Here is a 110,844-nt window from a genome sequence, read left to right as displayed (position 1 = left end):
ATCGCCGCGCGCACCACCCGCACCTTGGCGACCAGCAACCCGAGCGGTGTCGCGATCAGCACCGCTGCGAGGAACCCGAGCACCGCGCGGTGCAACGAGGTCCACAGGATGCCGAACGCCTCGCCGGTGGAGAGCGAGCGAACGAGCTCGTTCCACACGTTGGCCGGAGCGGGCAGCTGGAACTCCGGCAGGATCGCCGAAGCCCACAACGCCTGCCACACGCCCAAAAGCAGTGCGAAAGCGATGATCGGTGGCACGCCCGTTTTCAGGAAACGGCGCCAGACCGGCGGCCTTTGTGCCTCGACGGGCACATCCAGCGCGTCGAGGCCGGCGCCGACCTTGTCGAGCGTGTCAGGAGGCGTGGCCACTGATGACCTCTCGCAGATGGGTGTTGATCTCGTCGAGAACCTCGTTCGAGGAGTCCGTGACGTCCCACTCGCGCACGACGCGGCCGGGACGTGAGGACAGCAGCACGACGCGCTGGCCGAGGCGCACGGCTTCGCGCACGTCGTGCGTCACAAACATGATCGCGGTGTTCGTGGTCTCCCACACGCGCAGCAACTCGCTCTGCAGCACGTCCCGCGTGATGGCGTCCAGCGCCGCGAACGGCTCGTCCATCAGCAGCAGGGCGGGAGAACCGTTCGCGGAGACGGTGGCGGAGGCCAGCGCGCGAGCCAGAGCCACGCGCTGACGCATACCACCAGACAGCTCGTGCGGACGCTTGTCCGCGACATCACCGAGCCGCACCAGTTCCAGCAGGTCCAACGCGCGACGCTTGCGCGCCAACCGGCCGATGCCGGCGAAGCGCAGCGCCAGTTCGACGTTGCGGGCGGCGGTGAGCCACGGCATGAGCGCGGGTTCCTGGAACATCACGGCCGGGCGCGACGTGTTGAGCCGCAGCTCACCCGACGTCGCGCCGTCCAGGCCGGCGACGATGTTCAGCAGCGTGCTCTTGCCGCAGCCCGACGCGCCGAGAAGGCACACGAACTCACCCGGCTTGACCTTGAGATCGACGCCGTCGAGCGCCACCACGGCCGAGTTGCCGTGGCCGAACACCTTGCGGACGCCGGTCAGTTCGACGGCGGTGTCCACAGTGGGCAGAACAGTGGTCTCGAGCGTGGCGGTCATGGTCCGTGTCCCCTCGGAAGTTACTTCTGGTCCAGTCCGGCTGCTTGCACCTGCGGCTTGCCCTGTGCCTGAAGAACCTTGTTCAGCAACGTGAAGTCGGCGTACCCGGCGACGTTCGCGGCTTCCTTGGCCACACCCGCCGTGACGGCGTCCTTCGCGAGCTGCGGGAAGTGCTTGGCCTGCGCGTCCGTCGTGAGTTCGATGTTGTCCCACGCGGCTTCGAGGATCTTGTCGCCGAGCTTCTTGGACGTGAGCTTCTCCAGCGCGGCGTTCACGGTCTTCTTGGCCTCGTCCTTGTTTCCCTTGGCCCAGTCGATCGCCGCCACGTGCCCCTTCAGCACGGCCTCGACCGTCTCCGGGTGCTCCTGCAGGAACTTCGTCCGCACGATGACCACCGTGGTCGGGAACGCGCCGCCGTCCCACAGCGTCTTCTCGTCCAGCAGCACCTTCGCGCCGGCCTCGGCGACCAGGCGCGCCGACCACGGCTGCGGCGACCAGGCTGCCTGGATGTCGCCCTTCTTGAACAGGTCGAGCGACGCCGCGTTCTCCACGTTCTGCACGGTGACCTGGCCGGTGAGGTTCTTCTCCGCCAGGTACTTCTTCAGCGACACGTCCTGCGTGTTCGCGAGCTGAGGCGTGGCGACGACCTTGCCCTTGAGGTCCTCGATCGAGTTGATCTCGGGCTTCACCACGAGCTGCGCACCACCCGAGGTCGCGCCCGCGATGAGCTTCACGGCCTCGCCCTTGGACTTCGCGTAGGCGTTGATCGCCGGGCCGGAACCGATGTACGCGATGTCGAGGGACTCACCCAGCAGCGCGTTCACCTCGTCCGGGCCCGCGTTGAACGTCTGCGTGGTCAGCTTGGTGTTGCCGATCTCCTTGGCGAACAAACCCTTTTCGACACCGATCAACGCGGCGGCGTGGGTGACGTTCGGGAAGTAGCCGATGCGGACCTCGGACGCGGCACCCTTCGACTGGGCGGCGGGAGCGTCACCGGAACTGGCGCGGGTGCAACCGGACAGGGCTGTCAGAGCGATCAGTGCGACGGCAAGGGCGGGCTTGAGGTTCACGGCGAAATGGCCTTTCAGGGACCGGGGGAGACGAGGGCATGGGTGTCGGGGGCAGCGGCACTGCCCCCGGTACAGCTCTCCACGCCGTCCTCAAGCAGCGGCAGCGGAGCCCCGACCAGCCCGGCGGCGAGCGTGGAACCATCGCTCGCGTCGATCACCAGGAAGGACCCTGTGCGCCGGCTGAAGCTGTAGTCGTCCAGCGGAACGGGCTCTGCCAGCCGCAGAGCCACTCGGCCGATCTCGTTCAGCTCCAACGAGGCAGGGCTGTCCACACTGGACAGGTTCTGCTCGTCGAAGCGGTCGCGCAGGTCGGTGACCATCGCCTGCACGGTGCGGGTGCCGTGCTTGACGAGGACTCGGGCGCCGGCCCGCAGCGGCTTCTCCGCGAGCCAGCACAGCGTGGCGTCCAGCTCGTCGGTGACGTTGGGCTCGTTGCCCGCCACCGAGATCAGGTCGCCGCGCGAGATGTCGATGTCATCGGCCAGCAGCAACGTCACGGACTGCCCGGCCGCCGCCTCCGTCAGTTCGCCGTCCGCCGTGTCGATCTTCGTGACGGTCGAGCGACGGCCCGACGGCAGCACGACGATCTCGTCACCGGGCTTGATCGTGCCCGCCGCGACCAGACCGGCGTACCCGCGGTAGTCGAGGTGCTCGGCCGTGCGCGGGCGGATCACGTACTGCACCGGGAAGCGGAACGGCGCGTCGTGCGGGTCGGGCTCGACCGGCACGTTCTCCAGGTGCTCCAGCAGGGTCGGGCCGGAGTACCACGGCGTGTTCGCGGACTTGTCCACGACGTTGTCGCCGGCCAGGGCCGACACCGGGATCTCCACGACCGCGTCCTCGGTGTAGCCGAGAGCAGTCGCGTGAGCCGTGAACTCCTTGGCGATGCGGGAGAACGTCACCTCGTCGTAGTCCACGAGGTCGATCTTGTTGACCGCGAGGACCAGCCGGGGCACGCCCAGCAGCGCGAGAACCGCCGCGTGCCGGCGGGTCTGTTCGATGACGCCCTTGCGCGCGTCGACGAGCAGCACCGCGAGCTGCGCGGTGGAGGCACCGGTGACGGTGTTGCGGGTGTACTGCACGTGGCCGGGGGTGTCCGCGAGCACGAAAGAACGCTTGGGCGTGGCGAAGTACCGGTACGCCACGTCGATCGTGATGCCCTGCTCGCGTTCCGACCGCAGGCCGTCGACGAGCAGCGACAGGTCCGGCGTCGCGAGACCGCGGTCGGCGCTCGCGCGGTGCACGGCGTCGAGCGTGTCCGCGAGCACGGACTTGGTGTCGTAGAGCAGCCTGCCGACGAGCGTGGACTTTCCGTCGTCCACGCTGCCCGCGGTAGCCAGCCTCAACAGGTCGCTCATTTAGAAGTACCCCTCCCGCTTGCGGTCTTCCATGGCGGCCTCGGACAGCCGGTCGTCGGCCCGCGTGGCGCCGCGCTCGGTCAGTCGTGACGCGGCGACCTCGGCGATCACCGCGTGGATGTCGGCGGCGTCGGACTCGACGGCACCCGTGCAGGAGCCGTCACCGACCGTGCGGTAGCGAACCGTCTTGCGCAGCAACGTCTCGCCCTCGCGGGCCGTGCCCCACGGGCCTTCCGCGAGCCACATGCCGTCGCGCAGGAACACGTCGCGCTGGTGCGAGTAGTAGATGTCCGGCAGTTCGATGCCCTCGCGCTCGATGTAGTTCCAGACGTCGAGCTCGGTCCAGTTCGACAGCGGGAACACGCGGACGTGCTCACCGGCGCGGTGCCGGCCGTTGTACAGGTTCCACAGCTCGGGACGCTGGCGCTTCGGGTCCCACTGGCCGAACGCCGTGCGCAGGCTGAAGATCCGCTCCTTGGCGCGGGCGCGTTCCTCGTCCCTGCGTCCGCCGCCGAACACCGCGTCGTACTTGTGCTGCGTGATGGAGTCCAGCAGCGGCACGGTCTGCAGCGGGTTGCGGGTGCCGTCCGGACGCTCTTCGAGGCGGCCGTCGTCGATCCAGTCCTGGACCTTGGCGACCTCCAGACGCAGACCGTGTTGCGCGACGACGCGGTCGCGGAACTCGATCACCTCGTCGAAGTTGTGCCCGGTGTCGACGTGCAGCAGCGGGAACGGCACCGGCGCCGGGTAGAACGCCTTGATCGCGAGGTGCAGCAGCAGCGTCGAGTCCTTGCCGCCGGAGAAGAGGATCACCGGCCGGTCGAACTCGCCCGCGACCTCGCGGAAGATGTGGATCGCCTCGGATTCCAGGCGTCCCAACGTGTCCAGTGCAAGAGTCATCCGTGCAACCCACATTCCGTCTTCGACTGACCGGCCCACCGGCCGCTGCGGGCGTCCTGCCCCGGCAACGGCTTGGCGGTGCACGGCAGACAGCCGATGGAGGGATATCCCTCCTGCACCAACAGGTTCTCGAGGATGCCCTTCTCGCGGATGTAAGCGTTGAACTCGTCGTCGCTCCACGGCGCGATCGGGTTGATCTTCACGAGGCCGTTGCGGTCGTCCCACTGCACGATCGGCGTGTTCGCGCGGGTGGGCGCGTCGACGCGGCGCACACCGGTGACCCAGGCGTCGTACTTCGCGAGCTCCCGGCGCAGCGGAACGACCTTGCGCAGGTTGCAGCACTTGGCCGGATCCGACTGGTACAGCAGGCCGAACTCGCGTTCCTGATCTTCGACCGACTGCTCGGCGGCGGCGTTCACGATGCGCACGTCCGGGTAGACGACACCGACGGCGTCACGCACGCCGATGGTCTCCGGGAAGTGGTAGCCCGTCTCCAGGAACAGCACGTCGAAGTTCGGCTTCACCTTGGCGGCGAGGTCGATCAGCACGGCGTCCTGCATGTTCGATGCGACGATGTAGTTGTCGCCGAACGTCCGCGCGACCCACTCCAGGGCCTCTTCGGCGTTCGCGTCTCGCAGCTCCAGCTCCGCGGCCTCGGCGACGATCTTGAGGTCTTCCTTCAGATCGCTCACTTCTTCACCTCCTGCGGCAGGTTGAGCCCGACGAACGAGACCTTGAAGACGCGCCGGCACCCGGTGCACAGCCACGCGTAGCTGGGTTCCTCCTGCGGACGAAGGTCCTCGTCGCCGCAGTAGGGGCAGTAGAACGGCGTCGCGCGTTCACTCATTGCAGCCTCCGCTGAGACACGTACGTCGGCTGGCACTCATCGCAGATCACCCTCGTCAGCGCGCGCGACCCACTGAGCGAAACGTTCGTCTTCTTCGCGCTGTGCGACGAAGTTCCGCACCACGCGTTCGACGTAGTCGGCGAGCTCGGCCGCGGTGACCTTGTGGCCGCGCAGCTTCCGGCCGAACCCGGCGTCGAGGCCGAGGCCGCCGCCGAGGTGCACCTGGAAGCCCTCGACCTGGTTGCCGTTGTCGTCGGTGACGATCTGGCCCTTGAGCCCGATGTCCGCGGTCTGGATGCGGGCGCAGGAGTTGGGGCAGCCGTTGATGTGCACGGTGATCGGCGCGGTGACGCCGTCGACGATGTCCTTGAGGTTGGCTTCGAGCTGCGTGACGAGGTCGTTGGCGCGGGCCTTGGTCTCGACGATCGCGAGCTTGCAGAACTCGATGCCGGTGCAGGCCATGATGCCCCGGCGCCACGGCGACGGGTCGACCTGCAGGCCCAGCTTGGCCAGATCGCTCTTGAGCGTCTTGACCTCGGCCTCCGGCACGTCCAGCACGATGATCTTCTGCTGCGGCGTGAACCGGACCCGGTTCGAGCCGGCGCGTTCGGCGAACTTCGCGACCTCGACCAGGATCGAGCCGGACACCCGGCCCGCGACCGGCGCGGCGCCGACGTAGAAGAGACCGTCCTTCTGCTGGTGCACACCGATGTGGTCCAGCTGCTGGCTCAGCACCTCCGGCGCGGGACCGTCGATCATCTTGCGCTTGAGGTACTCGTCCTCCACGACCTGGCGGAACTTCTCCGGGCCCCAGTCGGCCACGAGGAACTTGATCCGGGCGCGGTGCCGGAGCCTGCGGTAGCCGTAGTCGCGGAAGACGCTGATGACGGCTTCCCACACGTCGGGAACCTCGTCGAGCGGCACCCACGCGCCGAGTCGCTTGCCCAGCATGGGGTTCGTGGACAGGCCGCCACCGACCCAGAGGTCGAAGCCGGGCCCGTGCTCGGGGTGGTTCACGCCGACGAACGCGATGTCGTGGATCTCGTGGGCGACGTCCTGCAGGCCGGAGATGGCCGTCTTGAACTTGCGCGGCAGGTTGGAGAACCGCGGGTCGCCGATGTAGCGCTCGAGGATGGTGTCGATGGCCGGCTGGCCGTTGATGATCTCGTCCTGCGAGATGCCCGCGACCGGCGAGCCGAGGATGACGCGCGGGCTGTCGCCACACGCCTCCATCGTGGTCAGGCCGACGGCTTCGAGCTTCTGCCAGATCGTGGGAACGTCCTCGACCCGGATCCAGTGGTACTGGATGTTCTGCCGGTCGGTGATGTCCGCGGTGTCGCGCGCATAGGTCTGCGAGATCTCACCGAGCACCGTCAGCTGTTCGGTGGTGAGCGCACCACCGTCGCTGCGGACGCGCATCATGAAGAACTCGTCGTCCAGCTCCTCCGGCTCCAGCGTGGCCGTGCGGCCACCGTCGATGCCGGGCTTGCGCTGGGTGTACAGGCCGTACCAGCGGAACCGTCCGCGCAGGTCGGCCGGGTCGATCGAGTCGAAACCGCCGTGGGCGTAGATGTTCTCGATGCGGGCGCGGACGTTGAGCGGGTTGTCGTCCTTCTTGCTCCGCTCGTTGGGGTTCAACGGCTCTCGGTATCCGAGTGCCCACTGCCCCTCGCCGCGACGCTGCTTGGCGCGCGGTGACGTCTGCGGCGTGGCCATCGCCATCCTCCGGGGTTTCGAGCGCTCGGTGCGCGTGCGAGCCCGGAGGTGCTTGTGGTGGGGGCGTCGTCAGCGCGCCGGGCGCTGACGGGAACAAATCAGCGCGCGGTCATGCCGAACGACGGCACATCGCGCTGGAGACACGACGGAAGTCGACGTGGCGGCGGGCCACGAGGCGGACTCCAGTCGAATGCATGACCTCAGTGTGCCTGGCGTCCAGTGCATGGTCCACCGCCAACCGAATGCTGAGATTGACGAGGCGGAGTTGACATCCTAGGCTGGTTTCACTCCGTGATATCTCTGTCACCGACAGACACATTCGCTGGCTGGACACCGCCGATCGGGCTGTGTAGTGGACACTTGGCGTCATGCCCTCCGCTTTGCCCGAAGGCGAGCCCGCGCCCGCCGACGGTTCGCTCCCCGCTTCCGCTGTCTCCGGTGTCGGTTCCCGCCCGTTCGGCATCTACGTGCACGTGCCGTTCTGCGCGACCCGCTGCGGCTACTGCGACTTCAACACCTACACGCCCGGCGAACTCGGTTCGTCCGCGTCGCCCGAGTCGTGGCTGGAGGGCCTGCGCCGCGAGCTGGACCTGGCCGCCTCCGTGCTCGGCTCTCCTCCGCCCGCCTCGACGGTCTTCGTCGGCGGCGGCACCCCGTCGCTGCTGGGCGCCTCCGGCCTGACTGATGTGTTGGATGCGATATCTCAGTCGTTCGGCCTGGCTCCGGGCGCCGAGGTGACGACGGAGTCGAACCCGGAGTCGACCTCACCTGAGTTCTTCGCCGGTATCCGGTCCGCTGGATACACCCGGGTGTCGCTCGGTATGCAATCCGCGGCCCGGCACGTTCTCGCTGTTCTGGACCGCAAGCACACGCCTGGCCGCGCTCTGGACGCCGCTCGCGAGGCCCGCGCCGCCGGGTTCGCGCACGTGAACCTGGACCTGATTTACGGCACACCGGGGGAGCGCCCCTCGGATCTGGCCGATTCCCTGGACACCGTCCTGGAGTCGGGCGCCGACCACGTGTCCGCGTACGCGTTGATCGTGGAGGACGGCACCGGCCTGGCCCGGCGCATCCGCCGCGGCGACCTGCCGATGCCGGACGACGACGTGCTGGCGTCGTCCTACGAGCTGGTCGACTCGACGCTCTCCGGCGCCGGCTTCTCCTGGTACGAGGTCTCCAACTGGGCGACCTCTCCTGAAGCGCAGTGCCGGCACAACGTCCTGTACTGGAAGGGCGCCGACTGGTGGGGCTTCGGTCCAGGCGCGCACAGCCACGTCGGCGGCGTGCGGTTCTGGAACGTGAAGCACCCGGCGCGGTACTCGTCGCTGCTCGCCGAGGGGAAGTCGCCCGCGGCGGGGCGCGAGGTGTTGTCGGACGAGGATCGGCGGGTGGAGCGCGTCCTGCTGGAACTGCGTCTCGCCGCGGGCCTGCCGATCGACGTTCTGGACAGCGCGGGGCGCGAAGAGGCCAAGCAGGCGATCGCCGACGGGCTGCTCGAGCCGTTCGACGATCGTTGCGTGCTGACCGACCGCGGCCGCCTGCTCGCCGACGCCGTGGTCAGGCGCCTGCTGCCGTGATCAGCGGGCGCGCACGTCGTGCTGGCTGCGCACCTCGGTGACCACCTGTCCGTCCTTGCGGTACGTCACCGTGGCCCACCAGAGGCCGTCCTGGCGCCTCACCCGCTCCCAGACCAGCGTGCCCTCCCACCACTCGTCATCGCTGTGCACCAGGCATGGTTTCCCCTCGTCGGGCGGCTCATCGTCGGGCGGCTGGAGCCACCTCACGTTGTCCACGTTTGGACCCTAGCGACCACCCCCGACAAAATGGGAGGGCCGCGGCACCTTGATGTTGGCGTACCGGTCCCAGCCCTCGGAGATCCGTTTCGCGTACAGGTCGGCCTGAGCCGCGTCGATCACCCAGTTCCACTCCCCGGTCGGCGGCGCCGGGTACGCCCTCACCTGTGCCGCAACGGTTTGCGCCTCGTCGAGGCCCACCCAGATCGCACGGGCGAGGTCGGCGGACGGCTGCTGCACGTAGATCCGGTAGCCGAAGTACGCCTTCGCGACCGCCCGGTGCAGCCTGGCCGTCAGCACGGTCCGTTCGAAGTACGCCTTCAGCTGCGCGTAGTCGTTGGGCCGCAGCAGCTTCCTGACGTGTTCGACATCGCGCAACGAGGCCTCGGCGAGCCGCACGCCGTGGTTCTTCTCGGTGTTGAGGTAGGAGAGGTACTCCGCGGTCATCAGGTTGCCGGGCGTCACCCAGCCGCGGTCGAGCACGTACCCGGCCTCGCGGCGCAGGATGCCGTCGGTCTTGCAGTGCGGCGGCGACAGGTGGTTCGCGACGTCGATCCAGTAGTGGAACTTCTTGTTCACGCCGTGCCGCACGAACGTCTCCGGCGGGTCGATCCACTTGCCGGACACGCTGCGGTGATAGCTGGAGCAGTACGGGTCGTAGTCCAGCCGCGAGTGGTTCGCGCTGTTGCTGCCCAACGTGTAGAGCGTCGACGTGACGATTTCCGGCGAACGGGCGAGCGCTCGGGCGACCCGAGGCGCGGCGAGCAGGCCGTACTTGCGGGCCGCGAACTCCAGGTAGATCTGGGAGTTCGACGCGCCTTCCGAGGCGCGCTTCAGGGCGAACAGGTTGATCTCGGTCGGGGTGCCCACGATGCGCGACTCGTCGTAGCGGTCGGTGCGGGCGACGTAGCCGATCACGTTGGGCAGCTTGCGGTAGTGCCTGAGGCGGTCGGCGTGCTCGGCGACGAACGCGTTCGCGATCTTGCCCTGGCCGTTGTACTCGCCGGTGGTGTCGTACTCGATCAGCACCGGGCGTTTGATGCGCGGGACCGTGACGTCGATCGGGTGGGTGAGGAAGAAGTCGTGCGGTTGTGCCTTGGCCATCACGCGGACGCGCTTGTTCTGGACGCGGTCGATCGCGCCGATCGTGCGCTCCATCTCGGCGGGGTAGTAGCCGAACGTGCGCAGGTACAGCAGCATGCCGCGCTCGTCGATCACCGACGCGATCTGGTCGACGAGGTGGGCGAGCTTCTCCTCGGCGGTCTTCAGCTTGACGGAGTGCTGGTTCTCGACGCGGGCGCCGGTCTCGATGAACGTCAGGATGATCGAGTCGACCCGCGGCACCAGGTCGAGCATCGCGCGGTAGTCGCCGCGGAACCAGTCCCAGAACGCAGGGTTGTCCAGGTCGATCGTGCCGTTCGGGCCGGTGCGGAACTCGGCGGGGTAGTAGGCGAGGTTGTAGAGGGCGTGGTCCCAGGCGGCGACCTCCCGGATGCCCGAGGCGTGGGCCAGCGAGGTGAGCCGGTTCACCTGCGCCTGTCTGCGCGGGTCGCGGACCTCCCGCAGGTCGTGCACCACCTCGTGGGACAGTTGGAGATGGTTGACCTGGTACTTCTTCGCGGCGGCGATCACCTCGTCCGCGCCGGCGTCGCTGTCGGAGAGGATCGTCCAGCCTCGGATCGAGTCGTGCGCCGCCGCGACGCCAGGTGGCGAGAGCAGCATCACCGCCAGGAGCAGACACCAGAGTTTGCGCATGCGCACCCCTCACTCGGCCGGGGCGGCGGCGCTTCTACCCAACGGGCCGACTGAGCCGTCAGTCAAGGGAACGGGCCGGTTCTGCGGTGTTTACATGAGCACCGGCGCGGCACGAGTCCGAAGCGAGCGCCCGGCAGGAAACCGGCTGGGTAAACTCGGGGGCACGGGACACGGAGGTGAACTGCGTTGAACGCCGATGAGCGTCGGTTCGAGGTGCTTCGCGCCATCGTCGCCGACTACGTGTCCAACCAGGAACCCGTGGGGTCGAAGGCCCTGGTCGACCGGCACAACCTGGGTGTGTCGAGCGCGACCGTGCGCAACGACATGGCCGCGCTGGAGGACGAGGGCTACATCGCCCAGCCGCACACCAGCGCCGGGCGCGTGCCGACGGACAAGGGCTACCGGCTCTTCGTCGACAGGCTGAGCGAGATCAAGCCGCTCTCGCAGGCGGAGAAGCGGGCGATCCGCAGTTTCCTCGACGGGGCGCTCGACCTCGACGACGTGATGCGCCGCAGCGTGCGGTTGCTCGCGCAGCTCACCAGGCAGGTCGCGGTGATCCAGGTGCCGACCCTGTCCCGTGCGGCCGTGCGGCACCTCGAAGTGCTGCCGATCACACCGTCCCGGCTGATGCTGGTGCTGATCACCGACACCGGCCGCGTCGACCAGCGGATCGTCGAGCTGGGCGACGTGATCAGCGAGGAGCACACGTCCCAGCTGCGCGGCGTGCTGAACACGGCGATGGCGGGCCAGCGCCTGGCCGACGCCTCGGCCAAGGTCGCCGAACTGCCGGAAGAGGTTCCGCCGAACCTGCGCGATCCGATGCTCCGGGTCGCTACCGTGCTGATCGAAACGCTGGTGGAGCACCCGGAGGAACGGCTGGTGCTCGGCGGCACCGCGAACCTCACCCGCAGCATCACGGACTTCCCCGGCTCGCTCCGGCAGGTGCTGGAGGCGCTGGAGGAACAGGTGATCGTGCTCAAGCTGCTCGCCGCCTCCCGCGACCCCGGTCGCGTGCTGGTGCGCATCGGCGAGGAGAACGAGGCGGCTGAGATGCGCAGCACTTCAGTGGTGTCCATCGGCTACGGCAGCCGTGACAATCCGCTCGGGGGCCTGGGCGTCGTGGGACCGACGCGCATGGACTACCCCGGAACAATGGCGGCCGTCCGTGCGGTTGCCAACTACGTCGGTGAGATCCTGACCGGTCGTTGACCAGAAACTTCTTGAACTTGAGATGAACACGAAAGCGAACAAGGTGGCCAGGGATTACTACGGCATCCTCGGTGTCTCGCAGAACGCGACACAGGATGAGATCAAGCGCGCCTATCGCAAGCTCGCCAGGCAGCTGCACCCGGACGTCAATCCCAACGAGGAGGCCCGCTTCAAGGAGGTGACGGCCGCCTACGAGGTGTTGTCGAACCCCGAGAAGCGCCGCGTCGTCGACCTGGGCGGCGACCCGCTCGACTCGGGCGGCGGTGGCCGTCCCGGTGGTGACCCGTTCGCGGGCTTCGGCCTCGGCGACATCATGGACGCCTTCTTCGGCGCCTCGACCGGTGGCGGCCGCGGTCCGCGCAGCCGGGTGCAGCCGGGCTCCGACGCGTTGATCCGGCTCGACATGACGCTGGAGGAGTGCGCGGCCGGCGCGACCCGCGAGCTGACCGTCGACACCGCGATCCTGTGCGACCGCTGCCACGGCGCGGGAACCCAGAACAACTCCAAGCCGATCCAGTGCGACACCTGCAACGGCCGCGGCGAGGTCCAGTCGGTGCAGCGCTCGTTCCTCGGCCAGGTCGTGACGTCGCGCCCGTGCCCGGTGTGCCGCGGCTTCGGCGAGGTCATCCCTGACCCGTGCCAGCAGTGCGCCGGTGACGGCCGCACGCGGTCGCGCCGCACGATCTCCGTGAACATCCCCGCCGGTGTCGCCGAGGGCATGCGCGTGCGCCTCGCGGGCCAGGGCGAGGTCGGCCCCGGCGGCGGCCCGGCCGGCGACCTCTACGTCGAGGTCGAGGAGCACCCGCACGAGATCTTCGAACGCGACGGCGCCGACCTGCACTGCATCGTGCAGATCCCGATGACGACGGCAGCCCTGGGCGCCACGTTGCCGTTGAAGACGTTGGACGGCGAGGAAGAACTGCAGATCGACCCCGGCACGCAGCCGAACACGCAGCTCGTGATGACGGGCCGCGGCATGCCGAAGCTGCGCTCCACCGGCCGCGTCGACGGCCGCGGCGACCTGCACGTGCACCTCGAGGTCGTCGTGCCGACCAAGCTCGACGCCGCGCAGTCGTCGTTGCTGCGCGACCTGGCCGAGATGCGTGGCGAGAACGAGCCTTCGTTGTCGCACAACGGCAAGGGCGGCGGCGGTCTGTTCTCCCGTCTGCGCTCCTCGCGCGGCCACCGGTGACCCTGGCGGTCTTCCTCGTCGAGGCGTTGCCCTCCGGCGAGGAGTTCGTGCTGGACGGCCCCGAAGGCCGGCACGCCGCCACGGTGAAGCGTCTGCGCGTGGGCGAGGAACTCGTGCTGTCAGACGGTTCCGGTGTGCTGGCGCGCTGTTCGGTCGTCGCGGTCGAGCGCGACGCCTTGTCGTTGCGCGTGCTCGAGCGCACGGTCGAGCCCGAACCGGCACCGCGCGTGGTGCTGGCTCAGGCGTTGGTGAAGGGCGACCGCGGCGAACTCGCCGTCGAACTGGCCACTGAGGCCGGTGTGGACGGTGTGCTGCCGTGGCGCGCTTCCCGATGCGTGGCGAAGTGGGAGGACGGCCCGCGTGGCGCGAAAGCGTTGGGCCGCTGGCGATCCACGGTTCGCGAGGCGGCGAAGCAGGCCCGGCGTTCGCGGGTGCCGTTCGTCGACGAACCCGTGAGCACGACTCAGCTTTCTCATCGCGTGTCGTCGTCCGCGTTGACGCTCGTGTTGCACGAGAGCGCGACCGAACGTCTCGCCGACGTCCCGCTGCCCGCTTCCGGAGACGTGCTGCTCGTCGTCGGTCCCGAGGGTGGAATCACGCCGGAGGAACTGGACGCGCTGCGATCTTCGGGTGCGCGGATCGTGCGATTGGGCCCAACCGTTCTGCGTGCATCTACCGCTGCGGCGGTTGCTCTTGGCGCGCTTGGGGTACTCACCTCTCGGTGGTGACCCCGATCACTCGCAAGGTGAACATCGGATGGATTGGCTTGACGCAAGTTGTAGCGAATCGCAGGCCGATGGGGTTACCCTGGTTCGCAGAGGGGCCGATTGGTCTATCCGGAAACGGAGTAGACGATTAGACCCTTCTAACTAAAGGACTCGCCGGACACCTCCCCCCTCGGTCCGGCGTCGGCGCCTCGCGGCGAAGCGACCCCCAGGCTTCGGACCGCGAGGCGCCTCCATATTTCTTTCGCCTTTGCTGCTCGGCGCCTGCGGCGCCTCGCCGCGCGGCGAAATATTCCTGTCTTGTGGGGGCCGAGCCCCCACACCCCACGCCGGGGGCAAGCCCCCGGACCCCCGCCGGCTCGGCGCTTCGTGCCATCGCGGCTCCCATTCGTTCGCCTGTCGCCCTTTGCGGCTTCACGTAAGTTCTGCGTGTGCAGCGAATTGCTTACGGTGACCATCCCAGTCAGTTCGGCGAGCTTTATCTGCCCGAGGGCGCGACTCAGGGTGCTGTTGTCGTCATTCACGGTGGTTTTTGGCACCAGCGCTATGGGCTGGAGCTCGGCCGGCCGCTCGCGGACGTGCTCGTCGGCGAAGGATTCGCCGTCTGGAACATCGAATACCGGCGCGTGAGTGGCGGTGGGGGATGGCCGCAAACCGGTGATGACGTTCTCGCCGCCATCTCCGCCGTCGACATCGGGCCCGTGGTGACGCTCGGGCACAGCGCTGGAGGGCACCTCGCTGTGTGGGCGGCCAAACACAGCGCGCGAGTGGTCGGAGCGGTCGCCCAGGCGGCGGTGCTCGACTTCACGCAGCACATCACTGCACGAGCGTTGGAGCTGTGCGCCGAAGAGCAGTTCGCGGAGGCTTCGCCCGCTGCACTTGTGCCCATCGGCAAGCCGGTGATCTGCGTGCACGGTGATCGGGACGAGGACGTTCCGGTGGCGCAGAGCATCGGGTTCTGCGAGGTGGAGCCGCAGGCCGAACTCGTCGTGGTGGAGGGGGCCGGGCACATGGACATGATCACGCCGGGCACCGAGTCGTGGGAGAGGTGCCGCGCGGCTGTCGTTCGGCTTGCGCGCGACTGCTAAAAAGGGCCGGTGCCGAAGGTTGTCGACCATGAGGAACGTCGCCGCGAGCTGGCCGAGGCGGTGTGGCGCATCGTCCAGCGGGACGGGATCGACCACGCTTCCGTACGTGCTGTCGCCGCCGAGTCCGGGTGGTCGAGCGGGTCGTTGCGCCACTACTTCCCCACGCAGGACGCGTTGCTCGGGTTCGCGATGGAGCTCGCGTACCGGCGGTTCATCGCGCGGCTGGAGAAGATCGACACGTCGGTCGGCCACCGGGAGCTGTTGAGGGCCTTCGCGCACGAATTGCTTGCCCTGGACGAGGAACGACGCGTTGAGGCCGCCGTGTTGTTGTCGTTCTTGCCGCGCGCGATGGTCGAACCGTCGTTGCACGAGTTGGAGCGCTACGGCACGCGTGAGCTGTACGGCGAGATCGCGCGCATTCTCACTGCTGCCCAGGAGGCCGGGGAACTGCGGGACGGCGTCGTGCCCATCAAGTCGGCGCGGCGGATCGTCGTGCTGATCGACGGGCTCAACATCCACCACGGGCTCGGGCCGGACGAGCTCACGGCCGACGACATGATCGAGGCCGTCGACGAGCAGCTGAGCGCCATCTTCGCTTAGCTGGGGACATGTCCTGTTTGTTCTGCCGCATCGCCGACGGTGAGGTTCCCGCGACGATCGTGCACGAGACCAAGACGACGCTGGCGTTCCGCGACCTCCACCCCAAGGCACCGGTGCACGTGCTGCTCATCCCGCGCGAGCACGTGCCGAACGCCGTCGACCTGACCGGTGACCAGCTCGGCGACCTCTTCGCCGCCGCGAAGGAGGTCGCCGAGGCCGAGGGCGTGGCCGAATCGGGATACCGGCTGCTGTTCAACACCGGGCCGGACAGCGGGCAGGAGGTCTTCCACGCCCACCTGCACCTGCTGGGAGGTAAGAGGCTCTAACCGAGGGCCTGCAGCAGCGGGGCGTGGTAGCGGGTGCGGTCGCCGGGGAGCGTCTCGGCGCCCCGGACCATCCAGGTGGCCTCGCCCCACGACTCCATGCCGTGCTTCCGCACGAACGCGATCACTTCCGGGTCGTGCACGTCCACGCGCACGCTGGGAACGCCGGCGGCGCAGTCGGCAATGAGCGCGCACGCGTCGGCCGGGGTGTCCGCGATGATCGGACCGATCAGCATCCGGGCGTCGCGCACCTGCCACGTGCCGGCGATGCCGTGGTCGGACACCCGGACGGATCCCATCGCGAGCAGCGACTCCCACAGGTACGGCCGCGTGATGCCGGTGACCTTGGTGTCGAGCGCGACGAGGTCGTCGAGGTCGGCGTGCGTGGCGATATGCGATATATCGGATGCCGGTCCCGTGAACGTGCCCGCGTGGATGTCGGTGAAGCCCACGGCGTGGAAGCCCAGCTGCTCGTAGAGCGGGCGGCCCATCGACGTCGCGAACAACGTCGAGACGTCGGTATCCAGTACATGGGATACCAGTCGGCGGGCGTGGCCCTGGCGCGCGGCGCGTTCGGCGACCAGCACCATGCTGACCGACGCCAGCTCCGGGTAGCGCGTCACGATCGTCGTGCCGACGAGGCCTTCGTCGTCGAAGAGTCCCCAGCCTTCGCCGTGCGCGAGCAGGAACTCCCACTTCTTCTCCTCACGCGGCCACGACCGGCTCTCGGCCAGGTCGGAGCACGCGGGGAGGTCGTCCAGTTCGAGTCGTCGCAATTCGAGTTGGCGCGGTTCCACAGATCCCCCAGTCATCCCAGCGCGAGCGACGCGGGCGCGAAGTAGCGCGCACGGTCGCCACCGACGTCGTCGACGCCGTGCACCATCAGCGCACAGCCCCCGCGCACCTCGTAGCCCTCGTCCAACAGGAACGCCGCCACGTCCGGATCGCTGACGTCGACACGCGACGGCCCGGCGCCGGCGGCCACGTCAACGATGATCTCGCACGCCGCCGCCGCGTCGGGCGCTACCAGCGGACCGATGACCAACGTCTCACCCATGCGCCGCGTGCACGCGAAGCCGTCGTCCGCCAGGTGAAGCCTGTATGCAGAAGACGGTCCGAACACGTGCGCCCAGAACGCCTCCCGCGTGAACCCGCTCGCCGCCCGGTCCAACGCCACCACCGCGGGCAGGTCGGCGGACGTCGCCGGCCGCGTCACGCCGGTCGCCGCGCCCGCGAGTTCGCCGTGATGGGCCGACGCGCGCCCGACCGAGTGAAAGCCGAGCCTTGTGTACAGCGGCTCGCCCATCGCAGTTGCATACAACACGGACGGATACAACACAGGCAGGCTTGTATCCAATATATTGGATATCAACGCGCCCGCGATGCCCCGGCGTTCGGCCCACGAACCGACCAGCACGCCGCTGATCGCCTGCATCTCGGGATAGGGCGTCACCAGAGTCGTGCCGAGCAACCCGGTCTCGTCGAAGGCCCCGAAGCCCGGACCGAGGGAGAGGAGCATCTCCCACTGCGCGGGCGTCCAGCTCCAACCCCGGTCAGTCACGAGCTTCATGCACTCGGGTATGTCGTCAACACCAAGCCTGCGGATCTCCACAGCACCTGAGCACACACCGTGAGCAATGCGGTAGCCACCCATTTTCGGCCGGACTAGCATCGACGCAACAGATCCGAGCGACAGGAAGCAGGCCGGGGCCACGTGGCCGAAGAAACACAGCAGAGCAACAAGGAAGGTCAGTCCCGGTTCGCCGTGCCCGATGGTGCGGTGCTCAGCCTGCTGGGGTCGCGCGACGAAAACCTCCGGCTCGCCGAGGAACTGCTCGACGCCGACGTCCACGTGCGCGGGAACGAGATCACCTTGTCCGGCGCCCCCGCCGACGTGGCCTTCGCGGAACGGGTCTTCTCCGAACTCGTCACCCTCGCGAGCCGCGGCCAGGCCGTCGACCAGAACACCGTCCGCCGCACGGTCGCGATGCTGTCCGCGAACGCCGACGAGTCGCCCGCCGAGGTCCTGAGCCTGGACATCATCAGCCGCCGCGGCCGCACCATCCGGCCGAAGACGCTGAACCAGAAGCACTACGTCGACGCCATCGACAAGAACACCATCGTGTTCGGCATCGGCCCCGCCGGCACCGGCAAGACCTACCTCGCCATGGCCAAGGCCGTGCAGGCGCTGCAGAACAAGCAGGTCAACCGGATCATCCTCACCCGCCCGGCCGTCGAGGCCGGCGAGCGCCTCGGCTACTTGCCCGGCACGCTCTACGAGAAGATCGACCCGTACCTGCGCCCGCTGCACGACGCGCTGCACGACATGGTCGACCCGGAGACGATCCCGCGCCTCACCCAGGCCGGCACGATCGAGGTCGCACCCCTCGCGTACATGCGTGGTCGCGCCCAGCCGATCTTCACTCCGGTGCTCACCCCGGACGGCTACCGGCCGATCGGATCGCTGCAGGTCGGCGACCTCGTCATCGGCTCCAACGGCGAGCCGACGCCGGTGCTCGGCGTGTACCCGCAGGGTGAGAAGGACGTCTACCGGGTCAGCGCACAGGACGGCTCCTCGACGCTCGCGTGTGGTGAGCACCTGTGGACGGTCCGGACAGCGTCCGATCGCCGGCGGAACAAGCCTTGGCGAGTGCTCGAGACCAAGGAGATGATCGGCAACCTGCGCGCCGCGCACGCGCGGCGCTATGAGCTGCCGCTGCTCAGCGCGCCGGTGTGCCTCCCGGAACGCGAAGTGCCGATGGACCCGTACGCGCTGGGCTTGCTGCTCGGCGACGGGTGCCTCACAGGCTCGACGACGCTATCGGTCGCGCTTGAGCCGCAGATCACCGTGATGAAGAAGGACCAGGTCGAACACACGTCGGGGAGCGAGGTGCCCGGTGACGTGATCACGCTGGCGAACCCCGTGACCGTCGGCATGCGCGAGCTGAGGCTGGAAGGTACGCAGCCGCACGTCAAGTTCGTGCCAGAGCTCTACCTGGACAACAGCGCGGACGTGCGTTTGGCGGTCCTCCAGGGGTTGTTCGACTCCGATGGTGGCCTGGTCGCCCCGTTCGGCAGGACCTGCCGCGTCCAGTACACGACGACGTCGGAACGGTTGCGGGACGACGTGCTCGCTCTCGTTCGTTCGATCGGTGGCGTGGTGACCTGGGGCTACAACCACGACGCCTACGTTCTCGACATCAGACTGCCCGAGGGCGTCGAGCCGTTCCGCCTCAAGCGCAAGCGGGAGAAGTACCACGCCGCCGGTGGCGGCGGGCGTCCGATGCGGTTCATCGACAGCATCGAGCCCGCGGGCCGCACTGAGACGGTGTGCATCCAGGTGGCGGCGCAGGACTCCCTGTACGTCACCGAGGACTACCTGCTGACGCACAACACGCTCAACGACGCGTTCATCATTCTCGACGAGGCGCAGAACACGACTCCCGAGCAGATGAAGATGTTCCTCACGCGCCTGGGCTTCGGCTCGAAGGTCGTCGTCACGGGTGACGTCACCCAGGTCGACCTCCCCGGCGGCCAGCGCAGCGGTCTGAAGGTCGTCAGGGACATCCTCGACGGTGTCGAGGACGTGCACTTCTCGGTGCTGACCAGCCAGGACGTGGTGCGCCACCGCCTGGTCGGCGACATCGTCGACGCGTACGAGAAGTGGCAGGTCCAGCAGGACGTCCTGGACCAGAACGGGCCACACCACGGACCCGGTGCACGCCGGGGGAACCAGCGGCGGGGACGATAGGCGCCGTGAGCATCGAGATCGCCAACGAGTCGGGTGTCGGAGTCGACGAGGGTTCCATCGTCTCCGCCGCCCGCTTCGCGCTGGACCGCATGGGCGTGAGCCCGCTGGCCGAGTTGTCCGTCCTGCTCGTGGAGCTGGACGTCATGGCCGACCTGCACGAGCGCTGGATGGACCTGCCGGGTCCGACGGACGTCATGGCCTTCCCCATGGACGAGCTGGACTCCGCGCGCCGCCCCGACGCCGCGGGCCTCGGCCCGGCTCTGCTCGGGGACATCGTGCTGTGCCCGGCGTTCGCCAAGGACCAGGCCAAGAAGGCGGGCCACGGCCTGCTGGACGAGCTGCACCTGCTGACCGTGCACGGCGTGCTGCACCTGCTCGGCTACGACCACGCGGAGCCTGCTGAGGAACGTGAGATGTTCACGCTGCAGAACCGCATCCTCGCGGACTTCCGCAACGCGCGGGACGAGGCCGAACGGGCGGCGCACCAGCGCAGCACGGACGACAAGGTGCTCGGCGCCGTCGGGCTCGACGAGAAGAACGAAGAAGCCTGACGCCGATGAGCGAGAACCCTGCCAGTGTGATCGTGCTGGCCGTTCTGCTCGTGCTCGCCGCCGGTGTCTTCGCGTGTGTGGACGCCGCGCTTGGCACCGTGTCACGAGCACGGGTGGAGGCTCTGCAACGGCAGGGCCGCTGGGGCACCGGGCAGTTGCTGCAGGTCCTCAACGACCGGCCGCGGCACGTCAACCTGTTGTTGCTGCTGAGGCTGTTCTGCGAGCTGTCCGCGACGGTGCTCGTCACGGGCGTGTACCTGCAGTACGTGGAGCAGGACTGGCTCGCCGTTCTGTACTCGTGCCTGAGCATGCTCGTCGTGTCGTACGTGCTCGTCGGCGTCGGACCGCGCACCATCGGCCGTCAGCACCCGTACGGCGTGAGCCTGCTCGCCGCGGGCACTGTCCGGCAGCTCGGCCGCGTGCTCGGGCCGTTGTCGAAGCTGCTGATCCTCATCGGTAACGCCATCACGCCTGGTAAAGGCTTCCGCGAGGGTCCGTTCTCCTCCGAGGTGGAGCTGCGCGAACTCGTCGACATGGCGCAGGAACGCGGCGTCGTCGACGAGGGCGAGCGCGAGATGATCCACTCGGTGTTCGAGCTGGGTGACACCATCACGCGCGAGATCATGGTGCCGCGCACCGAGATCGTGTGGATCGAGCAGTCCAAGTCGCTGCGGCAGGCGCTCGCGCTGTCGTTGCGCACCGGCTACACGCGCGTCCCGGTGATCGGCGAGAGCGTCGACGACGTGCTCGGCGTCGTGAACCTCAAGGACCTCATGCGGGCCACGCTCGCCGAGGACGAGGACCCCAAGAGCGTTTCCGAGCTGATGCGCCCGATGAGCTTCATCCCGGACTCGAAGCCGATCGCGGACCTGCTGCGTGAGATGCAGGTGTCGCGCCGGCACATGGCGATCGTCGTCGACGAGTACGGCGGCACCGCGGGCCTGCTGACGATCGAGGACATCCTCGAGGAGATCGTCGGCGAGATCACCGACGAGTCCGACACCGACGACCGCCCGCCGATCGAGCACCTGGAAGACGGCGCGGTGCGGGTCAGCGCCCGCCTGCCGGTCGACGACCTCGACGCGTTGTTCGGCACGGAGCTCGACGACCACGAGGTCGAGACCGTCGGCGGCCTGCTCGCCCAGCGGCTCGGGCGCGTGCCGCTGCCCGGCACCGAGGCCGAGATCGCGGGTCTGCGCATGCGGGCGGAGGGCGGCAAGGACGAACGCGGCCGCATCCGGGTCACCACTGTGCTCGTGCGTCCGGTCAACAAGGAGAACGAAGATGACTGACATCGACCCAGAGGACGCGAAGCTCGTCACGCTCGCGCGGTCCGTTCGCGCGCGCAACGGTGCCGCGGAAGGCGCGGCGGTGCGGGACCTCGACGGCCGCACGTACAACGCTTCCACGGTCACGTTGCCGTCGCTGAAGCTCACCGCGCTGCAGGCCGCCGTCGCCGCGGCGGTGTCGAGCGGCGCCGAGGGCCTCGAGGCCGCGGTCGTGGTGACCGAGGCGGGTGCGCTCGACGAGGGTTCGGTGGCCGCGGTGCGGGACCTCGCGGCAAGCGCGCCGGTGATCCGCGCGACACCGGCCGGCGCTGTCGCTGACGTGGTTCGATAACCCCTGGGTGGCCCGCCCGCACCCTGTTGCCGGTCCCAGGGACAATGGAACGATGGATGGTTACCGCTCCGGGTTCGCGTGCTTCGTCGGCCGCCCGAACGCAGGGAAGTCGACGCTGACGAACGCGCTGGTGGGCACCAAGGTCGCCATCACGTCCAGCAAGCCGCAGACCACCCGCCACACGATCCGCGGCATCGTGCACCGCGAGGACGGCCAGCTCGTCCTGGTGGACACGCCGGGCCTGCACCGGCCGCGCACGTTGCTCGGCCAGCGGCTCAACGACCTGGTGCGCGAGACGTGGTCGGAGGTCGACGTCGTCGGCTTCTGCGTGCCCGCGGACCAGAAGGTCGGCCCCGGTGACAAGTTCATCGCCGCCGAGCTGGAGAAGGTCGCCAAGCGAACGCCCGTGGTCGGCATCGTCACCAAGACCGACCTGGTGTCGCAGCAGCAGGTGATGGAACAGCTGCTCGCGCTGCAGAAGGTCATGGAGTTCGCCGAGATCATCCCGGTGTCCGCCGTCGACGGCTTCCAGGTCGACAAGCTGAGCGACCTGCTGCTGAAGAAGCTGCCGGAGGGCCCGCAGCTGTTCCCGGACGGCGACCTGACCGACGAGCCGGAGCAGACGCTGGTCGCCGAGCTCATCCGCGAGGCCGCGCTGGAGGGCGTGCGCGACGAGCTGCCGCACTCCATCGCCGTGGTGGTCGAGGAGATGCAAGCGCGTGAGGGCCGCGACGACCTGATCGACATCCACGCGTTCGTGTTCGTGGAGCGCCCGTCGCAGAAGGCCATCATCCTGGGCCACCGCGGCGAGCGGCTCAAGCAGGTCGGCATGGCCGCGCGCAAGCAGATCGAGGCGCTGCTGGGCAGCCGGGTCTACCTGGACCTGCACATCAAGATCGCCAAGGACTGGCAGCGCGACCCGAAACAGCTGCGCCGCCTAGGTTTCTGATGGCCAACCTGTACCGCGACACCGGCATCGTGCTGCGCGTGCAGAAGCTCGGTGAGGCGGACCGGATCATCACCTTCCTGAGCCAGCGGCACGGCAAGCTCCGTGCCGTGGCGAAGGGCGTGCGTCGCACCTCGTCGAAGTTCGGCGCGCGGCTGGAGCCGTTCTGCCACGTCGACGTGCAGTTCCACCCCGGCCGGTCGCTCGACATCATCACGCAGGTGCAGACGCTGGACGCGTTCGGCGTGGGCATCGTCACCGACTACCAGCGCTACACGGCCGCGTGCGCGATCTTGGAGACCGCTGACCGCCTCACCGCCGAAGAGGGCGAACCGGTCGTGCGGCTCTATCTGCTCGTGACGGGTGCGCTGCGCGCGTTGTCGGCAGGCGAACGTGATCCGTCGTTGCTGCTGGACGCGTTCCTGATGCGTGCCATGGCGTTCGCCGGTTGGGCGCCCGCGGTGAACGAGTGCGCCAAGTGCGGCACTCCGGGCCCGCACCGGGCGTTCAGCGTCCAGGCCGGTGGCACGTGCTGCCCGAACTGCCGCCCGCCCGGCTCGGCGTCGCCGTCTTCGGACACGTTGACGCTGCTCTCGGCGCTGCTGCACGGCGAGTGGGGTGTGGTCGACGAGATTCCGCACATCGCCCGCCGGGACGCGAGTGGGCTGGTCGCGGCGCATCTGCAGTGGCACCTGGAGAGGCAGCTCCGGTCGTTGCCTTTGGTCGAGCGCAAGGCCAGGTCCGACGACGGCTAACCTGGCGATCGGTCAGCATGCGTTCTGAAGGAAATAAGCACTGTCAGGAAGGATGCCCGGTTTTATGCTGCGTCGCCGCCGCTCTGAGCGTGAGAAGCGCGTACCGCGCCCGCCGGAGCCGCACCCGTCCGGCGCGGTGCCCCCGCAGATTCCGGTCGAGTTCGTGCCGAAGCACATCGCGATCGTGATGGACGGCAACGGCCGTTGGGCGAACCAGCGCGGGCTGTCGCGGGTCGAGGGCCACAAGCGTGGCGAGCAGGTCGTCGTCGAGGTCGCCAAGGGTGCGATCGAGATGGGCGTGAAGTGGCTGTCGTTGTACGCCTTCTCCACGGAGAACTGGCGCCGCAGCCCCGAAGAGGTCCGGTTCCTGATGGGCTTCTCCCGCGACGTGATCCACCACCGCACCGACGAGCTCGACGAGCTGGGCGTCCGGGTGCGCTGGGCGGGGCGCCGGCCGAAGCTGTGGCGCAGCGTCATCAAGGAGCTGGAGGTCGCGGAGGAGCGCACCCGCGACAACGACCAGCTCAACCTCGCGATGTGCATCAACTACGGCGGCCGCGCGGAGATCGGTGACGCCGCCCGCGAGATCGCCAGGCTCGCCGCCGCCGGGCAGCTCAACCCGGACAAGGTCGACGAGAAGACCATCGCGCGCTACCTCTACCAGCCCGAGATGCCGGACGTGGACCTGTTCATCCGGCCGTCCGGGGAGCAGCGCACGTCGAACTTCATGCTCTGGCAGTCCGCGTACGCCGAGCTGGTGTTCCAGGACATCCTGTGGCCCGATTTCGACCGCACCGACCTGTGGCGGGCCGTCGAGAAGTTCGCCGAGCGCGACCGCCGCTTCGGTGGTGCGATCGACAAGCCCGATTCGGAGGTGTCGTGAACGCGAGCGGTGAGGCTCTCGAGGCCGCGCGCAAGGCGTTGGAGCTGTTCCACGACGTGTCCGTGGACGACGACGGCGCGTTGAGCTTCCGCCACGGCGACGTGCCGTGCGCTGTGCAGGGCATGGAACTGGCCGAGGGCCTGACCGTGCTCTCGCTGACGGTCGTGGTCGCGTGGGACCTGGTCGGCGACGTGGCCGTGTGGGTGGCCGAACGCGCTGGTCAGGGCCTTTTCGGCACACTGGGTGTGATCGCGTCCGAACGTGGCACGGACGTGATGCTGCGATACGCGTTCCCGGCGGACGGCCTCAAGCCGGAACCGCTGAGCACGCTCCTCATGCTGGTCGTCTCGACCGCGTCGCAGGTGCGCGGCGAGCTCCTCTCCCGCTTTTCTTGAGAAAGGACCCTTCGATGGGTGGCGTGATCATTTACGAGCCGGAAGAGGACGCGGACGTCAACGAGTTCCCGTGGACCGTCACGTTCGAACCCTCGGGCGGCGACGACTGGGACTCGTTCATCTGCGGACCGTACGAGCGTGACCACGCCGTCGCGCTGGCCGAGGCCGTGGCGCTCGACGACGCCGAAGGTGGCGTGCTGGCCATCGTGAAGCCGATGCTGCCCGCGCTGAGCGCCGAGGACGTCTCCGCCACGATCGAGGAGCTCCGCGAGGCCGCTCTCGAAGAGGAAGAGGCCGCGGACGAGACGGTCAACGGCACGCCCGTCGACTTCGACGACTCCGACCTCGAGGAGGAAGAGGCCGAGTTCGCCGAGCCGCCCTCGCCCGACGAGATCCGCGAGGGCATGGCGCGCACCTACCGCCGTCTGCTCGACCTGGACGCGGACGCGGAATGACGATCACCGGCGAGATCCGCTCGTCGAAGCGGCGCTCGGGCCCGCCTCGGCTGAAGATCACGTCGTTGGAGGTGCTGTGCGGGATCCTCGTTCTCGCACTGCTCTTCCAGTCCCGGCTCGTCGACCTGCTGGACGTGCCGAAGCTGCGCACGGCGTCGACCGTGTTCGTGGCGATCTGCGTGCAGGCCATGCCGTTCCTGGTCCTGGGCGTGCTGATCTCCGGTGCCATCGCGGCGTTCGTGCCGGCTTCGGCGTTGCGCAGGCTGCTGCCCTCGAAGACCGCGCTGGCCGTGCCCGTGGCGGGTGTCGCGGGCATCGCCCTGCCGGGCTGTGAGTGCGCTTCGGTGCCCGTGGCCCGGCGGTTGATGCAGCAGGGCGTCGCGCCGGCGGTGGCTCTGACGTTCCTGCTGGCCGCGCCCGCGGTGAACCCGATCGTGCTGGTGTCGACGGCGGTGGCGTTCAACGACACCCCGATGATGGTCGTGGCGCGGTTCGCGGGGTCGTTGCTGACCGCGATGGTCATGGGCTGGCTGTGGGTGCGGTTCGGCAAGATGGAGTGGATCGCCGAGCGTGCGCTGGCACGCATGGGAGATCACTCCGGCACGAACAAGTGGGCCGTCTTCGCCGAGAGCGCGCGCCACGACCTCGTGGACGCCGGCGGGTTCCTGGTGCTGGGCGGGCTGTTCGCGGCGGCGTTCAAGACGTTCGTGCCGGTCGCGTGGATGCAGACCCTGGGCGGCCAGATCGTGCTCGGCGTCCTGGTGATGGCCCTCCTGGCGGTGATCCTGGCGCTGTGCTCGGAGGCGGACGCTTTCGTGGCGGTCGCGTTCTCGGCTCTGCCGTTGCTGCCGCGGCTGGTGTTCCTCGTCGTCGGCCCCGCCGTCGACGTGAAGCTGATCGCGCTGCAGGCAGGTGCTTTCGGCAAGTCCTTCGCCTTCCGCTTCGCGCCCGCTACCTTCGTGGTGGCGATCTTGTGCGCTGTGGTGACGGGAGTGGTGCTGCTGTGAGGCGGGAAACCCAGAACATCCTGCTGGTCCTGCTCGGCGGTGCGCTGCTGAAGATCAGCTTCTCCGGGCTCTACCTGCGGTACGTGCAGAAGGGCCTGCTGCCGCTGCTGATCGCCGCCGGCTCGATCATGATCGGCCTGGCGCTCTTCGCGATCATCCGCGACGTCCGGCGCGGCAAAGCCGAGTCCGACGATCACGAGCACTCGTCGCGCTCGACCTGGTTGATGCTGCTGCCGGTGCTCGCGGTGTTCCTGATCTCGCCGCCCGCGCTGGGCGGCGACGTCGTCAGCTCGGCCGCCGACACGAACCAGACGCAGCGCTCCCGCAACCTGCTGGGCGACCTGCCGTCCGGGGACGTCATCCCGCTGTCGATGACGGAGTTCGTGACGCGCACGGCGTGGGACGAGTCCGGCACGCTGGACAACCGACGGGTGAAGCTGACCGGGTTCCTCACGCGCGCGGAGGGGGCCACCTACGTCGCGCGGCTCGCCATCTCGTGCTGTGCGGCGGACGCGCGGCCGTTGAAGGCTCAGCTGACCGGCGACGTGCCGTCGCTGCCCGACGAGCAGTGGGTCGAGGTGACCGGGAAGGTCGTGCCGAAGTCGGCGTCGGAGAAGAACTCGTGGGTGCCGAGCTTCACCGTGGAGTCGTTCACCTCGGTGGCCGAGCCGGTCGAGCCCTACGAGTCCTGACTGAGCAGTTCGTCGGCCTCGCCACCCCGTTCGCGATGTGCACGCGGGGAGCTTTCGTACCGCATGTCAGTACGAAAGGACCCCGCGTGCAGCGAGCAGCAGGCCTACTTGAGGCCCTTGGCCGTGCACTCCGCGCAGGTGCCGAAGATCTCGACGGTGTGGCTCACCTCGGAGAAGCCGTTCTCCGCCGCGACCCGGTCGGCCCACTTCTCGACGGCGGGGCCTTCCACCTCCACCGTGCGGCCGCAGTGGCGGCACACGAGGTGATGGTGGTGATGGGCCGAGCAACGGCGGTAGATGGCCTCGCCCGAGTCGGTGCGCAGGACATCGACCTGGCCCGCGTCCGCCAGGGACTGCAGGGTGCGGTAGACCGTGGTCAGGCCGATGCCCTCGCCGCGGCGGCGTAGTTCCTCGTGCAGTTCCTGGGCGCTGCGGAAGTCGTCCAGCTGGTCGAGCAGGTTCGACACGGCCGTGCGCTGCTTGGTGGACCTCAGTCCGGTCACAACTTCTCCTCGACGTGCGTCACAGCGTCCACGACGATGTGCGCCAGGTGTTCGTCTACCAGCCGGTACACGACCTCGCGGCCGTGTCGTTCGCCGTGCACCACGCCTGCCGACTTCAGCACTCTCAGGTGCTGGCTGATCAGCGGCTGGGCGACGCCCAGGGCTTCCACCAGTTCGTGCACGCAGCGGTCGTGTTCCCGCAGTTGCAGCACGATGGCGATGCGGACTGGCGCGGCCAGTGCGCGCAGCAGGTCGCCGGCCTCGGCGAGGGTGTGGGGGGAGCGTGGTGGGGCGGGCGCGGGGGCCGCGCGTTCGGGGGAGTGCTCGCCGTGCAGCTGGACGGTCATGGCGGCACACCTCACCTGGTAGGGATTTTCACAACCAATTCTACGGTGATGATGACCAGTATCATCAGGACCACCACGCGCAATGTGCGTTGAGCTGGGGAAAGAACCTTCCAGGTGGCCGCCAGGAGCACTCCGGCGCCCAGGATCAGCACTCCGAGGAGTGCCGCGCCGAGCGTTCCGCCCACCAGGACGCCGGTGACGAACAGTCCGAGCACTAAGACGAATGCCACCACCGGGCGGACGCGCGCGAGGGGGCCTTCGCCGGGCAGCAGAGGGCGCTTGGAGGTCACCGTGCCATCCTTGCACCGTGCTGCTGGTGTGCCGTTTCCGCGTATCCGACCCCGAGACGTTCACCTCCCGCGTGGAGGAAGCGCTCAAGCTCCTCACCGCGCAGCCGGGGTGCGAGAGGGGCACGTTGGCGCGGTCCACCGACGAGGACGACCGGTGGGTGCTGACGGTCGAGTTCGAGTCGGTGGTGGCCTATCGGCGGGCGATGTCGCCGTTCCCCGTGCGCGAACACGTGATCCCGTTGCTGTCCGAGGCGCTGACCGACGGGCCCGCGATGTACGAGCCGACGCTGACCAGCGCCGGCGGCCAGGTCGAGAAGCACACGAGCCTGCTCGCCGAGGACGCGTTCACGGTGCGGCTCGGCGAGGCGGCGGGTCCTGCTAAGCCTCGCTAGCGATCTTGCGCATCTCGTCGAGGAACTCCTCGTCGGAGCCCTCCGGCAGCAGTTCCAGCGCCTCGCGCGCGGCCTGTGCGGCTTCCGCGGGACGGTCGAGCAGGTGCAGCGTCTTGGCCCTGCCGTAGGCCGCGTAGGGCGCGGGCGTCTTCTCGAACGCCGCGAGCGCCTCGGCGAACCGTTCGTTCTCGAAGTGGTGCCAGCCGAGGTTGTTGTAGAGCGGGCCGAGCCAGTGCTCGAGCTCCGGGTGCTCCTCGATGAGGTCGAGGCCCACCTGGGTCCACTTCTCCGGGTCGTCCACCAGCGCGACCATGTGCGCGGCATCGGCGGCGAGCCACAGGTCGCCGCTCTTCTTCGCGAGCACGAACGACGCCACGAACAGCGGCTGGGCCTTCTCCGGGTCGCCTCCGGAGCGGAACAGGCGCCCGCGCTCCAGCAGGGCGCGCACCCGGCCCGTGCCGTCCGCGTCGGCGAGCACGTCGGCCTGGTCGACGAGGGTGTGACCAGCGGCGAAGTTGTCCCGCAGGCCCTCGACCCTGGCGAGCTGCGTCAGCACCTCCGCGCGCTCGTCGTCGGTCTCCACGTTGTTGAACAACGCGCGGAACCTCGCCTCGGTGCCGTCGAGGTCGGCGAAGTCCCACAGCTCTCGCAGCCGGTCTTCCATTCGTGCAGGGTAAGGCTCCGGTCGCCCGTTCGGGGCGCGACGTGACGGGCTAGGCTTGGGCCCCCGAATCTCATTCCCCCGATGGAGTTCCCGTTGGCCGCCGATCGCATCGAGACCGTTGTCAGCCTCTGCAAGCGCAGAGGGTTCGTCTACCCCTGTGGGGAGATCTACGGCGGTACCCGCTCGGCGTGGGACTACGGACCCCTGGGTGTCGAGCTCAAGGACAACATCAAGCGCCAGTGGTGGAACTTCATGGTCCGGGGCCGCGAGGACGTCGTGGGCCTGGACTCGTCGGTGATCCTGCCGCGTGACGTGTGGGTCGCCTCCGGTCACGTCGAGGCGTTCGTCGACCCGCTGGTCGAGTGCGAGTCGTGCCACAAGCGGTTCCGGGCGGACACGCTGTCCGAGGAGTACGCCGAGCGCACCGGCAAGGAGGTCGCGGAGGGCGACGTCTCCGACGTGCCGTGCCCGAACTGCGGTGTGCGCGGCCAGTACACCGAGCCGAAGATGTTCAACGGCCTGCTCAAGACGCACCTCGGTCCGATCGAGACCGAGGAGGGCCTGCACTACCTGCGCCCCGAGACCGCGCAGGGCATCTTCACGAACTTCCTGAACGTGCAGACGACGTCGCGCAAGAAGCCGCCGTTCGGCATCGGTCAGATCGGCAAGTCGTTCCGCAACGAGATCACGCCGGGCAACTTCATCTTCCGCACCCGCGAGTTCGAGCAGATGGAGATGGAGTTCTTCGTCGAGCCGGGTACGGACGAGGAATGGCACCAGTACTGGATCGACGAGCGCACGCGCTGGTACACGGACCTCGGTGTGTCGAAGGAGAACCTGCGGCACTACGAGCACCCGAAGGAGAAGCTCTCCCACTACTCGAAGCGCACCGTCGACATCGAGTACCGCTTCCAGTTCGGCGGTCAGGAGTGGGGTGAGCTCGAGGGCATCGCGAACCGCACGGACTTCGACCTCACCACGCACTCGAACCACTCCGGCGTCGACCTGTCGTACTTCGACCAGGCCACGAACTCGCGTTACAAGCCGTTCGTCATCGAACCGGCGGCCGGCGTCGGCCGCCCGATGATGGCGTTCCTGCTGGAGGCGTTCACCGAGGACGAGGCCCCGAACGCCAAGGGCGGCGTGGACAAGCGCGTCGTGCTGAAGCTCGACCGCCGCCTCGCCCCGGTGAAGGTCGCCGTGCTGCCGTTGTCGCGCAACGCCGACCTCTCGCCGAAGGCCCGCGACCTCGCGACCGCGTTGCGCCGCAACTGGAACGTCGACTTCGACGACGCCGGTGCGATCGGCCGCCGCTACCGCCGCCAGGACGAGATCGGCACGCCGTTCTGCGTGACGGTCGACTTCGACACGCTCACCGACCTCGCCGTGACGGTGCGGGAACGCGACACGATGTCGCAGGAGCGCGTGGCGATGGACCAGCTCGAGTCGTACCTCGCCGCTCGCCTGATCGGCTGCTGAGAAACGGTTCTCCGGGCCCGGTGGCTTCTGCCACCGGGCCTGATTTTTGCCGTAAAGGCAACAGGTCGCCGCGCTGATGCGTGGTGTCTGCGTGCGCACGTGGAGATCGACCAGGAGCCCGCAGGAGATCAGGCAACTCGGCGTCGTGCTCGTCGCCGCAACGCCGGGCCTCGCGCTCGGCGTCATGGCGGTGTTCGGCGCCTTGGCCGTGGGACTGGTCATGACGAGGGTGACCGTGGTGCTCACCCAGACCAAGCCGCTGCGCGTCTGGACGATCGTCTCCGCGGTCGGGAGCACCACCTCGCTGTCGACGCTGTACACCGACTAACCCCGAGGTGAGCGGCCTGCTGACCAGCCTGAGTTCGGTCGTCTTCACCGTCGTGGAGGTGGAGCAGGGCGCCAGGTCTTGGGGCGTCGTCTCTCCGGAACTGCCGGCCTGACCGAGTCGTGGGACGCTCGGCCGGTGATCATCATCGGCCGCGGCGAGCAGCCGCAGTGGGTGTGGGTGTCGGCTGCGCACGCCGAGTCGGTCAGGGCACGGCTGGCGAGGGCGGGCCTGCCCCTGATCGGTGCCGCACTGGGCGTCGGGGTCGCGCTCGTCGTCGTGGGGCTGGCTCTGCCGACCGCGGACAGCCCGATCAACGTGATCGGTGTGATGATCGCCGGGATCGGCGCGTTCTGGGCGCTGTTGTCCGGACTGAGCCTCGCCACCGCGCGGTCGTGCGCTCAGGGCGAGTTCGTCGACGTCAACGGTGCTCGTCTGGTTCGCCGGTTGCTCGCGGTCTGGTGGGGTGGGGCGATCTTCTGCGGCATGCTCGCGGGGTTCGCCGAGGTGATGAGCCCGCTGCCGTTCACCGCGGGTTCGGCGGTGTACCTGGCGTTGCTGGCGGCGGTCGTGGTGCTGTGCGGAATCGCGTTCTTCGCCGCAGGCAACATCCTGGGGCGGTTTCGCGTGTAGGAGCCATGACGGGGGAGCAGATCAGGAGCCGTGGCCGCGTGTCGGCCGCGGTGGGTGTGGTGCTCGTGGCCTGGGTCGTGGTCGTCACGGCGCTGGTTGAGGTCGAGACACCGCACGCGCTGGTGGTGACGGCGGTGACGGCTGGGCTGGTGTGCCTGTGCCCGGTAGCCGGCGGGGTGGTGGCCACGCGGATCACCGATGCGGCGTCGGCTGCCCGGCTGCGGCACGTGTTCGTCGTGCTGGAAGGCGTCGTGCTGGCGCTCGTCTTCCCGTTCTACTGGTCCGTGTCCGGCGTTGGGCTCGTAGAAGGGTCCTACGGCTTCGCGCTGGTGCTCGCGCTGGTGCTCCTCGTGCCGGTGATCGCGGCACTGGCGCTCGTCCTGCGGGCAAGCCACGCGGTGCACCAGGTCGTCGTCGCCGCATCCGGTCCGATCGTGCCGGACTCCGGAGTCGGCGGACCGGCGCAGCGGATGAGGGTGCTGGGCACCGTGCTCGTCACGGTGGGCATCGTGTTGTCGGTCGCCGGGGTGGCGGTGGTGTTCACGGCGCCTTCGAACCAGGCGCTGCTCCCGGTGCTCGGCCTGCCGGTGCTGATCACGCCGGTGCTGCTCGGGAGGCTGCTCGTGCGGGTGCGGGACGTCTACTCGGCGCGCCGGCGCAACATCGGCTGGTGCCTCGCCGTCCCCACCGGGTGCGGGTTCGCGGTGACCAAGTTCGTGTCCCTGGGCGGTGCCGCGGGGATGCTGTTCGCCGGACTGGTCTTCGCGGCGGTCGTGCTCCTGGTGATCGCGCTCTTCTCGGTGCGGGAGTTCACCGGCGTGTGGGACCGGCCGTGGCGCGAACAGCAGCGAGCGGCTACTCGATGACTCAGCCGTTGACGCCGAGCTTCGCCAGGACGGCCTTGGTGACGGCGTTGATCGACTGCCGGGCGGTGGTCCAGGAGCCGGTCGGGCTCGTGGTGAGCACGGCGACGGCGTAGCGGTTGTCGAGGACGCCCGCACTGTGCAGGTAGACGTCGCTGGGCAGGTAGTACATCCAGCCCTGCTTGGCGTACACGCCGGTGATGCCGAGCAGGCCGAACGTCTGGTCGAAGCCGTCGGCGGCGGTGGTGGGGGCGGACGACAGCGCCGCGACGATCGTGTCCCGCTCCGGTGAGGCGAGGATGTACCGGTAGAGCTTGACCATGTCGTTCGCGGTGATGACGACCTCGCCCCACTGCGACGGGTCCTCCGGGGCGTGGGTGCCGGTGAGGCCTGCTTCGGCGGCGACGCGGCCGATGGCCTCCATGCCGTCGAACCTCGTCCACAGCACGTCCATCGCCTCGTCGTCGCTGGCGCTCAACGCTCGGTGGATCAGGTCCCGGTCGTCTTCGGACAACGGCTGTCGCAACGCGTCGATGGCAAGGATCAGCTTCGACAGTGACGCCGAGTAGAACGGCTGGTCGCCCTGTTGCGAGACGACCTGGCCGGTTTCGAGGTCCATGACGGCGACGCCGACGTCGGACTTGCCGCCGGCCGCGATCGCAGCCGACATATCAGCTGCGGACATGGTGGATACTGCCGACGAGCTGGCGGTATCCGATATATCGGGGCTGGTATGCGATATGTCGGCGCCGGGGTCGTCGGTGGTGTCGTCCGCGGAACCGTCGTCTGCATCCAGTATGTCGGGACCGCGCGACATTTCAGCGGAAGGCTTCGCGTGGGCGTGGCACGGCGAGGCGTCCGGGATGGCGAACACCGCCGCGACGAGGAAGAGGATCAGAGCCCAGCGCACACTTCCAAGTTCCGCGTCAGAGGAGCCTGGTGTCGAGCTTTTCCTCCTGTGCGGTTGCTGAAGAATCCTCCCTGACCACCACGTATGCGCCGGAGCCCTGCCGTTCCGTCACCGCTTCGACGAGCTCGGTGCCGCGGTAGAGCAGGCCGACGCCGTCGTCGGTGCAGTAGGTCGTCGGCAGCACGCCCGCGGCCACCGCCTCGTGGATCTTCGGGCGGCGGGTCTCCTCGGAGTCGTAGTGCACGCCGTTGCCGTAGGGCAGGAAGCCGAGACCGTTCGTGACGATCCGCAGGTCCGGGCCGAACGAGTCCGTGGCGCCGCCCGCGTGCCAGCAGATCGAGCCCGCCGACACGCCGCTGAGCACGACGCCGGCCTCCCACGCCTTGCGGAAGACCGCGCCGAGGCCGTGCACCTCCCACACCGCGAGCAGGTTCGCGACCGATCCGCCGCCCACCCACACGACGTCGTGGGACAGCACGAAGTCCTCGAGGTCGTCGGTCGGCGGCATCGTGAAGAGGTTGAGGATCGACACGTCGACGCCCGCGACCATGCCCGCTTCCGCCATGTTCGCGTTCATGTGCCGCTGGTCGCCCCCGGCGGTGCCCACGTGGCAGAGCCGGGGCCTGCGGCCTTCCACGCCGGACAGGTCCAGGGCGAAGTGGATCAGCTTGCCGAACTCGACGAAGGTCCGGCGCCCGGAGCGCAGACCTCCAGAGGTGGCGAGGATGGTGGGCTGCTCAGCAGGCATGACGATGATCCTCGCAGGGGCGTCAACGCGGGGCCCGCCCGGTTCTGGGAGCATGCAGGGGTGCGTACCCCACCCCTCAAACCACTGGCCAGGATTCGCCGGATCGTGCTGCGCCTGTTCTTCGGCGCGTTGGTCATCGGTGTGCTCGTGGGTGGCGGCACGGCGTTCCGCGTGTGGCAGGTCGCGCGGGTGGACGACTGGACGAAGGCCGACATGGCGATCGTCCTCGGTGCCGCGCAGTACAACGGCGTCCCGTCCGACGTGCTCGAAGCCCGGCTGGAGCACGCGCTCGGCCTCTACAAGGAGGGCGTCGTCGGTTACATCGCCACGACCGGCGGCCGCCAGCCCGGCGACAACTTCACCGAGGGCCAGGTCGGCAAGCTCTGGCTGGTCAAGCGCGGGGTCCCGGAGGACCGCGTGCTGCAGGTAGGCGAGGGCGCGGACACCCTCGGCTCGCTCAGGGCCGTCGCGTCGGTGGCCAAGGAACGCGACCTGAAGACCGCCGTGATCGTGAGCGACCCGTGGCACTCGCTGCGCGCCCGCACGATGGCGGAGGACGCCGGTCTGCACGCCTGGACGTCACCGACCCGCAGCGGCCCGAACGTGCAGACGCGTGAGACGCAGTGGTTCTACATCAAGCGCGAGACCGGAGCCTTGCTGTACTACCGCCTGATGAAGGCGCACGCAGGAGTGTTCGACGAGCTCAAACTGCCTAATATCGGCTGATGGGATACACCCGCCACGACGGGGAACGCCTGCTCCCCGAAGACCCCAAGAGCGGCGCGCTGCCGGGTGCCCGCAAGGACACGCGCACGCCGTTCTCCCGGGACCGGGCCCGCGTGCTGCACTCCGCGGCGTTGCGCCGGCTCGCGGGCAAGACCCAGGTCGTCGGCCCCGGCGAGGGTTCCGAAGTCACCGGTGTCCCTCGCACGCGCCTCACGCACTCGTTGGAGGTCGCGCAGATCGGCCGCGGCATCGGTGAGGAACTGGGCTGCGACCCGGACATCGTCGACACCGCCGGCCTCGCGCACGACATCGGGCATCCGCCGTTCGGGCACAACGGCGAGAGAGCGTTGAACGAGCTCGCCGGCCCGTGCGGTGGCTTCGAGGGCAACGCACAGACGTTCCGCATCCTCGCCCGCCTGGAGCCCAAGACCGCGCACGGACTGAACCTCACGCGCGCGGTGCTCGACGCGTCGACGAAGTACCCGTGGCCGCGCACGCCGGGCACGGTGAAGTTCGGCGTGTACGACGACGACCTCGAGGTGTTCGAGTGGATGCGTGCGGGCGCACCCGAACGCGCACAGTGCATCGAGGCGCAGGTGATGGACTGGTCCGACGACGTGGCGTACTCGGTGCACGACGTCGAGGACGGCGTGCTGGCCCACCGCATCAGCCTCGGCGCGCTGGGCCGTCCCGACGAACGCGGCGCCATCGCGTCGCTCGCCGCGAAGACGTTCTCCGACGAGTCCGTGACCACGCTCGAAGCCACCGCCGAGGAACTGCTCGCGCTGCCGGTGATCGCGTACTGGACCGACCGCGAGTACGACGGCTCGCTCGGCGCGCAGGTGGCGTTGAAGAACCTCACCAGCGAACTGGTCGGCAGGTTCGCGAGCGCCGCCGTCACCGCGACCCGCGAGGTGCACGGCGACGGCGCGCTGACCCGCTACTCGGCGTCGCTGGAGATCCCCCGGCAGGTGGCGGCGGAAGTGGCGCTGCTCAAGGCGATGGCCGTCCGGTACGTGATGAGCGACCCGGCCCGCCTCGCCATGCAGGCCGAGCAACGTGACCTGATCACCGATCTCGTCGTCCGCCTGATGGAGCGCCCGACGCTGCTCGACCCCGCGTTCCGCCCGGTGTTCGCGGCCGCTTCCTCTTATGAGGCAAGGCTTCGCGTCGTCATCGACCAGGTCGCGCTGCTCACCGACGCGCAGGCCGTGGCCTGGCACCGCGCATCGGCGTAGCTTCGAAGGCATGGCGGACGAATCCAGACCGCCGGGCCGAAGATGGCCATGGCGCAGACCAAGCCGGGAAGCCGTGCCCGTGGGCTTCGACGACCAGGGGGACGACGACGGTAGCGCCGGTGTGCGCGAACCCCGCCACCCCAAGCCACCCGGGCCGATGGGAGGAGCGGGGGAGCGGCCCGTCCCGGAAGACCCGATCGTGATGTCACTGCCGGATCCGCGTTCTTAGGCAAGATCCACGTTCTTAGGGAGAACCTCGTGACCGATCAGGCCGACTTCGCTCTGACCATGCACCGCGTCGCCGTCCCTGATCCGTCCTCCAACGCGTGCTGGTCGCCCTTCTCGGTGGCCAGTGCGCTCGCGTTGGCCCGTGAGGCCGCGCGCGGTGAGACCCGTTCCGAACTCGACGCGTTGCTGGCCGGCTTCGACGCCACCGACGCGCTGGACGTGCCCGAACTGGCCGTCGCGAACACGTTGTGGGCCGACGACGACCTGACGCTGAACCCGGACTTCTCGCTGACCTCCTCGGTGCGCCGCACGGCGTTCTCCGACCCCGCGACGGTCCGCAAGATGGTCAACACCGACGTCGCCGAGACCACCCGCGGCCTGATCCCCGAACTGCTGACGGACGCGCCGCCCGCGGACGCCGCGGCGATCATCGTCAACGCGCTGTACCTGAAGGTGGGCTGGCTCAACGCGTTCTCCGCCTGGGAGACCGCGGACAGGCCGTTCCACGCGCCCGGCGGCGACGTGTCCGTGCCGACGATGAAGGTGACCGAGAAGTTCCGCTACGCCCGGCACGACGGCTGGCAGACGATCGTGCTGCCCGCGGACTCCGGGGTGGAGGCCGTGATCCTGCTACCCGACACCTCGCTGGACCAGCCGCTGGACCGCTCGGTTCTGCAGGCCGCCAACCGGGTGAACCTCGAGCTGTCACTGCCCAAAGTGGACGTTCGGGAGAAGTTCCAGCTCAGGGGAGTGCTGGAACGGCTGGGAGTCCGGCGCATGTTCGCACGCGACGCCGACTTCAGCGGGCTTTCGCCGGATGAGCGGTTGTTCGTCGACGACGTCATCCACGAGGCCGTGCTGCGGCTGGACGAGGAGGGGCTGGAGGGTGCGGCGGCCACCGCTGTCACGTTCCGGACGGTGTCGATCGAGATCCCGGCGGAGCCGATCGTGGTGAACGTGGACAGGCCGTTCCTGCTCGCCGTCCGGCACGCACGGTCCGGCGCCGTCTACTTCCTCGCGCAGGTCGCCCGTCCGTAACCAATTTCGGCACCATTCGCCCTGATGTGCGGGCGTTTCGCGCGGCGAGATCATGATCATGGCTTTACCGTTCCAGGTATGACCCAGCACGGTGCCGGCGAGCAGCTCGTCGTGCTCGCCGCGGCGGGCGCCACGCAAATCACCTGCTTCAGCGGCGTCACAGTTCCTGTCCTCCTGCGAACCGAGTGCTACGCGAAAGCGCTGGCCACCGCGCTGGGCCTCGCGCCGTCGCCGGATCTGCAGCGCGACGGTGTGCTGCCACAGTGCGTGTTCTTCATCCACGAGTACGCGTTGCAGACCGTGGTGGGGAACAACCGGCTGATGGAGGACCAGGTCCTGCACCTGCTGTTCCACGCGCCGTCGATCCGGGTCGTGCCGGCCAGCGCGGGCGGGGCGGCGGCGGTCGGGCTCGACTACGCGCTGATCCAGTACGAGCACGAGCCGCCGCTGGTCTACCTCGCGAACTGGGCGCTCGTCAGCGACGCGGCCACCGTTGAACGGGCCATGCAGGTGTTTCAGCGCATGCACGCGGTTGCCCTCGACAACGAGCGGTCGCGTGACGTGCTGATGGAGTACGTGGCCGTGTACGACCGTTAGTTCGGGGTGTTGCGGCGCAGGAAGAGCCGCATGCCGTTCTCGCCGGGCAGCGCGCACAGCAGCAGGCGGACGTTCTGGTGACGCACCGGCACCGCACACGAGTCGCCCGCCAGCAATGTTCCCGCCAGCAGGCCGGCCGACTCGTGATCGATGTCCAGCACGAAGTCGTTGCTCATGGATGGACCCTATGAGCTGGCCGCCTCGCAACCCAGTCACCCAAAGGTGTCACATTCTCTGTCACGTTCTGGGGAACCACCTCGTCCAGAGAGCATGACGAGGATCAAGGGAGTCACCAAGAAGGACGCGGGCCTGCTCACCAAGGCCCTGTACTGGTTCGCGCGGCGTGAGTTCGGCGCGGTGCCGGAGCCGGTCACGGTCATGGCGCACCACCCGAAGCTCCTGATCGCGAGCGGCCGGCACGAGCTGGCGGTCAAGAAGGCGATCCACGGGCCGTTGTTCGAGCTCTGCGTCTACCGGACGGCCGTGAAGCTCGGCTGCTCGTGGTGCGTGGACTTCGGCGCGATGCTGATGAGGCACGGCGGTCTGGACATCGAACGGCTCAAGCACATCGACGATTACGCGACGTCCGAGCTGTTCACCGACCTCGAACGCAAGGCGCTCGCCTACGCCGACGCGATGACCGACACGCCCGTCAGCGTCACGGACGAGCAGGTCGCGGAGCTGGAAAAGCTGCTGGGACGCAAGGAACTGATCGCGCTGACCTACCAGATCGCACTGGAGAACCAGCGCGCTCGGTTCAACAGCGCGTTCGAAATCAAGGACCAGGGGTTCACCAGCGGCGAAGCCTGCCGCGTTCCGACAAACTAGACGGGTGGAGAAGATCACCCTGACGGGTGCACAGGAGACCATGCTCGCCACGCTGTACGGCCGGGCGCTGGACAGCGGGCGGGCCACCTCCGTGCTGCACGACGACGAGGCACGGCGTGCGGTCGACCGGATCGACTACGACTTCGGCAAGACCGGGATGACCACGACCACCGCGGTCGGTGTCGCCATCCGCGCGAAGACGCTCGACGACTGGACCCGCGACTTCCTGCGGCGCAACCCGTCCTGCACGGTGCTGCACCTGGCCTGCGGGCTGGACACGCGCGCGCACCGCATCGAGCGGCCGGACACCGTGCGGTGGGTCGACGTCGACATGCAGGACGTCGTCGCGTTGCGGCACAAGCTGTTGCCCGAGCCGGCGGGCGACTACCGGCTCGTCGCGTCGTCGGTCACCGAGGACGCCTGGCTCGACGAGGTGCCCGCCGACCGCCCGGCGGTGGCCGTGTTCGAGGGCCTCTCGATGTATCTCACCCAGGCGGAGGGCCACGCGCTGATCAGCCGGATCACCCGCCGGTTCGCCAGTGGTGAGCTGTTGTTCGACGTCTACGGCTCGTGGGGGATCAAGCTGCAGAAGCTCGTTCCGGCCGTGCGCAACGCCGGGGCGACGTTGCACTGGGGCGTGGACGACCCGCGCGAGATCGAGGCGCTGCGCCCCGGACTGACCACTGTGGACGCTTGGCGCAGCGTGGACCTGCCGCACCTGGACGCGTTGCCCAGGTCCGGCAGGATCCAGATGAAGGTCGTCAGCGCGACCCCGAAGCTCCGCGACGTCGGGAAGTTGCTGCGACTGCGTTGGTGATGTTCGGGTTGGTGCTCAGGCTTCGATGACGAAGTCGAACTTGGCGGTGTAGCGGTTGCCGATGAGCGGGCCCAGCTCGACCTCGCACTCGCGGTCGAGGTAGGCGTCGCGCCGGTTCAGCGCGGCCACGTTCATCCCGTACGCCCTGAGGTTGTCCGGGAAGAACAGCTGCGTGGTGAGGATCCGGCCGTTCCGCGCCTGCACCTTGACGTGGATGTGCGGGGTGCGGCCCGGATAGTCCTTCGGCACGATCGTTTCCAGCACATAGGCACCGGACGCGTTCGTGAACTGGTGCCCACGCATCTTGAACGTGGTGTTGTCGTACACGCCCCGGTTGTCGGCCTGCCAGAAGTCCAGCAGTGCGTTGGGGATGGGCGCGCACTTCATCGTGTAGACGAACCCGGTGATGCTGAGCACGACGCCGGTCACGCCAGGTGTGCGCAGGTTCGTGCGCTGCGGGGAGTTCCGCTTGAAGTAGGGACCTTCGATGTTCGACGGGGTGTCGTCGTCATCGACGCAGGTCGGGGTCAGGGGGAGAGGGGCGCTTCGAGCGGTGGTGGTACCCGCGGCGGTCAGCGCGACCGCGGCGGCCGCACCGGTCGCCAGGAACGCCCGGCGGGTGGGCAGGTCGTGTTCGGGCATGATCGGACTCCGGTGGTTGCAACCCGCGGCAGGGGGCTTGGGCTGGACCAGCGGCGAAAACGTTAGCGTCGAAACGAAACCGGGACCAGTTACGGTCTAGACCAAAAAGTCCACGTGACCGAGCTTGTCCGGGTTCGCGATGTCGTAGATGGCGGCGACCTTGCCGTCGTGCACGGTGAACGTGGTGACGCGTGCCGCCACGTCGCCCTGCGCCGCCATGACCACACCGAGATCGCCGTTGACGAACACCGGCCGGTGCTCCGGGTAGCCGTACTTGCGCAGCAGCCCGAGGAAGAACCGGGCGACCTTGTCCGCGCCGGAGACCGTGTTGACCGCGGTGCGCACCTTGCCGCCGCCGTCGCCGATCATCACCGCGTCCGGGTGCAGCAGGCCCAGCACGGCCTCGATGTCGCCGCCGGCCATGGCCCGCAGGAACTTCTCCAGCACCTCCTGCTGCTCGGCCAGTGCCGCGCGAGGTGGTGGCTCGGCGCCCGCGACGGCCTTGCGGGCGCGCGAGGCGTGCTGGCGGGCGGCTTCCGGGGTCAGCCCGAGGGTGTCCGCGATCTCGTTGAACGGCAACGAGAACGCGTCGTGCAGCACGAAGGCGACGCGTTGCTCGGGGGTGAGCCGGTCCAGCACGACCAGCGCCGCCATCCGCACGCCGTCGTCCCGCACGACGGACGCGAGCGGGTCCGCGTCCTCGCCGGTGGTGAGCAGCGGTTCCGGCAGCCAGGAGCCCACGTAGGTCTCCCGGCGCACGGCCGCGGACCGCAGCCGGTCGAGGCAGATGCGGCTCACCACGGTCGTGAGCCAGCCGCGCACGTCGCGGATGCCCTCGGCCGCTGAGAAGCGCAGCCACGCCTCCTGCACGGCGTCCTCGGCGTCGGCGACGCTGCCGGTCAGCCGGTACGCGACGCCCACGAGGTGGGTGCGATGGAGTGCGAAGTCGTCGGCCGCGGTCACGGTTGGCAGTTTGCCAGGGGATTAGACTCGGGGACGTGGCAGGACGCATCAGGGAGAGCGACATCGCGTTGGTGCGTGAGCGCAGCCAGATCGATGAGGTCGTCGGCGACCAGGTTTCGCTGAAGAGGGCCGGCGGAGGCGCGCTCAAGGGCTTGTGCCCGTTCCACGACGAGAAGACGCCCTCGTTCAACGTCCGCCCGTCGCACGGCACGTTCCACTGCTTCGGCTGCGGCGAGGGCGGCGACGTGATCGCCTTCGTGATGAAGGTCGAGCACCTGTCGTTCGTGGAGGCCGTCGAGCGGCTCGCGGACCGGGCGGGCATCCAGCTCACCTACGAGGGCGGCGGCGTCACGATCCAGCGCGATCGGGGCACCCGCAGCAGGCTCATCGAGGCGCACAAGGCGGCCGCGGAGTACTACGCCGAGCAACTCGCGACGCCGGAGGCGCAGGCGGCGAGGGAGTTCCTGGCCGAGCGCGGGTTCGACGAGGCGGCGGCCCGGCAGTTCGGCTGCGGCTTCGCGCCCGGCGGCTGGGACAAGCTCACCAAGCACCTGCTGGGGCGCGGTTTCGAGCTCACCGAGCTGATCAAGTCGCAGCTCACCAAGGAGGGCCGCCAGGGGCCGATCGACCGGTTCCACCGGCGGTTGCTGTGGCCGATCAAGGACATCGGCGGCGAGGTCGTCGGCTTCGGCGCGCGGCGGATCTTCGACGACGACCCGATCCAGGCGAAGTACCTCAACACCAGCGAGTCGATGATCTACAAGAAGTCGCAGGTGCTGTTCGGGCTCGACCAGGCCAAGCGGGAGATCGCGAAGCGCAAGCAGGCCGTCATCGTCGAGGGTTACACCGACGTGATGGCGATGCACCTGGCCGGCGTGCCGACGGCGGTCGCCTCCTGCGGCACGGCGTTCGGCACGGACCACATGAACGTGCTGCGCAGGCTGCTGATCGACGACGACGTGAACGGCGAGGTCATCTTCACCTTCGACGGCGACGAGGCGGGCCAGAAGGCCGCGCTGAAGGCGTTCGACGGTGAACAGCACTTCTCCGCGCAGACCTACATCGCGGTGGCGCCGGACGGCATGGACCCGTGCGAGCTGCGGCAGGCCAAGGGCGACGTCGCGGTGCGCGACCTGGTGGCGCGGCGCACGCCGTTGATCGAGTTCGCGATCAAGGCGCAGCTGCGGGCGTACGACCTGGACTCGGTGGACGGGCGCGTCGAGGCGCTCAAGAAGATGGTGCCGTTCGTCGCGCAGATCAAGGACCGCGCCAAGCGGGACGGGTACGCGACGCGGCTGGCCTGGTGGGTCGGCTGGGACGACGAGGCGATGGTCGTGCGCCGGGTCCGTCAGGTCTCCGGCGGCAAGACGCCGGCCGCGGCCCCTCAGCGCGTCGACCCGAACCAGATGGCGCTGGGCGTGGAGGTCGACGGCCCGGCCCGGCCGAACCCGCGCGACCCGCGGCTGGTGCACCAGCGCGAGGTGCTCAAGGTCGCGCTGCGGCTGCCCGAGTACGCCGGACCGCTGTACGACTCACTGCCGGACGAGGCCTTCACCGAACCGGCGTACGTGGCGCTGCACCAGGCGATCCGCCAGGCCGGTGGCGCTTCCTCCGGGCTCGCGGGCACGGCGTACCTGGACGCGATCTCGCAGGCGTGCTCGCACGCGTCGGTGCGGTCCGTGCTGACCGAACTCGCCGTGGAACCGTTGACCGTCAAGCAGAACGACGAGTTCCGTTACGTGTCGATGGTGATCGCGCGGCTGCAGGAGGTGCAGGTCGGCAAGCAGGTCGAGGACGTGAAGTCGCGGTTGCGGCGGCTGTCCCCGATCAAGGACGCCGACGAGTACCGGTCGCTGTGGGGCGACCTCGTCGCGCTGGAGGAGTACCGCAAGGCGCTCCTGCAGCAGAGCGCGGGAGTGCTGTAGTGGGGTTGTTTCGACGGCTGTTCGGCTCTGGAGCGCCGGACGGGTTCACCGGCACGTTGGAGCCCGAGGAGACCGTCATCGCGTTCACCGCGGTGGAAGGCGGCCATCTGGTCGTGACGTCGCTCGGGCTGTGGGTGCCGGGACCGCGCAGGATCGGCTGGCACCTGATCAGCAAGGTGAAGTGGGAAGGCGCGCTGCGGGTGGTCGAGGCCAGGGAGGCGTCGACCGAGGGGCCGGTCGTGCTGCTGGAAGACCTTCCCGCGCAACGGTTCGCGGTCGCCGACCCCGGCAAGGTGCTGCGGGCGATCAGCCAGCGCGTGGAGGGGTCGATCCGGCACCGCGAGCGCGTCGAGTCGCCCGGTGTGTGGATTCTCCAGCGCAAGATTCCCGGCCGTGACGGCGTCGTGTGGCAGGCCCGCGGAGACGCCGGGGTGGATCTCGCGGCCGTGCACGAGGCGGTTTCCGGGTTCGCCGCGAGGCTTGCGGGCTAGCAGTACGCGTGTACTGTTAGCCGTATGTGGGATCCGGCGCAGTACTTGGCCTTCGCCGATCACCGGGCGCGGCCGTTCTACGAGCTTGTGGCGCGCGTGGGGGCTTCGGAGCCTCGCCGCGTGGTGGACGTGGGCTGCGGGCCCGGCAATCTGACCTTGTCGCTGTCCTCGCGGTGGCCGTCCGCGGTCATCGAGGCGTTCGACTCGTCTTCCGAGATGGTCGAAGCCGCTCGTGCCGCTGGTGTGGATGCGCGCGTGGACGAGGTGATGACCTGGGAACCGTTGCCGGACACCGATGTCGTGGTGTCCAACGCGGTCCTGCAGTGGGTTCCGTCACATCCCTCGATCGTGGAGAAGTGGGCGTCCGCACTGCCTTCCGGCGCGTGGCTGGCGTTCCAGGTGCCCGGCAACTACGCCGACGCGTCGCACCGGCTGATCCGCGAGGTGGCGGGATCGGGGCTGGCGCACGTCTTCCGGGCGGAGAAGCCGGTCCTGGCGCCCGTGGAGTACGCCGAGCTGCTGGCGGTCTGCTCCTCTGTGGACGTCTGGGAGACCACGTACGTGCAGCGGCTGTCCGGCCCGGATCCGGTGCTCGAATGGGTGAGCGGCACGGCTTTGCGGCCGGTGCGGGCCGCACTGTCCTCTTCGGACTGGGAGGCCTACGTCGCGGAACTGGCGCCGCGGCTGCGCGAGGCGTACCCCGAGCGCGCCGACGGCACCACTTGGTTCCCGTTCAGACGGATCTTCGCGGTGGCCCAGGTGTGAAGATCGTCACGCCCTCGGCGTGGCCGGAGGTGTGACGGAGCGGCCGTTGGCGTCTGCCTGGTGCCGCCACGGAGCCTTCTCCGCGGCCTTTTCCGCAGCGTCCGCGGCCAGGTCTTTCGCCTGGTGGGCCGCCTCGAACGCCTTGTCCTTCGCCTGGCTCGCCGTCTTGCGCACCGTGGGGTTCGCAGTGAAGCGGTGCCAGAGACGCACGATCTGGTCGTAACGCTCGCGTCCGGCCTTCGCGCCGAGCACGTAGCCGATCGCCGCACCGACCAAGATGCCCTTCATGCGGGTCTCCTCTCACATCGTGCCTGGTCAGGCCCCATCTTGCCGCAAAGTGGGGGGTGGTTGATGAACTAGTTTTGCGGACCATGTAGAGTTACCCACTGTCAGGAGGAACCAAGCCTGACAGGCAAGACACAACAGAACATTCCCCCATAGCTCAATTGGCAGAGCATGCGACTGTTAATCGCAGGGTTACTGGTTCGAGTCCAGTTGGGGGAGCTTAACAGCAGGTGAGGCCCCATCCGATGCGGATGGGGCCTCGCTTCGTTTCAGGCCCTTTGCATTGCGCGGTAGAAGGAGTTCGCGGAGGTGGCCCAGTCCATCCGGGACACCGCGCGGAAGCCGGCCTGGACGCACTTCGCCCGGAAAGCCTCGTCCACCAGCATCTTCACGACGGCCTCGGCGAGCCCGGCGCTGTCGCCCACCTCGGCGAGCAGCGCGGTCTCGGCGTGGACGCAGAAGTCCTCGACGCCGCCGTTGCGGGTGCTGACCACCGCGCTCCCGCAGGCCATCGCCTCGGCGGCGGGAAAGCCCCAGCCCTCCGTCGTCGAGCTGCACAGGTAGACCGCGCTGCGTTGATAAACCTGTTCCACCAGCGAGTTGCCGCTCAGGCCCTGGTGGTAGGTCATCCACTCCGGCAGTTCGGCAGGGCGTTCACCGAAGCCGAACGCGTGCACCGTGAGGTCGGGCAGGACGCGCCGGACATCTGTCAGCGCCGCCACGCCCGTTGTCAGCCCCTTCACCTGATGGCGATCGGCCAGCAGCGCGACTGTGCGGCCACGCGGGCGTTCGACGTCCGGCGGCCGGAACGTGCGGAGGTCCAGGCCGTTGGGCACGACCGTGATCCGATCCTGGTCGACGCCGAGCCCGCGCAGCACTCCGGCCAGGTACGACGAGACGACGATCTTGGGCACGTCCAGCGTCAGCACGGCGTGGACCTCGTCGGTGCCGTCCCACACCTCGTAGCCCTGCACGAGGTGGACGGGCCTGCCCTGGCCGGGCGAGAGGTGGGGGAGCAGCCGCGCGGTCGTCCAGTGCGTGGCGACCACGACGTCGCCTGGTGGCAGTCGGCTTGCCTCCAGCACGGGCAAGATCGCCAGCCGGACCCGGCTGTCCACCGGGAACCACTTCATGGCAGTCCGGAGTCGGTTCGGGCTCAGGCTGTTCCACATGTCTCGCAGCGCTTCGCGGACGTGCACGACCGGTTGAGCCCAGCCCTGCCGCCACCGTTCGTGCACGACGGTGACCTCACATCCCAGTGCGGCCAGCCTGTTCGCGTACTCGTAGACGACGCGGACACCGCCGATCGGCTTGCGAGCGAAGGTCGGCAGGATGAAGGTGATGCGCACAGGGCATCGAACCACGTCATCCGACTGGGGCCTTTCGGATCGCCCTCGGGTGGGTCAGCTTGGGTGGATGTCCCGCTTCGCGAACCTCCGCCGCATCTCGTCGCTGGATCCGGTCGCCGACCACGAGGAGATAATGCGGATCTCCGCCGGCTTCGAGTTCCCGTGGGACTACCAGAAGTCGTTGGAGATGGCGCTGTTCCGCACGTACTGCGTCCCGACGATCTCGGGCCTGCTGGCACGCACCGGCGAGTTCGAACGCCGCCCGCAGAAGCGCTACGACGACACCGCGGTCCTGATGGCCGAACTGGTGGAGCACGGCTACGACTCCCCGCGCGGACGTGAGGCGTTGCGCGTGGTCAACCGGCAGCACGGCCGTTACGACATCTCCAACGACGACATGCTCTACGTGCTGGCGACGTTCATCTACGACCCGATCGAGTGGCTTTCGCGGTATGGCTGGCGGCCGTTGACCCGCCACGAGCAGCTGGCCGCGTTCCACTTCTACCGCGCGGTCGGCGCCCGGATGGGGATCCGGGACGTGCCGGCCGGCTTCGACGAGTTCCTGGCCTTCAAGCAGGCCTACGAACAGGAGCACTTCGTGTTCGCCGAGTCGAACCGGCGGATCGGGCAGTACACGCTCGACCTGTTCTGCTCCTGGTATCCGTCGTTGGCGCGTCCTGTGGTCTCACGCGCTGTGGTCGCGATGCTCGACCCGCTGATGGTGCGCGCGTTCGGTTTCACCGCGCCACCGGCCTGGGTCGGGGCGTTGGGACGCCTCGCGCTGCGTGTGCGCGCTCTTGTCGTGCGGCGCATGCCGATGCGCAAGGTCCTGAAGCTCACCAACGCCCGCAATCGCACCTATCCGGGTTACCCGCGCGGTTACCGGCCGTCGGACCTGGGGGCGATCTCCAGCACCGCGCCCTGATCGTTGAGCGTGAAGCCCATCGCCTTGAGGAACTCGTTGCCGGGCTTGAAGTCGTCGAGCCTGGCGTGCACGTGCGTGACCGCCGGGAACCGTTCGGCGAGCGCCTTGACCATCTCGCTGCCGATGCCCCACCTGCGAAGGTCCTTCGGCACGAGGAAGAACCCGATGCTGGCATGGCCCGGCGCCGGATGGTCCAGCACGAGGTCGACGAACCCGATCATGCCCTGGGCCTGGGCGACCAGCAGGTGCTTCTGCTCGAACGCCACACCCTCCGGCAACGCGTAGAAGAGGCTCTGCACGTCACCGGGCCCGGACGGATGCCCCGTGGCAGCCTGGAACCAGTCGTCGCAGTCGGCGAACAGCCGCAGCACCTCGGGCTCGTCCGCCGGGGTGAAGTCGCGGAGGGTCAAACGCACGCGTGCAGCCTATGTGTCGCTCGCCACGGGGGCGCGCAAGGGCCGTTCGGGCTGATCGGTATCCTCCACCACGCAGCGTTAGCGGCTTGGCCTGCGGCTGCGAGGGGGCAGTAGCTCAACCGGTCAGAGCAGCAGACTCATAATCTGTCAGGTTGTCGGTTCGAATCCGACCTGCCCCACAACCTCAGCCTGACCCTGCTCGCGCAAGCGCTCGCCGGTTCGGTTGTCGTCATGTTGCGGGGGCGACCCCGCAGTCCCCGCAGTCCCCGCGGCCTCAGCCTGACCCTGCGCGCAGACCTTCCACGTAGATGGACAGGAAGCGGCGCCACTCGCCGGGCACGTCCCTGATCACCTGGGCCATCGCCCTGGTCAGCGTGGCCATGTCGGTGATCGAGAAGTCGGGCCGCAGGACTCCTGCCGTGATGGCTCGCATGATCAGGGTTTCCGCGTGGCCCGCGCCGCGGTGGCAGGCCGAGACCACTTCCGGGGCGTTCGGCAGGTCCTTCGCGAGGACGTCGTTGAGGCCGCGGTCCTCGGCATGCAGGGCGTAGAGGTCGTCCAGGTAGGTGACGAAGCCGTGCCACGGGTCCGGGTCGGCCAGGGCCTTCTCGCCGATCACGTCCAGGGCGGCGAGGCGCTCGGGGAAGATCGCCGACACCAGGTCCTCGCGGGTCGGGAAGTGCTTGTAGAGCGTGCCGATGCTGACCTCGGCCTTGCGGGCGATGTGCTCCATCGGCACGTCGAGGCCGCGGTCCGCGAACAGTTCCGCGGCCGCTGCCAGCAGCTTCTGCCGGTTGCGTGCCGCGTCCGCACGCAGGGGCCTCGACGCGGTGACCATGTGCGGATCCTACTCAGCGGTTAAGTCGAGGGTGCCCTCGAATTCTGTGGTAGCGTCGGACGAGTAAGTCGAGGGGTGCCTCGAATTAGCGTTCGGAAGGGCGAAACCCATGTCTCCCACCGTGGTTGTGCTCGGGGTCGGCCCTGGGCTGGGCATGTCCGTCGCGCACCGGTTCGGTCGCGAGGGCTACGAGGTCGTGCTGATCTCGCGTCGTGGTGACCGGCACGAGGGCTATCTGGCGGAGCTGGCCGGCAAGGGCGTCAAGGCGCGGGCGTTCGCTGTGGACGTGCGCGACCGCGAGCACCTTTTGTCCACTTTGGACTCGATCGGCGCTGTCGACGTCGTGTACTACGGGCCGGGCGCCACCGACCTGAACGACATGCCCGGCGAGATCACGTCGACCACTTCTGACGAGGTGCGCGAGGCCATGGGCTGGCTGTATCCGGCCGTCGACGTCGTCGGGCACGTGCTGCCGGGCGTGATCGAGCGCGGGGGCGGTCTGCTGTTCGCCGGAGGGCTGAGCGCGGTGATGCCGATGCCGGTGCTCGGTGCGCTCGCGCTTTCGTCGGCCGCGTTGCGCAACTACGCGTTGACGCTCAACGCGGCGTTGGCCGACAAGGGCGTTTACGCGGGCACGCTCACCATCGGCGGTGTCGTCGAGCGCGGCGACATCCATCGTGCGGTCGCGAGCAGGCCCGAGCGGTTCGGCAACCTGGTCGAGCACACGCTCGACCAGGACGAGGTCGCGGAGACCGCATGGCAGATGTTCGTGAAGCGGGACCGTGCGGAGGAGGTGTTCTCCGTGCTTTAGAGGTACGAACCGGGGGTGTGGCCGAGTGAGCGGCGGAAGACGTCGATGAACGCGCTCGCGGTGGCGAACCCGCACTGCTGGGCCACGGTGGTGACCGGCTGCCCCTCGGCCAGCAGGCGCAGTGCGTGGTAGAGGCGCAGTTGCGTGCGCCACTGGGGAAACGTCATGCCGAGGTCCTCGCGGAACAGCCGGGTCAGCGTCCGGCCGCTCGCGCCCGCCTCGCGTCCCAGTGCTTCGAGACCGCGTGTGTCCGAGGGGTCGGTCTCGAGCATCGCGCAGACCTTTGTGAGCCGCGGGTCCGTTGCGGTCGGCACGCGCACCGGTTGCTCGGAGGCGGTGGCGATCTGGTCGAGCAGCACTGAGCGCATTCGTTTGCCCGCAGGGGTTTCTCGGTCGTTCATGTTGGTGTAGGCGATCAGCAGTTCACGCAGCAGAGGGGACACCGTCAGGGCCGTTGGCTCGTGCAGCTTCAACGGGTTCTGGGTGAGTCCGAGGAAATGCAGCTGTGTGACGCCGTATGCGCGGTGTGCGTGCACGGTGCCGGCGGGGATCCACAGCGCACGGTGGGCGGGCGCGATCCAGCGTGACGTCTCGGTGTGCACGGCAACGACGCCGCGGCTGGCGTAGACGATCTGGTTCTCGTCGTGCCAATGCGCGGTGACACCGGCGGCGGCCGCCAGTTCACGGCTCGCGGTCGGCGCTGTCGGCTGATGGCGAGAATTCGACATACATCGGCAGAATATCGGAATCGCGAACGCTCTGACGGCCGCGACGATCGGTGCGTGAACACTTCTCGATGGCGGATGACGGTCCTGGTCGCCGGGCACGCGGTGGACGACCTCTACCAAGGTGCCGTGCCCGCCGTCGTGCCGTTCCTCGTGGTCGAACGGTCCTACAGCTACCTCGCGGCGGCCGGCATCACGGTCGCCGCGACGTTGCTGTCGTCGGTGTTGCAGCCGTTGTTCGGCGTGCTGACCGATCGCAAGGCCATGCCGTGGCTGGTCCTGGCCGGGATGATGGTCGCCGGCGTGGGCATCGGGTTGTGCGGCCTGAGTGACTCGTACCTCTTCACCTGGCTCGCGATCGCGTTGTCCGGCATCGGCGTGGCCGCCTATCACCCGGAGGCGGCCCGGCTTGCCCGGCGCGTCGCCCGTGACGGTCATGTGGGGATGAGCTGGTTCGCGTTGGGCGGCAACGCGGGATTCGCGTTGGGGCCTGTGCTCGTCACGCCCGTGCTGGCGTTCGGCGGCCTTGGTGCGAGTCCGTTGCTGATGATCCCCGCTCTGGTGGGTGGCGCTTTGACGTTCGCCGCGCTGCGCGGTGTGCAGGGTGTGGACGTTGCCGCGGTGCGCGTTGGCCGAGACGACTGGCGTCAGTTCGGGCGGCTGACGGTCGTGGTCATCGCACGGTCGATGGTGACGTTCGGTCTGGGCACGTTCCTCGCGATCTGGGTGGCGCAACGGGTCGGCGGCTTCATCGCGGGTTCGGTCGCGCTCGTCGTGCTGTTCGGCGTCGGCGCTCTCGGCACGCTGCTCGGCGGCGTGCTCGCCGGGCGCTGGGGCCGCATCCGCGTGGTGCGCACCTCGTATGCGCTCGGTATACCGGCTGTCGCAGGCGTCGCGCTGGTGCCGGGACCAGCTGTGTACATTTTCGTCGCGCTGACCGCGTTGACGTTGTACGTGCCGTTCTCCCTGCACACGACGCTCGGCCAGGACTACCTGCCGAACCGGCTCGGCACGGCCAGCGGTGTGACCCTCGGCCTCGCCGTCAGCGTCGGCGGGCTGGCCGCACCCGCGATCGGCGCGCTGGCCTCCGTGACCTCGTTGCAGTGGGCTCTGCTCGCACTGCTGGTGTTGCCGCTGGTCGCCTGGGTCGCCGCCCGCGGTCTGGCCGAACCAGCGCGATGCGCGCTCTAGGCGCGGTGACTACGGTTGAACGCGTGCGAGTGGCGACCTGGAACGTGAACTCAGTCAAGCAGCGCGTGCCGAGGCTCCTGCCCTGGCTGGACCAGCGGAAGCCCGACGTCGTGTGCCTGCAGGAGACCAAGCTGGCCGACGACGCCTTCACGGCCCTGCTGGGCGACGCCCTGGGAGAGCGCGGCTACGAGTTCGCGCTGTTCGGCGAAACGCAGTGGAACGGCGTGGCCATCCTGTCCCGCGTGGGCCTGGACGACCTCGCAGTAGGCGTAGCCGGCGCACCCGGCTACCCGCACATCGAAGCCCGCGCCGTAGCCGCCACATGCGGCGGAGTGCGCGTGCACTCGCTGTACGTCCCCAACGGCCGTGAGCCAGAGTCCGACCACTACAAGTACAAGCTGGAATGGCTGGCCGCCCTGCGCGACGTCCTGCAAGCCGGCCCCGCGGACGCCCTGGTGTGCGGCGACATCAACATCGCCCCCACCGACGCCGACGTCTTCGACCCCGAGGCCTACATCGGTCAGACGCACGTGACCGAACCCGAACGCGCCGCGTTGCAGGCCATCGAAGCGTTGGGGTTCCACGACGTCGTGCGCGACCGGTGGCCGAACGAGCGGATCTTCAGCTACTGGGACTACCGCGCCGGCATGTTCCACCGCGACCTGGGCATGCGGATCGACCTGATCCTGGCCTCGACCTCCGTCGCGCCGCGGGCGAAGGCGGCGTGGATCGACCGGCTCGCACGCAAGGGGACCGGGCCGAGTGATCACGCGCCGGTGATCGTGGATCTGGACGAGGCGCCGGACGGGGACATCGGGCCCGTGGTGCCGCCGCCGTCGTCGCCGGGGGCGAAGAAGAAGGTCAAGCTGCCTCAGTCGAAGTGATCGCTAGATTGGCCGGATGGACCCCGGAGTTCCCGACGTCGCCTTCGACCGCTGGTGGCACGCGATGCGCGACGTCGCGGCGACCAGGGCGACATCGCTCGCCTGGCGGCAGCACAGGTACAAGTTCGCGCACCGGCTCGGGCGCGAACTGGCCGGTGGCCTGAGCGGTCCTGCTGTCTACGGGGTCTGGTTGCAGTGGGGACTGCTGTACGTCGGTCAGACGCTGGAGGCCGAGCGCAGGCTCAAGGACCTGGCCATCGGGGAGAGTCACCACCTGGCGAACACCTACCCGCCGGAGATCTGGCATCACGTCGTGGTGGTGGCGTGGCCGCAGCTGCCCGAGGCTGCCCGCGTGCTCGAAGCCTTGAGCCCCAAGGCGATCGGCGAAGGGCTTGAGCACCGGTTGCAGGAAGCACTGGCGCCGTTGGCCAACGCGTCCCGCCGGACGTCGGACGGTCAGTGGCGCGACGTCGACTGGAAGACGAGCCGTTCGCTCGGTGCCCGTACCGGCAAGCAGATCGACGACCTGTTCGTTGCGGTGCTGGAGGCCTGGAACAAGGCCGCGGGTTCGCCTGACGGCGAGGGCCTGCCGTCATCCAGCCGGGTTGTGTTCCCTTCCCAACTGCTGGGTGAGGTCTGACGGAGGTGGCAGCGTCACGGTGAAAGCCGCCCCGCCTTCCGCGGCCGGCCCCGCCTTGATCGTCCCACCCATCCGCGTCACCAGCCCGTGCACCAGCGCGAGCCCCACCCCGGTCCCGACCGGTCGCGATTCCTGGTACCGCGCGTGCAGCACGCCCCGGTCGAACGCCACCGGGTAGTCCTCCGGCGCCAGTCCGGGGCCGCCGTCGCGCACCTCCAGCACGGAGGACAGCGAGAGCACGACGGGGTGGCCGGCGGGCGTGACGCGCAGGGCGTTCTCCATCAGGCCGTCGATGACCTGGCGGAGGCGGCGGGCGTCGGCGAACACCACCGGGGACGCTGATACCTCCAGTGCGAAGTGCACGCCGCGGGCGTGGGAGCGGGCGTGCCACACCTCGGCGGCTGAGCGCACCACGGGTTCCAGGGCCACCGCGGCCATGTCCAGGCGGAAGTCGTCGGCGCCCAGGCGGGCCAGGTCCAGCAGGTCGGTGACCAGGCGGTCGAGGCGGCGGGCCTCGTCGAGGATCACGGTGCCCACCGGGGCTACCTGCGTGCCGGTCACCACGCCGTCGGCCAGGGATTCGGCGAAGCCGGTCACGGCGGTCAGTGGCGTGCGGAGTTCGTGGGAGACGGAGAGCAGGAAGTCGCGTTGGCGGGATTCGCTGCGCTGCAAGGCATCTGCCAGCAGGTTCACCGACGTTGCCACCTCGGCCAGTTCCTCGGGGCCGGAGACCGGGACGCGGAGATCGCGGCGGCCGGTGCTCATCGAGTGGGCTACTGAGGCCACGCGGCGCAGTGGGCGGGCCAGGAAGGTGCCGAGGGCGAGGCCGGCCAGGCAGGCCACGGCCAGGCCTATGCCCAGGGCGATCAGGACGTTGCGGACCAGTTTGCGGTAGGTGTTGCTGGTTTCGGTTTCCTGCACCAAAGCGAAGCCGCCCGCCCCCGACTGACGGGCTTCCACGTTCAGGCGGCCGCTCACCCGGGAGACAGCAGAGCCGTTGAGCACTTCGCCGGCGCCTACCTCACGGGCCGCGCGGACGGCCGCGCGGTCGGCTCCGGAGAGTTCGCCGGAAGGGGAGATGCGGACGATCGCGATGCCCTGGCCTTCCAGGACCTGTTCGACGCGGTTGTTGGAGATCTGGCCTGCCACCACGTCGGCCTGGGAGCGCAGGATCTCGCGGCTCACCTGTTGCGAGGTCGACAGGACGAGGCGCGTGGAGACGAAGCCCGCCACCAGGACGGCGACGAACGCCACTCCCAAGCACAGCAGGGCGATCCGGGCGGCCAGGTTCATGACGCGTCCGCCGAGTAGCCAACGCCGCGCACTGTCCGAATAGGACTCAGCGGGCCGAACTTGGCTCGCAGCTGAGCCACGTGCACGTCCACGGTGCGGGTGCCGGCCACCGACGAATAGCCCCACACGGCGCTGAGCAGCTGTTCGCGGGAGAAGACCTGGCGCGGGTACTTCATCAGGTGGGCGAGCAGGCCGAACTCCGTCGAGGTCAGTGAAACCTCGTCGGCACCGGCGAAAGCGCGCCGTTCGCCGACGTCGAGCCGTACCGAACCCACCTGCAGAACGTCTGACACACCACCAGAAGAGCGCCGCAGGACCGTGCGCACGCGCAGGGCCAGCTCGCGTGGGCTGAAGGGCTTGGTGATGTAGTCGTCGGCGCCCAGTTCGAGGCCCAGCAGGCGGTCCACCTCGTCGTCGCGGGCCGTCACGAACAGCACCGGGGTCCAGTCGCCGGACGCGCGCATCGAACGGCAGACCTCGATGCCGTTCATGCCGGGCAGGCCGACGTCCAGGACCACCGCCACGGGTGACAGGGCGCGGACCGCGGCCAGTGCCGCGTCCCCCGAGGACTCCAGGTGCACGCCGAAACCGTCGCGCCGCAGATACAGCGCCACGAGTTCGGCGATCGCCGGTTCGTCCTCCACGACGAGCACCAGGCCACGTTCCACGCGTTCACCCCGGCTGGTTGATGTCCGACTCGATGCTGTTCAGCGTTGATTCCACATCATCGAGGTCCGACACCGGCGTCTCGCCCCGGCACGCCGTCAGCGACACCAGCAGAACCAGCGCGGCGACCCACCTCACTTGGACCCGCAGTGCTCGGACTTGAACTTGGTGATCCGCTCGCCGGCCTTCGAGATCTTCACCAGCTGCGCGTCCCGCAGCTTCAGCCGGGCGTCCAGCACGTCCGCGCGCGCCGTGTTGCCGGCCTTGCGCGCGTCAGCGGCCTTCTGCTCGATCCACTTCTTCGACCCCAACGTCTCGGCAGTGCCGTTGATCCTGTCCGTCAGGGCCTTCACCTTCGCCTCGACCCGCGGCACGCGGTTCGAGCAGATCTGCTGCACCTTCTCCGGGCTGATCGTGATCGGTTCCTGCGCCGACGCGGTTCCCGCGCCCAGCAGCAGCATCCCCAGCACGAGCCCACCGATTCGCGAAATGTTCATGGCACGGAACGATGCCCGCGCATCGTCAGAGCGGGGTCCGCCGAATGTTCGGGTTCTGCAAAGATCACGAACTCAGCGAGATGCCGCGCATCGCCGCCGCCTGCGCCATCGGTCGCATCCGATCCCACACCCGCTCGGACCGCAGCCCCTCCGCCGCGACCATCGCCTGCATCCCGACGGTCTGCCCCTGATCGGTGTCACCGTCCAGGAAGTGGCACGACGCCAGCGCGATCAGGCAGAACGTCCAGCTGCGCGCCATCGCCGGCCCGAACCGCTCGATCGCCGACGACAACGCCGGAATGGCGTGGCGGGTGTCGCCGAGCTCCGCGTGGACGGTGCCGATCATCGCGGTCAGGTCGGTCTCGTCGTGGAACCGCGCCCAGTCCGGCACGTGCGACAGATCCGCGTTCGCGAACGCGTCCTGGGCCTTGCCCAGCGCCCTCAGCGCCTCGGCGGAACGGGCCTGACGCGCGTACGCCCACGCCGCGTTCGAGTGCATGATGCTCGCCGCCAGCGGTGCGAAAGCACCCCTCTGGAAATACGCCAGGGCATCACCCGGTGCGCCGTGATGCAGATGCACGCGCCCGCGCCGGTAAACGATGTTGCTCGTCAGGTCCTCGTCGTGCCGCGCGAAATCCAGCGCGCGGTCGAAATGGTGGTAGGCAGCCCCGATCTGGCCGCTGTCGAACGACGTCCACCCCGCCAGGTTGTGCAGATCCGCGACGGCCGACAACAGGCGCGCGCGTACGGCGTCGGACGCTTCGGCCGCCAGCAGCTGCTGCGCCCAGTAGATCCGCACGACCACGGCGTCCCGGCACGCGCCTCCGCCGTACTGGTAGTCGACCGACCTGAGGGAACGGGTCTGCGACTCCAGCTGTTCCACATCGCTCATGCCGATGCGGGCGGAGTGCGGTGGAGGGAAGTACGCAGGATCAGCCATGTGGAATACCTCTGCGCCGTCGGAATTCGAGCGTAGGGTGCGGACGAGCGGGTGAGAAGAGGGTTCTACGTCCAATGGAATTCTGTCCAAGAAGTGGTTAGACAGGTATTTTTGCGGGTATACCTGGCCGCGCCCGAAGAGCAGGATTCTTCGCATGAGGCGACGCGCGCACCTGCGGCTGGTGACCTCCTGCGAGGCCGAAGACTCGACTTTGACGGCGGTCCTCAGCGCCGAGGACCTGGCTGAGGAGCTCGGCCTCGATCCCCACGCCCGCGTGACCTGCGGCCTGCATCGGCGCTGGTTGCATCAGTGCGTGGCCTCACCGGACCACGTCATCCCCGTCACCGGACATCGGTGGTGCCGCCCGTGTCGCAAGCCTCTCGAGGTGGTCGTCGACGACACGACGGCACGCCTTCTCTGTCCCAGGTGCGGTACTGGAACGCCGGACACGGCGGCGAATCGTCAGGTCGTCAGGGCATGCCGGACGAGCCTCGCGGCGAGCCACGCCCAGTAGAACGACCCGGAAGCGTTAAGCCTGGTGGGTGAAGACGGCGGCCTCCGGGAGATGGCTCGGGGGCCGCTGGCTGTCCTCCGGCACGTCGAACAACGCCCAGATGATGTGCCGCCCGCCGCCTGCCGGAGTCTCACCCATGGCGAAGTTGCAGACGGCGATCGACGCGACGTTGTGCCGCATGATGTGCCACTGCCTGAGGTCCAGACGTGCGGTCGTGCGCACGGCAACGGACAACTTGTCGCCGCGCATCCGCAGCAGCAGCGCGAGAGGGCTGTCGTCCTCGACGTGTGAGACGAGCTCGACGGCCACCTGTGGCGCGACGTCGAGCATGGACTGCACGCCCCACCGTTCGCAGGCGCGTTCGGTGAGCCGTTCGGCCACGTGCGGCAGGCAGCGGCACGTCGGCAGCGCCGCGTCCACCCGGTCCTCGTGCCGCAGCCGCACCACCGCGGCCACCGCGGCGGACGTCGTGGAGTGCATCGGGATGTGCCGGGGGAGACCGCGTGACTCCAGCGTCGACCGCAGCTGGTGGTCGCTGACGACGAGGCTCAGCGAGATGCCGGGCCAGCGCGACGCGGACAGCCACACGACGTCGAACACCACGAGCAGGGCAGGCGCCTCGGCGACGAGGTCGTCGAGCTCCACCACGACGCCGACGAGCTCCTTGGTGGCGTGGTCGAGCAGCACGTCCTGCAGATGCATGTACGTGGACCAGTCGAGGCGCCCGCTGAACCGGACGACGAGCACGCCGTTCTGCACCCGCACGTCCACTACGAGGCTGTCACCGGCCATGATCCCCGTCCCCTCCCGCAGCCTTCTCCCAGGTTCCAAGGCTGGCAATGTCACAACAGGAGTCCTAGGGGGTAACTACCCGTGTTCTGGCGTTGGTGCCTCTGGGGGACCGCGTTGCAGCGGGAGATCGGGCAGACCTAGGGTTCCGCTGTGGGCGGTTCGCTTTCCCCAAGTCGCAAGGGCAATTTGCCTGCTGACACAACTACTTTCGTCGGCCGCAGGCACGATGTCGCCGAGGTGCGACGACTGCTGTCCGAGTCTCGTCTCGTCACTCTTACGGGTGTCGGCGGAGTCGGAAAGACGCGGCTGGCGTTGCGGGCGGCCGCCGAGATCCACCGGGCGTTCCGCGACGGCGTGTGGTTCGTCGAACTGAGTGGTGTCACCGATCCGGAACTGGTCGTGCACACGGTTCTCGAACAGCTGGGCATCCACGACGACACGGTCCGCCGGCACCGCACCGTCCTGGTGGAACACCTGCGCGACCGGCAGGCGCTGATGGTGCTGGACAACTGCGAGCACGTCATCGAGGCCACCGCGGACCTCGTGGACGCGTTGCTGCGCGGTGTCCCCGGCCTGCGCGTGCTGGTGACGAGCCGGGAACGTCTCGGCATCGACGGCGAACACCTGTGGCAGGTGGCCCCGCTGCCGCAGGATCCCGCACTGGCGTTGTTCGCCGAACGGGCGGCGGCCGTCGAACCCGGATTCGCCCTCGGCCCGCAGAACCACGAGAAGGTCGGCCAGATCTGTGCTCTGCTGGGTGGAATCCCATTGGCCGTCGAACTTGCCGCGGTGCGCCTGCGCGTGCTGACGCTCGACCACCTTCTGTCCAGATTGGACGACACCTACCGGGTGCTGGCGGACGGCAAGCGCGGCGGCGACCCGCGGCACCAGACGTTGCACGCCGCCGTGGACTGGAGCTTCCACCTGTGCACGCGGTCGGAGCAGATCCTGTGGGCGCGGGCGTCGGTGTTCTCCGGCACGTTCGACCTGGAGGCGGCGGAACAGGTCTGCTCCGGTGACAGCGTGACACCGGAGGAGGTCATGCACTCGCTCACGGGACTGGTCGACAAGTCGGTCGTCGTCGCGGAGCAGCACCCGTCCGGCACGCGTTTCCGGCTGCTGGAGCCGTTGCGCCAGTACGGCTTGGAGAAGTTGCGCGCGGCCGGTCGCGAGCACGTGCTGCGCGAACGCCATTGCGACCACTTCATCGAGTGGGCCGAACGGCGGGAGAAGGAGTGGTTCGGCCCGGCCCAGCCGCAGATCTTCACGCTGACGCGGCTGGAACACGCGAACCTGCGGTCAGCGCTGGACTTCTGCTTCGACAACGACGACGAGCGCTGCGTGCACCTGGCCAGCACGCTGTGGTTCTACTGGGCGGGCTGCGGCATGCTCGGCGAGGGACGGTACTGGCTGGACCGTTCGCTGGCGATGGCGGCGCCGGGCCCGCTGCGCGCGAAGGCCCTGTGGGTCAACGGGTACGTCGCGACCTTGCAGGGCGACATCCCCGCCTCCACCCGCATGCTGCAGGAGTGCCACAAGTACGCCGTCGAGACGGGGGACGGGACCGCGCTGGCCTACGCGACCCACCGGCTCGCCTGCACCCACCTGGTCGGCGACGACCTCGTCCTGGCGGACAACCTGTTCGCGGAGGCCATGAACCTCTACCGCGGCCAGGGCACCGTCAACAGCCACACCATGCTCGCCGGCATCGAACTGGCGATCTCGGCGACGTTCCAGCACGACTTCGCCGCCGCGGAACGGCTCTGCGTCGAGGCGAAGGCCGTCGGCGAGGAGCACGGCGAACTGTGGGCGCAGGCGTACGCGATCTACGTGCTGGCGTTGTGCGCGTGGGTCAGCGGCGACTTCGCGCGAGCGGACCAGCTCGGCCGGGAGTGCCTGCGGGTCAAGCGGACGTTCCACGACCTGCTCGGCATCGTGCTCGCGATCGAGTTGCTGGCCTGGATCGCGGCCTCGCAGGGCGACGCGGAGCGCGCGGCGACGCTGCTGGGCGCCACCAACGAGATCTGGCAGTCGGTGGGCTACCCCATGTTCGGGTCGCGGCACTTCGGCGCCCCGCACGGCGAATGCGAGATCGCGGCCATCTCCGCGCTGGGCGAGCAGGAGTTCCGCGCGGTGTTCCGCAAGGGCATGGATCTCGAACTGGAGGACGCCATCGCGTTCGCCATCGGTGAGGACCTGATCCCCGAGCCGCGGGTGACCGTGCCGGCGCCCACTCCGTTGACGCGGCGCGAGCAGCAGGTGGCCGACCTCATCGCCGCGGGCTCCTCGAACAAGGAGATCGCGGCCCGGCTGGTGATCGCGCGCCGGACTGCCGAGGGGCACGTGGAGCGGATCCTGCAGAAGCTCGGGTTCACCTCACGCGCGCAGATCGCGACCTGGGTGACCGAGCGCCGGAACTAATGCACTAGTCCACACAAGGGATCCCATCATTGGGCGGCGGTGGCGGCGGCGCGGTGGCCAGTTCGGTGACCTTGGCGCGCACCTTGTCCCGGTCGACCTTGTTCACGTCGTGCCCGCCGATGGTGGCGCCGCCCTCGATCGGCAGCGTGTCGAACCGCACCTCGGCAGGCAGCTCGCGGGCGAACTCGGTCAGGTCGAACCGCGCGTCCAGCACGACGTCCTGCTTCGCCATGTCGACCAACGCCTGCACCACCGCCAGGTCCGCGCCCTTCACCCGCTTCGCCACGGCGGACAGGAACGCCTGCTGGCGCCGGGTGCGGTCCAGGTCGCCGTGGGGGAGGCCGTGCCGCTGCCGCACGAACGACAGCGCCTGGCCCGCGTCGAGGTGCTGCGGCCCGGCCGGGAAGTCCGCACCGGACAACGGGTCCTTGGTGGCGTTCTTCAGGCACACGTCCACGCCGCCGAGCCCCTCGGCGATGTGGAAGAACCCGATCAGTGAGATCTCCACGAGGTGGTCGATCGGCTGGTTCAGGAACGCCGACACCGTCTCGACCTGTGCGCGGCGCCCTGCCTCGCGTCCGGCGCGTTCCAGCTCACGCCGGTCGTGCGCGCCGGCCTCCCGCAGCCGGTCCTCCTCGGCGACCTTGGCCCGGCCGTAGGCCTCCTTGATCTTGCCCTCGCCGCCGGACGCCAGCGGCACCAGGTCGTCACGCGGCACGGACATCGCCACCGCCGGCCCGGAAGCCGGGATGTGCAACAGCATCAACGTGTTCGCGTTGTAGCCGCCGCGGTCGCTCTCGCCCGCCTGCATGCGCCGCAGCACGTCGTCCGGCAGCGGTTCGCCGTGCAGGTCCAGCCTGGTGGTCAGCCCCATGATCAGGATGTTGGTGCCGGACGTCGACCGCGGCGCGTCGTCAGAGATGGCGTACGACCGCTCGACGCCGGTCGAAATCGTGGACACAGTTGCCCACGCGATGCCGGAGGCGGCGAGCACGGCCGCGCACAGGCTCACCCACGCGGTGCGCGTCAGGACGTGAAAAGCGGTGCGGTGATAGCCACCACGTGATTGCATGAACAGGACACCCCCTGAACTATTCTAGGTGGTCATGGGGGTTCAGCTGCCCACTCTGGCAGCAGTTGCGATGCTGGCGGTCTTCGCGCAGACAGGCGTCTGGGTCGACGGGGACGACCTCGGCTGGGCCTTCGGCGTCTGGTTGGTGGCGGGCTCGGTGATCGCTTCGGCGCTCGTGCGCCGGGTGGGCTTGTGGACGGTGGCACCGGCGCCACCTCTCGTCTTCGTCGTGGTCGCGGTGGGCAACGCGGCCTGGGACCGGCAAGCCCGGCGCCAGGCCTGGTGGGGGAGCAGCAAGGAGTTCGCCGCGGACGCGGTCCCGTGGTTCGTGAACGGGTTTCCGTGGATGGCGGGTGCGGTGGGCGCGGCCCTGGTGGTCGCGGCTGTCCGCGTCATTTCTGGGGGGAAGAGGAAATGCAGGTCTTCGTCGACGGCAACGGCGGTAGACGGGTAGTCGCGAGACTGGTCAGTCTGATTGTCGCAAGTGGACTCATCGCGTTCGCCGCCGTGGTCGGTGGCGCGCTGCTGGGAGTGTGGTGACGCGCGCCCCGCGGCTGCACTGGATCTCCATCGGGCTCGGGCTGCTGGTGCTGATGTGCGTGGTCTCGTTCCACGCCCACACCGCGATCAGACCTGAGCCCGTGCAGCACGCCCGCGAGGTTCGGGAGCTGCCGGAACGCACGCTCGCGCTGGCGTTCCACGGCGGCCCGGATCCGAAGTGGACACCGCGCACCCTGGACCGGTTGCGGGAGTCCGGCGTCAAGGCCACGTTCTTCGTCACCGGCGTCCAGGTCACCCGCAACCCCGGCGTGGTCCGGCGCATCGCGGACGAGGGACACCAGATCGGCATCGACGGCTTCCGGGCCGCCGGCGACTGGACGGATCCGCTGAACCTGGCGTTCGCGCAGGCCGCCCTCGCCGACGTGCTGGGTGTCCACACCCGGCTGGTCGGCGCGCCGGTCGAGATCGACAGCGGCGACCGCGAGCACCAGGACATCGGCACGCTGGTGAAGATGTCGTTGCAGGAGGGCGAAGGTGTCGTCCGGCTGCACGACGACGGCAGCATCGGCGGCGACATCGCCCGCCAGCTGGCCAAGGCGCCCGGCTACCGGTTCGTCCCGGTTCCCGGCGGCGGCACGGTCGAGATCACCGCGCCGCAGCGGTTCGCCGCCTCGGTCACCACGTGGTCGCAGCGCAACGGCGGCATCGTGCTCACCCTGCTCGGCACGGCGATCGGCATCGCGGCCCTGCTCGGGATCCTGCGCACGCTCATGCAGCTCGGCCTCGCGCACACCGACCGCCGGCTGCGGCGCGAGAGCGAGAACGCGGAAGAGCCGCCGCCGTGGATCGCGCCGCCGGTCTCGGTGGTCATCCCGGCGTACAACGAGGCGTTGAACATCGCCGCCACGGTGAGGTCGATCGCCGCGAACAACCACCTCGCCGACGTCGAGGTGATCGTGGTCGACGACGGCTCGACGGACGGCACCGCGGACCGCGCCGAGGAACTGGACCTGCCCGGCGTCACCGTGATCCGCCAGGACAACCAGGGCAAGCCCGCCGCTCTGAACGCGGGCGTGCGGCAGGCGAAGCACGACGTGCTGGTGCTGCTCGACGGCGACACGATCTTCGAGCCGGACACGATCGGCCAGCTCGTGCAGCCGTTCGCGGACACCGGCGTCGGCGCGGTCGCCGGCAACGCCAAGGTCGGCAACCGGCAGGGTCTGCTGGGCCGCTGGCAGCACCTGGAGTACTGCGCCGGGTCCAATCTGGACCGGCAGATCCTGCACGCGCTGCGCTGCATCCCGACGGTGCCGGGTGCGATCGGGGCGTTCCGCAAGGCCGCGCTCACCGATGTCGGAGGCGTCAGCGACAACACGCTCGCCGAGGACACCGACCTCACGATGGCGGTCACCCGCGCGGGCTGGCGCGTCGCATACCGTCCACAGGCGAAGGCGTGGACCGAGGCACCGGTCACCGTCCACGGACTGTTCCAGCAGCGTTACCGCTGGTCGTACGGGACTTTCCAAGCGATGTGGAAACATCGCGGCGCGCTGACGGAGAAGGGGCCGATGGGCCGCTTCGGGCTCATCTACCTGCTGGCGTTCCACCTGCTGCTGCCGATGCTCGCCCCGGCGATGGATCTGTATGTCGTATACGGTTTTCTGGTGGCGGACGCACCGCTGGCATTGCTCGTGTGGACGGCGTTCCTGCTGATCCAGACGGCGAGCGCGGGCTATGCGCTGAGGCTCGACGGCGAGTCGCTCAAGCCGTTGTGGGCATATCCACTACAGCAGATCGTATACAGGCAGCTGATCTACGTGGTGGTCATCCAGTCGTTGGTCACCGCCGCGCACGGCACGCAACTGCGCTGGATGTCGGTGCGGCGCACGGGTCGGCTCGCGGACGCGCCCGGCGGTACGGTGCACGTCACTTAACCGCTTCGCGAGTTCACGTCGGTCGTCCGGTCTCCTCTTCGGGTCAACCGCCGCAGGCGATTCGGGCCGAAGCGGAGGCCGGACGACCGACTTGCAGGCGAACTCGCCGCCGTCTGCGGAGCAGCGGCCAACAGGCAGGGGGATCCGGGTGGGTCGTACGCCCTTGGACACGCCTGCTCGTCAGCAGGAGGTCTTCTCCACCGTGCTCGACGTGCTGGCCGAGGTCGGCTACGCGCGGTTCAACATGGACCTCGTCGCGTCCAGGGCGCGGGCGAGCAAGGCGAGCCTCTACCAGCGCTGGCCGACCAAGGTGCGGCTGATCATGGACGCGCTGAAGGCGAACCTGCCCGACCTGCCGCAGCCGGACGAGGGCACGTTCGCCGAGGACGTCCGGCAGATCCTGCGCTCGTGGGGCGAGCCGGTGCCGTTCGACATCGCGGGGATCTTCCTCGGGCTGCTGGAGGGAAGCCGCCAGGACGCGGATCTCGCCTGCCTGCGCGAGGAGTACGTCGACCGCGCCTACACCGAGCAGCTCCAGGTCGCCGTCGACCGGGCGAAGATCCGCGGCGAGCTGCCGGAGCGGCTCGACGCCGGCATCCTCATCACGGCGCTGATCTCGACTTTCGTCCTGCGTTCCGAGGAGCAGGGCGTGGTCGACGGGATCGTCGACGGCCTGTTGAGACCGTTGATCGGTGATCTTTAACCCCGAACGACTCGTCAGATCGTAGTTTCTTCGCTACGTTCGGTCATGGTTTCAAAAGAACAGTTCTGTTCTGTTGAGGGGGAGTTCCCGTGACCGAAGCTGCCGTCTGCCCAGTCCCGCACGAGAACCGCACGCATCCACTGGGTGCGCCCGCCGGCTTCGAGGAGGCCATCAGCAACGGCCCGGTGAAGATGATCTGGCCCAACGGGGTGGAGGCCTGGGTCGTCAGCAGCTACGCCGGTGTCCGGCAGGTGCTCTCGGACCAGCGCTTCAGCGCGAACAAGGAGGGCGCGCCCGAGATGCGCACCGAGGGCGAGCAGATCCTCGGGGTGCCGCAGCCGGGCAACATGAACGTGATGGACGGCGAAGAGCACCTGCGTCTGCGCCGGCCGCTGTCGCGTGCGTTCATGGTCAAGCGCCTCAACGAGATGCGCCCGCGCATCCAGGAGATCGTCGACGAGCACCTCGACGCGATGGAACGCGGGGGCGCGCCGGCCGACCTGGTGTCGTCGCTGTGCCTGCCGGTGCCGTCGCTGGTGATCGCCGAGCTGCTGGGCGTGCCGGCGGAGCACCAGGAGCTGTTCCAGGCCACCGCCAGGGAGATGTTCGGCAAGAACGGCTCGAAGGCCGAGTACGAGGCGAAGGCCGCCGAACTGGGCGAGGTGCTCGCCAAGGTCGTGGTCGAGAAGAAGGCGTCGGGTGCCACCGACGACATGATCGGCCTGATGGTCAACGACACCGACTTCGACATGGACGAGCTGCTGATGCTCGCCATCGGCCTGCTCGCGGCAGGCCACGAGACGACGTCGAACTTCTTCGGCCTGTTCACGCTCACGCTGTTCGAACACCCCGACCAGCTGGCGGTGCTGAAGCACGACCCGAGCCGCGCGGACGTGATCGTCGAGGAGATGCTGCGGTACACGATCGGCAAGCTCGGCGGTGCCGGCCTCGCGCGCAAGGCGGTCGAGGACGTCGAGGTCGACGGCGTGACCATCCGGGCGGGCGACTGGGTGACCGTGTCGTTTCACGCCAACCTGGACGAGACGCTGTGCCCGCGGGCGGGCGAGCTCGACCTGGAGCGCAAGGCGGTGTCGCACCTCGGCTTCGGCTTCGGCCCGCACCAGTGCCTCGGCGCGAACCTGGCCCGCGCGGAGCTGCAGATCCTGCTCCGGTCGCTGTTCACCCGGTTCCCGGACGTGCGGCCGGCGATCCCCGTGGCCGAGATGGACTTCCGCGAGGACATGATCACCTACGGCGCGGCCGCGATCCCGGTGGAGTGGTGAAGGTGACCGTCCGGATAGACCAGACCAGGTGCATCGGATCGGGGCAGTGCGTGCTCGCCGCACCGGACGTGTTCGACCAGTCCGACGACGACGGGCTGGGCCTCGTCGTGATCACCGAACCACCCGCCGACCTGCTGCCGGGCGTCCGCGACGCGGTGGACAGGTGCCCTGCTCAGGTGGTGAGCCTGGAAGAGTGACTTGATCGGCCGTTCCGGTGAGGTGCCATCACTGGAAATTGATTCAGTTCCGCTGAGCTGACACCTCGTTGGCCCCTTTCCGATCACGCCGCTCGTCCAGAATCGTAAGCGCGACCACCACGGCGTTGTGGTGGGCGCGCCTACGTGTCCCGGGAGAGTCCAAAGACCCTTCCCGACCAGGTCCAACAACGGGATGGTGACGGCGGCGCGGTGAGTACCGGCGGTGTGTAACGGGTACCTGTGCGACGGGTGCGCGGCGCACGTCAGGAGGGCCAGCTATGTTCGGCAGCGAAGCTTTTCCAGCTCGCGTTGACAAAACCGACGTGCGGCACGTGGAAACTCTGACCAGCGCACTGCGGGCACTGGATTACGAGTACGGCGGCGGCTCCTGCCGGGACGCCTGCGTCGCGCTGCTCAACTGGGCGAACCCGTTGCTCGGCACCGGCTCCACCGGAGCGGTGTTGCAGCGGCTCCAGGTGGCCATCGCGGACCTGCACAACCTGGCCGGCTGGGCGTCGTTCGACATGGGCCTGCTGGAGTCCGCACACCTGCACTTCGGCCGTGCGATGGACCTCGCGCGTGCGTCGGGCAACAGCGCGTTGGAAGCCAACATCCACTACCGGATGGGCCGCGTGCACCTCCACTACGAACTGGCCGAGGACGCATTGGCGTCGTTTCAACGTGGATTGCCCATTGCTCAGGCCAGTGGGTCCACGTTGGCCGTGTCGATCCTGCACGCCAACGAGGCGTGGGCGTTCGCGAAGATGGGCGCCGAACGGCAGGCGTTGCGCCAGTTCGCCCGCGCGGAGGAGGAGTTCGAACGCGCTGAGGCCGAGGACGCACCGCCGTGGGCACGCTTCTTCGACCTCGCCGACCTGGTGTCGATCGGCGGCATGGTCCACACGGAACTCGCGCGCACTTGTGACGTGAAGTACGCGCGGACCGCCGTCTCGTTGCTGACCAGGGCGATTTCCTCCGGGGGAGAGGAAACGTCGCGCAGCCAGTCGTTCCGGCTCGCCGCGCTGGCGGTGAACTACCTGGTGCAGAACGACGCCGAACAGGGGCGGGACATCGGGGAACAGGCGATCGCGGTGTCCGGCCCGATCCGTTCCGCCCGCACCCGTGACCGGATGCGGCCGCTGAAGCGGGAAGCGGAACGGTTGCGGGGCAACGAGGCCGCGGACGAGCTGTCGTCGCGCCTCGGGGAGTTCATGTCCGCGTCGCAGGGAGCAGCCTGAGAGCCGGGGAAGTGCTCTGAAAGGCTTTGAAGGCGCCGCCGGGGCCCGAGGAGAGGTTTGGGCTTCGAACCCCGGCGACACCATGAACCCGAGCGGCGCCCAGCTGGGGGGCCTCAGCGCCGCTCGGCGTCTGGGAAGTCGTCAGCAGCGGATGTCGGTGCGCGCCCGGTAGGTCATCGCGCCGGAGTTCCACTCGGCGTAGGCGGACGTGCAGGTGTCCAGCGTGTCGGTACCGCTCGACCACAGTTCCTGCTGCCGGTAGCGGCCCGACTTCTGGCCTGCGTGGCCGTACGGCTCACGCGAGTCGACGCTGCCCCACTTCTCGATGATGATCATCTCCGGCGTGTAGGGCGCGCCGCCGCCGTGCACGCTGTCCCACGTGTAGATGTAGGCCCAGTTCTTGCCACAGCCCTTGAACTGCTTGACGGACGCCCACTTCTGCCCGTGGTCACCGATGTAACCGGTCTTGCCGATCTGCGTCACCCGTGTGCATCCGGGAGCGCTCTCGGCCTGCGCCTGGCCGGACCACACGACTCCTAAGAGCAACGCGGCGGCGGCGATGAAGGTTGTCCGCTTCATGGGCGAGAAGCATCACGTGACCCGCTGACATTTCGCTGACACCTCGGGTTACCGGCTGGTTAGGATCGGCCCATGCAACGGCGGTGGGAGTTCAGGGTTCTCGGATCGTTGCAGGTCATCGACTCGGGCCGGGTGGTGGAGCTCCGCTCGGCCAAACAGCGTGTCCTGCTCGCCGCGTTGCTGATGAAAGCCAACGCGCCGGTCTCGTCGTACGAGCTGATGGAGCACCTCTGGGGCGAGGAGCCGTCGGGTGCGGCGCGCGCGACCCTGCAGACGTACGTCATGCGGTTGAGACAGTCGCTGGACGACCTCGCGGACCGCAAGCTCGTCCGCACGTGGCCGACCGGCTACTCGATCCACCTCGACGACGACCAGCTCGACCTGCTGACGTTCCAGCGGTTGCGGGCAGAGGCCCGTCGCGCGCCCGACCTCGAGACCGAGGCGCGGCTGCTGGGCGAGGCCGCGGCGTTGTGGCGCGGGCCCGCCCTGGACCAGATCTCGTCGCTGCGGATGGAACAGACCGACGTGCAGCGCCTGAACGAGCAGCGCTGGGAGGTGCTGGAGCGCCGCAACGACGCCGACCTGCAACTGGGCCGGCACGACCAGATCGTCGACGAACTGCGGTCCCTGGTCGCGGGACACCCGTTGCGCGAACGCTTCTGGTACCAGCTGATGCTCGCCCTGCACCGCACCGGCCAGCAGGCGCAAGCCCTGGACGTCTTCCGCCGGGCCAGCGAGGTGCTCGCCGACGAGCTCGGCATCGACCCGAACGCCGAACTCCGCGCGCTGCACATGGAGGTCCTGGCGGGCTCCGCCGCTCCCGTGACCGTCCAGTCGGGGCCTTCGTGGCTGCCGCCGGCGGTAGGCGACTTCTCCGGCCGTGCCGGCGAGGTCGTGCGGCTCACGGCCGGGTTGCGCGCCGGTGGGACGTGGACGATCACCGGGCCAGGCGGGGTGGGCAAGACCTCGCTGGCCGTGCACTGCGCGCACCTCGTGCGGGACGCGTTCCCCGACGGCCAGCTGTACCTGAACCTGCGCGGCGGCGAGCAGAAGCCCGTCGAACCGGCTGCCGCGCTGGACCGGTTGTTGCGCGGCCTCGGCGTTTCCGGTGGTGGGATTCCGTCCTCCGTGGAGGATCGGATCGACCTGTACCGCGATCTGCTGTCGGACCGGCGGATCCTGGTCGTGCTGGACAACGCCGTGAACGAGGCCCAGGTCAGGCCGCTGCTGCCGGGGACCACCTCGGGTGCGTCCCTCGTCACCTCACGGGCGGCGCTGGCGGGTCTCGAGGCTGCCCACGTCGTGCCTCTGGACGTGCTGCCGCCCGCGGACGCGCTGGCGTTGCTGAGGACGGCAGTGGGTGAGGCTCGCTGCGCCGCGGAACCTGGTGCGGCACAGGACATCGTGACCTATTGCGGACAGCTGCCGCTGGCGCTGCGGGTGGCGGCGGCGCGGTTGGTCGCGCGTCCGCACTGGCAGCTCGCGAAGCTCGCCGGCCGGTTGTCCGACGAACGCCGCCGCTTCGACGAGCTGTCGCTGGGTGATCTCGACGTGCGCGCTTCGCTCGCCCTGTCCTACGACGGGCTGGGCGAGTCGCATCGGACGGCGTTCCGGCTGCTGTCGCTGGTCGACACGCCTGATTTTCCGGCCTGGGTCGCGTCTCCGTTGCTGGGCATGGATCTCGACGACGCCGAGGACCACGTCGAGGCTCTCGTCGACGCCCGCCTGGTCGACTACGCGGGCCGGGATGCGTTGGGGCAGGTGCGTTATCGGCTGCACGACCTGCTGCGCGCGTTCGGGCGTGAGGCTGCCTCCGAGGAGCCCGCGGTCGCGCTGAAGGCGTTGTTCGAGCAGTGGCTCGACCTCGCCACCCGCGCGGACGTGGAGCTGCCGCATCAGTCGATCCGGCTGGAACCCCTTGCGCTGGAACGGTTCGACCTCGGGGACGCGGCCGACTGGTTCGACGCGGAGTGGCTGAACATCCACGCGGTGATCACCCAGGCCGCGGCTCTCGGGCTGGGAGCGCTGGCCGCCGAGCTGGTGATCCGGTCCACGGCGTTCTGCGATCTGCGGGCCCGCTTCGACGACTGGGAGCAGATCAACGCGCTGGGGCTGGCGTGCGCGCCTTCCGAACGGAAGCCGATCCTGTTCCAGCAGCGGGGGATTCTGTGCGCGCGGCGGCACGACTACGCCGCCGCGTCGGAGAACTTCCGGGCCGCGCAGGAAGGATTCGCCGCGGCCGGCGACGTGTGGGGCGAGGCCTACGGCTGGTACGGCATGGGGTGGATGCACGAGTGGAGCGGGCGGTCCGCCGAAGCCCGTGAGGCGCATCGTGAGGCCATGACCCGGTTTGAGGCGTCCGGGAACCCGCATGGCGAGATCGAGGTCTTGTGTTCGTTGGGCGCGATCGAACGGCGTGCCGGCGGACTCGTCGCCGCGCAGGAGTACCTGGAGCGGGCTCGGCGGGTGGCCGGGCAGCTGGGGGACGAGCAGAGCGAGCTGATGGCGACGCTGGAACTGGGGCGGTTGCACCAGTTCACGGGTGAGCTGCAGATGTCGACGTCGTTCCTGAGGTCGTCGCTGGCCGCCGCGCAGAAGCTCGGGGACCCGGACATGGCGGCGAACATCCGGTTGTTCCTGGCGGACACGCTGATCCGGTCGGGGCAGGTGCCGCTGGCCGAGGAGCAGTTGCGGCAGGCCTGGGAGTTCTTCGAGGAGCACGACGACCGGCAGGGCCGGATCTGGGTGTGGCGCCTGAGGTCCGGGCTGGCGGACTCCCCGGACGAGGCCCTGAGGCTGGCGTCGCTGGCTCTGGAGCAGGCCAGGGAGATGGACTCGCCGCCGGAGTTCGGGCGGTCGTTGCGCGTGCTGGGCAACGCTTTGGAGCGCTCCGGCCGGTCGGAGGAGGCTCGCGAGCACTGGCGGCAGGCCGAGGAGACGCTGACCGCGGCCGGTTTCCAGGCGGAGGTCGACGAGCTCCGCCTCGCGACGTCCTGATTCTGGCCCAGTCCTTGTTCTGGTTCAGCCCTGGTTCTGGCTCAGGACCGTGTCGACGGTGACCCCGGAGGCCACGATCATGCTCAGCAGCGGATCCGGTACCTGGCGGTGGAACTGCACGACGTAGTTGTCCGCGGTCGTGAACAGTGCTTTGGACATGCCCTGCCAGGTCTTGGTGATCCGGGCGACCTCGGTCTCGGTGTGGTCCTGCAACGAGAAGTTCCACGCGCGCCAGTTCTCGGCGTAGATGCCGCCCACCTTCATGCCGTTGCAGACGTAGGCGAAGCGGACCTTGCCGAACACGTTCTCCTGGACGATCTCGCCGATCGGCATGCCGTCGCCGCGCTCGACGATCACCTTCGACTTCCACATGGTCGCCGGGCGGGTGATGCGGAGCAGCGGATGCCCCTGCACGTCCCGGATCTCCAGCCGGACGTCCAGCATCGAGTCCATCTTCGTGAAGGCGCGCAACGCTTTGGCGGCGCCGGACTGGCCGACCTGCTCGACCGTGCCGATGTGGCGGGCGTGCTGGTCGTAGATGACGTAGGAGTTCGACATCTCGATGAGCTTCGCCTTCTGGTTCACGACCAGGACGGGCTCGGTGAACAAAGTGCCGCCGCCACCCTGCGCGGACTGCTGGACGCCCGCGCGCTGGACCTGCCGCGCCACGCGTTCCTGGCCGGTGCCGCCCACCTGCAGTTCGGCGTGGTGGGCGTCGGTCTGCTGCTGGCGTGGCTGCGTGTGAGGCGTCCACTGGGTGCCGTCCCACCACCGCACGAAGCGCGGGTCGGCGTTGTCCGGGTACCAGCCGGGCGCGGTGTTCATGCGGTGAGAGTAGTGCGCAAACCTGGGCCACACGCGAAGATGCGAGTATGTTCGCAGGCAAACGATTCTTGGCGGCGCTCTTCACCGCGACTCTTGTCTTGTTCGGCGTGAATGCCGGAATCGCCACCGCCGCAACGGAAGTGTGCGCGGGCGCCTATCAGGGCGACACGAGGCTCGGTCCCGAGACGTTGCCCCAGCCGTGGCAGCAGCCCGTCGGGCCGCTCGTGGCCGGGTACCAGCGGTTCGGCGGCCTGACCCAGGAGGCGTTCCTGGCCAGGTACTGGAACGGGACCGGCTGGAACTACCCGCCGCAGGACGGGTTCTGGCTCAAGCCCGACGGCGAGCCGATCAAGTACCAGAGGACGCTCAACGCCAACACGCGGCTCGACCGGTTCGGCAGCGAGTTCGGCGGGTTCCTGGCGTACAAGGGGGCGCACTACTCCACGCGTGCGATTCCGCCGCAGAGTCTTTACACGTTCGATCCCGCGTACCGGTGCAACTACCACGCCTACAAGGTGACGAAGGCGTTCGCGGTCTGGGAGGGGCCGATCGCGCCGTGGTTCGGGCAGCCCGGCGGTGGCCTGCAGCAGAAGCTGGACAGGGCGCTGGTGCCAGGCGACGGGGTGCTGAACGTCGCCTGGCTGCTCTCCAACGGCTACCTCGTGCGGATCAACTGACGGTGATCGCGCCCGCCGGGCACAGGCCCGCCGCTTCCTTCGCGGTGGCCTCGTGCGCGGCGTCGGGGTGCTCCTCCAGAAGCACGACCGTGCCGTCCTCTTCGTTCTGGTCGAAGAGATCCGGGTCGGTCAAAACGCACATTCCCGAACCGCAACACTTCGACTGATCGACGGAAATCCTCATGCCGACCACGCTACTGGCAACGAGTGGACCCCGTAGATCCCCATGTCCGTGCGCAGCGGCACCTCCTCGGGTTCGACGTCCAGCCTGAGGTCGGGGAACTCCTGGAACAGCTTGGAGAACCCGATGCGCATCTCGATGCGGGCGAGCTGCTGGCCCAGGCACTGGTGGATGCCGTGCCCGAACGCCACGTGCCCCGACGCGGGCCGGCGCAGGTCGAGTTCCTCGGGGTTGCCGGGGAACTTGTCCGGGTCGCGGTTCGCCGCCGGCACGTGCATGAGCACGGTGTCGCCGGCCTTGATCAGGTGGCCGTCGATCTCCACGTCCTCGGCCGCGGTGCGGACCGGTCCGAAGTGGATGATCGACAGGTACCGCATGAGCTCCTCGACGGCGTTGTCGATGACCTCGGGCTCGTCCTTGAGGATCTTGAGCTGGTCGGGGTGCTGCAGAAGCGTGAACGTGCCGATGCCCAGCATGTTCGCCGTGGTCTCGTGCCCGGCGAGCAGGAGCAGCATCGCCATGTTCGACGCTTCCTCGTCGGTCGGCTCCCCGGTGGCCAGCAGGTCGCTGATCATGTCGTCGCCGCCGGGGTTCGCCTTCTTGCGGGCGATCAGCTCGCGCATGAAGTCCTGGATGCGCGCGAAGGCCGCCATGGCCTCCTTGAACGACACCTCCAGGCTCAGCATCGTCGCCGTGTCGTCCTGGAAGCGGTGCCGTTCGTCGTAGTCGACGCCGAGCAGCGCGCAGATCACCAGTGACGGCACCGGCAGCGCGAACTCCTTGACGAGGTCCGCCTTGCCGTCGAACGTCCGCAGGTGCTTGAGCTGGTCGTCGACGATGGTGCCGATCCACTCGGACAGCTGGTTCATCCGCCGGACCGTGAACTGACCCTGCAGCATCTTGCGCAGCCGGGTGTGGTCCGGTGGGTCCTGGCTGAGGAACATGCCCGGCTCGACCTTGCGGCCCTCCTCGGGCACCTCGCCCTGGAACCGCTTGTCGAGCAGGTGGTGCTTCTCGGGGTTGTTGGTGAACTTGGGGCTCCCCAGGATCTCCCGCACCTGGTGGTGACCGGTGACGAGCCAGCCGAGGTGGCCGTCCGCGAACTTCAGCCTGCTGATGCGGGCCTGCTCGCGGATCTGGGTGACCTCGGCGGGCGGGTCGAACGGGTTCTGGCGCGTGGTGGGCAGTTCCTCGGAGATCAATTCGGTCATCTCGCACACCTCCCAGTGCTCAGCAGAGGACCTACTTCCGAAGCTACAGAAGTTTCATGACTTCGTGAAGGTGAATTGAGGGTGACGGACCGCCACCCGCCGAAATCTGTCCGCATCTGCCGGTCGTGGGTCGCGACGGCCACGGCGGCCTTGGTCTGGTGGAGCGCTTCCGTCAGTTCGTCGACCAGTGCGATCGACAGGTGGTTGGTCGGTTCGTCGAGCAGCAGGACGTGCGGGCCGGTGCTCAGCAGGATCGCGAGCTCCAGCCGCCTGCGCTGTCCAGTGGACAGGCGGCCGACCGGTCGCGCGAGGTCTTTTCCGGTCAGCAGACCGATTTCCTCCACCCGCGAACACAGCTCGGCCGCGGTGGCGTCCTCGTTTTCGAAACACGACTCCTGGGCGAGCAGGGCGACCCGGCCGACGTGGTGCACCGTGCCCGTCGCCGGTTTCAGACGGCCGGCCAGCACGTTCAGCAGCGTCGACTTGCCGGCGCCGTTCGGGCCGGTGATCAGCAGCTTCTCGCCCGCGCTGAGCGAGATCGGCTCGGTGAGACTCAGCCTTCCGGGTACTTCGAGCGGGGTGGCGTGCAGCAGGTCGCCGCTGGCCTCCAGCTCGGGCGGGGTGAAGCGCAACGGTGGCGGGGGAGCGCCGACGCGCTGGTCGTCCAGCTCTTCGAGCCTTCGCGCGACGTTGCGCATCTTGTTCGCCGCGCGGGTGCCGCGCTTGTGCTTGAACGCGCCTTTCGGCGGGCGCCAGGCGTCCTTGAGGCGTGACTGGGCGCGCTCGACCTTGTCGGTGAGCTCGTCGTGCTCGGCTTCCTCCTGGGCGAACCGCTGTTCCCAGCGCTGGCGTTCGGCCCGCTTGGCGTCCTTGAACGCCCGGTAGCCGCCGCCGTGCAGGTGCACCTCGCCGTCCGGTGCCGGGTCGAGGTCCAGCAGCTGCGTGCAGACCTCGTCCAGCAACGTGCGGTCGTGGCTCACGAGCACCACGACGCCGTGGTGTTGTTCGAGGCGGTCGGTCAGGAACGTGAGTGCGCCGGCGTCCAGGTGGTTGGTCGGTTCGTCGAGCAGCAGGACGTCAGCGCGTTCGGCGAGCAGGCAGGCGAGCCTCACCCGATAGCGTTGTCCCACACTGAGGTGCGCCAGCAACGTTCCCCTGGCGTGGTCGGCGTCGAGGGCCTTGAGCGCGATGTCGGCGCGGCGTTCGGCGTCCCACGCCTCGATGTCCTCGGCGTGGGCCAGCGCTTTCTCGTACCGTCGCTCGTCGAACGGCTCCGCCGCACTGTCCAGTTCGGACAGTGCCTGACGGCTTTCGCGCAGCGCCTCGCTCAGCAGGTCCCCCACCGTTTCGCTTTCGTGGAACGGCATTTCCTGTCGCACGAGGCTCAACGAACCGTGCCGCGTGACAGTTCCCTGATCGGGAACCAGGTCACCGGCGAGCAAGCGAAGGAGTGTGGTCTTGCCGCGGCCGTTCTCGCCGATGACGCCAAGGCGCTGGCCTGCGGAGACTTTCAGCGAGATGCCGTCGACGACGGGGCCGGCCTCATAGCCCTTGGTGAGATCTTGGGTCGTCAAATGAACATGCGTGCGCATGCGGATCCTCTTCTGGGTACGCGAAATCAGGACGTGGTGCGTGGTGGCACACGTCCTGAATCAGAGGTAGAAGACCCCGTACCCGAATCCCATGAAACCCACGGTACCTACGGTCGCAACGCTTTTTCGACCGCCTTCTTCAGATCTGCGCGGCTCTCCTCGGTGCCGGGCGTCGGCCCGGTCGTGCTGCCGCCGCCGACCAGCCGGTAGAAGAGCAGGCCCTCGATGAACGCGGTGATGTGCGCACCGGCGCGTTCCGGGTTCTCGTGGCCCAACGCCTGTGCCAGCGCGGTCGCCTGTTCGCGCGGGGAGTGCACGAGGATCGACTTCAGCTCGGGGTGGTGCGTGGCCTCGAGCATCGCCGCGTACCTGGCGAGCGTCCGGTTCCGCTCGACCAGCCAGCTGTCGACGGTCCTCGCGATGCTGCCCGCGACGTCGGCCGTGTCGAGATCGATCTCCTGCTGCTCCTGGACGGCCAGCCGCTCCACGAGTCCCTCGATCAACGCCTTGCGCGTGCGGAAGTAGGCGCTGGTCGAGCCCTCCGGCAGGCCGGCCTTCCGGTCGACCGCGCGGTGGGTGAGACCGCGCATGCCGAGTTCGGCCACGAGTTCGATCGCGGCGTCGGTGATCAGGTCCTTGCGCACTGTGCTCCCCATCTCCTTCTACAGCTGTAGTCTACAGGTGTAGAGTCCTCTACATCTGTAGAGGAGGCGGGGATGAAGGCGATCGTGGTGGGCGGGGGCATCGGCGGACTGGCGGCAGCGGTCTCGTTGCGGCGCGTCGGCTGGGAGGTCCAGGTTCTCGAGCGGGCCGCCGCTTTCGGTGAGATCGGCGCCGGTGTGGGCGTGATGCCGAACGCGCTGCGGGCACTGGAATGGATGGGGCTCGCGGACGAGGTGCGCAGGCTCGGCACTCCGCGCGTGTCGGGTGGCGTGCGGTCGTCCGACGGGCGGTGGCTGGTGCACCTGCCCGGCGTCGGCCAGGAGAAGGTCATCGCGATGCACCGGGCCGATCTGCACGGCGTTCTGCTGCGGGCGCTGCCGTCGGAGATCCTTTTCAACAACGTCGAGGTGACCGGCGTTGAGGAGCTGGACGCAGACCTCGTGGTGGCGGCGGACGGCATCAACAGCCGCCTGCGCGGGGAGCTGCTGCCCGACGCGCCGGGACCGGTGTACGCGGGGGCCACGGCGTGGCGAGGGGTGGCGCCGGGTCCCTTCGACCTGCCGATCTCGCAGACACTCGGTCCCGGCGGCGAGGCGGGCATCCTGCCGCTGGGGGACGGCAGGGTCTGCTGGTACGTGGCCGTGGTGGCGCCCGCGTCGGCTCAGCTGGACCCGGTGGAGCTGTTCGCGGACTGGCACGAGCCGTTGCCGTCGTTGCTGAAGTCGACTCCTGACGTGATTCGCCACGACATCTACGAACTGCCGTTGCTGCCGACGTTCGTGTCCGGGCGGGTGGCATTGCTCGGCGATGCGGCGCACGCGATGACGCCGTACCTGGGGCAGGGGGCGTGCATGGCGTTGGAGGACGCGGTGACGCTGGCTTCGGTCGACGGCGATCTCGCGCGCTACGACGCGTTGCGCCGGCCGCGTACCCAGGCGGTGTGGAAGGGCTCGCGGATGGCGGGGAGGTTCGGGATCGAGGTGCGGTCGCCGATCGGGCTGGCGTTGCGGAACTTGGCGTTCCGGGCGCTGCCGGGGTCGGTGGCGGTGCGCGGGATGACCCGTTTCTCCTCGTGGGAGGTGCCTGCGATGCCACGATGACGTTCGTGGATCTTGTGGTGTTCCGCCGGGTGAGCACGGCGGTGATGGTGGTGCTGATGGCGGCGTTCCTGGTGTCGGCCGTGGCCGGCGCGGTGCGGGGCGGGCATCCGACCTCGGTGACGCTGTCGCTGCCGGCGGCGGGGGGATCGGGCTGGAGCACGCGGTTCTGGCGCTCAAGCCCACGGTCTCGGTGACCGCCGAGGTGACCTCGTGCGGCTACAGCGGCCGCACCAAGACGTGCTCCGGTCGGTACACAGTGGACAGTGTGGAGCACACGGCCGACATGCCGGTGGAGTCGGTGCCGTCCGGCCGGAGAGTTGAAATCGAGGTGCTCGCGGCGGACCATTCCGTGGTGGTTTCCCAGTCGTGGCTGGACATCCTGCTCGTTCGTGGTGGTGGCATCGTCCTCGCCGGGCTCGTGATCGGATTCGGTGTGCGGTGGATTCGCCTGGCGCGTGCCACGACCACCAAACTCCGCGGGATCAAAGTTCACTCGAACGGGTCGAATCCAGCGGTGAACTAGATCACTGGTCAATGTTTGGTCTCGGCCGGATAACGGTCCAAAACCACCCTTTGTCGCGCCCATTGTCACCCGGTTGCGGTATCAAGTATTTGCTGAGCGTGTCGGGCGCGGTCCAGTGATCCAGATGGCGTAACGCTAGAGGCGGTTTTCCGCACACGAAAGCGCAACTACGGTGCCTCGCCATGACCCCCGTCCCGACTGATGTGATGCCCCGTTCCCTCACGGCGCTTCCCCCGGCGCAGTTGGAGAAGCTCGGCGAGATCGACATCCCCGAGGCAGAGGACTTCGTCCGGCAACACCACGCCGAACACCCCGAACTCGGTCCTGTCGAGGCCAGGCTCGCCGAAGTGCACGCGGAGATCGCGGCCACCGGCACCTACCGGCACACGACCGCCGAACTGACCTTCGGCGCCCGCGTGGCCTGGCGCAACAGCTCCCGCTGCATCGGCCGCCTGTACTGGCGCAGCTTGAAAGTGCGCGACCTGCGCGAGACGTCCACACCCGCTGACGTGGCCGCGGAGTGCGTCGAACACCTCCGCGTGGCCACCAACAAGGGCAAGATCCGGCCCGTCATCACGATCTTCGCCCCGGCCGAGCCCGGCATGGCGGCGCCGCAGATCGTCAACGAGCAGATCGTCCGCTACGCCGCCTACCGAGGCTCGGACGGCGGCGTGCTCGGGGACGCGCGGAACCTGGCGCTGACCGAGCTCGCGGTGAAGCGCGGCTGGCAACCGCCGGCCAGCCGCAGCCCGTTCGACGTGCTGCCGCTCATGGTGTCCTGCAAGGGCCACGAACCCGCGCTCGTCGAGATCCCTGCCGACGCGGTGCTCGAGGTTCCGCTGTCCCACCCGGAGTTCGAGTGGCTGGGCACACTCGGCGTGAAGTGGCACGCCGTTCCCGCCATCAGCAACATGCGGCTGCGCATCGGCGGCATCGACTACCCGTCGGCGCCGTTCAACGGCTGGTACATGGGCACCGAGATCGGCGCGCGCAACCTCGCCGACCACGACCGCTACGACCTGCTGCCGTACCTCGCCAAGCGAATGGGCCTGGACATGTCGTCGGAGGCGACGTTGTGGCGTGACCGAGCTCTGATCGAGCTCAACCGCGCCGTCCTGCACTCGTTCGCGGAGGCCGAGGTCACGATCACCGATCACCACACCGAATCGCAGCGTTTCCTGACGCACCTGGAGAAGGAGGAACAGGCCGGCCGGTCGTGCCCCGCTGACTGGTCGTGGATCGTGCCACCCGTGTCGGGCGGGCTCACGCCGGTGTACCACCGCTACTACGAGACCAAGGAGCTGTTGCCGAACTTCTTCCCCGCCGCTGCTCCCGGAAAGTGCCCTGTGTCGCACTGATCTGGCGTCCCACCGATCTGTCGGCACACTGATCGGGTGCAGCTGACACGGAGCCTGAACCTGACCGATGCCGTGTTCGTCGGGCTCGGCTCGATGATCGGCGCGGGCGTGTTCGCGGTGTTCGCCCCGGCCGCGGCGGCGGCCGGGGCCGCGCTGCTCGTCAGCCTCGTCATCGCGGGCGTGATCGCGTGCTGCAACGCGTTGTCGAGCGCCTGGCTGGCGGCGAAGTACCCGCAGTCCGGCGGCACGTACGTCTACGGGCGCGAACGGCTCGGCCGGATCTGGGGCGACCTGGCCGGCTGGGCGTTCGTGCTGGGCAAGACGGCGTCGTGCGCGGCCATGGCGTTGACAGTCGGCACCTACGCGGGTGCGCCGAAACTCGTCGCGGTGGCGGCGATCGTCGCGTTGACCGTGCTCAACCTGACCGGCGTGCAGAAGTCCGCGCTGGCCACCAGGCTCATCGTGATCGCGGTCCTCCTCGTGCTGGCTGCCACCGCGGTCACCTCGCACACCGCGGCTCAGCCCGCCGAGTTCAAGGCCGCGGGCATCCTTCCTGCTGCCGCGCTCCTTTTCTTCGCGTTCGCCGGCTACGCGCGCATCGCCACGCTCGGCGAGGAGGTCAAGGAGCCTCAGCGAACGATTCCGCGTGCCGTGATCATCTCCTTGGCGATCACGTTGGTCGTGTACGCGATCGTGGCCGTGACGGCGCTGAACGCGTTGGGCAGCGATCTGGCGGTGAAGACACTCGCCGACGTGTCGCCGACCCTCGCACCGGTCATCCGGGCCGCCGCCGTGCTGGCCGCGCTCGGGTCGTTGCTCTCGCTGCAACTGGGGGTGAGCCGGACCGCGCTGGCGATGGCCCGCGACCGCAGGCTGCCGGGCTTGCTGGCCGACCTGCGCGTCGCCGAGATCGCGACCGGCGCGGTGGCGATCGGGCTGGTGCTCGCCGTCGACGTGACCCGCGCGATCGTGTTCAGCTCGTTCTGCGTGCTGCTCTACTACGCGATCGCCAACGCCAGCGCGTGGACGCTCGGTAAGCGGCTCGTGCCCGCGATTGGGCTGGTGGGGTGCCTGACACTCGCCGGTGCGGTTCTCTGGCAACTTTGAATGCTCCCCGCCCCTGCACGGGCTATGTGGGGATTTTCGGCTCAGGCTGCCTGCTCGTCCGGCGGACGAGCAGGTCTTGTGCCGTCAGCGCCGACCGGGTTCAAACCTGCCCGGACCAACATCACCGCCGCGGAGTTCTTGTCCCTGGAGGACACGGCTCCACACGACATGCAGGTGTAGATGCGTTCGGACAGCGGCAAGGCGTGCTTGGCTCTCGCACCGCATGCCGCGCAGTCCATCGTGGTGTGTTTGGGGTCCACCAGCCGCAAGTCACGGCCGTGTTTGCGGGCCATCGCAATCAGCCCACGCTTGGTGGCACCGATCGCGGAATCCGCGGCTTTGCGCGCCATCGTGGATCTGGCCAGGAACTTCGGCCGGAAGTCCTCCACAGCAAGCGCGTCATGGTCGCGAACAACCCGCTTGGCCCATTTGCGACCGGTGTCCTCCCGTCGCCGGGCGATCTTCTTCTGGATCTTCGCCGCCTGCCGCTTCGCGTGCCGGTAGCCCTTCGAACCGGGCCGGCCCTTAGCCGGGCGGCGACGGGCCATCATCCGCTGATACCGTGCCAGGCCCTTCGCGGCGTTCCTGCCGTGCTCAGGATGCGGCAAGTCGTACGCATCGCTGGTAGTGGTGGCGAGTTCCTTCACACCCCAGTCGACACCGATCACCCGGCCGGTCGCAGGCAAGGCCTGGACTTGCGTCTGGACGACGAAGGAGCAGTACCAATGGCCGAGGCTGTCGCGGTACACGCGAACCGACGACGGCACGCCAGGCAACTCCCGCGACCACACCGGCCGCACCGCGATCCCGCCCGCCAGGCGCAGCATGCCGTCGCGCAACTGGAACCCGCGCTGGGTGTAGTTGAGTGTCGGCTCGGCCAGCAACTTCTTCTTGAACCGCGGCATCCCGGCACGCAGCCACTGCGGCACCCGTTCCCGCACATCCTTGAGCGCCTTGGCACGCGACGCGCCGAAATCCCGGATGACCTGCTGCTGTGCCACCGACGACCCAGCACGCAACCACCCATGCCCGGCACGCCAGCCCGTCAGAAGTTTGTCCAACTGCGCCGGGCCGCACGTGCGCGGGTCGCCGGGAATCTCGCGGTTGTGCCGATGGGTCTCACGCGACTGCGCGACGCACTGGTTCCACACCCACCGGCAGCGATCCCACTCCACCAGCAACACGCGGCGAGCGGACGACGACAGGCGCAGCCGGAAGGTATACCGGGCCACGCTCGCCGCATCCGCCACGCAGGCGACCTTACCGAACAGATGTTCGCCTCCGTCGGGTGGTCGCGAACATCGCACCACCGGCCAGCTGAACGCCGGGGCATCTTTCGGAGGACATGATGATATGGCCCAGGTCACCTTTGATCGCGTAACGTGCGTACGGTGAAAGTGGGAGCACCCGCAGAGTCGCGGCCCGCCGAGCGTCGCGTCGCCTGTGTACCTGAGACGGTGTCGTCGTTGGTCGACGCCGGACTGACCGTGCACGTCCAGGAAGGCGCCGGCCGTCACGCCCACGCCCTCGACGCCGCCTACCGCGCGGCCGGAGCGACCGTGACGCCGGAGGACCCGACGTCGGAGTCCGATGTCGTCGTGTCCGTGCAGCCGTTGACCCTCGACCAGGCCGGGTTGCTCAAACCCGGCGCCATCACCATCAGCTTCCTGCAGCCCGCGAACGACCGCGAGCTGCTGGAGGTCTACCGCGACCGCCGCGTCACGTCGTTCAGCTTCGACCTGCTGCCACGCGTGACACGTGCCCAGAGCGCGGACGCCCTGTCGTCGCAGGCCCTCGTGGCCGGCTACCGGGCCGTCCTGGTCGCCGCAGAACGACTACCGCGCTTCCTGCCCATGTTCACCACGGCCGCGGGCACCGTGCCCCCGGCCAAGGTGCTCGTGCTGGGCGCCGGTGTCGCCGGCCTCCAGGCGATCGCCACCGCGCGTCGTCTCGGCGCCGTCGTCGAGGCGTACGACGTGCGCAAGGCCGCCGGCGAGGAGGTCCGCAGCCTCGGCGCGAAGTTCCTCGAACTGGACCTGGAAACGCAGTCCGGCGTCTACGCGTCCGTGCAGTCCGAGGAGTTCCTGGAACGCCAGCGAGAACTCATCGGCGAGCACGTCGCCCAGTCCGACGTCGTGATCACCACGGCCGCGATCCCCGGCCGCAAGGCCCCGGTGCTCGTCACGACCGACATGCTCAAGGCGATGGCGCCCGGCAGCGTCGTGGTCGACCTGGCCGCGGAATCCGGCGGCAACTACGCGGGATCCGTTGCCGGGCAGGAAACCTGGGTCGGCGAGGTGCTGGTGCACGGCGCGCTGAACCTGCCGTCGTCGATGCCGGTGCACGCGAGCCGCCTGTACTCGCGCAACGTGCTCAACCTGCTCAAGCTGATGATCGCGGACGGGTCGGTGAGACCGAACCTCGACGACGAGGTGCTCAACGGCTGCTGCGTGACCCACGACGGTCAGATCCGCAAGGAGTTGCCGTGATCGACCTGCTGACGATCTTCGTGCTGGCCGTGTTCGTGGGCTTCGAGGTGGTCTCGAAGGTGTCCACGATCCTGCACACGCCGCTGATGTCCGGTGCGAACGCCATCCACGGCGTGATCCTCGTCGGCGCGATCCTGATCACCGGGTCCGCCGAGAGCACCCTGGAGCTGGTTCTCGGGGTGCTCGCGGTGTTCCTGGCCACGGTCAACGTCGTCGGCGGCTTCGTGGTGACCGACCGGATGCTGGAGATGTTCAAGAAATGATCGTCCAGCTGATGTACCTCGTCGCCGCGCTGTGCTTCATCCTGGCGCTGAAGGGCTTGAGTTCGCCCAAATACGCGCGCTACGGCAACTTCATCGGCGCGTTCGGCATGCTGGTCGCCGTCATCACCGCGTACGTGCACGGCGTCGTCCACAACGGACTGTGGATCCTGATCGCCGTCGCACTCGGTGTGGTGGTGGGCATTCCGGCCGCGCGGTCGGTGAAGATGACCGCGATCCCGCAGATGGTGGCGCTGTTCAACGGTGTCGGTGGCGCCGCTGCGGCCCTGGTGGCGTTGGCGGAGTTCTTCTCGGTGCCGGACACCACGGTGATGTTCCGGCTCGCGACCGTGCTGACGGTGCTGATCGGTTCGGTCAGCTTCTCCGGTTCGGTGGTCACGTTCCTGAAGCTGCAGGAGCTGATGACGACGCGGCCGGTGTTGTTGCCGGCCGGGCAGCAGCTCGCGATCGCCGCCGGTGTGTCGTCGGTTGCCTTGTGCGCCTTGACGATGGCGGTGCCGAACGGGTTCCTGCTGTGGTTGCTGGTGGCGGTCGGGCTCTCGCTGGGCGTGTTGTTCGTGCTGCCGGTCGGTGGTGCGGACGTGCCGATCGCGATCTCATTGCTGAACGCGTTCACGGGTCTTGCGGTCGCCGCGTCCGGTTACGTGCTGGCGAACACGCTGCTGATCGTCGCGGGCACGCTCGTCGGCGCGTCCGGCACGATCCTGACCCGGTTGATGGCGCAGGCGATGGGGCGTTCGCTGGCGAACATCCTGTTCGGGGCGTTCAAGGCCGCGCCTGTAGTCGCGCACGGGGAAGAGCAGCGGACGGTCAAGTCGGGCACGGTCGAGGACGTCGCGATCCTGTTGGGGTACGCGAACAACGTCGTTGTCGTGCTTGGATACGGGTTGGCGGTCGCGCAGGCTCAGCACGCCGTGCGCGAGCTCGTGACGCAGCTCGAAAAGCGCGGAGTCTCGGTGGCGTACGGGATTCACCCCGTCGCGGGCCGGATGCCGGGGCACATGAACGTGTTGCTCGCGGAGGCGGACGTGCCGTACGAGCAGCTCAAGGAGCTCGACGACGTCAACCCCGGCATCACGTCGGTCGACGTCGCCGTGGTGGTCGGGGCGAACGACGTGGTGAACCCCGGCGCGCGGGACGAGCCGTCCAGCCCGATCTACGGCATGCCGATCTTCGACGTCGACCGCGCGAAGTCCGTGGTGTTCATGAAGCGGTCGATGCGGCCCGGGTTCGCCGGTGTGGACAACGAGTTGCTGTACAACCCGAAGACGACGCTGCTGTTCGGTGACGCGAAGGACTCGCTCACGAAGCTTCTGTCGGCGGTGAAGCAGCTGTAGCCAGCAGCTCCGTCACCTCGGTCGCGGTCAGCGCCGGCAGCAGGCCGATCACGCCGTCCGCGCCGAGGGAGCGCCACTGGTCGGCGTCTTCGAGGGTGTGCACCTCGTCGACGCCGAACCGCACGCCGAAGCTGTGCACGGTCGTGATCAGGTCGCGCATCGCTTGGCGCATCGGGGAATCCGGGTGCGGCGCGGGTGCGCGGGTGATCACCGAGCGGACCGGCACCTCGGTCAGCACGGTCAGTTCGTCGTGCCCGCCGTGGAACCCGTCCAGCGCCGTCACGACGCCGTTGTCGTGCAGCACCACCACGTTGTCGTCACCGGCCAGCACCGACGAGATGTCGAGCGCGATCCGCAGCCGGCCGGGCGGCAGGCCCGTTTCGTCCAGTGCTCGTTTGACGTCCCCGACCAGGTCTTCGTCGCGGGACTGCAACGCCCCCAACGCCACGTGCAAGGTCGGTGCCCTGTCACCGAACTCGGCCACCCATCGCGCGGCCTGGGCGCACGCCTCGCGCAGCAGCCACTTGCCGATGGGGAGCGACAGGCCCGTCGAGTCGGCCAGCGCCATGGTGTCGTTGTGGCTCAGGTCGTCCCAGTGCAGCCTGGCGACGGCGCCGAGCACCTCGCGGGTCTCGAGGTCGTGCACCGGCGCGTAGACGATCTCGATCTCGCCGTGCTCCCAGGCGCCCGGCATCGACGCGGCCAGTGCGTATCTGCCGCGGCGGCGGGCGTCGTCGTGCTGGTCGTGCAACGCCCACTGCCGTTTGCCACGTGCTTTCGCCTGGCGCAGCGCGGCGTTGGCGCACCGCATGAGTTCGCCCGCGGTCGTGAACGCCGGCGGCCGGTCCACCACGCCGATGCTCACCGACAGCGCGATGCCGTGATCGTCCACAAAGGTCGGTTCGCCGAGCGCTTCCTGGATGTCGTCGATGGTCGCGGTGACGTTGTCCGCGGTCGTCAGGAGCGCGAACTCGTCGCCGCCGATTCTGGCGACGATCGCCTTCTTCTCACTGGCGAGCTTGCCGAGGCGGGCCGCGACGATCTTGAGCAGCTTGTCGCCGGTCTCGTGGCCCAGGCCGTTGTTGACGACCGAGAACGCGTCCAGACCCAGGTGGTACAACGTGATCGGGGCGCTGTCGAGCCGTCGCTCCACCTGGCTCGTGAAGTGCTGGCGGTTCGAGAGTCCGGTCAGCGAGTCGTGCAGCAGCTGGTGGTCGAGGCTGCGCTGCAACAGGTGCAGCTCGCTGATGTCCTCGACCATCGTCACGTGGTGCGTCGGCAGGCCGTCCGCGTCGCGCAGCAACGACACCGCGAGGTGCACCCACACCGGCTCGCCGTCCGCGCGGATCAGCTTGCGCTGGTCGCGGAACCTCTCGAGCCGTCCCTCCTGCACCTTCCGGTACGAGGCACCCAGGGCGGCCACGTCCTCCGGGTGGTAGAAGTCGGTCAGGTTCTTCTCGCTCAGGTCGGCACCCGACGCCAGCCCGACGATCTCGGCGAGCGCGTCGTTCGCCTGCACGCACCTGCCGGTGAAGTCGGTGATCGCGATGCCCAGCGCGGCGGAGTCGAAGACCTCCTGGAAGCGCGCCTGGCTGACCTTCAGCGTGCGCTCGACCCGCTGCTTGGCCCGCACGATCGCGACCTTGATCTCCTCCTGCTGGTCGAACGCGTCCATCCGCATGGCCTGTGCGTACGCGGAGCTCAACCTCGCGAGCACGGGTAGCTCGAACGTGGGCGAAAGAACGTCGATCGTGGCACGCAACGAGTCCGGCCCGGTTGCGTGCAGTGACACCAATCGATAGGCGACCGATTCAGGTTCCGTCGGCAACTCGGCCAGCGAGTCGAGCAGCGCCTGCTCGATTTCGGCGTGGGACAGCGGGATGTACGCGGTCGCGGTCAGCGCGTGCATCCAGCGGCGGGCGAGTTCCGAGAGTTCCATGCTGTGACAGAGCGTACGGACTTACCGCGACCGGGCCAACATGAGCAAATTGAGCTAGTTCTTCCGGCCCACAGCCGCGTAGATGCCCGCCTTGTCCGGATCGTCGGTGTTCGTGCCCTCCGGCCGCCACAGCGGCAGCGGCACGATGCCGGGCTCGACGAGCTCGAACCCGTCGAAGAGCCCCTCGATCTCCGTCCTGGTGCGCGGGAACATCGGGTTCTGGCTCTTCTTCATGACCTCGACGACGCCGGCCATCTCCTCGGGCTGCAGGTCCTGGGTGAACTGCGAGAACGCCAGGTAGCTGCCCGCGGGCACGGCATCGCGGTAGGCGGCCACGACCGAGCGCGGATCGGCCTCCGGTGGCACGAAGTGGAAGACCCCCGCCGTCAGCACGCCGACGGGTTGCGTGAAGTCGATGAGCCCGCTTTCATCCGCGGCTTTCAGCACGTCCGCCGGGCGGGTCATGTCCTCCTGGATGATCGTCGCCCGCGGGTCGTCCTCCAGGATGAGCCGGCTGTGCGCGACCGCGACCTCCTCGAAGTCCACGTACACGACGTGGGTCTCGGGGTCTGCCTTCCGCGCGATCTCGTGCACGTTGCCGACCGTAGGGATGCCGGAGCCGAGGTCGAGGAACTGGCGGATCCCGTTGTCCATCATGAACAGCACGGACCTGCGCAGGAACGCCCTGTTCAACCGCGCGATCGTGCGGGCGTTCGGCTGGGCCTGCAGGAACTTCTCCGCCAGCATCCGGTCGGCCGCGAAGTTGTGCCCGCCGCCGAGCAGGTAGTCGTACAGTCTGGCAGCGCTCGGCTTCCCGGTGTCGAGACCATCCGGAACCCAGCTCACCCGTTCGGACATGGCCTCAGGCTACTGAGTCGCCACACGAGTGCGGCAGGGGTGGCGCCCTTTTGGACTAGCAAAGGCTCCTGCTATCACTGGAACGTGTGAATCAGCGCGGTGGCGACCGCGACACCCAGTGCCGTGCCAAGTCCTCGCGCGACGTTGACCAGCCCGCTCCCGACCCCCGCCGACGCCTCCGGCAGCGCGCTCATCACCCGTTTCGTGCAGGCCGGCGCGATGATGCCGAGCCCGATGCCCGCCGCCGCGAGCTGAAGCACTTGCGGCACAGGCAGGAGCACCGCGGTGGCCGTGATCAACGCGCCGGTGGTGATGCCCGGTTTGTGCAGTGTCGTTGCCGCTACGGCGAACCCGAGCGGCAGCACGGCGATCGTGAGTCCTATGTGCGCCAACGGTTGCTTCATGGTGAACGGAAGCAACGTCATCGGCGCGAACAGCGCGGCGTAGGTGAGCAGCACACCGGCCAGTCCGGGCAGGACCTGCCAGCTCGGCCTGGTCCGTTCGGGCTTGGTCTTCGTGCGGGGGAGCAGGTAGTGGCCGGCGATCATGGCGACGACCCCGATCGGGACGTTGATCGCGAACACGGCCTGCCAGCCGTAGTGCTCGGTGAGATACCCGCCGAGCAGTGGTCCGGCCGCCAGCCCGGTCGCCTGCGCGGCGGCCTGGATGCCGAGCGCTTTCCGCCGTTGCTCGGGCACCACCGCGGTGGTCACCAGCGCAACACTGTTGGCCTGCAACATCGCCGCACCCACCGCCTGTGCCATGCGGGCGGCGATGAGGGCGTCGAAGTTCGGCGCGTACACGCACGCGACCGACGCACCGGTGAAGAGCGCGAAGCCGTAGATGTAGACGATCTTGCGCCCGACCCGGTCCGCGATCCTGCCCATTGGGACGAGCAACGCCACGAGCGTGATCAGGTAGCTGAGCGAGATCCACTCGGGATCGCTGCCGAAGTGAGCGCTCATCGCCGGGAACGCCAGCGTGACGATCGAGGCGTCCAACTGCCCCATGAACGCGCCGAAGCACACGGTCGCGATGACCAGCCACGGCGCATACGACCGGCGTGCGATCCACGCCGGTCTGGGTGACTCCGTGACGAACCAGTTCATCGTACCCAGATTATATCTGACACAGAGCTATTGTCGTGAGTTCAGTAGGATTTCCGCATGTCAGACGAAGCCCGCACGCTCACCGACGTCGTCACTCGCCTGCGCCGGGCGCTGCGGACGAGCATCCGTGCGGACTGGCCCTGGGAATCCCTGCCGATGGCGCAGGTAGAGCTGTTGCAGACCCTCGCGGAACGCCCGCCGATGAAGGTCGGCGACCTCGCCGCGATCTTGAAGCTGGCCCCCAACACGGTGTCCGGGCTGGTGTCCCAACTGATCGATTCGGGCCTCGTCGTGCGCGGCGGAGACCCCAAGGACAGACGGGTAGCGCGACTGTCCGTCTCACCCCGTGGACACGAACAGCTGCTCGTCTGGCAGCGCGAGCACGAGAAGCGGATCGGCGCCGCGTTGGGCAAGCTGGAGGCCTCCGAACGGGAGGACGTCGTGCGCGCCCTGAAGGCTCTGGACCACCTGGTCGAGCACCTTGCCGAACCCACCTGACCCGATCGACCCGGACGTCGACCTGCACGTCCCCGCCCAACGCCAGGAGCTGCACCTGCCGTTCGTCGCGCTGGTGTCGCTGGGCGGCGGGCTGGGCGGCGTGGCGCGCTACGGCCTGTCGTCCTTCGTGCCGGGCGCGTGGGGGCTGTTCGTCATCAACGTGCTGGGGTCGTTCTTCATCGGCGTGCTGATGGGCGTGGTGCCCCGGCCGTTGGTGCGGGCCTTCTTCGGGGTCGGCCTGCTGGGCGGGTTCACGACGTTCTCGTCGTACGCCTTGTCCTGGTCGGTGTTCCTGTGGCTGACGCCGGTTTGTGCTGTGCTGGCAGCGTTTCTCGGGTTGCGGGTGACCCGGTGACCGTTCTGGCGGTGTTTCTCGGGGCTGCGCTCGGGGCTCCTTGCCGGTACCTGTTGGACCGGTTCGTGCAGTCGCGGCACTCGTCGGACTTCCCTTGGGGCACTTTGACGGTCAACGTCGTCGGGTGCTTTCTCATCGGGTTTTTCGTTGGGACGTCTTGGATGCCGCTGCTCGGGGTGGGGTTCTGCGGCGGGCTCACGACGTACTCGACGTTCAGCTACGAGACGGTGAAGCTGCTGGAGGCGGAGAAGTACGGTGCAGCCCTGCTCAACGTGGTGGTCAGCGTGGTTCTTGGCATCGGCGCGGCCGCAGCGGGTTTGACCCTGTCACATTGATCTGACCCTCCATCCACGCGGTCAGGTAGGGCCGCACCAGCTCCGGGAGTTGGGGGAGCAGGCTGAGGTCGACGCGCCGGCAGTACCGCGCCCAGACCAGGTCCGCCTGAACCGGCAGCATCGTCGCCACTCCGTCGAAGCCGTAGTCCGCGCAATGTTCCAGGTACGGCAAGCACAGAAGTGCCGTGAGGGCGTCGTGTCCCACCCCTTCCACCGCGGGAACCGGCTGCCCGTACGCCTGTTTGAGGTTCAGCCACGTCGTCCACGGCACAGCTGAGCGAATGATGAGTTCCGCGAGCGCGTTTCGCGGGGATTGGTCCGGTTGCTCAACGCTCGACAACCTCACGGCTGCGGCGTAGTAGTGCGTGTGGTGAAACTGATGCGAGTGGAAGAGGACATTGGGGCCAAACGAGGCCACGAGCTCATGCACATCGATGAGATTGCCGTCGACGAGATAAGGCGCTGCCCACCACCTGCCTCGCAGATCCGTTCGATCCTGCCCCGGGAATTCGTGGCGAAGGTACTGCCGGACCAGGTCGGAGATGTCGGCCTGGTTCCCGGCCAGCTCTTCCTCGATGGTCTTCTCGATTATCGGCCTGTTGGCGGGTGAGGACCGTCGCGCGCAGCTGACGAGAACGTCGTCGGCCGAAATGACAACACCGGGATCGTAGCCCGTGCGGTTCTCGATCGAGATCGAGAGCGATCTGTTCACCGCCGCGCGGGTTATGGCACGGATGGTCCGCCGGCTCGGTTGGACGTAACCCAGCGCACGAGCGGCGAACCGCAAGCCGTCGTTCTCGACCGCGGTCATGAGAAGTTCGTCGACGCCGTCCGCCGTCCCGTCGTGGTAGAGCTGCAGTGCGATCTGCCCGACCACGTCCCACACGCCGGCCTCGACGCGCGGCCCCATCACCGCCCACAGCTGGCGCGCGCCACCGCTGCGGTTGTTGCGGACGAGGCGCCGGGCCGCGAAGTACTCGAGGAACGTCCGGTGGGTGAAGCCGAACCGGCGCTCCACACTGGTCGCACCGACGTCGTTGAGCACCCATGCGCGTCCTGTGCAGAAACGCAGGAAGGCCTCGGCGAGAACTGACGCTTCCACCGGGTCTTCCAGCTTCGGTTCGAGGTAGGCGCTCAACAGCCGGACGATCTGGCTCTCTTCGAGTGCCTCGCCCGAGTTCGGCGCGGTGAACATGTTCCATGCCAGGTGTTCGACCGCTTCGCGCAGATGTCCGCGAAACTCCAGCGGCAGCGGGATCTCCCGGCCCTTGTCCCACTGCTCGAACAACATCAGCGCACACCGTTCGTACACTTTGGACAGCTCGTTCGGCAGATAGCGGTCCGATGAGTACAACGTGCACAGCAGCGCCAGCAACAGCGGGTTGCTGCGCAGCTCGGCGATGTCCTCGCTCTCCTTCATGAACGACTTGGGCAGCTGTTCCCGGACAGCCGGTTTGGCGCTCAGGTCCAGCGCGAACCAGTTCTTGACGTACTGGAGAACCTGTTCCTCGTCGAACTCGTTGACATACGCGATCGGGAACAGCTTCTCGTTGAGCGCCGCGTCGGTGTACCCGATCTTGCGAGCTGTCACCACGACGGGCACCAACGGGTAGGCGTGCGCGAATCCGGTCACCATCTTGACGACTCGGCTCCGCAGCTCGGTCTGGACGAGCTCGTCGAGTCCGTCGAACACGACGACAGCGCGGCCGTTGCGCAGCAGGTACTGCAGCGCCGCGGGCGGGGGCGTGCAGTGATACGGCGCGACGCAGAGCGTTTCGAGCAGCTTCGGGACGTCGGTGCCCGGCACGCGCAGCAGGTCGTTGAACTCCCTCAGCACCACCAGGAACGGCACCCGTCCGGAGTCCTCCACCGCGACGTCGTACGTCAGCTTCTCGGCCAGGGTCGACTTGCCCGCGCCGGGGTCGCCGAGCACGACCGCCCGGCTGCCGGGAGCGCCGAACGGGATGGGAGCCGCCGTGTGGTCGAGGTGCGGCTGAACGTAAAGCTCGTTGTACGGCACTGTTTTCGTGGTGCCGATGTGCGGGAGGCGCATCTCGCCGTGCAGTTTGCGGACCTGGTGGCGCATCTCGGTGGCGAACGCGTTGATCTCCGTGAGCGACTGGAGTTCCGCGAGCAGCCGGCCGTTCGCGGCGGCGCAGGCTTTGTGATCGTGCGGGGTCACGGCGTAGTGGGTGTCGGCGAACCGGAGAGCGGACCTCGACCAGCCGTCCTGCAACGCCATCAGCAACACTGTCTTGGTGCGGGCCAGCACGTGCGGGGCGATGCCCGCGAGCCGCAGTCCGTGGTGCAGCTGGTCGTCGATGCTGCTGTCGGCCTTGTCGGTCAGCACCATCTGCGCGGCGAGGGTGGCGAAGTCTGGAGACCGCAGGTAGTCCCGCAGCTTGGTCGCGTCCTCGCCGATCTGCAGCAACAGCCGCTCAGCTCCGTACGACTCCGTGTGCGGCACCACCGAGGGAGAGTCGTCGATCCCCGGTGTCAGTTTGCCGTTGACCTCGGCGATGACGCGGAGAACATCGGACTCGATCGGCATCAGGCTTTCTCCTGCCACGAGAAGACGTTGAAGCGGTTGCTCGTCCATGCCCGGAGCAGGTCGTCGCTGCCGGTGGCCTCCGCACGCCTGCGGGCGTCGAGCAGGGCGACGTGCACCTGCGTGGGTTCGAAGGGCAGTGGATGCCCGTGCTCGACGTGCATTTCCAGATAGGGCAACGACAACCCGGGCCCGAGCCTGGTGGCGGGCAGCGGGTGCCGGGCTCGTTCGTAGTCGCGCAACCATCGCTCGCCTGAGATCCACGGCTTGTCGGAAGGCAGGTTCGAGGAGTCGTACATTTCCTCCATCACCAGCGAAGGGACCGATTGGCCGAGGCAGGACCAGAACTCGAAGTACGCGTGCGGCCCTCGCTCCTGTGCCATCTCCAGACGACTGGCGAGTCGGCTCAGGCGTTCGAGCCTCGCCAGCGCGGCGCGATCCGGCCACGGCAGGCTCAGGACGCCTCGGACGAGCTGTGCGGCCCGCAACTGGCCGCTGGGCAGCTGCTCCATGAACTCGGTCAGGGCGTTGAGCACGATCGGGACGTTCCCCGCCAGGCTGTCGCGCAGGCAGATCAGCAGTGGCTCGTCGTTGGCCGGCAGTTCTCCGGTGGGGAAGAAGGAGACCCGCTCGTCCGGATCCACTGCCAGTGCACGACCTGCGCACAGGTGCGTGATCGTTTCGGTCAAGGCCGGCCGGAGATGTGCGTGGCTGAGTGCCTTCGCGGCGAACATGTCCGCGTAGTCGCGGTTGGCCAGCTGCAGCAGGGAGTCGATGCCGTTCGCGAAGCTGCGGTCGAACAGCTGCAGCGCGATCTGCGGCATGGCTCCCCAGCCGTCGACGTTCGGCCGCAACGCGGCCCAGATCTCAGCAGCGGAGTCGTGCGTGCGCAGGACGTGGCTCGCGGCCAGGAGCTCGAGGAACGCCCGATGGGTGAACCCGAGCAACGGTTCGGTGTCCGTGGATCCGAAATCGGTCATGAGCCACGCGCGCCCGGTGCAGTGGTCCAGCAGCGCCGTCGTGGCCATGACCAGCTCGTCGTGGTCGTCGGACGACATGGCTGCGTGGTCGGTCAGGAAGGCCGTGATCCTGGTGTGCGACAGCAGACTGCCGGACACCGGCGCCGAGAGCATCTGCCAGGCGAGGTCCGCCAGCACCCTGCGGACCCGTCTGTCGAACTTGAACGGCGTGGCGATCCCGCGCAGGGCGTCCCAGCGTTCGAACAGCAGCACCGCACACCGCTCGTAAACCAGCGCGAGGTTGCGGGCCAGGTAGCGGTCGCTGGAGCTCATCGCGCACAACAGTGACAACAGCAAAGGGTTTGAGCGCAGTTCGGGGACGTGCCGGCTGTCTTCCAGGAAAGAGCTCGTGAGCCTGAACTGCTCGGAACGCGGGTTGGACTCGTCCAGCGCATACCAACGCTGGGCATAGGCCTTGACCTGGTGTTCGGTGAAGGCGGGCAGTGTCACCTGCCGGAACGTCTCGGCGTTGAGAGGGCTCTCCTGATACCCGTGCCCGCGTGTCGTGACGACGATCGGCACCAGCGGATGCTGACGTGCGAAGGACTCCAGCTGCATCACGACGCGACGCCGCAACGTCAGGTCCGTCAGCTCGTCCAGGCCGTCCAGCACGACCACCGCCCGGTTGGTGGCCAGCAGGTAGTCGACGGCGTCAGGCGGTGGGTCGACGTCGTACGGCGCTCGGCACATCGATTCCAGGCAGTGCGGGATACCGCTGTAGTCCGCCAGCGGCTTCTGGAAGTCTCGGAGCACGATCAGGAACGGCACTCTGCCGGACGCCTCGGATGCGACGTCGTGGGCGAGCTTGGCCGCGAAGGTCGACTTGCCGGAGCCCGGATCGCCGAGGATCACCGTGCGACCGCGGGGAGTGCCGAGCTCAGACGAGTCGATTTCCGGCTCTACGTACAGCAAGTCGCAGGGGACAGCCCGCCCGACGTCCGCGTGCGGCAGCCTGATCTCGCTGTGCAGAGCGACGATCTGCCGGCGCAGGCGGGTGGTGAAGTGGTGAATCTCGGCCAGGGACGTCAGGCGCTGGAGCACGAGGCCGGCTCTGTTGGCCGCGGCCAGCAGGAATCCGAGGTCGGCTGAGAAGTCGACGGGGTCGGTGTACGTGATCAGCCGTCGGTGGATGGTGTCGGCCACGGAGACGTCCGGGACTCCGGCCAGCCGAAGGCCTTCGCGGAGGTGCGTTCGCGCCGCCTCGTGCAGGACCGGGTGGGTCCGGGCCTGGAAGACCACCGCGGCGAAGTCGGGTGTCGCCAGGTAGTCCAGCGCCGCGGTGCCGAGGTCGTCCGCCAGTTGGCCGGTCAGTTCCGCGACGATCCGCGACACGGCGGAATCGGTGCTCGGCACGAAGCCCCCTCCGCGTCGGATGCCAGGCTCAAGAACTGTCGGTGCCGGAGCCGGAATCGTTTCGCGGAGGGGGATGGAGTGTCTAGTCCTTCAGACGGGACAACATGTCGGGCAGCGTTCCGGTGTGCACGACGCCGAGTCGTTGCGTGGCACGGGTCAGCGCGACGTACAGGTCCGACGCGCCGCGCGGGGACTCGGCGAGGATTCCATCCGGGTCGACCACGACCACGGAGTCGAACTCCAGGCCCTTCGCGTCGGTCACGCCGAGGACCACGATCTGGGCCTCTTCCAGGTCGTTGCCCAGTGACGCGCCCGGTACCGCCTCCACGATCGCCGGGCCCACCGACGGCAGCAGCGCGGCCGGCACGATCACCGCCACCTTGCCGTCGCCGACCGCGGTGACCTCGCTGGAGATCAGCGCGGGCACCTCGGCGGTGAACGACGACACCGCGGAAACCCAAGGCGGCACACCGGTTTCCCGCACGGACGTCGGCGGCACCAGTGCGGGGTCCACCGAAGCGAGGACGTCCGCGGCCACCTCCATGATCTCGGCGGGGGTGCGGTAGTTGACCGACAGCTCGGTGAGGCGCCAGCGGTTCTGCACGTAGGGGGACAGGACGGTTCCCCACGACGTGGCGCCGCCGATGTCGCCGGTCTGCGCGATGTCGCCCACGACCGTCATGGACTTGCTGGGGCAGCGGCGCATCAGCGTGCGCCACGCCATTGCCGACAGTTCCTGGGCCTCGTCCACGATGATGTGGCCGAAGGTCCAGGTGCGGTCGGCGGCGGCACGTTCCGCGGCCGTCTCGTAGCGGTCCACGCCGTGCCGTTCGGCCAGGCGGTAGGCGTCCATCAGGTCGGTGGCCATCAGGATGTCCGGGTCCGCGTCGTCCTCCAGGTCGAGGATGTCGAGGACGCCCTGGGCGTACTCGATGGCCTGGCGGCGCTGGCGTTCGGCGCGGGCCTTGGCCTCCGTGTCGTCCTCGCCGAGCAGTTCGGCGGCCTCGTCCAGCAACGGCACGTCGGCCGGCGTCCAGTCGTCGCCGACGCGCTGCAACAGGTCGCGTTCCTCGCGAGTGAACTTCGACATCGCGCGGCTGCGGCGCTTCGGGTTCGAGTACAGCTCCGAGAGCAGCGAGAACGGCGTCAGCACCGGCCACAGCGACGAGATCGCGGCCTGCACCTCCTGCGATTCGCGGATCTCGCGGCGGATGTCGTCCATGTCGGCCTTGTCGAGCAGATGCCCGCCCAGGCGGTTGGCGACCATGCCGGCCAGCGTCGAGATGATCTCGCGGGCGAACGTGCGGCGGGCCTCGTTGTGCGGGCGGCGTGTCCGGCGCGCCCTGCCGCGCGCCTCGGCGATCGCCCGCCGGTCCAGGCGCAGCACGTCGTTGTCGAAGCGGACCTCGACGGACGACGGTGCCTCCTGGCGGTCCCGCACGGCCGCGGAGATGACGTCCGCCATCTCGATCCGGCCCTTCACGGCCGCCGCCGCGGCGGACTCGCGGCCCGTCGCGGTGAGGTTCGGGTAGAGCTCGCCCACGGTGGACAGCAGCACGCCGGTCTCACCCAGTGACGGCAGGACCTGACTGATGTACCGCAGGAACGTCGTGTTCGGGCCGACCACGAGGACACCGCGTTTTGCCAGCTGTCGACGGTGTGTGTACAGCAGGTATGCGGCTCGGTGCAGGGCCACCGCGGTCTTGCCGGTGCCCGGACCGCCCTGCACGACGACGACGCCGTTGAGCTCGGACCGGATGATCGTGTCCTGCTCGGCCTGGATGGTCGCGACGATGTCGCTCATCTGGCCGGTGCGCGACTCGTTCAGCGCGGCGAGCAGCGTCGCCTCGCCGGTCAGCGACTCGCTGCGGGTCACGTCGACCGAGTTGATGTCGAGCACCTCGTCGTCGAGGCCGGTCACCTTGCGCGAGCGCGTTCGCAGGTGCCTGCGCCGCCGCACGCCGTCGGGCGAGGCCGCGGTCGCGAGGTAGAACGGCCTGGCGGCAGGCGCCCGCCAGTCCATCAGCAGGGGCTCGTATTCCTTGTCCTCGTCGAAGAGACCGATTCGGCCGATGTAGAAGCGGTCACCGTTGTGAAAATCGAGCCGGCCGAACGCCAGCCCGTTCTCCACCGCGCTGTACTGAGCCAATTGATCTGTGTACATCGCGACGGAGGTGTCTCGCTCGGACCGCATCTGGTGCGTGCCGCCAGTTTGTCGCAACGATTGTGCGAGTCGTTTCGACGTCTGTTCGCGGAGGTCGTCGAGCCGGCCGTACAACATGGCCACGTATTCCTGCTCCGGCTCCATTTCGGCGAGCCGGAGGTCATCGGAGGGGCTTGACAACGTGCCTCATTTCTCGATACTATGCGGCGTCAGGTTTTATCCTGATTCGCATCTGCAGTTCAATACTGTGGTTCATTTAGCACTGCCTGCCGCACTCCCGTCCGTGTGAGCGCAGACTGTCTAATCTACACGCATATCAGCGTGATGCAGGTACGCCTTCCGCAGCAGTGTGGTGAGTTCAACGCGCTCCTGCGACGTCAACGGCGCCAGCAACTCCTCTTCATGGGCCCGAGCCGCGTCCAGACGCTCGCGCAAGGCCTGTCTACCTGCGTCGGTGATCGACACGGTGAACCGCCGCCGGTCCCGTTCGTCCCGTTTGCGCAGGGCGAACCCTTGCTGTTCGAGATCGTCGAGCACGGACACGAGGTCGCTGGGATCCATCCGCACGCGATCGCTGATCCGCTTCTGCGCCACCGCCTCCTGCTCGGCCAGGAACGCCAGGACCGTCACGTGAGGCCCGCGCAGGGCGTTGCGCGCGAGGCGGCGGGCCTCCCTGACCAGCTGGAGCATCAGGTAGCTGGGCAGATGCAGAAGCTGATCAATGCTCATGTAGTCAGCATAGAAAAGATCTGTCCCCCGATCGTGGATAGCGCTGCGTGACGAACCCCCTCGGACGAGGGCCGTGCGGGTGAGCGTTGGGGTGACGTTTCTCCGCAAACCACCTGGAAACGGCAAGGTGGGGGTATGACGCGTGCGGAGATCGTCCGGCTCGCCCGTTGCGTGGTGCGCCGGCCCAGGTGGCAACTCGTCGTCGCGGTCCTGCTCTCCGCCTGGACACTCGCCTGGGTGCTCGGCCAGCTCGCCCACACACCCCTGACACCGCTCGGAGTGCTCGCCTGGACCGGCATTCCCCTCGATTCGGCATCCCTATGGGCGCGAGAACGAGTGGACGTGCTCGCCTGGCTCGCCACGCTCGGCGGTCTGAGCTGGGCCGCCACCACCGAACAAGGTCAGCTACCGGCGCTCGCGGGCTGGTTCGCGGTGCTCGTCGCGGGAGAGGCGGCGGGATACCAGCACGCGGTCCAACGCGCGATGCTCAGCATGGTCGCGTTCCTCGTCGTCCTGGCGGCCGTCTCGCTCACGGGCCGCCGCGCGTTCGTCGTGGACCGCGTCGCCGTCATGCCGAAGGACGTGGTGCGAGCCGGCATCACGGCCGCCGTGCTGACCGCCGTGGTGCCGCTGATCGCGCCTGGTCTGGCCCTCACCCGTCTTGTTAGGCCCTACGTGACGAAACCTCCGAGGCCGCTGCGGCGGGTTGAGGCGCCCCTGCTGAGGGAAACCGGATGAGGTGAGCGACTACCTGCCACCCCCGGCGCCACCGCGCAGTGCGCTGACCCTGCGGTTGTGGCTGGCCGGGTTCGGCCTGGTCTTCAACTCGGTCGCCGGCTGGCTGGCCCTCAGAGCTGACCTCGCCTGGCTCGGGATCGTGCTTTTACTACTCGCCGTCGTCTGTCTTGTCGACTTCGGTTGGGTAGTTCATCGCAAACGCCGTGGCGATACCGGCTGAAACCTGTCAGGAACCTGTGCTTGGGCATATCGGCCCGTATGGATAAAGATGCTCATGTGCATGAAGACGCGGCAAAAGGCAGGTTAGCCAGGGTGATGCGCCGGCAGCCGGTACAACAGCGCGGCGCGGCTACTGTCTCCGCGATCCTGGACGCTTGTGCGAGCCTGCTGAACGAATACGACTACGACGACATCACCACCGCGCGCATCGTCGATGTGGCCGGAGTGCCCATTGGTTCCTTCTATCAGTACTTCCCGGACAAAAGGTCCGTGGTGCACGCTCTGGCACTTCGCGGGATGGAGACCTATCTCAGCGAGGTCGAGGAGCTGTTCGCCAGCGATCTGATCGCGGACACGTGGCGTGAGGCCATGACGCAGATCGTCAGCGTCTACATGAGGATGCTGACCGAGCTGCCGGGCTTCGGGCGGGTGCGGTTCAGCGACATGCTGGACAGCCACCGGCTCGACTCCAGCGTCGACCAGTACGAACTCATGGCCGAACGGCTGGCGGAGATGTTCGTCAACAGGTTCGGCGCGCACGGCGACGCCCCGGTGATGCTGACCTTCCGGATCGCCGTGCAGACCGCGGACGCGTTGTTCAAGCTCGCCGAACGCGTCGACGAGGACGACCGCGCGTACGTGGTCGGCACGGCGAACGAACTGCTCACGGGAATGCTGGGGTCTGTGCTCGAAGCACCCCAGCAGCCAACTCCGACTCAGAGTCCGTAGGCCTCGAGCATCCGCAGCCAGACCTCGCTGATCGTCGGGTACGAGGGCACCGCGTGCCACAACCGGTCCACGGTGACCTCTCCGACGATCGCGACGGTCGCCGAGTGCAGCAGCTCGGCCACGTCCTGGCCGACGAACGTGACGCCGACCAGCGTCCGCGTGCGCTCGTCCACGACCATCCGCGTCCTGCCCTTGTACCCGTCCGCGTGCAGCGACGAGCCGGCGACCGCGATGTCGAGGTCGACCACCTTGATCTCCCGGCCCTGGGCCCGCGCCTCCTCGGCGGTGTGCCCGACGAACGCCACCTCGGGGTCGGTGAACACGACCTGCGGCACCGCCACGTGGTCCGCCCACGCCTGACCGGCCGACCACTGCTTGGGTTCGAACCCGCGCGCCCGCTCCAGGATCGCCGTGCCGGCCGCCCGCGCCTGGTACTTGCCCTGATGCGTCAGCAGCGCACGTCCGGTGACGTCACCGGCCGCGTACAGCCATCGTCCGTCCACACCGGACACCAGGCAGCTGTCGTCGATGGTCAGCGGCTTGCCGTCCTTGGTCGCCGGCACCCGCCCGGTCGCGACGAGGATCTCCGAGCCCTTGACGACCCGGCCGTCCTGCAACGTCAACGTACCCGGCGCGACAGCCGACGCACGCGCGTTGAGCAGCACCTCGACGCCGTCCTCCTGCAGGCCCTCGACGACCAGCGGCCCGACGAAGTCCTCCAGCCGCGGCAACGGCCGGTCACCGGACACCACCAGCGTCACCTTCGACCCGAGCCGCGCCCACGCCTGCGCCATCTCGACACCGACCACACCGCCGCCGAGCACGACCAGCGAGTCCGGCACCTCACGCGCTGACGTCGCCTCGCGGGACGTCCACACGGGAGTGTCGGCGATCCCGTCCAGCGGTGGCATCTTCGGCACGCTGCCGGTGCACACCACGACAGCCTGACGCGCGCGGTGGACCTCACCGCCAACGGTGACCTCGCGCTCGCCGGTCACCTCGCCGTCGCCGCGGATGACGTGGATGTTCTCCGACTCGGCCCACTTCACCTGGCCGGAGTCGTCCCAGTTGGAGGTGAAGCCGGTGCGCCGCGCGAGCACTTCCTCCGGGTCGAGCGAGCCCGCGTTCACGCCCTGCACGCGCCGGGCGGCCGCGAGCGCGTGACCGGGCCGGAGCAGTGCCTTCGACGGCATGCACGCCCAGTACGAGCACTCGCCGCCGACCAGCTCCTTCTCGATCATGGCGGTGGACAGGCCACCCGCGGCCGTCCGCCAGGCCACGTTCTCACCAACAGGGCCACCACCGATGACGATGACGTCGAAGTCCATGCGGCCCACATTAGGCCTCGATCAAGAAAGCCACACGAGGCAGAAGGGATGCCCGACCGGGTCCGCGTAGACCCGGAACGTGTCGTCGTTGTCCTTCTGCAGCAACCGGGCGCCGATCTCCAGCGCCTTCGGTTCGGCTTCCTCGATGTCATCGACCAGCACGTCGAGGTGGAACTGCTGCGAGCCGTGCGGATCGGGGAACGTGGGTGGCTGGTACTCGGGAGCCAGCTGGAACGCGATGCGGGTGCCACCGGCGACGATCACCACCCAGGTGTCGTCACCGCCGGCGAGGCGTTCGGCGCCGAGCAGTTTCTCGTAGAACGACGCCAGCTCGGAGGGGTTCGGGCAGTCGAGTACGACAGAGCGAAGTTGTCCGACCATGCCCTCCACCTTCTACCGGGTGGCGGGCAGCCGCAACGCCTGTTTGGCGATCGGGTCGAGCGTCTGGTCGCCCGCGCCGCCGGACCAGATCACGAACGCCAGCTGCACGTGGCTGCCCTTGACGCTGCTCGCGAACGCCGCGTTCTGCAGCGGTTTGCCGTCCGGTCCGTGCACGCCACCGGAACCCGGCAGGGCGACGATCGAGTGCAACGCCTTCGCGCTCGGCGAGTCGAGCAGGTCGAGGTCCGCCACCAGCACGGTCGCCGGCTTGTTCTGCACCGTCGTCTCGTAGGTGGCGCGCAGCATCTCGCCGCACTCGTTCGCGATCAGCCACGCCTTGACGTCACCGAACGCCTGCGCCTGGCAGTCCTTGTCCTTCTTGGCTTCCTTCGGCACGAACGCCGTGCCGTCCACGACCACCGTCGTCGGCTGCGGCACGGTCGGCTCCGGCGTCGACCCGTTCGCGTTGTCGTCCCCGCCGGACAACAGGACCATCAGCCACACCAGCAGGACCAGCGCGATGACGCCGACGGCTCCGAGGAACGCCAGCGTCTTGTGCTGCGAGAGGCCCTGCGTCAAGTTCTGCGGCAAGCGTTTGCGGTCCATCAGCGGCCCGGCCTGGACCTTGGGGATCAGCATCGTGTGCGCGGACGCGAGATCGGGGGAGACCGCGTCGCTGAAACCCTCGGAGAGGAGGGCTCGCGCGTCCGGCGGTGTGCCGGTGGTCTGCAGGATCGCGAGGAGCTTCACCGCGTGGTCGGCCGTGCACGGCACCGTCGACGTCGCGAGCTCGCGGGCCGCGGTGAGCAAAGTGGACGGTTTGGGGTGCAGCACCCGCACGCCGCGGTTGAGGTCGACGGTCGGTTGCACGACCTGGCTCACGAACGGGCCGACCGCCACGACGGTGCTGACCGGCAACGGCTCGGCGCGCATTGCCTGGATCCGCTGCGCCACCGCGGTCGCCGCCGCCACGGCCTCGGTCGCGGGGTTCGGCGCGCCGTCCTGACTGACCAGCGGCCAGCCGTCGATCTTCCACTGACCCCCGAGCGGCGCTTCCAGCTTCACCGCGGGGTCGGGGAGGTCGACGCCGACGATCACCAGGACACCCTTGGGCAGCACGACGATCGCGTCGAGCGGCATGGGGCAGTCCGGTGGCTGCACGCCGATCAACGCGACACCACCCAGAGCTTGGGTACCCGCGCCGCACGCCGTGAGGGCAGCACGGACGTCCGCCCCAATGGCCGAAGGCTCAGCGCCCAGACGGATCAGCCGCACGAGTCCCTACCTTTCCGCACGGGGGGACACGGTAGCGGTCCGGGGTCACGCCACCGCAGTCAGTCGAGACGTTGCGTGACACCCGTCACCGATAAGTGGATCACTCGTTAGATGGATTGCCTGCCTATGTTCACGGAGGGTCCATGTACAAACGAGCCGCCCTGTTCGCCGTACTGCTCGTGGCCGCCTCATCCCCTGTCGCGACGGCCGCGCCGGTTTCCACGGTCTACGTCCACGGAACCGACATCGCCGCCGCCGAGCAGGCGGTCGCCGCCGCCGGCCTGCAGAAGCTGACCAGTTTCCGCAAGATCGGCGTGGTCGCCGCTCGAGGTGACTCGACGCGGATCTCCTCCGCCCGCGCCAAGGCGGGAGTGACGCACGTCGAGGTCCAGAAGCCGATCAAGTTCCTCGGTTCCACCTCGCACACCGCCACCCGTGGCCTGGACGCCCGCAACAGCCTCGGGCTCACCGGCGCGGGCGTGTCGGTCGCGGTGATCGACTCCGGTGTCGACCCGACGCACCCGTCGTTCGGGGGCCGGATCGTCCGCAACCTCAAGAGCCTGTGCCTCGACGGATCGACGGAGTCCAACTGCATCGTGCCGGTGCCGAACTCCCTCGACACCGACACCACGTCGTTGGGTGGCCACGGCACGCACGTCACCGGCATCGCGATCGGCGGCGACGTGCAGATCACCGGCGGCCCGGTGATCCACGGCGCGGCGCCGGGCGCCAAGGGCGTCGTGATCTCGACCGGTGCGGCGATCCTCATCCTCGGCGCGGACGCCGCGTTGAACTGGGTGCTGGAGAACCACAACGCTCCGTGCGGGGCCGGTGTCCCCGCCTCGACGTGCCCGCCGATCAAGGTGATCAACAACTCCTACGGGCCATCTGGCGGCGGTGCGTTCGACCCCGAGTCGGTGACGGTCAAGCTGCAGCGCCAGCTCGTGGCCGAGGGCGTCGTCGTGGTGTGGGCGAACGGCAATGACGGCGGCGACGGTTCGGCGAACCTGTCCAACCCGCCCGGCACGGACCCGACGCCTGGCGTGATCTCGGTGGCCTCCTACAACGACCAGGAGACTGGCACCCGCGACGGCGCGGTGTCGGACTTCTCGTCGCGCGGTCTCGCCACGAACTCCGCGACGTGGCCGGACATCTCGGCGCCCGGCGAGAACATCACCTCGTCCTGCCGGCTCTACCTGCCGATCTGCGCGACCGGCCTGAAGCCGCAGAACGGGCCGGGACTGCTCGACCTGGGCACGTTCAACACGATCAGCGGCACGTCGATGGCGGCACCGCACATCGCCGGCATCGTCGCACAGCTGTTCCAGGCCAAGCCTTCCGCGACGCCCGCCGACATCGAGCGCGCGCTCAAGTCGACGGCCCACAAGTACGGCACCGGTTACCAGCCGGTCGGGCCCTTCACCTCGTCGTTCGACAAGGGAACGGGTCTGGTGGACGTGGTCGCGGCGGTAAACGTCCTGTAGATCACGATCACGCATCGCTCGGCCGGGGAGATCGGGACTTAAGACCTGTATCTGCCCCGGTCGGGTGATGATCGAGCTGGTTCTTATGGCGGACATGCCTCAAGTCGAGGCAGAATGCAGCGAGCGGGATTTCACGGTGATCACCTCACTCGGCAAAGGCGTAGGGGAAGACGTCCCTCGTCGAGTAGCGGAGGTCAGCAGTGAGCACCCGTGGCAGCACCAGTGGCGTGGTCTACGTCCACTCGTCGCCGTCTGCGGTCTGTCCGCACGTCGAGTGGGCGATCTCGGGCACCCTCGGTGAACGAGTGGACCTCAGATGGGCAGCGCAACCCGCCGCACCAGGCCAGTTGCGCGCTGAATGCGCATGGACCGGAGACGCCGGCACCGGCGCCAAACTAGTGGCTGCGCTGCGCGCGTGGCCAATGCTTCGCTTCGAGGTGACCGAGGAACCGTCACCTGGCCAGGACGGCGAGCGCTTCTGCTTCGCTCCTGTGCTGGGGCTCTGGCACGCCCGCACATCGGCGAACGGTGACATCGTGGTCAACGAGGACCAGTTGCGTGCTCTCGCGGTGAGAGCCCGCGGTGGCGAATCGTTCGCGCACGGTGTGGACGAGCTGCTCGGTGCCGCGTGGGACGACGCGCTGGAACCGTTCCGCCGTGCGGGAGACGGCGCTCCGGTGACCTGGTTGCACCGTGTCGGATAAGTCCTGAGTGGACCCCGCTACCGTTTGGGCAGCGGGGTTTCCTCGTGGTGCGTGGGGTCCCAGGCCAGCATGAGCTGTCCGTAGAGCTTGGACGTCTTCAGCAGGTTCTCGTGGGTGCCGAGCAGCGGCTTGCCACCGTCCATGACCAGCACGCGGTTCGCCCTGAGCGCCGAGCTCAACCGGTGGGCGATCACCACGAGAACTCCCTCCCGCTGCGCGAAAGCCCGTTCGACGCGGGCCTCGGCGGCGGGATCCAGATGTGAGGTCGCCTCGTCGAGGATCACCACGCTCGCGGACGTGACGTAGACCCGTGCGAGCGCCAGGAGTTGGGCCTCACCAGCGGAAAGTCCCTCGCCGGCGTGACCGAGCGCGGCGTCCAGGCCGCCGAGCCGGTCCAGAAGTGGTTTGGCACCAACCTTTTTCACCGCTTCGACGAGATCCTCGTCGGTCGCCCACGGTGCGAGCAGGGTGAGATTTTCCCGCACGGTGCCGGTGAAGAGGTACGTCTCCTGTGGAATCAGCGCGATCGCGTGGTGCCGGATGGTGGGAACCACCAGGTCGACGGGGGCGCCGCCGAACAGGACGCTGCCGAAGTCGGGCGGCATCAGGCCGGTGAGCAGACTGGCCATTGTGGACTTGCCGATGCCGGACGGCCCGACCACGGCCAGGTGGTCGCCGGGCCTCAGGTCGAGTGACAGGCCGCGCACCACCGGTTCCGCGTCCGGGCTCCAGCTGAACGTGACGTCACGCAGCACGAACTCGCCGTTGGACGGGACTTCCTCGCCTGTCTCCTTGCGTGCCTGCGGTGCGGCTTCCTGAAGTCGTTTGAGTGCGACCATCAGCCGCATCACGACCGTGCTGGTGGTGCGGGAGAGGCCGTGCAACGCGGGGTTCACGCTGTTGGTCAGGTAGACGACCGCGGCCAGCACCGCACCGGTGGTGAGCTGGCCGGACGCGACCAGCGGGGGAGCGAACGCCACCAGCAGCACGATCGGGGTGAAGCCGCCGATCGCGATCACCGTGGCGCGCAACGAGTTCGCCCACGCGACCGTGATCGTGGCCCTGGCCTGCTGGTTGATCTGCGTGGAGATGTCCCGGTAGGCCTCGTTCGCCGCGTCGCAGGCGGCGACGTCGCGCAGTCCGGTGAGCACCGCGCCGGACGCCTCGGCGGTGCGTTCGTCGGCCATCACGGCGTCTCGCTGGCGCTTGGCCAGCGACGGGAGCATGAGTCCGAAGAGCACCAGCGCGGCCACGATCGGCAGCACGACCAGCCAGATCAGTGCGGCCGCGGTGGTGGCGAGGCCGATGAGCGCGGCGATCGTGGTGACCAGAAGGGCACGGGCCTGGACGAGCACGCCCGCGGTCGCGTCGCGGACCACCTCGACGTGCCGAGTGATCATGGCGACCGCGCTGGCGTCCGGTGTGCGGCGATGCGTCGGGTTGTTCAGCACGCCCCTGACGACCTGCGTGACCAGAGCGTCGCGCATGGGTTCGATGACGTCGCCGAGCCGGGCGAACACCTGGCGCTGACCGAGCGCTCCCACCACCGCGAGCGCGGCGAACGCGAGCAGCCAGAGCACGCCGGCCAGCGGGTTTCCCGCGGCGAAGCCCTTGTCGACAGCGGTGCCGACGAGCTTGCCGCCGAAGAACGCCGGAACGCCTTCGAGCATCGACCAGGCGAGCAGGATCAGGACGCCGCGGCGATGCCCGGCCAGTGTGGAGAGGTAGAAACGCATTTACTCGCCCCCGGTGAACACGGCTCGGTAGTCCTCGTCGTCCCACAGCTCCTGATGGGTGCCGGTACCGCGCACCCGGCCGTTCTCCAGCCACACCACGAGGTCCGCCCGTGCCGCCGTCGCCGCGCGGTGCGTCACGACCACCCGCGTCCTGCCTGGTAGCGCCGTGGTGAGGGCTTTGTCCACTTTGGCCTCGGTCACGGTGTCCAAGCTGGCGGTGGCGTCGTCGAGCACGAGGATGCCGGGATCCCGCACGATCGCGCGGGCCAGTCCGATCCGCTGGGCCTCACCGCCGGACAGCGGAACGTCGGCCACCGGGGTTTCGTAGCCTTGGGGCAGACGGATCAACACGTCGTGCACCTGAGCGGCGACCGCCGCGTCACGGACCTGGATCTCGTCCGCGTCCGTTCCATAGCCGATGGAACGGCCGATCGTCGTGCCGAGCAGTGCCGGACGTTCGAAGGCGTACCCGACGTGGCCGTCTCTCGCGATCTCCCCGGCGTCCACAAGGGACAGTCCGCCGAGCACCGCGGCCAGCGTCGACTTGCCCGCGCCGGAGCTGCCGACGACCGCGGCGAACGCGCCTTCCGGGATCGTGAGGCTCACGTCGTGCAGCGCACCCTCGACGCTGACGTGGCGCAGTTCGATTCCGGAGCCGCGAACGACTTTCGGTCGCGCGGGTGCCGTGGTGTCGAGCACCTCGGCGATGCGAGTCGCGGAGGCACGGGTGCGTTCCAGGGCGGTGAGCTGCGGGATCTGCCCGACGATGCCCATGCCGAGCGCGGTGTAGCCGAGTGCGGCGAGCACGTCGCCGGGGGTCAGCCTGCCTTCGAGAATGCCGAAACCGGCGGCGACGAGCACGGCCAGTTCCACGGCCGGCAGCAGGAGTCCCGCGCGCCACATCATCTTCGCCTGGGTGCGCCACATGCCGCCGCCCGCCGAGGCGAGGCGGGGAAGAGGCTGCAACACGCGTCCGGACTCGCGGTCGGCGATGCCCGCCGCGACGATCGTGTGCCTCCCGGCCACCGCGTCGAGCAGGCGGGCCGAAATCTCGCCGGACACCTCCTGGTAGGCCAGCACGTCGTCGGCGGTGAGCTGCATGTGCGAGCGGACGAGGAGCATCGCCAACGGCACGCTCACCGCGAACACCGCCGCGAGCCGCCAGTCCAGCAACGCCAGCGCGACGACGGATCCGACCGACGACACCACCGCGATGATCAGGGACATCAGCGTGACCACGACACCGCCCGCGTTGCCGCAGTCACCGGTCAACCGGCTCACCGCGTCGCCGGCGGCGAACCGGGGTGGGTGACCGAGTGCGAGCAGCCGGCGGGAGAGTCGTTCGCGCAGCCAGGCGGTGGCGCGGGCGGTGATGCTCGCGGCGAGCACGATGCCGATCGCGTCACCGATGATCTCGGTGGCCGCGAGCAGGAGCAGCCACAGAACGGTGACCAGCACGAACGTTCCGCTCAGCGCCATGTCCACGGCGTTGGCCAGCGCGGCGGGAAGCAACAGGCCGCCGGTCGTCGCCACGGCGGCGTTGAGGAGCAACAGCCACGGGCGGAAGTCACGCCTGACCGTGGAGAACAGCAGGGCGTCACCGGGTTTGGCCATCGGCTGTTCCTCCGGAGGTCATCAGGGCGCATCATGAGCGAGGGCCCGACAGCTGGCCGGCTGCCGGGCCCTGCAGTTGGCGGGTGAGCGGCATACTTCGCCTATGCCGCTCACTCACCGCGGTACTTCAGTTGAGGCGTGTGTCAGCAGGCCAGCAGGCTGACGGTGCTGTGCGAGCAGGGGAGCAGCAGGGACGCGTTGGACGCGGTCGTGGAGCCGCCGCCACCGCCGCCGCCACCCGACGCCATCGCGTTGCTCGGCGCCTCGGGGGTCTCGAGGTCCTGCATGTCGAGGATGAAGCCCATGACTGTCTCCTAATTTCGAGGGATCGATCTGTACTGCTACCGGTCGCTGAGGACCGGCGTTCGTGAGCCCAGGAAGGGCAGTGGTGCGCGGCCGTCCACTGTGGACGCGATGGCGAGCAGAACGCCCGCGCCGCCGGTGTTGAGGTCCATGGAAAGCCGTCGCAGCTGGACGCCGGGGAACGCGATCCCGTCACCGAGGCGCACGGCGTGCCAGCCGAGTGCGCGCAGGTGCCGCTGGACCGAGCGTTCGAGCTGGTCGTCCGGCCGGTGCCGGGTGGCGTGCGCGAGCGTGGCCATCAGTCCGGCCCTGCCCAGCGTGAACGCCGGTTGGATGACGAACTCGCCGGTGCAGCCGCTGAGCAGGTCGGGCAGCTTCTCGACGCACGGGCGGTCCGGCGCGACGGCGGCGAACTCGGTGAGCGCCAACGCGATGCCCGCGCCGCCGATGCCGACGTACGGCAGGCTCCGGAAGGTGCCGTCCCGCACCTGCAGCGAACCGTCCAGCGCGATCATCGTCTCGGCCAGGTCGCGTTCGAGCGCCTGCTCCGACAGCCTGAGCCAGCGCCGTTCGCCGGTGTGCTCGAACATCCGCAGGAAGAACAGCGCGGGACCGGACCAGCCGTGCAGCAGGCCCGCCTTCGCCTTGTCGCCTGGTCCCGGCGCGCCGGCCAGTTGCTCGGCCAGCCGTTCGGCCAGTTCCTCCGCCTGTGCGACGAAGCCGTCGTCGTGGCGGGTGTCCGCGAAGTGCAGCAGGTTGAGGCCGATGCCGGACAGTCCGGCGCTGAGCCCGTGGTCCTGTGTGGAGGGAACGAGCGCGGCGTAGCTCTCGACGAGTTCGGTGGCGATGTCGTGGTGGCCGAAGTTCTCCAGCACGTGCGCGATGCCGTGTGCGCCGACGAAGAAGCCGGGCTGCTTGGGCGGGTCCTTCCGCACCGCCTTGATCAGCCAGTCCTCGTGCTCGGGATAGCGGCCTTCACCGCTGGCGTCGAGCGCGTGCAGCACACCCGCCGCGCCGTAAGCGAAGCACGTGCCGCCGACCTCGAACTGCTCGATGTCGCCGGGGAACAGCCGGTCCGTCCGTTGTGGGGTCGCGCTGTGCAGGATCGCCGTGGCGATCTCCTTGCGCACCACCGTCCAGTCCGGGTTCTCCTCGTCGAACTCGGTGAACGCGGGGTCGGACGGCGGATCGACGCGCGGCGTGAGCACATCGATGATCGACTGGCCGTACTCGTCGGTGAGCCCGAAGCGTTCCTCGACGACCCGCACGTGCTGGGGAAGCTTCGCGGGTGCGAGCTCCAGCACCGTGTTGAGCGGCAGGAAGATCCACAGCTTGAGCGCGGCGAGCGGGTGCTCGTCGATCTCGAAACCCTCGCGGTCGGCCGGCGCCTGGAACCCCGGCGCACCGAGAGTGGGCCGGTGCACGTCCTCGATCGTGGACGACAGCTCGAAGTCGATCAGCGACACCTCGTCGTCATCGTCGACCAGGATGTTGAGCGTGTGCAGGTCGCCGAACACGACCCCGCGCTCGTGCACCCGTGCCATCAGGTCGTCGACCTTGCCGATGAGGGTGAGCGCGCGCTCCTTGTACTCGGCGAGCTTCTCGTCGGTGGCTTCCTTGTGCGTCAAGGGGTAGTTGTGGCCCAGCCACTGCCCGAGCGACCGTCCCGGCATGAACTCCATCGCGACGAAGAGGTGCTCCCACTCGGTGAAGCGGTCGTACACCTCCGGTACGCCCTGGACGCCGCTCAGCCTGGTGAGGATCTGGTGCTCGAGCTCCAGCCGGGTCACGGCGTCGCGTCCCTCGCGGTCGAGCCCGGCATGCGGCCGGGCCTCCTTGAGCACGACCTCCTTGCCGTCGCTCTTGCGCGTCGCCAGGTAGACGCCGCCGCCGTTGGAGAAGTGCAGTGAACGCTTGATCTGGTAAGGGAAAGCCTCGGGGTCGCCGGCGTTGCGCTCGGCGAGGTGCGGCGCCAGGAACTCCGGCAGCTCGATCCACTCGGGCACGCTGAAGACAGGCTTGCGGGTGTCCGCGACCAGCTTGCCGTCCGGTCCCTCGATCGCGAGCACCTGCTGGCCGTCGATCTCGACCCACTGCTCGGAGAACCCGCCGAAGCGCACGTAGAGCGGCCCCTTGCCGTACCTCAGATCGCTGAGGATGTAGGCGCCGTGCTGGCCGGCGAGCAGCGCGCCGAGCTCGGTGAGGATCTGCTGGAGCTGCTCCGTGCCCGTGGGGTAGATCGTGATCAGCTTGCCGCTGCCCTCGCGAGGTGCGTACTTCGAGTTGCGGGCCAGCACGATCGAGATCGTCTGCAGGTACTTGAACGGAATTCGCCGCTCGACGCAGTAGTCGAAAGTCGCCTGGAGAACCTTGGTCGCGTTGTCGAGACCAGCGGAGACGTGGATCTTCCAGCCCTGCTTGGGCAGCTCCACTCCCTGCGGGTGCTGGTACCGCCACACGTTGCGGTCGATCTGCACCCAGTCGACCGGCAGTTCGGGCAGCTCACGCGAAAAGTCGTCCCCGGGGAGGGTGCTTTCGGTGCTGCTCTGCAGATCGTAGAACCGCCGATCCGCGAAGCAGAACGCCTCGTATCTGAGGTCCACCGAATTCCCTCCTCATCAGTTTTGCGATTTCCTTGACGCCGAGTATTTCCGCACAATTCGACGCCTATGGCCAATCCGCCATTCGAGGCATATGGGTCCCCCGTTCGTGTCCGAATGATGGGCAGTTACCGGCCCGTATGTCACTCCTCGTGATGAGGTTTGGATCCATCTCACCCGGCTGCGAGGTTTGTTGATTGGCGGGTCAGTGCACTCGGCCTGGGCTTTTGCTAAACGGACCTGTATCGTTCCGCCTATGGATGGCGTGATGAGCTGCGGTATTCCAGGCGGATCTCGACGTATAGTTAGGCGTTGGCAACCGTCGTGCACGCACCGTGTTGTTGCTCTTTTTGGGTGAAGACCGAAGTGGCTTCAAATGCGCGTTTAGTACGGCCGTTCGGCGGTAATGGCTCACCCGAAGGAACTCATCCGGAGTATGGGATTGCGCTTCGGGAATTGTGTATCAGTCATTGTCTTGCTACATGCAACCCGCAAATTCGTCGCGAATGTAATCTTTCGGGTGAAGTTTATGTTTGGATGTAACGGAGATCGTTTTGTGAGCGGCCCTCTGCTGTCCGGGCGTGTCGTGCGGGGGCGTGCGGCTAGGCTGCGGGTGTGGGGAGTGTGGCTAGCCGCTGGCTCGTGCCGGCCGTGGTGGTGATCACCGGTGCCGCGGTGGCGGCCGGGATGGTGGGGCGGACGGTGTACTCACGTCCTGCCGAGGCGAAGGGGTCGCCGGTGGTGCCGTCTTCGTCGGTTGCCGGGCCGGTGCCAGGGGCCGCTGAGGTTCGGTTGAGTCCGGACTCGTTCACGCATCCGGATCGGACCGCGGTGCAGTCGGTGCTGCAGAAGTACTTCGACTCGATCAACTCGCGGGACTTCGCCGGGTGGCGGTCGGTGGTGTCTGCCCGGCGGGTGTCGGTCACCGAGGAGTCGGCTTGGATCGCCGCGTACGACTCGACCCGGGATGGCGGGATGGTGGTGCAGCGGGTCGAGTCCGATGTGGTGGGTCGGCGGTTGCGGGTGTTGATCTCGTTTGTGTCCACTCAGGATGTGGCCAAGGCGCCGGTTGCGTTGCCGGAGCGGTGTATTCGGTGGCGGGTTGTGTATGTGATGGTGTGGGAGGGCGGGGAGTTGAAGGTGGATGACGCGCCGGAGAACCGGAACCCTCAGATGGAGAAGTGTTGAGGCGTCGCCTTCGGCGTACGCGGCTTTGGGGGGCGCTGGCTTTGGGGGGCGCTGGCTTTGAGGGTGGTCACCTTTGAGGGTCGCGACCTTTGAGGGTGGTCACCTTGCGGGCGGCGAGTCCTGTTGAGTGCTTCCCCTGGGGGACTCCGTCCCCCAGACCCCCTGCCAATCTGATCAGGGGGTACCACGCCACTCGTGGGTTGATGGCACGCCAGTTGCGTTGGGCGGCTGCCGGTTGCGTAGGTGGTGCGGTCCGGGCGGGTCCCCGTCACAAGCCGCGCCAGAGCGAGCCACACCTGAGGAGGGGTGTCAAACGGACGAAAAGCGTGTCCGTTTGACACCCCTCCTCAGGTGCAGCAAGTGCTGAGGCACGACTCGTGACGGGGACCCGCCCGGAGCGCTGTTTCAAGCGAAGAGCGCCTCGGCTTCGCC

Annotated in this window: 117 protein-coding genes, 2 tRNA genes and 3 pseudogenes (1 of these 122 only partly in view); 68 read left to right on the top strand and 54 right to left on the bottom strand. The window is 68.5% G+C overall.

The genetic code is table 11. The features are described from left to right. The 8 genes in view from SK803_RS33140 to SK803_RS33105 are tightly spaced (at most 36 nt apart) and all read right to left on the bottom strand, a layout consistent with a single transcriptional unit that may run on beyond the window. Window positions 1-368: the beginning of an ABC transporter permease gene (locus SK803_RS33140; protein WP_319970093.1), read on the bottom strand. Its footprint begins 505 nt before the window's first position; only the first 368 of its 873 coding nucleotides appear in the window; its start codon is at window positions 366-368; its stop codon lies beyond the left edge, outside the window. Further along, window positions 352-1,128 carry an ABC transporter ATP-binding protein gene (locus tag SK803_RS33135; RefSeq protein ID WP_319970092.1) on the bottom strand — a complete coding sequence of 259 codons (777 nt, stop codon included), beginning with the start codon at window positions 1,126-1,128 and terminating at the stop codon, window positions 352-354. The genes SK803_RS33140 and SK803_RS33135 overlap by 17 nt, the downstream gene beginning before the upstream one ends. Before the next feature lie 20 nt (window positions 1,129-1,148). Beyond that, window positions 1,149-2,198 carry an ABC transporter substrate-binding protein gene (locus SK803_RS33130; RefSeq protein WP_319970091.1) on the bottom strand — a complete coding sequence of 350 codons (1,050 nt, stop codon included), beginning with the start codon at window positions 2,196-2,198 and terminating at the stop codon, window positions 1,149-1,151. Window positions 2,199-2,212: 14 nt separating this feature from the next. Beyond that, a complete protein-coding gene (locus SK803_RS33125; protein ID WP_319970090.1) occupies window positions 2,213-3,556 on the bottom strand; it encodes a sulfate adenylyltransferase subunit 1 in 1,344 nt (447 codons plus the stop codon). After that, window positions 3,557-4,456: a sulfate adenylyltransferase subunit CysD gene (gene cysD, locus SK803_RS33120; protein WP_319970089.1), complete on the bottom strand. Its 900-nt coding sequence runs from the start codon at window positions 4,454-4,456 to the stop codon at window positions 3,557-3,559. Beyond that, complete coding sequence (locus tag SK803_RS33115) at window positions 4,453-5,148, bottom strand: phosphoadenylyl-sulfate reductase (RefSeq protein WP_319970088.1); 696 nt, start codon at window positions 5,146-5,148, stop codon at window positions 4,453-4,455. The genes cysD and SK803_RS33115 overlap by 4 nt, the downstream gene beginning before the upstream one ends. After that, on the bottom strand, window positions 5,145-5,303 hold the full coding sequence (locus tag SK803_RS33110; RefSeq protein ID WP_030472080.1) for a hypothetical protein: 159 nt from the start codon (window positions 5,301-5,303) through the stop codon (window positions 5,145-5,147). The genes SK803_RS33115 and SK803_RS33110 overlap by 4 nt, the downstream gene beginning before the upstream one ends. Window positions 5,304-5,339: 36 nt before the next feature. Beyond that, window positions 5,340-7,019 carry a nitrite/sulfite reductase gene (locus SK803_RS33105; RefSeq protein WP_319970086.1) on the bottom strand — a complete coding sequence of 560 codons (1,680 nt, stop codon included), beginning with the start codon at window positions 7,017-7,019 and terminating at the stop codon, window positions 5,340-5,342. A 368-nt stretch (window positions 7,020-7,387) separates the two neighbouring features. Here SK803_RS33105 and hemW point away from each other — a divergent pair, with 368 nt between their 5' ends. Continuing rightward, window positions 7,388-8,596 (top strand): radical SAM family heme chaperone HemW, encoded by a 1,209-nt coding sequence (gene hemW / locus SK803_RS33100; RefSeq protein WP_319970084.1) that lies wholly within the window; start codon window positions 7,388-7,390, stop codon window positions 8,594-8,596. On the opposite strand, the gene SK803_RS33095 is transcribed toward hemW, so the two are convergent. Further along, on the bottom strand, window positions 8,597-8,812 hold the full coding sequence (locus tag SK803_RS33095) for a hypothetical protein (protein WP_319970083.1): 216 nt from the start codon (window positions 8,810-8,812) through the stop codon (window positions 8,597-8,599). Window positions 8,813-8,821: 9 nt separating this feature from the next. Beyond that, window positions 8,822-10,567, bottom strand: a complete 1,746-nt coding sequence (locus SK803_RS33090) for a hypothetical protein (RefSeq protein ID WP_319970082.1) — start codon at window positions 10,565-10,567, stop codon at window positions 8,822-8,824. A 186-nt stretch (window positions 10,568-10,753) separates the two neighbouring features. On the opposite strand from SK803_RS33090, the gene hrcA reads away from it, so the two are divergent. The 6 genes from hrcA to SK803_RS33060 all read left to right on the top strand — a co-directional run bounded on the left by hrcA (window position 10,754) and on the right by SK803_RS33060 (window position 15,707). Then, window positions 10,754-11,776 carry a heat-inducible transcriptional repressor HrcA gene (hrcA, locus tag SK803_RS33085; RefSeq protein ID WP_319970081.1) on the top strand — a complete coding sequence of 341 codons (1,023 nt, stop codon included), beginning with the start codon at window positions 10,754-10,756 and terminating at the stop codon, window positions 11,774-11,776. Window positions 11,777-11,819: 43 nt separating this feature from the next. Next, window positions 11,820-12,968, top strand: coding sequence for a molecular chaperone DnaJ (gene dnaJ / locus SK803_RS33080; RefSeq protein ID WP_319970130.1), 1,149 nt, complete (start codon window positions 11,820-11,822; stop codon window positions 12,966-12,968). Then, complete coding sequence (locus tag SK803_RS33075) at window positions 12,965-13,696, top strand: 16S rRNA (uracil(1498)-N(3))-methyltransferase (protein WP_319970080.1); 732 nt, start codon at window positions 12,965-12,967, stop codon at window positions 13,694-13,696. The genes dnaJ and SK803_RS33075 overlap by 4 nt, the downstream gene beginning before the upstream one ends. A 428-nt stretch (window positions 13,697-14,124) precedes the next feature. Continuing rightward, complete coding sequence (locus tag SK803_RS33070; protein ID WP_319970079.1) at window positions 14,125-14,781, top strand: alpha/beta hydrolase; 657 nt, start codon at window positions 14,125-14,127, stop codon at window positions 14,779-14,781. Window positions 14,782-14,790: 9 nt separating this feature from the next. Then, on the top strand, window positions 14,791-15,381 hold the full coding sequence (locus SK803_RS33065; RefSeq protein WP_319970078.1) for a TetR/AcrR family transcriptional regulator: 591 nt from the start codon (window positions 14,791-14,793) through the stop codon (window positions 15,379-15,381). An 8-nt stretch (window positions 15,382-15,389) separates the two neighbouring features. Beyond that, window positions 15,390-15,707, top strand: coding sequence for a histidine triad nucleotide-binding protein (locus SK803_RS33060; protein ID WP_319970077.1), 318 nt, complete (start codon window positions 15,390-15,392; stop codon window positions 15,705-15,707). On the opposite strand, the gene SK803_RS33055 is transcribed toward SK803_RS33060, so the two are convergent. Both SK803_RS33055 and SK803_RS33050 read right to left on the bottom strand, forming a co-directional pair. Beyond that, a complete protein-coding gene (locus SK803_RS33055) occupies window positions 15,704-16,480 on the bottom strand; it encodes a GNAT family N-acetyltransferase (protein ID WP_319970076.1) in 777 nt (258 codons plus the stop codon). The two genes, SK803_RS33060 and SK803_RS33055, sit on opposite strands and share 4 nt — an antisense overlap. A gap of 32 nt (window positions 16,481-16,512) precedes the next feature. Beyond that, complete coding sequence (locus tag SK803_RS33050; RefSeq protein ID WP_319970075.1) at window positions 16,513-17,274, bottom strand: GNAT family N-acetyltransferase; 762 nt, start codon at window positions 17,272-17,274, stop codon at window positions 16,513-16,515. 144 nt (window positions 17,275-17,418) lie between these two features. Here SK803_RS33050 and SK803_RS33045 point away from each other — a divergent pair. From SK803_RS33045 to SK803_RS32985, 13 genes and pseudogenes are all read left to right on the top strand, one after another. Beyond that, a pseudogene (locus tag SK803_RS33045) lies at window positions 17,419-18,111 on the top strand (PhoH family protein); the annotation flags it as partial. After that, window positions 18,100-18,846 (top strand): annotated as a pseudogene (locus SK803_RS33040) (LAGLIDADG family homing endonuclease); the annotation flags it as partial. The pseudogenes SK803_RS33045 and SK803_RS33040, both read left to right, overlap by 12 nt. Before the next feature lie 252 nt (window positions 18,847-19,098). After that, window positions 19,099-19,455 (top strand): annotated as a pseudogene (locus SK803_RS33035) (PhoH family protein); the annotation flags it as partial. A 5-nt stretch (window positions 19,456-19,460) separates the two neighbouring features. Then, window positions 19,461-20,006, top strand: a complete 546-nt coding sequence (gene ybeY, locus SK803_RS33030) for an rRNA maturation RNase YbeY (protein WP_086667736.1) — start codon at window positions 19,461-19,463, stop codon at window positions 20,004-20,006. Window positions 20,007-20,011: 5 nt separating this feature from the next. Then, window positions 20,012-21,298 carry a hemolysin family protein gene (locus SK803_RS33025; RefSeq protein ID WP_319970074.1) on the top strand — a complete coding sequence of 429 codons (1,287 nt, stop codon included), beginning with the start codon at window positions 20,012-20,014 and terminating at the stop codon, window positions 21,296-21,298. After that, the gene (locus SK803_RS33020; protein WP_319970073.1) at window positions 21,291-21,626 is read left to right on the top strand and encodes a cytidine deaminase; all 336 of its coding nucleotides are present in this window, start codon (window positions 21,291-21,293) and stop codon (window positions 21,624-21,626) included. The genes SK803_RS33025 and SK803_RS33020 overlap by 8 nt, the downstream gene beginning before the upstream one ends. Window positions 21,627-21,678: 52 nt before the next feature. Further along, a complete protein-coding gene (gene era, locus SK803_RS33015; protein WP_319970072.1) occupies window positions 21,679-22,575 on the top strand; it encodes a GTPase Era in 897 nt (298 codons plus the stop codon). Beyond that, complete coding sequence (gene recO / locus SK803_RS33010) at window positions 22,575-23,327, top strand: DNA repair protein RecO (protein WP_319970071.1); 753 nt, start codon at window positions 22,575-22,577, stop codon at window positions 23,325-23,327. Before era ends, recO begins: the two co-directional genes overlap by 1 nt. A gap of 64 nt (window positions 23,328-23,391) precedes the next feature. Further along, complete coding sequence (locus tag SK803_RS33005; protein ID WP_319970070.1) at window positions 23,392-24,210, top strand: isoprenyl transferase; 819 nt, start codon at window positions 23,392-23,394, stop codon at window positions 24,208-24,210. Beyond that, window positions 24,207-24,605, top strand: coding sequence for a YbjN domain-containing protein (locus tag SK803_RS33000; RefSeq protein ID WP_086667743.1), 399 nt, complete (start codon window positions 24,207-24,209; stop codon window positions 24,603-24,605). The genes SK803_RS33005 and SK803_RS33000 overlap by 4 nt, the downstream gene beginning before the upstream one ends. A 23-nt stretch (window positions 24,606-24,628) precedes the next feature. Beyond that, window positions 24,629-25,060, top strand: coding sequence for a hypothetical protein (locus tag SK803_RS32995; RefSeq protein WP_319970069.1), 432 nt, complete (start codon window positions 24,629-24,631; stop codon window positions 25,058-25,060). Next, window positions 25,057-26,067, top strand: coding sequence for a permease (locus tag SK803_RS32990; RefSeq protein WP_319970068.1), 1,011 nt, complete (start codon window positions 25,057-25,059; stop codon window positions 26,065-26,067). The genes SK803_RS32995 and SK803_RS32990 overlap by 4 nt, the downstream gene beginning before the upstream one ends. Beyond that, on the top strand, window positions 26,064-26,759 hold the full coding sequence (locus tag SK803_RS32985) for a TIGR03943 family putative permease subunit (protein ID WP_319970067.1): 696 nt from the start codon (window positions 26,064-26,066) through the stop codon (window positions 26,757-26,759). The genes SK803_RS32990 and SK803_RS32985 overlap by 4 nt, the downstream gene beginning before the upstream one ends. Window positions 26,760-26,863: 104 nt before the next feature. Here the strand turns inward: SK803_RS32985 and SK803_RS32980 are convergent, their stop codons facing one another. The 3 genes from SK803_RS32980 to SK803_RS32970 are packed head-to-tail and all read right to left on the bottom strand — an operon-like array spanning window position 26,864 to window position 27,899. Continuing rightward, complete coding sequence (locus SK803_RS32980) at window positions 26,864-27,262, bottom strand: Fur family transcriptional regulator (RefSeq protein WP_090100492.1); 399 nt, start codon at window positions 27,260-27,262, stop codon at window positions 26,864-26,866. Beyond that, window positions 27,259-27,609, bottom strand: a complete 351-nt coding sequence (locus SK803_RS32975) for an ArsR/SmtB family transcription factor (RefSeq protein ID WP_319970066.1) — start codon at window positions 27,607-27,609, stop codon at window positions 27,259-27,261. Before SK803_RS32975 ends, SK803_RS32980 begins: the two co-directional genes overlap by 4 nt. An 11-nt stretch (window positions 27,610-27,620) precedes the next feature. Then, window positions 27,621-27,899 (bottom strand): hypothetical protein, encoded by a 279-nt coding sequence (locus SK803_RS32970; RefSeq protein ID WP_319970065.1) that lies wholly within the window; start codon window positions 27,897-27,899, stop codon window positions 27,621-27,623. Between the two features lie 17 nt (window positions 27,900-27,916). Here SK803_RS32970 and SK803_RS32965 point away from each other — a divergent pair, with 17 nt between their 5' ends. Next, window positions 27,917-28,291: an antibiotic biosynthesis monooxygenase gene (locus tag SK803_RS32965; RefSeq protein ID WP_319970064.1), complete on the top strand. Its 375-nt coding sequence runs from the start codon at window positions 27,917-27,919 to the stop codon at window positions 28,289-28,291. Here SK803_RS32965 and SK803_RS32960 read toward each other — a convergent pair. Next, window positions 28,278-28,955 (bottom strand): hypothetical protein, encoded by a 678-nt coding sequence (locus SK803_RS32960; RefSeq protein ID WP_319970063.1) that lies wholly within the window; start codon window positions 28,953-28,955, stop codon window positions 28,278-28,280. The genes SK803_RS32965 and SK803_RS32960 overlap by 14 nt on opposite strands. Window positions 28,956-29,048: 93 nt before the next feature. Here SK803_RS32960 and SK803_RS32955 point away from each other — a divergent pair, with 93 nt between their 5' ends. The 4 genes from SK803_RS32955 (at window position 29,049) to SK803_RS32940 (ending at window position 32,258) form a co-directional block, all read left to right on the top strand. Further along, window positions 29,049-30,434 (top strand): glycine--tRNA ligase, encoded by a 1,386-nt coding sequence (locus tag SK803_RS32955; protein ID WP_319970129.1) that lies wholly within the window; start codon window positions 29,049-29,051, stop codon window positions 30,432-30,434. Between the two features lie 91 nt (window positions 30,435-30,525). After that, a complete protein-coding gene (locus tag SK803_RS32950) occupies window positions 30,526-30,762 on the top strand; it encodes a hypothetical protein (protein WP_319970061.1) in 237 nt (78 codons plus the stop codon). Window positions 30,763-30,897: 135 nt separating this feature from the next. Then, window positions 30,898-31,392 carry a hypothetical protein gene (locus SK803_RS32945; protein WP_319970060.1) on the top strand — a complete coding sequence of 165 codons (495 nt, stop codon included), beginning with the start codon at window positions 30,898-30,900 and terminating at the stop codon, window positions 31,390-31,392. Between the two features lie 5 nt (window positions 31,393-31,397). Then, entirely contained in the window at window positions 31,398-32,258 is an 861-nt protein-coding gene (locus tag SK803_RS32940) for a hypothetical protein (RefSeq protein WP_319970059.1), read from the top strand. 1 nt (window position 32,259) lies between these two features. Here the strand turns inward: SK803_RS32940 and SK803_RS32935 are convergent, their stop codons facing one another. After that, window positions 32,260-33,165, bottom strand: coding sequence for a serine hydrolase (locus SK803_RS32935; RefSeq protein WP_319970058.1), 906 nt, complete (start codon window positions 33,163-33,165; stop codon window positions 32,260-32,262). A gap of 16 nt (window positions 33,166-33,181) precedes the next feature. Continuing rightward, complete coding sequence (locus SK803_RS32930) at window positions 33,182-33,913, bottom strand: Type 1 glutamine amidotransferase-like domain-containing protein (protein WP_319970057.1); 732 nt, start codon at window positions 33,911-33,913, stop codon at window positions 33,182-33,184. A gap of 60 nt (window positions 33,914-33,973) precedes the next feature. On the opposite strand from SK803_RS32930, the gene SK803_RS32925 reads away from it, so the two are divergent. The 4 genes from SK803_RS32925 (at window position 33,974) to SK803_RS32910 (ending at window position 37,740) form a co-directional block, all read left to right on the top strand. After that, on the top strand, window positions 33,974-34,639 hold the full coding sequence (locus tag SK803_RS32925) for a YdcF family protein (RefSeq protein WP_319970056.1): 666 nt from the start codon (window positions 33,974-33,976) through the stop codon (window positions 34,637-34,639). Continuing rightward, window positions 34,639-35,877 carry a deoxyguanosinetriphosphate triphosphohydrolase gene (locus SK803_RS32920; RefSeq protein ID WP_319970055.1) on the top strand — a complete coding sequence of 413 codons (1,239 nt, stop codon included), beginning with the start codon at window positions 34,639-34,641 and terminating at the stop codon, window positions 35,875-35,877. Before SK803_RS32925 ends, SK803_RS32920 begins: the two co-directional genes overlap by 1 nt. Window positions 35,878-36,135: 258 nt before the next feature. Then, window positions 36,136-37,143 carry a serpin family protein gene (locus SK803_RS32915; RefSeq protein ID WP_319970054.1) on the top strand — a complete coding sequence of 336 codons (1,008 nt, stop codon included), beginning with the start codon at window positions 36,136-36,138 and terminating at the stop codon, window positions 37,141-37,143. Window positions 37,144-37,221: 78 nt separating this feature from the next. Further along, on the top strand, window positions 37,222-37,740 hold the full coding sequence (locus SK803_RS32910; RefSeq protein ID WP_319970053.1) for a Scr1 family TA system antitoxin-like transcriptional regulator: 519 nt from the start codon (window positions 37,222-37,224) through the stop codon (window positions 37,738-37,740). Here the strand turns inward: SK803_RS32910 and SK803_RS32905 are convergent. Further along, the gene (locus SK803_RS32905) at window positions 37,737-37,916 is read right to left on the bottom strand and encodes a hypothetical protein (RefSeq protein WP_319970052.1); all 180 of its coding nucleotides are present in this window, start codon (window positions 37,914-37,916) and stop codon (window positions 37,737-37,739) included. The genes SK803_RS32910 and SK803_RS32905 overlap by 4 nt on opposite strands. 94 nt (window positions 37,917-38,010) lie before the next feature. Between SK803_RS32905 and SK803_RS32900 the strand changes: the two genes are divergently transcribed. Both SK803_RS32900 and SK803_RS32895 read left to right on the top strand, forming a co-directional pair. Next, the gene (locus SK803_RS32900; protein ID WP_319970051.1) at window positions 38,011-38,568 is read left to right on the top strand and encodes a carboxymuconolactone decarboxylase family protein; all 558 of its coding nucleotides are present in this window, start codon (window positions 38,011-38,013) and stop codon (window positions 38,566-38,568) included. 4 nt (window positions 38,569-38,572) lie between these two features. Further along, window positions 38,573-39,385 (top strand): class I SAM-dependent methyltransferase, encoded by an 813-nt coding sequence (locus SK803_RS32895; RefSeq protein ID WP_319970050.1) that lies wholly within the window; start codon window positions 38,573-38,575, stop codon window positions 39,383-39,385. 15 nt (window positions 39,386-39,400) lie between these two features. On the opposite strand, the gene SK803_RS32890 is transcribed toward SK803_RS32895, so the two are convergent. Together SK803_RS32890 and SK803_RS32885 are read right to left on the bottom strand one after the other, a co-directional pair. After that, entirely contained in the window at window positions 39,401-40,027 is a 627-nt protein-coding gene (locus tag SK803_RS32890) for a dioxygenase family protein (protein WP_319970049.1), read from the bottom strand. A gap of 96 nt (window positions 40,028-40,123) precedes the next feature. Further along, complete coding sequence (locus SK803_RS32885; RefSeq protein WP_319970048.1) at window positions 40,124-40,990, bottom strand: sigma-70 family RNA polymerase sigma factor; 867 nt, start codon at window positions 40,988-40,990, stop codon at window positions 40,124-40,126. 35 nt (window positions 40,991-41,025) lie between these two features. Here SK803_RS32885 and dnaG point away from each other — a divergent pair, with 35 nt between their 5' ends. The 3 genes from dnaG to SK803_RS32870 are packed head-to-tail and all read left to right on the top strand — an operon-like array spanning window position 41,026 to window position 44,171. Beyond that, on the top strand, window positions 41,026-42,915 hold the full coding sequence (dnaG, locus tag SK803_RS32880; protein WP_319970047.1) for a DNA primase: 1,890 nt from the start codon (window positions 41,026-41,028) through the stop codon (window positions 42,913-42,915). Next, window positions 42,915-43,406, top strand: a complete 492-nt coding sequence (locus SK803_RS32875; RefSeq protein ID WP_319970046.1) for a hypothetical protein — start codon at window positions 42,915-42,917, stop codon at window positions 43,404-43,406. Before dnaG ends, SK803_RS32875 begins: the two co-directional genes overlap by 1 nt. Window positions 43,407-43,430: 24 nt before the next feature. After that, window positions 43,431-44,171, top strand: a complete 741-nt coding sequence (locus tag SK803_RS32870; RefSeq protein ID WP_319970045.1) for a trans-aconitate 2-methyltransferase — start codon at window positions 43,431-43,433, stop codon at window positions 44,169-44,171. 6 nt (window positions 44,172-44,177) lie between these two features. Here the strand turns inward: SK803_RS32870 and SK803_RS32865 are convergent, their stop codons facing one another. Further along, window positions 44,178-44,459, bottom strand: coding sequence for a YtxH domain-containing protein (locus SK803_RS32865; protein ID WP_319970044.1), 282 nt, complete (start codon window positions 44,457-44,459; stop codon window positions 44,178-44,180). A 143-nt stretch (window positions 44,460-44,602) separates the two neighbouring features. Between SK803_RS32865 and SK803_RS32860 the strand changes: the two genes are divergently transcribed. Further along, window positions 44,603-44,675: transfer RNA gene (locus SK803_RS32860), tRNA-Asn, on the top strand. 50 nt (window positions 44,676-44,725) lie between these two features. On the opposite strand, the gene SK803_RS32855 is transcribed toward SK803_RS32860, so the two are convergent. Next, complete coding sequence (locus SK803_RS32855; RefSeq protein WP_319970043.1) at window positions 44,726-45,805, bottom strand: glycosyltransferase family 4 protein; 1,080 nt, start codon at window positions 45,803-45,805, stop codon at window positions 44,726-44,728. A gap of 67 nt (window positions 45,806-45,872) precedes the next feature. Here SK803_RS32855 and SK803_RS32850 point away from each other — a divergent pair, with 67 nt between their 5' ends. Next, window positions 45,873-46,730, top strand: a complete 858-nt coding sequence (locus SK803_RS32850; RefSeq protein WP_319970041.1) for an oxygenase MpaB family protein — start codon at window positions 45,873-45,875, stop codon at window positions 46,728-46,730. On the opposite strand, the gene SK803_RS32845 is transcribed toward SK803_RS32850, so the two are convergent. Then, a complete protein-coding gene (locus tag SK803_RS32845) occupies window positions 46,685-47,146 on the bottom strand; it encodes a GNAT family N-acetyltransferase (RefSeq protein WP_319970040.1) in 462 nt (153 codons plus the stop codon). The two genes, SK803_RS32850 and SK803_RS32845, sit on opposite strands and share 46 nt — an antisense overlap. A 104-nt stretch (window positions 47,147-47,250) precedes the next feature. Here SK803_RS32845 and SK803_RS32840 point away from each other — a divergent pair. Further along, window positions 47,251-47,325: transfer RNA gene (locus SK803_RS32840), tRNA-Ile, on the top strand. A gap of 95 nt (window positions 47,326-47,420) precedes the next feature. Here SK803_RS32840 and SK803_RS32835 read toward each other — a convergent pair. Continuing rightward, a complete protein-coding gene (locus SK803_RS32835) occupies window positions 47,421-47,984 on the bottom strand; it encodes a TetR/AcrR family transcriptional regulator (protein ID WP_319970039.1) in 564 nt (187 codons plus the stop codon). 109 nt (window positions 47,985-48,093) lie between these two features. On the opposite strand from SK803_RS32835, the gene SK803_RS32830 reads away from it, so the two are divergent. Next, on the top strand, window positions 48,094-48,795 hold the full coding sequence (locus SK803_RS32830) for an SDR family NAD(P)-dependent oxidoreductase (RefSeq protein ID WP_319970038.1): 702 nt from the start codon (window positions 48,094-48,096) through the stop codon (window positions 48,793-48,795). Here SK803_RS32830 and SK803_RS32825 read toward each other — a convergent pair. After that, entirely contained in the window at window positions 48,792-49,523 is a 732-nt protein-coding gene (locus tag SK803_RS32825) for an AraC family transcriptional regulator (protein WP_319970037.1), read from the bottom strand. The genes SK803_RS32830 and SK803_RS32825 overlap by 4 nt on opposite strands. 54 nt (window positions 49,524-49,577) lie before the next feature. Here SK803_RS32825 and SK803_RS32820 point away from each other — a divergent pair, with 54 nt between their 5' ends. From SK803_RS32820 to SK803_RS32810, 3 genes are read left to right on the top strand one after another with little or no spacing between them, the layout of a single operon-like run. Further along, entirely contained in the window at window positions 49,578-50,711 is a 1,134-nt protein-coding gene (locus tag SK803_RS32820) for an MFS transporter (RefSeq protein WP_319970036.1), read from the top strand. A 23-nt stretch (window positions 50,712-50,734) separates the two neighbouring features. Further along, window positions 50,735-51,595 (top strand): exodeoxyribonuclease III, encoded by an 861-nt coding sequence (locus tag SK803_RS32815; protein WP_319970035.1) that lies wholly within the window; start codon window positions 50,735-50,737, stop codon window positions 51,593-51,595. A 16-nt stretch (window positions 51,596-51,611) separates the two neighbouring features. Further along, window positions 51,612-52,235 carry a hypothetical protein gene (locus SK803_RS32810; protein WP_319970034.1) on the top strand — a complete coding sequence of 208 codons (624 nt, stop codon included), beginning with the start codon at window positions 51,612-51,614 and terminating at the stop codon, window positions 52,233-52,235. Here SK803_RS32810 and SK803_RS32805 read toward each other — a convergent pair. From SK803_RS32805 to SK803_RS32785, 5 genes are all read right to left on the bottom strand, one after another. Beyond that, a complete protein-coding gene (locus SK803_RS32805; protein ID WP_319970033.1) occupies window positions 52,188-53,528 on the bottom strand; it encodes a HAMP domain-containing sensor histidine kinase in 1,341 nt (446 codons plus the stop codon). The two genes, SK803_RS32810 and SK803_RS32805, sit on opposite strands and share 48 nt — an antisense overlap. Continuing rightward, window positions 53,525-54,196 carry a response regulator transcription factor gene (locus SK803_RS32800; RefSeq protein WP_319970032.1) on the bottom strand — a complete coding sequence of 224 codons (672 nt, stop codon included), beginning with the start codon at window positions 54,194-54,196 and terminating at the stop codon, window positions 53,525-53,527. Before SK803_RS32800 ends, SK803_RS32805 begins: the two co-directional genes overlap by 4 nt. Before the next feature lie 4 nt (window positions 54,197-54,200). Continuing rightward, complete coding sequence (locus SK803_RS32795) at window positions 54,201-54,332, bottom strand: hypothetical protein (RefSeq protein WP_319970031.1); 132 nt, start codon at window positions 54,330-54,332, stop codon at window positions 54,201-54,203. Next, window positions 54,329-54,691 carry a hypothetical protein gene (locus SK803_RS32790; protein ID WP_319970030.1) on the bottom strand — a complete coding sequence of 121 codons (363 nt, stop codon included), beginning with the start codon at window positions 54,689-54,691 and terminating at the stop codon, window positions 54,329-54,331. Before SK803_RS32790 ends, SK803_RS32795 begins: the two co-directional genes overlap by 4 nt. Before the next feature lie 64 nt (window positions 54,692-54,755). Continuing rightward, entirely contained in the window at window positions 54,756-55,631 is an 876-nt protein-coding gene (locus tag SK803_RS32785) for a hypothetical protein (protein ID WP_319970029.1), read from the bottom strand. A 154-nt stretch (window positions 55,632-55,785) separates the two neighbouring features. On the opposite strand from SK803_RS32785, the gene SK803_RS32780 reads away from it, so the two are divergent. Next, window positions 55,786-56,145, top strand: a complete 360-nt coding sequence (locus tag SK803_RS32780) for a hypothetical protein (RefSeq protein WP_319970028.1) — start codon at window positions 55,786-55,788, stop codon at window positions 56,143-56,145. A 15-nt stretch (window positions 56,146-56,160) separates the two neighbouring features. Here SK803_RS32780 and SK803_RS32775 read toward each other — a convergent pair whose 3' ends face one another. Further along, the gene (locus SK803_RS32775; protein WP_319970027.1) at window positions 56,161-56,937 is read right to left on the bottom strand and encodes an STAS domain-containing protein; all 777 of its coding nucleotides are present in this window, start codon (window positions 56,935-56,937) and stop codon (window positions 56,161-56,163) included. A 237-nt stretch (window positions 56,938-57,174) separates the two neighbouring features. Between SK803_RS32775 and SK803_RS32770 the strand changes: the two genes are divergently transcribed. Further along, window positions 57,175-59,358: an ATP-binding protein gene (locus tag SK803_RS32770; protein ID WP_319970026.1), complete on the top strand. Its 2,184-nt coding sequence runs from the start codon at window positions 57,175-57,177 to the stop codon at window positions 59,356-59,358. A 4-nt stretch (window positions 59,359-59,362) separates the two neighbouring features. On the opposite strand, the gene SK803_RS32765 is transcribed toward SK803_RS32770, so the two are convergent. After that, window positions 59,363-60,430: an LCP family protein gene (locus SK803_RS32765; protein WP_319970025.1), complete on the bottom strand. Its 1,068-nt coding sequence runs from the start codon at window positions 60,428-60,430 to the stop codon at window positions 59,363-59,365. A gap of 34 nt (window positions 60,431-60,464) precedes the next feature. Here SK803_RS32765 and SK803_RS32760 point away from each other — a divergent pair, with 34 nt between their 5' ends. The 6 genes from SK803_RS32760 to SK803_RS32735 all read left to right on the top strand — a co-directional run bounded on the left by SK803_RS32760 (window position 60,465) and on the right by SK803_RS32735 (window position 66,286). Beyond that, on the top strand, window positions 60,465-60,884 hold the full coding sequence (locus SK803_RS32760; RefSeq protein ID WP_319970024.1) for a DUF6542 domain-containing protein: 420 nt from the start codon (window positions 60,465-60,467) through the stop codon (window positions 60,882-60,884). An 82-nt stretch (window positions 60,885-60,966) separates the two neighbouring features. Next, window positions 60,967-62,865 carry a bifunctional polysaccharide deacetylase/glycosyltransferase family 2 protein gene (locus SK803_RS32755; protein WP_319970023.1) on the top strand — a complete coding sequence of 633 codons (1,899 nt, stop codon included), beginning with the start codon at window positions 60,967-60,969 and terminating at the stop codon, window positions 62,863-62,865. A 148-nt stretch (window positions 62,866-63,013) separates the two neighbouring features. After that, window positions 63,014-63,568 (top strand): TetR/AcrR family transcriptional regulator, encoded by a 555-nt coding sequence (locus SK803_RS32750; protein WP_319970022.1) that lies wholly within the window; start codon window positions 63,014-63,016, stop codon window positions 63,566-63,568. A gap of 89 nt (window positions 63,569-63,657) precedes the next feature. Then, window positions 63,658-64,851, top strand: coding sequence for a cytochrome P450 (locus tag SK803_RS32745; protein ID WP_319970021.1), 1,194 nt, complete (start codon window positions 63,658-63,660; stop codon window positions 64,849-64,851). Window positions 64,852-64,853: 2 nt separating this feature from the next. Next, window positions 64,854-65,048, top strand: a complete 195-nt coding sequence (locus SK803_RS32740; protein WP_319970020.1) for a ferredoxin — start codon at window positions 64,854-64,856, stop codon at window positions 65,046-65,048. A 332-nt stretch (window positions 65,049-65,380) separates the two neighbouring features. Beyond that, on the top strand, window positions 65,381-66,286 hold the full coding sequence (locus tag SK803_RS32735) for a hypothetical protein (RefSeq protein ID WP_319970019.1): 906 nt from the start codon (window positions 65,381-65,383) through the stop codon (window positions 66,284-66,286). A gap of 141 nt (window positions 66,287-66,427) precedes the next feature. On the opposite strand, the gene SK803_RS32730 is transcribed toward SK803_RS32735, so the two are convergent. Further along, window positions 66,428-66,865 carry a hypothetical protein gene (locus SK803_RS32730; RefSeq protein WP_319970018.1) on the bottom strand — a complete coding sequence of 146 codons (438 nt, stop codon included), beginning with the start codon at window positions 66,863-66,865 and terminating at the stop codon, window positions 66,428-66,430. A gap of 72 nt (window positions 66,866-66,937) precedes the next feature. Between SK803_RS32730 and SK803_RS32725 the strand changes: the two genes are divergently transcribed. Further along, window positions 66,938-69,862 carry an AfsR/SARP family transcriptional regulator gene (locus tag SK803_RS32725; RefSeq protein ID WP_319970017.1) on the top strand — a complete coding sequence of 975 codons (2,925 nt, stop codon included), beginning with the start codon at window positions 66,938-66,940 and terminating at the stop codon, window positions 69,860-69,862. Window positions 69,863-69,886: 24 nt separating this feature from the next. Here the strand turns inward: SK803_RS32725 and SK803_RS32720 are convergent, their stop codons facing one another. Then, window positions 69,887-70,687: a phospholipid scramblase-related protein gene (locus SK803_RS32720; protein ID WP_319970016.1), complete on the bottom strand. Its 801-nt coding sequence runs from the start codon at window positions 70,685-70,687 to the stop codon at window positions 69,887-69,889. 107 nt (window positions 70,688-70,794) lie between these two features. On the opposite strand from SK803_RS32720, the gene SK803_RS32715 reads away from it, so the two are divergent. Further along, window positions 70,795-71,364: a TNT domain-containing protein gene (locus SK803_RS32715; RefSeq protein ID WP_319970015.1), complete on the top strand. Its 570-nt coding sequence runs from the start codon at window positions 70,795-70,797 to the stop codon at window positions 71,362-71,364. Here SK803_RS32715 and SK803_RS32710 read toward each other — a convergent pair. The 4 genes from SK803_RS32710 to SK803_RS32695 all read right to left on the bottom strand — a co-directional run bounded on the left by SK803_RS32710 (window position 71,357) and on the right by SK803_RS32695 (window position 75,004). Beyond that, window positions 71,357-71,548 (bottom strand): ferredoxin, encoded by a 192-nt coding sequence (locus SK803_RS32710; RefSeq protein ID WP_319970014.1) that lies wholly within the window; start codon window positions 71,546-71,548, stop codon window positions 71,357-71,359. The genes SK803_RS32715 and SK803_RS32710 overlap by 8 nt on opposite strands. Continuing rightward, complete coding sequence (locus SK803_RS32705; protein WP_319970013.1) at window positions 71,545-72,756, bottom strand: cytochrome P450; 1,212 nt, start codon at window positions 72,754-72,756, stop codon at window positions 71,545-71,547. Before SK803_RS32705 ends, SK803_RS32710 begins: the two co-directional genes overlap by 4 nt. Then, entirely contained in the window at window positions 72,753-74,348 is a 1,596-nt protein-coding gene (locus tag SK803_RS32700; RefSeq protein WP_319970012.1) for an ABC-F family ATP-binding cassette domain-containing protein, read from the bottom strand. The genes SK803_RS32705 and SK803_RS32700 overlap by 4 nt, the downstream gene beginning before the upstream one ends. Window positions 74,349-74,455: 107 nt before the next feature. After that, a complete protein-coding gene (locus SK803_RS32695) occupies window positions 74,456-75,004 on the bottom strand; it encodes a TetR/AcrR family transcriptional regulator (RefSeq protein WP_319970011.1) in 549 nt (182 codons plus the stop codon). Between the two features lie 60 nt (window positions 75,005-75,064). Between SK803_RS32695 and SK803_RS32690 the strand changes: the two genes are divergently transcribed. The 5 genes from SK803_RS32690 to SK803_RS32670 all read left to right on the top strand — a co-directional run bounded on the left by SK803_RS32690 (window position 75,065) and on the right by SK803_RS32670 (window position 79,099). Beyond that, on the top strand, window positions 75,065-76,111 hold the full coding sequence (locus tag SK803_RS32690; RefSeq protein WP_319970010.1) for an FAD-dependent monooxygenase: 1,047 nt from the start codon (window positions 75,065-75,067) through the stop codon (window positions 76,109-76,111). After that, the gene (locus tag SK803_RS32685) at window positions 76,108-76,305 is read left to right on the top strand and encodes a hypothetical protein (RefSeq protein ID WP_319970009.1); all 198 of its coding nucleotides are present in this window, start codon (window positions 76,108-76,110) and stop codon (window positions 76,303-76,305) included. Before SK803_RS32690 ends, SK803_RS32685 begins: the two co-directional genes overlap by 4 nt. Beyond that, entirely contained in the window at window positions 76,302-76,634 is a 333-nt protein-coding gene (locus tag SK803_RS32680; protein ID WP_319970008.1) for a hypothetical protein, read from the top strand. Before SK803_RS32685 ends, SK803_RS32680 begins: the two co-directional genes overlap by 4 nt. A gap of 182 nt (window positions 76,635-76,816) precedes the next feature. After that, the gene (locus tag SK803_RS32675; RefSeq protein WP_406601618.1) at window positions 76,817-77,992 is read left to right on the top strand and encodes a nitric oxide synthase oxygenase; all 1,176 of its coding nucleotides are present in this window, start codon (window positions 76,817-76,819) and stop codon (window positions 77,990-77,992) included. Window positions 77,993-78,034: 42 nt separating this feature from the next. Then, window positions 78,035-79,099: an APC family permease gene (locus tag SK803_RS32670; protein WP_319970127.1), complete on the top strand. Its 1,065-nt coding sequence runs from the start codon at window positions 78,035-78,037 to the stop codon at window positions 79,097-79,099. Between the two features lie 41 nt (window positions 79,100-79,140). Here SK803_RS32670 and SK803_RS32665 read toward each other — a convergent pair whose 3' ends face one another. After that, window positions 79,141-80,466, bottom strand: a complete 1,326-nt coding sequence (locus SK803_RS32665; protein WP_319970007.1) for an RNA-guided endonuclease InsQ/TnpB family protein — start codon at window positions 80,464-80,466, stop codon at window positions 79,141-79,143. A 24-nt stretch (window positions 80,467-80,490) separates the two neighbouring features. On the opposite strand from SK803_RS32665, the gene SK803_RS32660 reads away from it, so the two are divergent. Genes SK803_RS32660 through SK803_RS32650 form a run of 3 tightly spaced genes read left to right on the top strand, consistent with a single transcriptional unit; the run spans window position 80,491 to window position 83,206 of the window. Next, complete coding sequence (locus tag SK803_RS32660) at window positions 80,491-81,588, top strand: Re/Si-specific NAD(P)(+) transhydrogenase subunit alpha (RefSeq protein ID WP_319970006.1); 1,098 nt, start codon at window positions 80,491-80,493, stop codon at window positions 81,586-81,588. Further along, the gene (locus SK803_RS32655; protein WP_319970005.1) at window positions 81,585-81,851 is read left to right on the top strand and encodes an NAD(P) transhydrogenase subunit alpha; all 267 of its coding nucleotides are present in this window, start codon (window positions 81,585-81,587) and stop codon (window positions 81,849-81,851) included. The genes SK803_RS32660 and SK803_RS32655 overlap by 4 nt, the downstream gene beginning before the upstream one ends. Further along, window positions 81,848-83,206, top strand: a complete 1,359-nt coding sequence (locus SK803_RS32650) for an NAD(P)(+) transhydrogenase (Re/Si-specific) subunit beta (RefSeq protein ID WP_319970004.1) — start codon at window positions 81,848-81,850, stop codon at window positions 83,204-83,206. The genes SK803_RS32655 and SK803_RS32650 overlap by 4 nt, the downstream gene beginning before the upstream one ends. Here SK803_RS32650 and SK803_RS32645 read toward each other — a convergent pair. The 3 genes from SK803_RS32645 to SK803_RS32635 all read right to left on the bottom strand — a co-directional run bounded on the left by SK803_RS32645 (window position 83,172) and on the right by SK803_RS32635 (window position 87,112). Further along, window positions 83,172-85,145, bottom strand: a complete 1,974-nt coding sequence (locus SK803_RS32645) for a putative bifunctional diguanylate cyclase/phosphodiesterase (protein WP_319970003.1) — start codon at window positions 85,143-85,145, stop codon at window positions 83,172-83,174. The two genes, SK803_RS32650 and SK803_RS32645, sit on opposite strands and share 35 nt — an antisense overlap. A 54-nt stretch (window positions 85,146-85,199) precedes the next feature. Continuing rightward, window positions 85,200-86,003: an SAM-dependent methyltransferase gene (locus SK803_RS32640; protein WP_319970002.1), complete on the bottom strand. Its 804-nt coding sequence runs from the start codon at window positions 86,001-86,003 to the stop codon at window positions 85,200-85,202. Window positions 86,004-86,077: 74 nt separating this feature from the next. Further along, window positions 86,078-87,112, bottom strand: coding sequence for an MFS transporter (locus SK803_RS32635; RefSeq protein ID WP_319970001.1), 1,035 nt, complete (start codon window positions 87,110-87,112; stop codon window positions 86,078-86,080). Between the two features lie 57 nt (window positions 87,113-87,169). Between SK803_RS32635 and SK803_RS32630 the strand changes: the two genes are divergently transcribed. The 3 genes from SK803_RS32630 to crcB are packed head-to-tail and all read left to right on the top strand — an operon-like array spanning window position 87,170 to window position 88,300. Beyond that, window positions 87,170-87,610 carry a MarR family winged helix-turn-helix transcriptional regulator gene (locus tag SK803_RS32630; protein ID WP_166050476.1) on the top strand — a complete coding sequence of 147 codons (441 nt, stop codon included), beginning with the start codon at window positions 87,170-87,172 and terminating at the stop codon, window positions 87,608-87,610. Beyond that, complete coding sequence (locus tag SK803_RS32625) at window positions 87,594-87,965, top strand: fluoride efflux transporter FluC (protein ID WP_319970000.1); 372 nt, start codon at window positions 87,594-87,596, stop codon at window positions 87,963-87,965. The genes SK803_RS32630 and SK803_RS32625 overlap by 17 nt, the downstream gene beginning before the upstream one ends. Further along, window positions 87,962-88,300, top strand: a complete 339-nt coding sequence (gene crcB, locus SK803_RS32620) for a fluoride efflux transporter CrcB (RefSeq protein WP_319969999.1) — start codon at window positions 87,962-87,964, stop codon at window positions 88,298-88,300. Before SK803_RS32625 ends, crcB begins: the two co-directional genes overlap by 4 nt. Here the strand turns inward: crcB and SK803_RS32615 are convergent. The 4 genes from SK803_RS32615 to SK803_RS32600 all read right to left on the bottom strand — a co-directional run bounded on the left by SK803_RS32615 (window position 88,245) and on the right by SK803_RS32600 (window position 96,113). Next, on the bottom strand, window positions 88,245-90,851 hold the full coding sequence (locus SK803_RS32615) for an NACHT domain-containing protein (RefSeq protein WP_319969998.1): 2,607 nt from the start codon (window positions 90,849-90,851) through the stop codon (window positions 88,245-88,247). The two genes, crcB and SK803_RS32615, sit on opposite strands and share 56 nt — an antisense overlap. Continuing rightward, window positions 90,851-93,220, bottom strand: coding sequence for an NACHT domain-containing protein (locus SK803_RS32610; protein ID WP_319969997.1), 2,370 nt, complete (start codon window positions 93,218-93,220; stop codon window positions 90,851-90,853). Before SK803_RS32610 ends, SK803_RS32615 begins: the two co-directional genes overlap by 1 nt. 82 nt (window positions 93,221-93,302) lie before the next feature. Continuing rightward, window positions 93,303-95,564: a HelD family protein gene (locus SK803_RS32605; protein ID WP_319969996.1), complete on the bottom strand. Its 2,262-nt coding sequence runs from the start codon at window positions 95,562-95,564 to the stop codon at window positions 93,303-93,305. Window positions 95,565-95,684: 120 nt separating this feature from the next. Further along, the gene (locus SK803_RS32600; protein ID WP_319969995.1) at window positions 95,685-96,113 is read right to left on the bottom strand and encodes a MarR family winged helix-turn-helix transcriptional regulator; all 429 of its coding nucleotides are present in this window, start codon (window positions 96,111-96,113) and stop codon (window positions 95,685-95,687) included. A 135-nt stretch (window positions 96,114-96,248) separates the two neighbouring features. Between SK803_RS32600 and SK803_RS32595 the strand changes: the two genes are divergently transcribed. The 3 genes from SK803_RS32595 (at window position 96,249) to SK803_RS32585 (ending at window position 97,799) form a co-directional block, all read left to right on the top strand. Continuing rightward, window positions 96,249-96,851, top strand: a complete 603-nt coding sequence (locus SK803_RS32595; RefSeq protein WP_319969994.1) for a hypothetical protein — start codon at window positions 96,249-96,251, stop codon at window positions 96,849-96,851. A gap of 1 nt (window position 96,852) precedes the next feature. After that, window positions 96,853-97,071 (top strand): DUF6343 family protein, encoded by a 219-nt coding sequence (locus SK803_RS32590; protein ID WP_319969993.1) that lies wholly within the window; start codon window positions 96,853-96,855, stop codon window positions 97,069-97,071. 95 nt (window positions 97,072-97,166) lie between these two features. Next, window positions 97,167-97,799 carry a TetR/AcrR family transcriptional regulator gene (locus SK803_RS32585; protein WP_319970126.1) on the top strand — a complete coding sequence of 211 codons (633 nt, stop codon included), beginning with the start codon at window positions 97,167-97,169 and terminating at the stop codon, window positions 97,797-97,799. On the opposite strand, the gene SK803_RS32580 is transcribed toward SK803_RS32585, so the two are convergent. Genes SK803_RS32580 through SK803_RS32570 form a run of 3 tightly spaced genes read right to left on the bottom strand, consistent with a single transcriptional unit; the run spans window position 97,787 to window position 100,783 of the window. Further along, window positions 97,787-99,127 (bottom strand): dihydrolipoyl dehydrogenase family protein, encoded by a 1,341-nt coding sequence (locus SK803_RS32580; RefSeq protein WP_319969992.1) that lies wholly within the window; start codon window positions 99,125-99,127, stop codon window positions 97,787-97,789. The genes SK803_RS32585 and SK803_RS32580 overlap by 13 nt on opposite strands. A 21-nt stretch (window positions 99,128-99,148) precedes the next feature. Next, window positions 99,149-99,508 (bottom strand): VOC family protein, encoded by a 360-nt coding sequence (locus tag SK803_RS32575; RefSeq protein WP_319969991.1) that lies wholly within the window; start codon window positions 99,506-99,508, stop codon window positions 99,149-99,151. A 12-nt stretch (window positions 99,509-99,520) separates the two neighbouring features. Then, a complete protein-coding gene (locus tag SK803_RS32570) occupies window positions 99,521-100,783 on the bottom strand; it encodes a hypothetical protein (RefSeq protein ID WP_319969990.1) in 1,263 nt (420 codons plus the stop codon). Between the two features lie 143 nt (window positions 100,784-100,926). Here SK803_RS32570 and SK803_RS32565 point away from each other — a divergent pair, with 143 nt between their 5' ends. Then, a complete protein-coding gene (locus SK803_RS32565; protein ID WP_319969989.1) occupies window positions 100,927-102,267 on the top strand; it encodes a S8 family peptidase in 1,341 nt (446 codons plus the stop codon). A 200-nt stretch (window positions 102,268-102,467) separates the two neighbouring features. Continuing rightward, complete coding sequence (locus tag SK803_RS32560; RefSeq protein ID WP_112263647.1) at window positions 102,468-102,971, top strand: DUF3145 domain-containing protein; 504 nt, start codon at window positions 102,468-102,470, stop codon at window positions 102,969-102,971. Window positions 102,972-102,988: 17 nt separating this feature from the next. Here the strand turns inward: SK803_RS32560 and SK803_RS32555 are convergent, their stop codons facing one another. The 4 genes from SK803_RS32555 to lanKC form a co-directional block, all read right to left on the bottom strand. Further along, entirely contained in the window at window positions 102,989-104,707 is a 1,719-nt protein-coding gene (locus SK803_RS32555) for an ABC transporter ATP-binding protein (RefSeq protein WP_319969988.1), read from the bottom strand. Continuing rightward, window positions 104,708-106,321, bottom strand: coding sequence for an ABC transporter ATP-binding protein (locus SK803_RS32550; RefSeq protein ID WP_319969987.1), 1,614 nt, complete (start codon window positions 106,319-106,321; stop codon window positions 104,708-104,710). It abuts the gene before it with no gap. A gap of 143 nt (window positions 106,322-106,464) precedes the next feature. After that, entirely contained in the window at window positions 106,465-106,626 is a 162-nt protein-coding gene (locus SK803_RS32545) for a SapB/AmfS family lanthipeptide (protein ID WP_086665831.1), read from the bottom strand. Between the two features lie 36 nt (window positions 106,627-106,662). Further along, complete coding sequence (gene lanKC / locus SK803_RS32540) at window positions 106,663-109,227, bottom strand: class III lanthionine synthetase LanKC (protein ID WP_319969986.1); 2,565 nt, start codon at window positions 109,225-109,227, stop codon at window positions 106,663-106,665. A gap of 612 nt (window positions 109,228-109,839) precedes the next feature. Here lanKC and SK803_RS32535 point away from each other — a divergent pair. Then, window positions 109,840-110,412, top strand: coding sequence for a hypothetical protein (locus SK803_RS32535; RefSeq protein ID WP_319969985.1), 573 nt, complete (start codon window positions 109,840-109,842; stop codon window positions 110,410-110,412). Window positions 110,413-110,844: the final 432 nt, after the last annotated feature.

This window comes from Lentzea miocenica (genome assembly GCF_033949945.1).
In the GTDB taxonomy this organism is placed as follows: Bacteria; Actinomycetota; Actinomycetes; order Mycobacteriales; family Pseudonocardiaceae; genus Lentzea; species Lentzea miocenica.
The sequence above is the reverse complement of the archived record's forward strand: the minus strand, read 5'-3'. Positions and strand labels throughout refer to the sequence as shown.

Bases quoted from the DNA above. Each gene is read 5' to 3' on its own strand.
- SK803_RS33135 (WP_319970092.1), bottom strand. From the start codon at position 1,128: ATGACCGCCACGCTCGAGACCACTGTTCTGCCCACTGTGGACACCGCC.
- SK803_RS33125 (WP_319970090.1), bottom strand. From the start codon at position 3,556: ATGAGCGACCTGTTGAGGCTGGCTACCGCGGGCAGCGTGGACGACGGA.
- cysD (WP_319970089.1), bottom strand. From the start codon at position 4,456: ATGACTCTTGCACTGGACACGTTGGGACGCCTGGAATCCGAGGCGATC.
- SK803_RS33110 (WP_030472080.1), bottom strand. From the start codon at position 5,303: ATGAGTGAACGCGCGACGCCGTTCTACTGCCCCTACTGCGGCGACGAG.
- SK803_RS33105 (WP_319970086.1), bottom strand. From the start codon at position 7,019: ATGGCCACGCCGCAGACGTCACCGCGCGCCAAGCAGCGTCGCGGCGAG.
- hemW (WP_319970084.1), top strand. From the start codon at position 7,388: ATGCCCTCCGCTTTGCCCGAAGGCGAGCCCGCGCCCGCCGACGGTTCG.
- SK803_RS33090 (WP_319970082.1), bottom strand. From the start codon at position 10,567: ATGCGCAAACTCTGGTGTCTGCTCCTGGCGGTGATGCTGCTCTCGCCA.
- SK803_RS33060 (WP_319970077.1), top strand. From the start codon at position 15,390: ATGTCCTGTTTGTTCTGCCGCATCGCCGACGGTGAGGTTCCCGCGACG.
- SK803_RS33050 (WP_319970075.1), bottom strand. From the start codon at position 17,274: ATGAAGCTCGTGACTGACCGGGGTTGGAGCTGGACGCCCGCGCAGTGG.
- SK803_RS33025 (WP_319970074.1), top strand. From the start codon at position 20,012: ATGAGCGAGAACCCTGCCAGTGTGATCGTGCTGGCCGTTCTGCTCGTG.
- SK803_RS33020 (WP_319970073.1), top strand. From the start codon at position 21,291: ATGACTGACATCGACCCAGAGGACGCGAAGCTCGTCACGCTCGCGCGG.
- era (WP_319970072.1), top strand. From the start codon at position 21,679: ATGGATGGTTACCGCTCCGGGTTCGCGTGCTTCGTCGGCCGCCCGAAC.
- recO (WP_319970071.1), top strand. From the start codon at position 22,575: ATGGCCAACCTGTACCGCGACACCGGCATCGTGCTGCGCGTGCAGAAG.
- SK803_RS33005 (WP_319970070.1), top strand. From the start codon at position 23,392: ATGCTGCGTCGCCGCCGCTCTGAGCGTGAGAAGCGCGTACCGCGCCCG.
- SK803_RS32990 (WP_319970068.1), top strand. From the start codon at position 25,057: ATGACGATCACCGGCGAGATCCGCTCGTCGAAGCGGCGCTCGGGCCCG.
- SK803_RS32975 (WP_319970066.1), bottom strand. From the start codon at position 27,609: ATGACCGTCCAGCTGCACGGCGAGCACTCCCCCGAACGCGCGGCCCCC.
- SK803_RS32960 (WP_319970063.1), bottom strand. From the start codon at position 28,955: ATGGAAGACCGGCTGCGAGAGCTGTGGGACTTCGCCGACCTCGACGGC.
- SK803_RS32940 (WP_319970059.1), top strand. From the start codon at position 31,398: ATGACGGGGGAGCAGATCAGGAGCCGTGGCCGCGTGTCGGCCGCGGTG.
- SK803_RS32930 (WP_319970057.1), bottom strand. From the start codon at position 33,913: ATGCCTGCTGAGCAGCCCACCATCCTCGCCACCTCTGGAGGTCTGCGC.
- SK803_RS32920 (WP_319970055.1), top strand. From the start codon at position 34,639: ATGGGATACACCCGCCACGACGGGGAACGCCTGCTCCCCGAAGACCCC.
- SK803_RS32910 (WP_319970053.1), top strand. From the start codon at position 37,222: ATGACCCAGCACGGTGCCGGCGAGCAGCTCGTCGTGCTCGCCGCGGCG.
- SK803_RS32905 (WP_319970052.1), bottom strand. From the start codon at position 37,916: ATGAGCAACGACTTCGTGCTGGACATCGATCACGAGTCGGCCGGCCTG.
- SK803_RS32900 (WP_319970051.1), top strand. From the start codon at position 38,011: ATGACGAGGATCAAGGGAGTCACCAAGAAGGACGCGGGCCTGCTCACC.
- SK803_RS32890 (WP_319970049.1), bottom strand. From the start codon at position 40,027: ATGCCCGAACACGACCTGCCCACCCGCCGGGCGTTCCTGGCGACCGGT.
- SK803_RS32870 (WP_319970045.1), top strand. From the start codon at position 43,431: ATGTGGGATCCGGCGCAGTACTTGGCCTTCGCCGATCACCGGGCGCGG.
- SK803_RS32865 (WP_319970044.1), bottom strand. From the start codon at position 44,459: ATGAAGGGCATCTTGGTCGGTGCGGCGATCGGCTACGTGCTCGGCGCG.
- SK803_RS32850 (WP_319970041.1), top strand. From the start codon at position 45,873: ATGTCCCGCTTCGCGAACCTCCGCCGCATCTCGTCGCTGGATCCGGTC.
- SK803_RS32835 (WP_319970039.1), bottom strand. From the start codon at position 47,984: ATGGTCACCGCGTCGAGGCCCCTGCGTGCGGACGCGGCACGCAACCGG.
- SK803_RS32830 (WP_319970038.1), top strand. From the start codon at position 48,094: ATGTCTCCCACCGTGGTTGTGCTCGGGGTCGGCCCTGGGCTGGGCATG.
- SK803_RS32825 (WP_319970037.1), bottom strand. From the start codon at position 49,523: ATGTCGAATTCTCGCCATCAGCCGACAGCGCCGACCGCGAGCCGTGAA.
- SK803_RS32810 (WP_319970034.1), top strand. From the start codon at position 51,612: ATGGACCCCGGAGTTCCCGACGTCGCCTTCGACCGCTGGTGGCACGCG.
- SK803_RS32805 (WP_319970033.1), bottom strand. From the start codon at position 53,528: ATGAACCTGGCCGCCCGGATCGCCCTGCTGTGCTTGGGAGTGGCGTTC.
- SK803_RS32790 (WP_319970030.1), bottom strand. From the start codon at position 54,691: ATGAACATTTCGCGAATCGGTGGGCTCGTGCTGGGGATGCTGCTGCTG.
- SK803_RS32785 (WP_319970029.1), bottom strand. From the start codon at position 55,631: ATGGCTGATCCTGCGTACTTCCCTCCACCGCACTCCGCCCGCATCGGC.
- SK803_RS32780 (WP_319970028.1), top strand. From the start codon at position 55,786: ATGAGGCGACGCGCGCACCTGCGGCTGGTGACCTCCTGCGAGGCCGAA.
- SK803_RS32775 (WP_319970027.1), bottom strand. From the start codon at position 56,937: ATGGCCGGTGACAGCCTCGTAGTGGACGTGCGGGTGCAGAACGGCGTG.
- SK803_RS32765 (WP_319970025.1), bottom strand. From the start codon at position 60,430: ATGCAATCACGTGGTGGCTATCACCGCACCGCTTTTCACGTCCTGACG.
- SK803_RS32760 (WP_319970024.1), top strand. From the start codon at position 60,465: ATGGGGGTTCAGCTGCCCACTCTGGCAGCAGTTGCGATGCTGGCGGTC.
- SK803_RS32730 (WP_319970018.1), bottom strand. From the start codon at position 66,865: ATGAAGCGGACAACCTTCATCGCCGCCGCCGCGTTGCTCTTAGGAGTC.
- SK803_RS32725 (WP_319970017.1), top strand. From the start codon at position 66,938: ATGCAACGGCGGTGGGAGTTCAGGGTTCTCGGATCGTTGCAGGTCATC.
- SK803_RS32720 (WP_319970016.1), bottom strand. From the start codon at position 70,687: ATGAACACCGCGCCCGGCTGGTACCCGGACAACGCCGACCCGCGCTTC.
- SK803_RS32710 (WP_319970014.1), bottom strand. From the start codon at position 71,548: ATGAGGATTTCCGTCGATCAGTCGAAGTGTTGCGGTTCGGGAATGTGC.
- SK803_RS32705 (WP_319970013.1), bottom strand. From the start codon at position 72,756: ATGACCGAATTGATCTCCGAGGAACTGCCCACCACGCGCCAGAACCCG.
- SK803_RS32700 (WP_319970012.1), bottom strand. From the start codon at position 74,348: ATGCGCACGCATGTTCATTTGACGACCCAAGATCTCACCAAGGGCTAT.
- SK803_RS32695 (WP_319970011.1), bottom strand. From the start codon at position 75,004: ATGGGGAGCACAGTGCGCAAGGACCTGATCACCGACGCCGCGATCGAA.
- SK803_RS32690 (WP_319970010.1), top strand. From the start codon at position 75,065: ATGAAGGCGATCGTGGTGGGCGGGGGCATCGGCGGACTGGCGGCAGCG.
- SK803_RS32685 (WP_319970009.1), top strand. From the start codon at position 76,108: ATGACGTTCGTGGATCTTGTGGTGTTCCGCCGGGTGAGCACGGCGGTG.
- SK803_RS32675 (WP_406601618.1), top strand. From the start codon at position 76,817: ATGACCCCCGTCCCGACTGATGTGATGCCCCGTTCCCTCACGGCGCTT.
- SK803_RS32650 (WP_319970004.1), top strand. From the start codon at position 81,848: ATGATCGTCCAGCTGATGTACCTCGTCGCCGCGCTGTGCTTCATCCTG.
- SK803_RS32645 (WP_319970003.1), bottom strand. From the start codon at position 85,145: ATGGAACTCTCGGAACTCGCCCGCCGCTGGATGCACGCGCTGACCGCG.
- SK803_RS32640 (WP_319970002.1), bottom strand. From the start codon at position 86,003: ATGTCCGAACGGGTGAGCTGGGTTCCGGATGGTCTCGACACCGGGAAG.
- SK803_RS32635 (WP_319970001.1), bottom strand. From the start codon at position 87,112: ATGAACTGGTTCGTCACGGAGTCACCCAGACCGGCGTGGATCGCACGC.
- SK803_RS32630 (WP_166050476.1), top strand. From the start codon at position 87,170: ATGTCAGACGAAGCCCGCACGCTCACCGACGTCGTCACTCGCCTGCGC.
- SK803_RS32615 (WP_319969998.1), bottom strand. From the start codon at position 90,851: ATGCCGATCGAGTCCGATGTTCTCCGCGTCATCGCCGAGGTCAACGGC.
- SK803_RS32600 (WP_319969995.1), bottom strand. From the start codon at position 96,113: ATGAGCATTGATCAGCTTCTGCATCTGCCCAGCTACCTGATGCTCCAG.
- SK803_RS32595 (WP_319969994.1), top strand. From the start codon at position 96,249: ATGACGCGTGCGGAGATCGTCCGGCTCGCCCGTTGCGTGGTGCGCCGG.
- SK803_RS32585 (WP_319970126.1), top strand. From the start codon at position 97,167: ATGCGCCGGCAGCCGGTACAACAGCGCGGCGCGGCTACTGTCTCCGCG.
- SK803_RS32580 (WP_319969992.1), bottom strand. From the start codon at position 99,127: ATGGACTTCGACGTCATCGTCATCGGTGGTGGCCCTGTTGGTGAGAAC.
- SK803_RS32575 (WP_319969991.1), bottom strand. From the start codon at position 99,508: ATGGTCGGACAACTTCGCTCTGTCGTACTCGACTGCCCGAACCCCTCC.
- SK803_RS32565 (WP_319969989.1), top strand. From the start codon at position 100,927: ATGTACAAACGAGCCGCCCTGTTCGCCGTACTGCTCGTGGCCGCCTCA.
- SK803_RS32555 (WP_319969988.1), bottom strand. From the start codon at position 104,707: ATGCGTTTCTACCTCTCCACACTGGCCGGGCATCGCCGCGGCGTCCTG.
- SK803_RS32550 (WP_319969987.1), bottom strand. From the start codon at position 106,321: ATGGCCAAACCCGGTGACGCCCTGCTGTTCTCCACGGTCAGGCGTGAC.
- SK803_RS32545 (WP_086665831.1), bottom strand. From the start codon at position 106,626: ATGGGCTTCATCCTCGACATGCAGGACCTCGAGACCCCCGAGGCGCCG.